The sequence below is a fragment of the Actinomyces procaprae genome, assembly GCF_004798665.1.
Lineage (GTDB): Bacteria > Actinomycetota > Actinomycetes > Actinomycetales > Actinomycetaceae > Actinomyces > Actinomyces procaprae.
Window position 1 is genome coordinate 1 of record NZ_CP039292.1, and the last position, 115,343, is coordinate 115,343.

At 68.6% G+C, this 115,343-nt stretch carries 97 protein-coding genes, 3 tRNA genes, 3 pseudogenes and 1 CRISPR repeat array (1 of these 104 running past the window's edge); of the genes and pseudogenes, 53 read left to right on the forward strand and 50 right to left on the reverse strand.

Annotation, left to right across the window (positions count from 1 at the left end; genetic code table 11):
- The first annotated feature begins 104 nt into the window (after nt 1–104).
- From dnaA to E4J16_RS00050, 11 genes are all read left to right on the forward strand, one after another.
- A complete protein-coding gene (dnaA, locus tag E4J16_RS00005) occupies nt 105–1,610 on the forward strand; it encodes a chromosomal replication initiator protein DnaA (RefSeq protein ID WP_136312888.1) in 1,506 nt (501 codons plus the stop codon).
- A 433-nt stretch (nt 1,611–2,043) separates the two neighbouring features.
- The gene (dnaN, locus tag E4J16_RS00010) at nt 2,044–3,177 is read left to right on the forward strand and encodes a DNA polymerase III subunit beta (protein WP_136192077.1); all 1,134 of its coding nucleotides are present in this window, start codon (nt 2,044–2,046) and stop codon (nt 3,175–3,177) included.
- Nucleotides 3,178–3,297: 120 nt separating this feature from the next.
- Nucleotides 3,298–4,518 (forward strand): DNA replication/repair protein RecF, encoded by a 1,221-nt coding sequence (recF, locus tag E4J16_RS00015; protein ID WP_136312889.1) that lies wholly within the window; start codon nt 3,298–3,300, stop codon nt 4,516–4,518.
- Nucleotides 4,511–5,134, forward strand: a complete 624-nt coding sequence (locus E4J16_RS00020) for a DciA family protein (RefSeq protein ID WP_204519877.1) — start codon at nt 4,511–4,513, stop codon at nt 5,132–5,134. The genes recF and E4J16_RS00020 overlap by 8 nt, the downstream gene beginning before the upstream one ends.
- Nucleotides 5,135–5,821: 687 nt before the next feature.
- Entirely contained in the window at nt 5,822–7,915 is a 2,094-nt protein-coding gene (gyrB, locus tag E4J16_RS00025; protein ID WP_425591806.1) for a DNA topoisomerase (ATP-hydrolyzing) subunit B, read from the forward strand.
- Nucleotides 7,916–8,027: 112 nt separating this feature from the next.
- On the forward strand, nt 8,028–10,697 hold the full coding sequence (gene gyrA, locus E4J16_RS00030; RefSeq protein ID WP_136312890.1) for a DNA gyrase subunit A: 2,670 nt from the start codon (nt 8,028–8,030) through the stop codon (nt 10,695–10,697).
- A complete protein-coding gene (locus E4J16_RS00035) occupies nt 10,694–11,215 on the forward strand; it encodes a DUF3566 domain-containing protein (RefSeq protein ID WP_136192081.1) in 522 nt (173 codons plus the stop codon). The genes gyrA and E4J16_RS00035 overlap by 4 nt, the downstream gene beginning before the upstream one ends.
- 50 nt (nt 11,216–11,265) lie before the next feature.
- Nucleotides 11,266–11,339 (forward strand) — tRNA-Ile (locus E4J16_RS00040).
- 29 nt (nt 11,340–11,368) lie between these two features.
- On the forward strand, nt 11,369–11,503 hold the full coding sequence (locus E4J16_RS15395) for a DLW-39 family protein (RefSeq protein ID WP_210729194.1): 135 nt from the start codon (nt 11,369–11,371) through the stop codon (nt 11,501–11,503).
- Between the two features lie 3 nt (nt 11,504–11,506).
- Nucleotides 11,507–11,579: transfer RNA gene (locus E4J16_RS00045), tRNA-Ala, on the forward strand.
- 152 nt (nt 11,580–11,731) lie between these two features.
- Nucleotides 11,732–12,118 (forward strand): DUF4342 domain-containing protein, encoded by a 387-nt coding sequence (locus tag E4J16_RS00050; RefSeq protein WP_204519878.1) that lies wholly within the window; start codon nt 11,732–11,734, stop codon nt 12,116–12,118.
- 1,383 nt (nt 12,119–13,501) lie between these two features.
- Here E4J16_RS00050 and E4J16_RS00055 read toward each other — a convergent pair.
- Together E4J16_RS00055 and E4J16_RS00060 are read right to left on the reverse strand one after the other, a co-directional pair.
- The gene (locus tag E4J16_RS00055) at nt 13,502–14,338 is read right to left on the reverse strand and encodes a rhomboid family intramembrane serine protease (RefSeq protein WP_136312891.1); all 837 of its coding nucleotides are present in this window, start codon (nt 14,336–14,338) and stop codon (nt 13,502–13,504) included.
- A gap of 37 nt (nt 14,339–14,375) precedes the next feature.
- The gene (locus E4J16_RS00060) at nt 14,376–14,897 is read right to left on the reverse strand and encodes a peptidylprolyl isomerase (protein ID WP_136314502.1); all 522 of its coding nucleotides are present in this window, start codon (nt 14,895–14,897) and stop codon (nt 14,376–14,378) included.
- A 158-nt stretch (nt 14,898–15,055) separates the two neighbouring features.
- Between E4J16_RS00060 and E4J16_RS00065 the strand changes: the two genes are divergently transcribed.
- The 5 genes from E4J16_RS00065 (at nt 15,056) to E4J16_RS14975 (ending at nt 18,191) form a co-directional block, all read left to right on the forward strand.
- Complete coding sequence (locus tag E4J16_RS00065; RefSeq protein WP_240038185.1) at nt 15,056–15,679, forward strand: hypothetical protein; 624 nt, start codon at nt 15,056–15,058, stop codon at nt 15,677–15,679.
- A gap of 218 nt (nt 15,680–15,897) precedes the next feature.
- Nucleotides 15,898–16,758, forward strand: a complete 861-nt coding sequence (locus tag E4J16_RS00070) for an aldo/keto reductase (RefSeq protein WP_136312892.1) — start codon at nt 15,898–15,900, stop codon at nt 16,756–16,758.
- Between the two features lie 141 nt (nt 16,759–16,899).
- Nucleotides 16,900–17,256, forward strand: a complete 357-nt coding sequence (locus tag E4J16_RS00075) for a cell division protein CrgA (RefSeq protein WP_240038186.1) — start codon at nt 16,900–16,902, stop codon at nt 17,254–17,256.
- A gap of 9 nt (nt 17,257–17,265) precedes the next feature.
- Complete coding sequence (locus E4J16_RS00080; protein WP_136312893.1) at nt 17,266–18,036, forward strand: class E sortase; 771 nt, start codon at nt 17,266–17,268, stop codon at nt 18,034–18,036.
- Nucleotides 18,036–18,191: a hypothetical protein gene (locus tag E4J16_RS14975; protein ID WP_168708061.1), complete on the forward strand. Its 156-nt coding sequence runs from the start codon at nt 18,036–18,038 to the stop codon at nt 18,189–18,191. The genes E4J16_RS00080 and E4J16_RS14975 overlap by 1 nt, the downstream gene beginning before the upstream one ends.
- Before the next feature lie 106 nt (nt 18,192–18,297).
- Here the strand turns inward: E4J16_RS14975 and E4J16_RS16315 are convergent.
- From E4J16_RS16315 to E4J16_RS00115, 9 genes and pseudogenes are all read right to left on the reverse strand, one after another.
- Nucleotides 18,298–18,627, reverse strand: a pseudogene (locus E4J16_RS16315) (IS1/IS1595 family N-terminal zinc-binding domain-containing protein); the annotation flags it as partial.
- Between the two features lie 609 nt (nt 18,628–19,236).
- Entirely contained in the window at nt 19,237–21,057 is a 1,821-nt protein-coding gene (gene pknB, locus E4J16_RS00085; protein WP_136312894.1) for a Stk1 family PASTA domain-containing Ser/Thr kinase, read from the reverse strand.
- Nucleotides 21,054–21,590 (reverse strand): serine/threonine-protein kinase, encoded by a 537-nt coding sequence (locus E4J16_RS15400; RefSeq protein WP_240038187.1) that lies wholly within the window; start codon nt 21,588–21,590, stop codon nt 21,054–21,056. The genes pknB and E4J16_RS15400 overlap by 4 nt, the downstream gene beginning before the upstream one ends.
- Nucleotides 21,591–21,700: 110 nt before the next feature.
- Nucleotides 21,701–22,312, reverse strand: a complete 612-nt coding sequence (locus E4J16_RS15405; protein WP_240038188.1) for a serine/threonine-protein kinase — start codon at nt 22,310–22,312, stop codon at nt 21,701–21,703.
- Nucleotides 22,309–23,802, reverse strand: a complete 1,494-nt coding sequence (locus E4J16_RS00095) for a peptidoglycan D,D-transpeptidase FtsI family protein (protein ID WP_136312895.1) — start codon at nt 23,800–23,802, stop codon at nt 22,309–22,311. The genes E4J16_RS15405 and E4J16_RS00095 overlap by 4 nt, the downstream gene beginning before the upstream one ends.
- The gene (locus E4J16_RS00100; RefSeq protein WP_136312896.1) at nt 23,799–25,295 is read right to left on the reverse strand and encodes an FtsW/RodA/SpoVE family cell cycle protein; all 1,497 of its coding nucleotides are present in this window, start codon (nt 25,293–25,295) and stop codon (nt 23,799–23,801) included. The genes E4J16_RS00095 and E4J16_RS00100 overlap by 4 nt, the downstream gene beginning before the upstream one ends.
- Nucleotides 25,292–26,731, reverse strand: a complete 1,440-nt coding sequence (locus E4J16_RS00105; RefSeq protein ID WP_136312897.1) for a PP2C family protein-serine/threonine phosphatase — start codon at nt 26,729–26,731, stop codon at nt 25,292–25,294. The genes E4J16_RS00100 and E4J16_RS00105 overlap by 4 nt, the downstream gene beginning before the upstream one ends.
- On the reverse strand, nt 26,728–27,183 hold the full coding sequence (locus E4J16_RS00110) for an FHA domain-containing protein FhaB/FipA (protein WP_136192093.1): 456 nt from the start codon (nt 27,181–27,183) through the stop codon (nt 26,728–26,730). Before E4J16_RS00110 ends, E4J16_RS00105 begins: the two co-directional genes overlap by 4 nt.
- Complete coding sequence (locus E4J16_RS00115) at nt 27,180–27,887, reverse strand: FhaA domain-containing protein (protein ID WP_136192094.1); 708 nt, start codon at nt 27,885–27,887, stop codon at nt 27,180–27,182. The genes E4J16_RS00110 and E4J16_RS00115 overlap by 4 nt, the downstream gene beginning before the upstream one ends.
- Nucleotides 27,888–28,242: 355 nt before the next feature.
- Between E4J16_RS00115 and E4J16_RS00120 the strand changes: the two genes are divergently transcribed.
- Nucleotides 28,243–28,329: transfer RNA gene (locus E4J16_RS00120), tRNA-Leu, on the forward strand.
- A 128-nt stretch (nt 28,330–28,457) separates the two neighbouring features.
- Here E4J16_RS00120 and E4J16_RS00125 read toward each other — a convergent pair.
- Both E4J16_RS00125 and E4J16_RS00130 read right to left on the reverse strand, forming a co-directional pair.
- Nucleotides 28,458–28,937 carry a VanZ family protein gene (locus tag E4J16_RS00125; protein ID WP_240038189.1) on the reverse strand — a complete coding sequence of 160 codons (480 nt, stop codon included), beginning with the start codon at nt 28,935–28,937 and terminating at the stop codon, nt 28,458–28,460.
- A 6-nt stretch (nt 28,938–28,943) separates the two neighbouring features.
- A complete protein-coding gene (locus E4J16_RS00130) occupies nt 28,944–29,567 on the reverse strand; it encodes a phosphoribosyltransferase (RefSeq protein ID WP_136192095.1) in 624 nt (207 codons plus the stop codon).
- A gap of 190 nt (nt 29,568–29,757) precedes the next feature.
- On the opposite strand from E4J16_RS00130, the gene E4J16_RS00135 reads away from it, so the two are divergent.
- Nucleotides 29,758–30,909: an NADH-dependent flavin oxidoreductase gene (locus tag E4J16_RS00135; protein ID WP_204519882.1), complete on the forward strand. Its 1,152-nt coding sequence runs from the start codon at nt 29,758–29,760 to the stop codon at nt 30,907–30,909.
- 1 nt (nt 30,910) lies between these two features.
- Entirely contained in the window at nt 30,911–31,780 is an 870-nt protein-coding gene (locus E4J16_RS00140) for an alpha/beta hydrolase (RefSeq protein ID WP_136312898.1), read from the forward strand.
- A gap of 745 nt (nt 31,781–32,525) precedes the next feature.
- Nucleotides 32,526–34,095: a CRISPR direct-repeat array (repeat unit 37 nt; unit sequence GTCTCAATGCACCTTGAGGTGCGAGGTGCTTCCTGAC).
- Between the two features lie 1,694 nt (nt 34,096–35,789).
- Here E4J16_RS00140 and E4J16_RS00145 read toward each other — a convergent pair.
- Nucleotides 35,790–36,065, reverse strand: coding sequence for a CstA-like transporter-associated (seleno)protein (locus E4J16_RS00145; protein WP_338028861.1), 276 nt, complete (start codon nt 36,063–36,065; stop codon nt 35,790–35,792).
- A gap of 1 nt (nt 36,066) precedes the next feature.
- Complete coding sequence (locus tag E4J16_RS00150; protein ID WP_136312899.1) at nt 36,067–38,451, reverse strand: carbon starvation CstA family protein; 2,385 nt, start codon at nt 38,449–38,451, stop codon at nt 36,067–36,069.
- A 154-nt stretch (nt 38,452–38,605) separates the two neighbouring features.
- Between E4J16_RS00150 and E4J16_RS00155 the strand changes: the two genes are divergently transcribed.
- Nucleotides 38,606–40,192, forward strand: a complete 1,587-nt coding sequence (locus E4J16_RS00155) for an aspartate:alanine exchanger family transporter (protein ID WP_136192098.1) — start codon at nt 38,606–38,608, stop codon at nt 40,190–40,192.
- A 42-nt stretch (nt 40,193–40,234) separates the two neighbouring features.
- On the opposite strand, the gene E4J16_RS00160 is transcribed toward E4J16_RS00155, so the two are convergent.
- Entirely contained in the window at nt 40,235–41,092 is an 858-nt protein-coding gene (locus E4J16_RS00160; protein WP_136312900.1) for an SDR family oxidoreductase, read from the reverse strand.
- Nucleotides 41,093–41,156: 64 nt separating this feature from the next.
- Here E4J16_RS00160 and E4J16_RS00165 point away from each other — a divergent pair, with 64 nt between their 5' ends.
- Entirely contained in the window at nt 41,157–41,504 is a 348-nt protein-coding gene (locus E4J16_RS00165) for a winged helix-turn-helix transcriptional regulator (protein ID WP_136192100.1), read from the forward strand.
- Here E4J16_RS00165 and mtnN read toward each other — a convergent pair.
- The 3 genes from mtnN to E4J16_RS00180 form a co-directional block, all read right to left on the reverse strand.
- Nucleotides 41,476–42,279 carry a 5'-methylthioadenosine/S-adenosylhomocysteine nucleosidase gene (gene mtnN, locus E4J16_RS00170; protein WP_240038190.1) on the reverse strand — a complete coding sequence of 268 codons (804 nt, stop codon included), beginning with the start codon at nt 42,277–42,279 and terminating at the stop codon, nt 41,476–41,478. The genes E4J16_RS00165 and mtnN overlap by 29 nt on opposite strands.
- Nucleotides 42,280–42,306: 27 nt before the next feature.
- On the reverse strand, nt 42,307–42,510 hold the full coding sequence (locus E4J16_RS15410; protein ID WP_338028883.1) for a DUF559 domain-containing protein: 204 nt from the start codon (nt 42,508–42,510) through the stop codon (nt 42,307–42,309).
- Nucleotides 42,511–44,198: 1,688 nt separating this feature from the next.
- Nucleotides 44,199–44,663 carry an S-ribosylhomocysteine lyase gene (locus E4J16_RS00180; RefSeq protein ID WP_136192101.1) on the reverse strand — a complete coding sequence of 155 codons (465 nt, stop codon included), beginning with the start codon at nt 44,661–44,663 and terminating at the stop codon, nt 44,199–44,201.
- Between the two features lie 38 nt (nt 44,664–44,701).
- Here E4J16_RS00180 and E4J16_RS00185 point away from each other — a divergent pair, with 38 nt between their 5' ends.
- The 5 genes from E4J16_RS00185 to E4J16_RS00205 all read left to right on the forward strand — a co-directional run bounded on the left by E4J16_RS00185 (nt 44,702) and on the right by E4J16_RS00205 (nt 51,177).
- Entirely contained in the window at nt 44,702–45,604 is a 903-nt protein-coding gene (locus E4J16_RS00185; protein ID WP_136312901.1) for an alpha/beta fold hydrolase, read from the forward strand.
- Between the two features lie 197 nt (nt 45,605–45,801).
- On the forward strand, nt 45,802–47,241 hold the full coding sequence (locus E4J16_RS00190) for an SLC13 family permease (protein ID WP_136312902.1): 1,440 nt from the start codon (nt 45,802–45,804) through the stop codon (nt 47,239–47,241).
- A complete protein-coding gene (locus E4J16_RS00195; RefSeq protein ID WP_136312903.1) occupies nt 47,238–49,445 on the forward strand; it encodes an ATP-binding protein in 2,208 nt (735 codons plus the stop codon). The genes E4J16_RS00190 and E4J16_RS00195 overlap by 4 nt, the downstream gene beginning before the upstream one ends.
- The gene (locus E4J16_RS00200; protein ID WP_136312904.1) at nt 49,442–49,912 is read left to right on the forward strand and encodes a response regulator; all 471 of its coding nucleotides are present in this window, start codon (nt 49,442–49,444) and stop codon (nt 49,910–49,912) included. Before E4J16_RS00195 ends, E4J16_RS00200 begins: the two co-directional genes overlap by 4 nt.
- A 77-nt stretch (nt 49,913–49,989) precedes the next feature.
- Complete coding sequence (locus E4J16_RS00205) at nt 49,990–51,177, forward strand: AI-2E family transporter (RefSeq protein WP_136312905.1); 1,188 nt, start codon at nt 49,990–49,992, stop codon at nt 51,175–51,177.
- A gap of 1,017 nt (nt 51,178–52,194) precedes the next feature.
- On the opposite strand, the gene E4J16_RS00210 is transcribed toward E4J16_RS00205, so the two are convergent.
- The 10 genes from E4J16_RS00210 to E4J16_RS00255 all read right to left on the reverse strand — a co-directional run bounded on the left by E4J16_RS00210 (nt 52,195) and on the right by E4J16_RS00255 (nt 60,305).
- Entirely contained in the window at nt 52,195–52,776 is a 582-nt protein-coding gene (locus E4J16_RS00210) for a class I SAM-dependent methyltransferase (RefSeq protein WP_136192108.1), read from the reverse strand.
- A 37-nt stretch (nt 52,777–52,813) separates the two neighbouring features.
- A complete protein-coding gene (locus tag E4J16_RS00215) occupies nt 52,814–53,191 on the reverse strand; it encodes a hypothetical protein (protein WP_136192109.1) in 378 nt (125 codons plus the stop codon).
- A complete protein-coding gene (locus E4J16_RS00220; RefSeq protein WP_136312906.1) occupies nt 53,191–53,538 on the reverse strand; it encodes a T6SS immunity protein Tdi1 domain-containing protein in 348 nt (115 codons plus the stop codon). The genes E4J16_RS00215 and E4J16_RS00220 overlap by 1 nt, the downstream gene beginning before the upstream one ends.
- The gene (locus E4J16_RS16105) at nt 53,516–53,962 is read right to left on the reverse strand and encodes a GAD-like domain-containing protein (RefSeq protein ID WP_420809331.1); all 447 of its coding nucleotides are present in this window, start codon (nt 53,960–53,962) and stop codon (nt 53,516–53,518) included. Before E4J16_RS16105 ends, E4J16_RS00220 begins: the two co-directional genes overlap by 23 nt.
- A gap of 68 nt (nt 53,963–54,030) precedes the next feature.
- A complete protein-coding gene (locus E4J16_RS00230) occupies nt 54,031–54,483 on the reverse strand; it encodes a MinD/ParA family ATP-binding protein (RefSeq protein ID WP_204519884.1) in 453 nt (150 codons plus the stop codon).
- A gap of 734 nt (nt 54,484–55,217) precedes the next feature.
- Entirely contained in the window at nt 55,218–56,186 is a 969-nt protein-coding gene (locus tag E4J16_RS00235) for a siderophore-interacting protein (protein ID WP_136312907.1), read from the reverse strand.
- Entirely contained in the window at nt 56,183–57,112 is a 930-nt protein-coding gene (locus E4J16_RS00240; RefSeq protein WP_136312908.1) for an ABC transporter ATP-binding protein, read from the reverse strand. The genes E4J16_RS00235 and E4J16_RS00240 overlap by 4 nt, the downstream gene beginning before the upstream one ends.
- A complete protein-coding gene (locus E4J16_RS00245; RefSeq protein WP_168709427.1) occupies nt 57,109–58,215 on the reverse strand; it encodes a FecCD family ABC transporter permease in 1,107 nt (368 codons plus the stop codon). Before E4J16_RS00245 ends, E4J16_RS00240 begins: the two co-directional genes overlap by 4 nt.
- Nucleotides 58,212–59,246: a FecCD family ABC transporter permease gene (locus E4J16_RS00250; RefSeq protein ID WP_136312909.1), complete on the reverse strand. Its 1,035-nt coding sequence runs from the start codon at nt 59,244–59,246 to the stop codon at nt 58,212–58,214. Before E4J16_RS00250 ends, E4J16_RS00245 begins: the two co-directional genes overlap by 4 nt.
- A 9-nt stretch (nt 59,247–59,255) precedes the next feature.
- Nucleotides 59,256–60,305, reverse strand: coding sequence for an iron-siderophore ABC transporter substrate-binding protein (locus tag E4J16_RS00255; protein ID WP_136192115.1), 1,050 nt, complete (start codon nt 60,303–60,305; stop codon nt 59,256–59,258).
- 365 nt (nt 60,306–60,670) lie between these two features.
- Here E4J16_RS00255 and E4J16_RS00260 point away from each other — a divergent pair, with 365 nt between their 5' ends.
- Nucleotides 60,671–61,369, forward strand: a complete 699-nt coding sequence (locus tag E4J16_RS00260) for a sugar O-acetyltransferase (RefSeq protein WP_136312910.1) — start codon at nt 60,671–60,673, stop codon at nt 61,367–61,369.
- Between the two features lie 310 nt (nt 61,370–61,679).
- Nucleotides 61,680–62,012, forward strand: a complete 333-nt coding sequence (locus E4J16_RS16110; protein ID WP_136314508.1) for a transposase — start codon at nt 61,680–61,682, stop codon at nt 62,010–62,012.
- 320 nt (nt 62,013–62,332) lie between these two features.
- Here E4J16_RS16110 and E4J16_RS00270 read toward each other — a convergent pair whose 3' ends face one another.
- The 10 genes from E4J16_RS00270 to E4J16_RS00315 form a co-directional block, all read right to left on the reverse strand.
- Entirely contained in the window at nt 62,333–63,277 is a 945-nt protein-coding gene (locus E4J16_RS00270; protein WP_136312911.1) for an ROK family glucokinase, read from the reverse strand.
- 316 nt (nt 63,278–63,593) lie between these two features.
- Entirely contained in the window at nt 63,594–64,394 is an 801-nt protein-coding gene (locus E4J16_RS00275; RefSeq protein ID WP_136312912.1) for a DsbA family protein, read from the reverse strand.
- A 396-nt stretch (nt 64,395–64,790) separates the two neighbouring features.
- Nucleotides 64,791–66,200, reverse strand: coding sequence for a flotillin family protein (locus tag E4J16_RS00280; protein WP_136312913.1), 1,410 nt, complete (start codon nt 66,198–66,200; stop codon nt 64,791–64,793).
- A 101-nt stretch (nt 66,201–66,301) separates the two neighbouring features.
- Nucleotides 66,302–66,853, reverse strand: coding sequence for a nodulation protein NfeD (locus tag E4J16_RS00285; RefSeq protein WP_136192120.1), 552 nt, complete (start codon nt 66,851–66,853; stop codon nt 66,302–66,304).
- 131 nt (nt 66,854–66,984) lie between these two features.
- A complete protein-coding gene (locus tag E4J16_RS00290; RefSeq protein ID WP_136312914.1) occupies nt 66,985–68,550 on the reverse strand; it encodes a DUF2079 domain-containing protein in 1,566 nt (521 codons plus the stop codon).
- Between the two features lie 93 nt (nt 68,551–68,643).
- Nucleotides 68,644–69,387: a class I SAM-dependent methyltransferase gene (locus E4J16_RS00295; RefSeq protein WP_136192122.1), complete on the reverse strand. Its 744-nt coding sequence runs from the start codon at nt 69,385–69,387 to the stop codon at nt 68,644–68,646.
- Between the two features lie 580 nt (nt 69,388–69,967).
- Nucleotides 69,968–70,660 carry a response regulator transcription factor gene (locus tag E4J16_RS00300; RefSeq protein WP_136192123.1) on the reverse strand — a complete coding sequence of 231 codons (693 nt, stop codon included), beginning with the start codon at nt 70,658–70,660 and terminating at the stop codon, nt 69,968–69,970.
- A complete protein-coding gene (locus E4J16_RS00305) occupies nt 70,657–71,895 on the reverse strand; it encodes a sensor histidine kinase (RefSeq protein ID WP_240038192.1) in 1,239 nt (412 codons plus the stop codon). The genes E4J16_RS00300 and E4J16_RS00305 overlap by 4 nt, the downstream gene beginning before the upstream one ends.
- 252 nt (nt 71,896–72,147) lie before the next feature.
- Nucleotides 72,148–72,582, reverse strand: coding sequence for a hypothetical protein (locus tag E4J16_RS00310; RefSeq protein WP_136192124.1), 435 nt, complete (start codon nt 72,580–72,582; stop codon nt 72,148–72,150).
- A gap of 139 nt (nt 72,583–72,721) precedes the next feature.
- Nucleotides 72,722–75,484 (reverse strand): lysylphosphatidylglycerol synthase transmembrane domain-containing protein, encoded by a 2,763-nt coding sequence (locus E4J16_RS00315; RefSeq protein ID WP_136312915.1) that lies wholly within the window; start codon nt 75,482–75,484, stop codon nt 72,722–72,724.
- Between the two features lie 1,147 nt (nt 75,485–76,631).
- On the opposite strand from E4J16_RS00315, the gene E4J16_RS14980 reads away from it, so the two are divergent.
- From E4J16_RS14980 to E4J16_RS16115, 13 genes and pseudogenes are all read left to right on the forward strand, one after another.
- The gene (locus E4J16_RS14980) at nt 76,632–76,781 is read left to right on the forward strand and encodes a hypothetical protein (RefSeq protein WP_168709428.1); all 150 of its coding nucleotides are present in this window, start codon (nt 76,632–76,634) and stop codon (nt 76,779–76,781) included.
- 519 nt (nt 76,782–77,300) lie between these two features.
- A protein-coding gene (locus E4J16_RS00320; RefSeq protein WP_204519867.1) for an IS5 family transposase occupies nt 77,301–78,186 on the forward strand; the annotation gives its coding sequence in 2 pieces (ribosomal slippage) (nt 77,301–77,507 and nt 77,509–78,186; 885 coding nt in all).
- 8 nt (nt 78,187–78,194) lie between these two features.
- Nucleotides 78,195–78,934, forward strand: a pseudogene (locus E4J16_RS15415) (transposase); the annotation flags it as partial.
- An 882-nt stretch (nt 78,935–79,816) separates the two neighbouring features.
- Nucleotides 79,817–79,987 carry a plantaricin C family lantibiotic gene (locus E4J16_RS00325; RefSeq protein WP_136312916.1) on the forward strand — a complete coding sequence of 57 codons (171 nt, stop codon included), beginning with the start codon at nt 79,817–79,819 and terminating at the stop codon, nt 79,985–79,987.
- Nucleotides 79,988–80,042: 55 nt separating this feature from the next.
- A complete protein-coding gene (locus tag E4J16_RS14990) occupies nt 80,043–80,204 on the forward strand; it encodes a class II lanthipeptide, LchA2/BrtA2 family (RefSeq protein WP_168709430.1) in 162 nt (53 codons plus the stop codon).
- A gap of 98 nt (nt 80,205–80,302) precedes the next feature.
- Nucleotides 80,303–83,218, forward strand: coding sequence for a type 2 lanthipeptide synthetase LanM (gene lanM, locus E4J16_RS00330; RefSeq protein WP_136312917.1), 2,916 nt, complete (start codon nt 80,303–80,305; stop codon nt 83,216–83,218).
- Nucleotides 83,215–85,344 carry a peptidase domain-containing ABC transporter gene (locus tag E4J16_RS00335; RefSeq protein ID WP_136312918.1) on the forward strand — a complete coding sequence of 710 codons (2,130 nt, stop codon included), beginning with the start codon at nt 83,215–83,217 and terminating at the stop codon, nt 85,342–85,344. The genes lanM and E4J16_RS00335 overlap by 4 nt, the downstream gene beginning before the upstream one ends.
- Complete coding sequence (locus tag E4J16_RS00340) at nt 85,341–88,115, forward strand: DUF4135 domain-containing protein (protein ID WP_168709431.1); 2,775 nt, start codon at nt 85,341–85,343, stop codon at nt 88,113–88,115. The genes E4J16_RS00335 and E4J16_RS00340 overlap by 4 nt, the downstream gene beginning before the upstream one ends.
- Nucleotides 88,116–88,187: 72 nt before the next feature.
- Nucleotides 88,188–88,889: an ABC transporter ATP-binding protein gene (locus E4J16_RS00345; protein WP_136194269.1), complete on the forward strand. Its 702-nt coding sequence runs from the start codon at nt 88,188–88,190 to the stop codon at nt 88,887–88,889.
- A 5-nt stretch (nt 88,890–88,894) separates the two neighbouring features.
- On the forward strand, nt 88,895–90,631 hold the full coding sequence (locus tag E4J16_RS00350) for a hypothetical protein (RefSeq protein ID WP_136312920.1): 1,737 nt from the start codon (nt 88,895–88,897) through the stop codon (nt 90,629–90,631).
- A gap of 1,579 nt (nt 90,632–92,210) precedes the next feature.
- Entirely contained in the window at nt 92,211–93,158 is a 948-nt protein-coding gene (locus E4J16_RS00355; RefSeq protein ID WP_136312921.1) for an ABC transporter ATP-binding protein, read from the forward strand.
- Nucleotides 93,159–93,160: 2 nt separating this feature from the next.
- Nucleotides 93,161–93,943 carry an ABC transporter permease gene (locus E4J16_RS00360; RefSeq protein ID WP_136312922.1) on the forward strand — a complete coding sequence of 261 codons (783 nt, stop codon included), beginning with the start codon at nt 93,161–93,163 and terminating at the stop codon, nt 93,941–93,943.
- A gap of 121 nt (nt 93,944–94,064) precedes the next feature.
- Nucleotides 94,065–94,568 (forward strand): annotated as a pseudogene (locus E4J16_RS16115) (pyridoxamine 5'-phosphate oxidase family protein); the annotation flags it as partial.
- A 332-nt stretch (nt 94,569–94,900) separates the two neighbouring features.
- On the opposite strand, the gene E4J16_RS00370 reads toward E4J16_RS16115, so the two are convergent.
- From E4J16_RS00370 to E4J16_RS00380, 3 genes are all read right to left on the reverse strand, one after another.
- A complete protein-coding gene (locus E4J16_RS00370) occupies nt 94,901–95,569 on the reverse strand; it encodes a response regulator transcription factor (protein ID WP_136194272.1) in 669 nt (222 codons plus the stop codon).
- Complete coding sequence (locus tag E4J16_RS00375) at nt 95,566–95,826, reverse strand: sensor histidine kinase (protein WP_136312923.1); 261 nt, start codon at nt 95,824–95,826, stop codon at nt 95,566–95,568. The genes E4J16_RS00370 and E4J16_RS00375 overlap by 4 nt, the downstream gene beginning before the upstream one ends.
- 140 nt (nt 95,827–95,966) lie before the next feature.
- On the reverse strand, nt 95,967–97,889 hold the full coding sequence (locus E4J16_RS00380) for a sensor histidine kinase (protein ID WP_136312924.1): 1,923 nt from the start codon (nt 97,887–97,889) through the stop codon (nt 95,967–95,969).
- A 174-nt stretch (nt 97,890–98,063) separates the two neighbouring features.
- Here E4J16_RS00380 and E4J16_RS00385 point away from each other — a divergent pair, with 174 nt between their 5' ends.
- The 6 genes from E4J16_RS00385 (at nt 98,064) to E4J16_RS00410 (ending at nt 101,996) form a co-directional block, all read left to right on the forward strand.
- Entirely contained in the window at nt 98,064–98,936 is an 873-nt protein-coding gene (locus tag E4J16_RS00385; RefSeq protein WP_168708196.1) for an ABC transporter ATP-binding protein, read from the forward strand.
- A gap of 2 nt (nt 98,937–98,938) precedes the next feature.
- Complete coding sequence (locus E4J16_RS00390) at nt 98,939–99,682, forward strand: ABC transporter permease (RefSeq protein ID WP_136312925.1); 744 nt, start codon at nt 98,939–98,941, stop codon at nt 99,680–99,682.
- Nucleotides 99,683–99,777: 95 nt separating this feature from the next.
- Nucleotides 99,778–100,047: a hypothetical protein gene (locus E4J16_RS00395; RefSeq protein WP_136194276.1), complete on the forward strand. Its 270-nt coding sequence runs from the start codon at nt 99,778–99,780 to the stop codon at nt 100,045–100,047.
- 670 nt (nt 100,048–100,717) lie between these two features.
- Entirely contained in the window at nt 100,718–100,939 is a 222-nt protein-coding gene (locus tag E4J16_RS00400) for an SGNH/GDSL hydrolase family protein (protein ID WP_136194277.1), read from the forward strand.
- A 50-nt stretch (nt 100,940–100,989) separates the two neighbouring features.
- On the forward strand, nt 100,990–101,349 hold the full coding sequence (locus tag E4J16_RS00405; protein ID WP_136312927.1) for an SGNH/GDSL hydrolase family protein: 360 nt from the start codon (nt 100,990–100,992) through the stop codon (nt 101,347–101,349).
- On the forward strand, nt 101,346–101,996 hold the full coding sequence (locus E4J16_RS00410) for a hypothetical protein (protein ID WP_136312928.1): 651 nt from the start codon (nt 101,346–101,348) through the stop codon (nt 101,994–101,996). Before E4J16_RS00405 ends, E4J16_RS00410 begins: the two co-directional genes overlap by 4 nt.
- 56 nt (nt 101,997–102,052) lie before the next feature.
- On the opposite strand, the gene E4J16_RS00415 is transcribed toward E4J16_RS00410, so the two are convergent.
- From E4J16_RS00415 to E4J16_RS00430, 4 genes are all read right to left on the reverse strand, one after another.
- Nucleotides 102,053–102,958: a hypothetical protein gene (locus E4J16_RS00415; RefSeq protein WP_136312929.1), complete on the reverse strand. Its 906-nt coding sequence runs from the start codon at nt 102,956–102,958 to the stop codon at nt 102,053–102,055.
- Nucleotides 102,959–103,229: 271 nt separating this feature from the next.
- Complete coding sequence (locus E4J16_RS00420) at nt 103,230–106,013, reverse strand: HAD-IC family P-type ATPase (RefSeq protein ID WP_136312930.1); 2,784 nt, start codon at nt 106,011–106,013, stop codon at nt 103,230–103,232.
- Complete coding sequence (locus E4J16_RS00425) at nt 106,013–106,276, reverse strand: heavy-metal-associated domain-containing protein (RefSeq protein WP_136194281.1); 264 nt, start codon at nt 106,274–106,276, stop codon at nt 106,013–106,015. Before E4J16_RS00425 ends, E4J16_RS00420 begins: the two co-directional genes overlap by 1 nt.
- A gap of 82 nt (nt 106,277–106,358) precedes the next feature.
- Nucleotides 106,359–106,640 carry a metal-sensitive transcriptional regulator gene (locus E4J16_RS00430; protein ID WP_136194314.1) on the reverse strand — a complete coding sequence of 94 codons (282 nt, stop codon included), beginning with the start codon at nt 106,638–106,640 and terminating at the stop codon, nt 106,359–106,361.
- 513 nt (nt 106,641–107,153) lie between these two features.
- Here E4J16_RS00430 and E4J16_RS00435 point away from each other — a divergent pair.
- Complete coding sequence (locus E4J16_RS00435; RefSeq protein WP_136312931.1) at nt 107,154–107,873, forward strand: hypothetical protein; 720 nt, start codon at nt 107,154–107,156, stop codon at nt 107,871–107,873.
- Between the two features lie 49 nt (nt 107,874–107,922).
- Here the strand turns inward: E4J16_RS00435 and purB are convergent, their stop codons facing one another.
- From purB to E4J16_RS15270, 3 genes are all read right to left on the reverse strand, one after another.
- Nucleotides 107,923–109,347 carry an adenylosuccinate lyase gene (gene purB / locus E4J16_RS00440; RefSeq protein ID WP_136194283.1) on the reverse strand — a complete coding sequence of 475 codons (1,425 nt, stop codon included), beginning with the start codon at nt 109,345–109,347 and terminating at the stop codon, nt 107,923–107,925.
- A gap of 57 nt (nt 109,348–109,404) precedes the next feature.
- Nucleotides 109,405–109,554, reverse strand: a complete 150-nt coding sequence (locus E4J16_RS15265) for a hypothetical protein (protein ID WP_204519886.1) — start codon at nt 109,552–109,554, stop codon at nt 109,405–109,407.
- A 264-nt stretch (nt 109,555–109,818) separates the two neighbouring features.
- Entirely contained in the window at nt 109,819–110,109 is a 291-nt protein-coding gene (locus tag E4J16_RS15270; protein ID WP_204519888.1) for a hypothetical protein, read from the reverse strand.
- A 347-nt stretch (nt 110,110–110,456) separates the two neighbouring features.
- Here E4J16_RS15270 and E4J16_RS00450 point away from each other — a divergent pair, with 347 nt between their 5' ends.
- The 4 genes from E4J16_RS00450 to E4J16_RS00465 all read left to right on the forward strand — a co-directional run bounded on the left by E4J16_RS00450 (nt 110,457) and on the right by E4J16_RS00465 (nt 114,390).
- Nucleotides 110,457–111,089: a class I SAM-dependent methyltransferase gene (locus E4J16_RS00450; RefSeq protein WP_136312932.1), complete on the forward strand. Its 633-nt coding sequence runs from the start codon at nt 110,457–110,459 to the stop codon at nt 111,087–111,089.
- A 28-nt stretch (nt 111,090–111,117) separates the two neighbouring features.
- Nucleotides 111,118–111,885 carry a hypothetical protein gene (locus E4J16_RS00455; protein WP_136312933.1) on the forward strand — a complete coding sequence of 256 codons (768 nt, stop codon included), beginning with the start codon at nt 111,118–111,120 and terminating at the stop codon, nt 111,883–111,885.
- Nucleotides 111,886–112,096: 211 nt separating this feature from the next.
- On the forward strand, nt 112,097–112,315 hold the full coding sequence (locus tag E4J16_RS00460; protein WP_240038193.1) for a hypothetical protein: 219 nt from the start codon (nt 112,097–112,099) through the stop codon (nt 112,313–112,315).
- 2 nt (nt 112,316–112,317) lie between these two features.
- The gene (locus E4J16_RS00465) at nt 112,318–114,390 is read left to right on the forward strand and encodes a hypothetical protein (protein WP_136312934.1); all 2,073 of its coding nucleotides are present in this window, start codon (nt 112,318–112,320) and stop codon (nt 114,388–114,390) included.
- Between the two features lie 97 nt (nt 114,391–114,487).
- Here E4J16_RS00465 and E4J16_RS00470 read toward each other — a convergent pair whose 3' ends face one another.
- The gene (locus E4J16_RS00470; protein ID WP_136194287.1) at nt 114,488–114,895 is read right to left on the reverse strand and encodes a phage holin family protein; all 408 of its coding nucleotides are present in this window, start codon (nt 114,893–114,895) and stop codon (nt 114,488–114,490) included.
- 81 nt (nt 114,896–114,976) lie between these two features.
- Between E4J16_RS00470 and hisC the strand changes: the two genes are divergently transcribed.
- A protein-coding gene (hisC, locus tag E4J16_RS00475; protein ID WP_204519890.1) for a histidinol-phosphate transaminase crosses the window boundary here: on the forward strand, nt 114,977–115,343 show its beginning. It continues 704 nt past the right edge of the window; the window shows 367 of its 1,071 coding nt (coding positions 1–367); the start codon lies at nt 114,977–114,979; its stop codon lies beyond the right edge, outside the window.

A 115,343-nucleotide genomic window follows, 5' to 3' on the forward strand; every position in this document is an offset into this window, starting at 1 on the left:
TCCCCCAGCGGATCCATCCAGCCGGCGCCCAGCCGACCGGCCGATCATCAAGTCAACCACCCCAACCATCGACCAGTTCTCAAACAGTCAGTCAGGAGTCAGTCGTGGCCGACGAAGCGACGACACAGTGGCGCTCGGCCCTCGAAGTCCTTGCCGCCTCGGCCGAGCTCGGCCAGGGCAAGCTGTCCATCATTCGCACCACCCGCGCCGTCGACGTCGATGGCACGCTCGTCCTCATCGTCGGCTCGGGCTTCGCCAGGAACATCGTTGACAACGCTCGCGACCAGATCGCGCAGGCGTTGCGGAGGGTCGCCGGCTACGACGTCCCCTTCGAGGTCATCGTCGACACCTCGCTGGAGTCCTCCGGGCCCGCGTTCACCAACCGCGCGGACGCGCCTGCCATCCGCCTGACGACTCGGCCCGTCGTGGAGCAGATACCCGAGACCCCCCTCCCGGCGGTGACGGCTCCGACGCCGCCGGCGGCGCCCGCCGTCGAGCCCCCCTCCGCCGTCGGGGGCTACATGACCGGCGAGCCCTCACCGTCCGTGACCGTTCCCGACGCCGACGCCGACCTGAACCCGAAGTACACCTTCGATACCTACGTCACCGGCTCCTCCAACCGGCTGCCGCACGCCTCCGCGATCGCGGTGGCCGAGGCGCCCGCCAAGGCCTACAACCCGCTGTTCATCTACGGCGGATCCGGCTTGGGCAAGACCCACCTGCTTCACGCCATCGGGCACTACGCCCGCAGCCTGTACCCGTCGATCCGGGTCAAGTACGTCTCCAGCGAGGAATTCGTCTCCGACTTCATCGCCTCGGTGGCCGACGGCCGCATGGACGCCTTCAAGCGCCGCTACCGGGAGGTCGACATCCTCCTGGTGGACGACATCCAGTTCCTGCAGGGCAAGGAGCAGACGCTGGAGGAGTTCTTCCACACCTTCAACGCCCTGCACACCGCCAACAAGCAGGTGGTGCTCACCTCCGACCAGCCGCCCAAGGCGCTGGGAGGATTCGAGGAGCGGCTGCGCTCGCGCTTCGAGTGGGGCCTGCTGGCGGACGTGCAGCCGCCGGACTTCGAGACCCGCACCGCGATCCTCTCCCGCAAGGCCAGCGCCGAGGGACTGGACCTGCCGCCCGACGTACTGGAGTACATCGCCAGCCGGGTCACCACCAATATCCGCGAGCTCGAGGGCGCCCTCATCCGGGTGACCGCCTTCGCCTCACTGACCAAGCAGCCGGTGGACCGCACCCTCGCCGAGCTCGTGCTCAAGGACATCATCACTGACCCCGCCAGCGAGGAGATCACCTCCGCGCTGATCATGGCCCAGACCGCCGACTACTTCGGGATCACCATCGATGACCTGTGCTCGGCCAACCGGGCCCGCACCATCGTCCACGCACGGCACATCGGCATGTACCTGTGCCGTGAGCTCACCGACATGTCCCTGCCCCAGATCGGACGCGAGTTCGGCGGCCGCGACCACACCACCGTCATGAGCGCGGACAAGAAGATCCGCACCCAGATGGCCGAGCGGCGCGAGACCTACAACCATGTAGCCGAGCTCACTGCCCGCATCAAGCAGGCCGCCCAGTCCACCCCCGCCTCCTGACGCACCGAAGCCCCGACGCCTCCCCACGGCCCTACAGCCGCTGGTACATGCCGGTTGTGGACAGCGCTGCGGAGCGGCGGTGGACGACCACGACGCACCTGTGGAACTACAGCCCGTCTTCTGGGGAGTGCCCAACCGGGGAACTACAACAATCCACCGGCGGCCGGAGTCGTCCACGGAACCACGAATTTGTAATTCCACAGCCCGCTACCGCTCCACGCCGCCGCAAACGAGGCTTTTCCCCAGCTTCAACACCACCTACAACCCCTACCAGACCTGTCATTCACCGCGCATCCGGATCGCCCGCACCAGGGCTCCGGGGCCCCGGCGCACCCCTCGGTGCGGCACTACCGCCAATGCGTCTACACTCAGCGGCAAACCGGATTCACACCACGCACGCGCCGGCAATGCCCGGCCGCCGAGGAGGCACCACATGAAGCTCAGGGTCGACCGCGACGTCCTTGCCGACGCCGTCACCTGGACCGCACGCTCCGTGCCGGCCCGTCCCCCGGTACCCGTGCTCGCCGGCGTCCGCCTGGAGGCGACCGCCGCCTCCCTGGTCCTGGCGTCCTTCGACTATGAGGTATCGGCCCACTGCGAGGTTCCCGCCGACGTCGAGGAGGAGGGCGTCGTACTCGTCTCCGGCCGGCTCCTGGCTGACATCGCCAAGGCCCTGCCATCCAAGCCGGTGGACCTGGAGGTGGAGGGAACCAAGGTGACCGTGACCTGCGGGGCCTCGCGATTCGCTCTCGCAGCCATGGCCGCCGACGACTACCCGGCCCTGCCGCAGATGCCGGCGGTTGCGGGAACCGTGGACGCCCACGACCTCGCCGAGGCCGTCTCCCAGGTGTCGATTGCGGCCTCCCGTGATGAGACCCTGCCGCTGCTGACCAGCGTGCAGCTGGAGGTCGACGGCGCCTCCCTCACCCTCATGGCCACCGACCGCTACCGGCTCGCGGTGCGGGAGATGACCTGGCAGCCGCAGGATGAGCAGCTGTCGACTCACGCGCTGCTCAAGGCCCGTACCCTGTCCGACGTCGCCAAGTCCCTGACGTCGACGGGCGACGTCACGGTCGCCCTCACGCAGGCGGACTCGGCCGCGTCCAGCCTGATCGGCTTCGAGGCCGGCGGCCGCCGCACCACCAGCCTCCTCACTGACGGCGACTACCCGCCGGTGCTGCGCCTGTTCCCGGAGTCCACCACCATTCACGCCACCGTCGGTCGTGAGGAGCTCATGGGCGCAGTGCGGCGTGTGAGCCTGGTTGCCGACCGGGCCGCTCCCATTCATATGTCCTTCACCGAGGGCAACTTGGCGCTGGACGCCGGGCAGGGAGACGATGCGCAGGCCTCCGAGCAACTGGTCGCCCACCTGGAGGGCGAGGACATCGCCACGGCCTTCAATCCGGCCTACCTGCTAGACGGCCTCGGTGCCATCAACCAGCCCTACGTGCGCTTCGACTTCACCCACCCGTCCAAGCCCGCGGTCCTGACCGGTATGAGCGCCATCGGCGGTGAGGAGGACACCTCCTTCCGCTACCTGATCATGCCGATCCGCTTCGGCGCCTGAGGACGGCTCCCGCCCAGATGCTTTCGGCTGCCAGCGGCGCAGATCGCCAGGTGCGGTTGACGCAGAGGGAGACCCGCGGGCGTCCGCCGTCGGGAATCGGTCAAGGGGGGCACGGCCGCCGTGTACGTCTCTGACCTCGCACTGGACGACTTCCGCTCCTTCCACGAGCTGGTCCTGGCGCTTCAGCCCGGGCCGACGGCGTTCATCGGCCCCAACGGGCAGGGCAAGACCAACCTGGTGGAGGCGGTGGCATACCTGTCCACGCTGTCCAGCCACCGGGTCGGCACGGACACGGCGCTGGTGCGGCGGGCCCCGGTCGGCACTCCGCAGCCGGCCGGCGCCGTCATCCGGGCCAAGGTGGTGCATGGCGAGCGCCCCAGCGTCCTGGAGCTCGAACTCATCGCGGGCCGGGCCAACCGGGCCCGCCTCAACCGTTCCGCTGCCCGCCCACGCGACCTGCTCGGCGTGCTGCGCACCGTCGTCTTCGCCCCGGAGGACCTGGCGCTGGTACGCGCCGAGCCGGGTGTGCGTCGGCGCTTCCTGGACGATCTGGCGGTGACCCTGCGCCCCGCACTGGCGGGTGTGCGCGCGGAGCATGACAAGATCCTCGCGCAGCGCGCCAGCCTGCTGAAGTCCGCCCGCGCCTCCCGGGCCTCGACCGCATCCATGCTGTCCACCCTGGAGGTGTGGGACGCCCAGCTCGCGGCGGCGGCCGCCCGCCTGATCGGCGCCCGCGTCGACGTCGTGCAGCGCCTGCGACCCTGGATCGCCGAGTGCTACGCCGGGGTGAGTGAGGGCCGCTCGGTCGCCCGGATCGCCTACCGCGCCAGCCTGCTCTCCCATGAGGGCACCGCCGATCCTGATCCGACCGCCGAGGCGGCCTTCCTGGCGGCTGAGGAGTCGTTGGCGGACTCCGCCGCTGTTGCCGCCCGCCTGGAGCGGGCCATGGGTGACCTGCACGCCCGCGAGATCGACCGGGGCGCCAACCTGGTGGGCGCTCACCGCGACGACCTGGAGCTGTTCCTGGACGCACTGCCCGCCAAGGGATTCGCCTCCCACGGGGAGCAGTGGTCGCTGGCCCTGGCGCTGCGACTGGCCTCCTACGAGATGCTGCGCCACGACGTGGACGCCTACGGCGGAGACGGTGAGCCCGTACTGATCCTCGACGATGTCTTCGCCTCCCTGGACGATGCGCGTCGTCGCGCCCTGGCCGGGATCGCCGCCGATGCCCAGCAGGTGCTGCTCACCGCCGCCGTCGACGCCGACGTGCCCACCTCCCTGGCAGGCGCCCGCTTCCACGTGACCAACGGCGAGTCCGGATCCCGGGTGACCCATGACTGACCCGGCCTCCCACCCACACGCCGAGTCGGCCGACGCGCTGGCGGCCCGGGCCCTGGCCCGGGAGCGTGGGCGCGCCTGGGAGGCCGGGCAGAGCCGACGTGCCTTGAGCAGGCAGGCGGCGGACGCGGACGGTGTGGCCGCCTGGGACCGGCGTCGTGGCAAGGCCACGGACGACGACGGTGGCGGCGATGCCGCCGATCTGGACCGCGGCCCCGGCCTGCCGCCGGGACGTGACCGGCCCGGCCCCACCCGCTTCGACCCGCGCACCGGCAAGCAGGACCTGCGCCGCTATGCCGAGCGGCACGGCTGGGCCTCGAAGCTGGCCATGGCCAGTGTGTCGGTACGTTGGCGGGAGATCGTCGGCGAGCAGATCGCCGAGCACGCGGTCATTGAGACCTTCGAACCCGGCCGCCTGACCCTGCGGGCCTCCTCCAGCGCCTGGGCGCAACAGCTGCGGCTGCTGCTGCCCGGTATTGAGCGGCAGGTGTCGGAGGCGCTCGGCCCTGGCGGTGGCGCCGTCGAGATCCGCATCCTGGGGCCGGCCGGACCGACCTGGCGGCACGGGCGCTTCGGGGCCGCCCGCGGCGGCCGCGGCCCGCGCGACACCTACGGATGAGTCATCGTGTGGATGTGTGTAGTGGAGGGGCGTGTTGGTTACGCCCCTTCGGCGTCTGCTGCGCCGGTTGGACCTCTGTTGGAGACTCCAAAGCCCTTCAGCAAACACCTGACCGGCGTACTAGTGACCCAACCGGAGCAGTAGACCGCTGCGGCCACGGGCACCAGTGCACCGCCGAACCCGCCTTCATGACCCAAGCGCGCGGGGTCGTTCCCGCGGTGTTGGGGCCTGGTTGTCGGTGGTTGAAGGGGGCGGGTGGGTCTTGTGCTGCCCCTGGTTGGACCGCTTACGCCTAGTTGGACCGCTTACGCCTAGTTGGACCGCTTACGGCCCCGATGGACCGCTTACGGCCCCGATGGACCGCTGTAACCGGTGGCTACGGCGGTCCAACGGGGGCACAGGGGTCCAACGGGAGAACAGCGGTCCAACTGGCAGGCTCGCCGGACGCGCTGCGCTTACAGGTGATGTTGTCCACGTCGCATGCGGCGCCGTCGTGACCGGCGATCAACCGATACAAGGTAGAATCGCCACGGAAATGCCCATGGTGCGCCCATGGCCATGCGCAAGGTACCCACCTACACGCGCCGGGCCCCATGCCCGGATTCCGGCGCTTGAGTGAGCGCATGGGATGCCTGCCCGGTGCACATGACGAGGAGCAACTGATACGTGTCTGACCTGGATCAGCCTGTGACTGTCGGCGGCAACGCCGAGGATCTCGACGCCGCCACCGCCTCTGCGGCTTCGCCGACCGAGGCCGCGGGTGCCACCCGCACCGACCACGGTTACGACGCCGGCGACATCACCGTCCTGGAGGGACTGGAGGCGGTGCGCAAGCGCCCCGGCATGTACATCGGCTCCACCGGTGAGCGGGGACTGCACCACCTGGTCTACGAGGTGGTTGACAACGCCGTGGACGAGGCCCTCGCCGGCTACTGCGACCACATTGAGGTCACCATCCAGGCCGACGGCGGCCTGCGCGTGGTCGACAACGGCCGCGGCATCCCCGTGGACGAGCACCCCACCGAGCACAAGCCCACCGTCGAGGTGGTCATGACCATCCTTCACGCCGGCGGCAAGTTCGGCGGCGGCGGCTACGCCGTGTCCGGCGGCCTGCACGGGGTGGGTATCTCCGTGGTCAACGCCCTGTCCACCAGGGTGGACACCGAGGTGCGCCGCCAGGGCCACGTGTGGCGCATGAGCTTCGGCGACGGCGGAAGGCCGCTCACCCCCCTCGAGAAGGGCGAGGAGACTGACGCCACCGGCACCACCCAGACCTTCTACCCGGACCCGGCCATCTTCGAGACGACGGTCTTCGACTACGAGACCCTGCGTCGTCGTTTCCAGCAGATGGCCTTCCTGAACAAGGGCCTGCGCATCACCCTGACCGACGAGCGCGAGGGCGTGACCGACTCCGGCGATGAGATCACCGGCGACGAGCTCGGCGCCGCGGACGACCCGGTCAAGGGGCACCGCTCGGTCACCTACTGCTACGAGCACGGGCTGCGCGACTACGTCGCCTTCCTCAACCGCTCCAAGAAGGTCGAGCTGATCCACCCCGAGATCATCGACTTCGAGGCCGAGCAGGACCTCGGCGACGGGCGTGCGATCAGCCTGGAGATCGCCATGCAGTGGACCGGCGCCTACTCCGAGTCCGTGCACACCTACGCCAACACCATCAACACCACCGAGGGCGGCACCCACGAGGAGGGCTTCCGCACCGCGCTGACCACCCTGGTCAACAAGTACGGCCGTGAGAAGGGCCTGATCAAGGACAAGGACGACAACCTCACCGGTGACGACATCCGCGAGGGCCTGACGGCCGTTATCTCCGTCAAGCTCACCGACCCCCAGTTCGAGGGCCAGACCAAGACCAAGCTCGGCAACACCGAGGCCCGCACCTTCGTGCAGCAGACCGTCTACGCCCGGCTCGGCGACTGGCTGGACTCCCACCCCGCCGACGCCAAGGCGGTGCTGACCAAGGCCACCCAGGCCGCCGCCGCCCGCCTGGCCGCCCGCAAGGCCCGGGAGGCCACCCGCCGCAAGGGCGTGCTGGAGTCCGCCTCTATGCCCGGCAAGCTGCGCGACTGCTCCTCCCGCAACGCCGAGGAGTGCGAGATCTTCATCGTCGAGGGCGACTCGGCCGGCGGCTCCGCCGTCGGCGGCCGCGACCCCGAGCACCAGGCGATCATGCCGATCCGCGGAAAGATCCTGAACGTGGAGAAGGCCCGGCTGGATAGGGCCCTGTCCTCCGACACCATCCGCTCGCTGATCACCGCCTTCGGCACCGGCATCGGCGAGGACTTCGACATCAGCAAGCTGCGCTACGGCAAGATCGTCATCATGGCCGACGCCGACGTCGACGGCCAGCACATCGCCACCCTGCTGCTGACCCTACTGTTCCGCTACATGCGCCCCCTGATCGAGCAGGGACACACCTACATCGCCATGCCGCCCCTGTACCGGCTCAAGTGGGTGGGCGCAGAGCACGAGTTCGCCTACTCCGACGCCGAGCGCGACCAGCTGCTCAAGGCCGGCGCCGAGGCCGGGCGCCGCCTGCCCAAGGAGGGCGGCATCCAGCGCTACAAGGGCCTTGGTGAGATGAACGACCACGAGCTGTGGGAGACCACCATGGATCCGGCCAACCGGATCCTCAAGCGGGTCACCCTCGACGAGGCCGCGGACGCCGACGAGACCTTCTCCATCCTCATGGGTGACGACGTCGAGCAGCGCCGCTCCTTCATTCAGCGCAACGCCGCCGACGTCCGCTTCCTGGACATCTAGGCGCTCGGCGGGGCCCGGTCCCCGGCAGCGGCCGGGCCCGCCCGCCGACTCGCCGTCGGCCCGCGCACCGCGCCACCACTGAACCTCAGCACCCCACCAGCAAAGGAAATCCGTGAGCGACGAGACCACCGAGCTCCCCGCCCTGGAGCCGACCGGAGACCGCATCCACCCGGTCGACCTCCAGATGGAGATGCAGCGCTCCTACCTCGACTACGCCATGAGCGTCATCGTCGGACGCGCCCTGCCCGACGTGCGCGACGGGCTCAAGCCGGTTCACCGCCGCGTCCTGTACGCCATGTACGACGGCGGCTACCGCCCCACCGCATCCTTCTCCAAGTCCTCCCGCGTGGTGGGCGAGGTCATGGGTAACTACCACCCCCACGGCGACGCCGCCATCTACGACGCGCTGGCCCGCCTGGTGCAGTGGTGGTCGCTGCGCTACCCGCTGGTGGCCGGGCAGGGCAACTTCGGCACCCCCGGCAACCTGGGCCCGGCCGCGCCCCGTTACACCGAGTGCAAGATGGCGCCGCTGGCCATGGAGATGGTCCGGGACATCGAAGAGGAGAGCGTCGACTTCCAGGACAACTATGACGGCCGTAACCAGGAGCCCGTCATCCTGCCCGCCCGCTTCCCGAACCTCCTGGTCAACGGATCCGAGGGCATCGCGGTGGGCATGGCCACCCGCATCCCCCCGCACAACCTGCGGGAGGTCGCCAACGGCGTCCAGTGGTTCCTGGAGCACCCCGAAGCCTCCCGGGAGGAACTGCTTGAGGCACTGATCGAGCGCATCCCCGGGCCGGACTTCCCCACCGGCGCCACCATCCTGGGGCGGCGCGGCATCGAGGACGCCTACCGCACCGGCCGCGGCTCCATCACCCAGCGGGCCGTCGTCAACGTCGAGGAGATCCAGGGCCGCCAGTGCCTGGTGGTCACCGAGCTGCCCTACCAGGTCAACCCCGACAACCTGGCCGACAAGATCGCCCAGCTGGTGCGCGACGGCCAGATCACCGGCATCGCCGACATCCGTGACGAGACCTCCGGCCGCACCGGCCAGCGGCTGGTCATCGTCCTCAAGCGCGACGCGGTCGCCAAGGTCGTCCTGAACAACCTGTACAAGCGCACCCAGCTGCAGGACAACTTCCCCGCCAACATGCTCGCCCTCGTGGACGGGGTGCCCCGCACGCTGTCCCTGGACGGCTTCGTGCGCCACTGGGTGGATCACCAGATCGACGTGATCGTGCGCCGCTCGCAGTACCGCCTGCGCAAGGCCGAGGAGCGCCTGCACATTCTCGAGGGCCTGCTCAAGGCCATTGACGCCCTGGACGCCGTCATCGCCCTGATCCGGCGCTCTCCCACCACCGATGAGGCGCGTACCGGCCTGATGGAGCTGCTCGGCGTCGACGAGGCCCAGGCCGAGGCCATCCTCTCCCTGCAGCTGCGCCGCCTGGCCGCACTGGAGCGCCTGAAGATCCAGCAGGAGTCCGACGAGCTGACCGCCCGTGTGGCCGACCTGAAGGACATCATCGCCGACCCGGCCCGGCAGCGCCGCATCGTGTCCGAGGAGCTGGCCGAGATCGTCGACAAGTACGGAGACGACCGCCGCACCAGGATCCTGCCCTTCGACGGGGAGATGAGCGCCGAGGACCTGATCCCCGAGGAGGAGGTCGTCGTCACCATCACCCGCTCCGGCTACGCCAAGCGCACCCGGACCGACGCCTACCGCTCTCAGCACCGCGGCGGCAAGGGAGTGCGCGGGGCCTCCCTGCGTGAGGACGACGTCGTCGACCACTTCTTCGTCACCTCCACCCACAACTGGCTGCTGTTCTTCACCAACCTCGGCCGCGTATACCGGGCCAAGGCCTATGAGCTGCCCGAGGGCGGTCGTGACGCCAAGGGGCAGCACGTGGCCAACCTGCTCGCCTTCCAGCCGGGCGAGGAGATCGCCCAGGTGATGGAGCTGGGCGACTACCAGCAGGCCGACTACCTGGTGCTGGCCACCCGAGGCGGCCTGGTGAAGAAGACCCGCCTGGCCGAGTACGACTCCAACCGCTCGGCCGGACTGATCGCCATCAACCTGCGCGAGGACGACGACGGCAACCCCGACGAGCTGGTCTCCGCGGCGCTGCTGTCCGCCGGGCAGGACCTGCTGCTGGTCTCCCGGCACGGCCAGGCCCTGCGCTTCACGGCCGACGATGCCACCCTGCGGCCCACTGGCCGTGCCACCAGTGGCGTGACCGGCATGCGCTTCCGCGACGGCGACTCCCTGCTGGCCATGGACGTGGTGGACCCGGCCTGGGAGGACGCCGACCTGTTCGTCGTCACCGAGGGCGGCTACGCCAAGCGCACCCTAGCCACCGACTATCCGGTCAAGGGGCGCGGCGGCCTGGGCGTGAAGGTCGCCGACCTGGTGGAGGAGCGGGGCGACCTCGTGGGTGCCCTGACCACCGCCCCCACAGATGAGGTCATGTGCATCATGGCCTCCGGCAAGGTCGTGCGCAGCGCCGTCGCCGAGGTGTCCCGCACCGGCCGCAACACGCGCGGAGTCACCTTCGCCAAGCCCGACGCCGGCGACCGCATCATCGCCGTCGCCCGCAACCCCGAGCAGGAGCTCGAGGAGGTCGCCTCCGCCGACTCGGCGGACTCAGGCGACTCCGCGCCGTCGGCCGACGAGGCCGCGCCCGCCTCCGGCGACACGGATGCCGAGAACACCGGGGTGGACGCTGCGGGCGAGGGCGTCGGCACGGTATCGTCGGAGGACGACGAGAGTGAGGTTCAGGCATGAGTCAGCCGGAGTCCTTCCCGCCCGCCCAGGGCGGACAGACGCAGTCCCCCGCCGCAGCCGATCCGGCTGCCTCGGTTGCGGCCCAGCCGGCCGCCGAGTCGGCCAAGGAGTCGGCCGAGGCGCAGCCGAAGGCCGCCAAGACCATCGTCGGCCCGCGCCGGGTCAGGCTCGCCCTGACCCGCATCGACCCCTGGTCGGTGATGAAGGCGTCCTTCCTGCTGAGCGTGGCCGCCGGCATCATGATGGTGGTCGCCGCCGCCTTCGTGTGGTTCATGCTGGATGCGATGCACGTGTTCTCCACCATCCAGGATCTGGTGGGCACGGTCATGGACTCCAGCAACAACGCCTACTCGGCGCTGATCGAGTACATGAAGTTCTCCCGCGCCATCTCCATGGCCACCGTCATCGCCGTCGTCAACATCATCCTGACGACTGCACTGGCCACAATCGGCGCGTTCCTGTACAACATCACGGCTGCGCTCGTCGGTGGGGTTCATCTCACACTCGCAGATGAGTGATCCCATTTGGTAGCTGACGACTCGGTGGGCTAGTCTCTTCCGCGTCGCCCGGGCCTATAGCTCAGTTGGTTAGAGCGCATCCCTGATAAGGATGAGGTCGCTGGTTCGAGTCCAGCTAGGCCCACCGTCCGCGGTGGAACATGAGGAGGCTTCATGAAGAGCCGAACGCTCCTGCTCACCGCGGCTTTTTCGTTCCTGGCGGCCGCCGGCTATGCCACCTGGCTGAAGCTGGAGGCCGACCGCATGGAGCGAGCCGCATGGGCGGAGGTCACCGACCCCGTCGCATGACCGGGGGCCATGGCGCAATTGGTAGCGCACCTGCTTTGCAAGCAGGGGGTTACGGGTTCGAGTCCCGTTGGCTCCACTCATCCCTCCCGCCCGAGTCCACTGGGACCGGCGGATCTCCCCCAGGATCGCCACTGATCACGCGTGCGGCGGCGAGGTCGTAGCGGCATCGGGGGCGAATCAGGGCGATTCCCCATGGTGCGCGGCGCAGGCCGGGGTCAGACTTGCGCCATGAGCACACAGACACCTGGGGCCATGGGCCCCGACCACAACCCCGGAGCCGACCCGGAGGGCGGGGCGCCGCGCACCGTCGTCGACTGGATCACCGTCGCCGGAGACCAGCTGGTGGCCACCGTCAAGCAGCTCGTCGCCGACGGGAACGTCCGCCGCGTCATCCTGCGCGACTCCTCCGGTAGAGAGTTCCTCAGCGTGCCGCTCACCGCCAGTGCCGTGGTCGGCGGCATCACGGTGCTTGCGGCGCCGGTACTGGCCGCCATTGGCGTCGTCGCCGCCATGGTCGCCGAGGTCACCCTCGAGGTGGAGCGCACCGACGTCGTCGGCGTGAATGATTCCGAGGACGGCACGACGCCGCCGTCGAGCCCTGACCCGGGGGAATGAGTAGCCGCCTGGACGCACGGTATGGGTGGGTCATGTCTGTGACTGCCGCTCTCCAAGGAGGCACTCGCTGAGGCGGTGGCGCTGTGAACCGGCAGGCATACCGGCTCCCTCACCCCGCAATGCCGGACGCCGCGCCCACAGACACGAGGGGCCCGATAACCGCCGTCGTCGAGGGGCTTGTCCGACCGCAGTACGCCGTGTCGACCCGATTGGGGTGGTGGCCGCCAAGGATCAGGCAGCCGAGGGATACCGGGCGATGGACGAGCGCCGCGGCAGCTCAGCGCCGCGGCCCACCCCGATTGCTTTCGCGCCGACAGAGCATCCACAGGCGCTGTCTGCGCGTGTGCACAGGCGGGAGGCAGACGTATCCCCGTGCTGTGGGTTAACCGTTTTTCGGCGTGAACACGCGCATCTTGCCGATTCGTCCCCAGCTGTGCGCAACCCTGTGGAGAACCACACCGATGTGTTTCCCCAGGAGTGTCCACAGATGTGGAGGAATGACAGGGATGTGCTTCCCCAGGATCCACAGCTCGGGAGGTGCCTGTGGATCTGGCGGCGGCATCGAGGGCAGACAGGCACCGAGGGCAGGCAGGCACCGAGGGCAGGCAGGCATCGAGGGCAGGCAGGCATCGACGGGATGGAACCGCATCGGGGCCCGGCACTCGGGCCGGCGCCCGGGGTGCGGGTTATCCGGCTCTTCCGGTTTGCGGGTGTGGTGCTTCCGGCGTGGTGGCTTCGGTCCGGGTTGCGGTGTTCGCGGTGGTTGTGGTTTGGGTGGTGAGGTCGGTGTGGTTCCGGCGGGGTCGTACTCGGGCTGATAGTGGCGTGTTCGACCAGCGCAGGTCGTTGTCGGGCGTACACGGACGTTTTCGGGGCACGGAGGACGTCGTCGGCGTTGTCCGCCGGGCAGGGGCGCCCTCGCCGTCGTCGGCTGACCCATGTCCTCGAACAGCCTCCGCCAGGCCATCCGGGTTGGCTCTTGGTGCTGGTGGGTGTGGTGGTCGGCGTCTTGCGGGGTGAGGGACGCGATGAGCCTGGCGTGGTGAGCTGCGCCGGCTCACCACGCCAGAACGCCAGGCCTGGCTGCACCTGGCTGCCGACAGCTCCGGTGCCCGGAAGCGGGGCCGTCTGCAACGCCACTTCGCCATCTGCAACGCCACTTCGGCGTTAACAACGCCAGTTAACCGTCTACTGAAGGCCCCAGAGGTATACAGCAGAACGTTAAGTAGCGTTGTTAACGCCCAGCAGGCGCACCAGACACCCCACCCCACCCCACGCCACGCCCCAGGACATCGGCAGCACTCCTGCCGCAGCCCGCGACACCACACCCCCAAACCGGAAGAGCCGGTTATCCGTGGGCGGGTCGACGGCAGGGCGCTGCGGTTAAAGCAGGAACATGCGCGCGGCAGCCAGGGCCACCAGGAGTACCGCCACGCCGACGGTCCCCCAGACGCCTACCGCCGTCTGCCTGTTGCGGGGCGCCCAGGCGTAGATGGCTGCCACCGCCAACCCGGTGAGGAAGCCGCCGAGGTGTCCCTGCCAGGAGATATTCGCCCCCAGCACCGAGATCACCAGGTTGATCACCAACAGGCCCACAATGGTGGAGGTGTCCCGGCCGAACCGGTGCTGGATCACGAACACCGCCGCGAACAGTCCGAAGATGGCGCCAGACGCCCCCACGGTTCCGGTGATCCACGCCGGCGTCATGGGGTCGGCGAGCCAGTAGATCGCCGTCGAGCCGCCTAGGGCGCTCAAGACGGTCAGGGCGGTGAAGCGCCAACGCCCCAGCAGTGGCTCAAGGGTGTTGCCCAGCACCCATAGCGCCCACATGTTCATGGCCAGATGCACCAGCGAACCGTGCAGCAGCGCCGTCGACAGGAAGCGCCACGGCTGGCCGGCGGCCAAGGCCGGCACGAAGTCGAACCAGCCGGTCAGGGCCGGATAGACCATCTGCCCCGCATAGACGAGCACGCATGCCCCTACCAGGACCTTAGTCACCCTGGCGGCGGCCACTGCGGTCCCGCCCAGGGCGGTGCGCAGACCCGGGCGGCCCGAACTGGACTTGCGGGCGCAGTCCACGCAGTGAATGCCGACGGCGCTGGGCACCTGGCACTCCGGGCAGGTGGGGCGGTTGCAGCGCTGGCAGCGCACGTACGCCACCCGATCCGGATGACGCGGGCACACGGGCGCGTCGCCGGCCTGCGGGTCCGGCTGGGTCATGAATCGCTCCCGTCTCGACGACGCTGCCGGGCCCGTCTCACCGCTGGACAGTGACGGAGGTGATGACGACGTCCTCCAGGGGACGGTCGCGCGGGTCGGTGGCCACCGCCGAGATGGCGTCGACGACCTTCCGGGAGGCGTCGTCGGCGACGGCGCCGAAGATCGTGTGCTTGCCCTGCAGCCACTCGGTGGGGGCGGTGGTGATGAAGAACTGCGAGCCGTTGGTGCCCTTGCCCAGCCGCCGACCCGCATTGGCCATGGCCAGGACGTAGGGGGCGGTGAAGGTCAGGGAGGGGTCGATCTCGTCGTCGAAGACGTACCCGGGACCGCCGGTGCCGGTGCCCAGCGGGTCGCCGCCCTGGATCATGAACCCGGGAATCACTCGGTGGAAGACGACACCCTCATACAGGGGAGCGTTCGACTGCTCTCCCGTGCGCGGGTCCGTCCAGGTCTTCTCACCGGTGGCCAGTCCGACGAAGTTGGAGACGGTCTCCGGAGCCTGGGCGGGGAAGAGCTCGAGTCGGATGTCGCCGAGGGTGGTGTGGAGTGTCGCTTCGATGGTCGCTTCCATGCTCGCCATGGTCCCACGTGTTCCGGCGGGATTCAGGGACCCGGTGTTCACCCCAGGCAGAACGGCATTCAGGTTGGTGTCTGCGAGCTGCGTTACAGTGCGACCATTGGGTGAACAACCTCATCGTTCCGAGCAGGGAGACCGACATGGTTTGCAATTTCCGTGACAAGAGGATCGACTTCGATCAGACCCGTCTGGAGGCCGCCACGCTCGCGGACAGCATCGCCGCTCAGGCCGGGCGCGCCGCGGGCTGGGCTGCGCCGCGCGTGAACCGGGCGCGGGAGGAGTTCATCAGGGCCGCCAGGGAGGCGCAGTTGCGCGCCCAGCCGGTTGTGGAGGAGGCACGCACCCGGGTGGTGGAGGAGTACGTCCCCGCAGCCCAGCGCGCCGCCGAGGAGGCACGCACCCGGGTGGTGGAGGACTATGTCCCCGCAGCCCAGCGCGCCGCCCTCGCCGCCCAGGAGGCCGTCAACACCGAGGGCACGCTGACCGAGCGCGCCCAGCGCGCCGCCCTCGCCGCGAAGCAGGCGGCACTGACCCCGGAGGTACCAGTGAAGAAGAAGCACCCCGTCCTGAAGACCTTCTGCTGGCTGGCGGTCGCCGGCTGCGCAGCGGGCGCCGCCTACGTGGTGTGGCGCCGTAGCCAGCCGATCGAGGACCCCTGGGCCGAGGAGTACTGGGCCGACTCCACCGATGAGCCCGCTGCTGCCGAGGCTCCGGAGCCGGCCGCGGATGCTCCGACGCAGCCGGAGGCACCCGCGGACGAGTGACCCGGGCTGCTCATCCGCCCGATCGGACACACGGTCACCGGCGCTCCCGCCGCACACTGGCGGGAGCGCCGGTGCGCCTTCGGAACCGTTCCCACGCCGACGGCGTCGCCCGCAAGTGCCCCGGACGTGGCGGGGGTGGGGCGCCGTAACCGTAGGCCCCGATACCGATGCGGCAGAGGGTGTGGTCCCGACCACGACGTCGTCGTTAGGCTTGCCCCATGAGTAGTGCCATTCCCGTGCCCGCCCTGCCCCTTCGCCAGGGTACGGCGGGCACCGAGCCCGTTGCGATACCGCAGCTTGGATTCGGGACTTACAAGGTCAGTGATGCTGAGGCCGAGCGTGTCGTGGATCAGGCGCTGCAGGTCGGCTACCGCCACATCGATACCGCTCAGATGTACGGCAACGAAGCCGGAGTCGGGCGCGCCATCGCCGCCTCCGCCATTCCGCGCGACCAGCTGTGGGTCACCTCCAAGCTCAACAACCCCAACCACCGGCGTGACGATGCGCTGCGTAGTTTCGACGCCACCATGGATGCCCTGCAGCTGGACGTCCTCGACCTATTCCTGGTGCACTGGCCGCTGGCCGCCTCGGCGGGCATTGACCTGGTGGACACCTGGCGCACTATGGTGGAGATACTCCAGTCGGGGCGTGTGCGCGCAATCGGCGTATCCAACTACCAGGCCGAGCATCTGCGCACCATCATCGACGCCACCGGGGTGACGCCCGCAGTCAATCAGGTGGAGCTGCACCCGTACCTGATCCAGCGGGAGCTGCGCACCGTCCATGAAGAACTGGGAATCCTGACGGAGTCGTGGTCTCCGCTGGGACGTGGTCGCCTGCTGAATGATCCCGAGGTGGTCCGTCTGGCGGCCGAGCTGAGTGTTGCACCCGCGCAGGTCATCATTCGCTGGCACCTGCAGCACGGGCTGGTGGTGATTCCGAAGACCACGCATTTCGAGCGTGTGCGGGTCAACGCGGATGTGCTCGGCTTCGAGCTGAGCGCGGCCCAGATGTCCGCCCTGGACGCCCTGGACCGTGGTCTGCGTACCGGCTCGCACCCGGACCAGGTGCAGGTCTGACCCCGTCATCGGGTCCTGGATCGTTAACCCGATCCGTCGCCGATTGTCGGGTACGCACTGGGTGATCGCATAGGGTAGAGGGCAGTATGTTCCGAGTTGCGGGCCTTCGACGTCGCCCGCAGGGTAAGTGAGGAGACGCCAGTGGCGCAGACCAAGGGCGAGGGGAAGAAGACGCGGCCGGAGCGCTCCGGCAACCCGGCTAAGCGCGCCGCCGCTGAACGCGCCCGCATGGAGGAGTCGCGGGCAGCGGCCAACCGCGTCTCTCGAGTGCCCCGGAAGGTCAAGGAGCAGGGGTCGCCACGGTGGTACGCGCCAGTGATGGTCTCATTCCTGGTCATCGGCCTGTTGTGGGTGGTGGTGACTTACCTGTTCAAGGGCGCCTACCCGCTTCCGTACTTCGTTGAGAACCACGCCAGCGACTGGCTTGTGAACGGCAACCTCTACGTCGGATTCGCCGTCATGCTCGTCGGTTTCCTCGGCCTGCTGCGGTGGAAGTAACGCAAGCGCATGGCGGCTAAGACGGCCAGGCGGCATGCCGGGCGACGCCGTGGGCCCCGACGGGTGGTCGACTTCTTCCTGTTCGGGCTCGGCGAACTGCTGATCACCGCCGGGCTGGTCGTGGCGCTGTTCCTAGTGTGGCAGCTGTGGTGGACCGGCCTGGATGCCACTGCGAAGGCTGATGCCATCGCCACTGACTTCACCTCGACTCAGGTCGACTCGCCCAACGTTGAGGGCACCAGGCACTATGACGACCCGCCGGAGGTGGCGCCCGTCGGCTACGGGGAGGTCATCGGCATGCTGGTGGTTCCCAAGTGGTATGGCGTGACCAACAACAACATGCCGATCCTTGAGGGCATCGGCTCCGACGTGCTGGACCAGGCGGCGGCCGGACACTACCCCGACACCCAGCAGCTCGGCGCGGTCGGTAACTTCGCCATCGCCGGCCACCGCCGCACCAATGGCAACTCCTTTCGGCGCATCGACATGCTGGAGGAGGGCGATGAGATCATCGTGGCCACCAAGGACACGTGGTACGTGTACACGGTGACGACCCACGAGATCGTCGAGCCGACCGACGTCGACGTCATTGCGCCGGTGCCCGGTGAGCCCGGCGTCGCCCCCACTGAACGCATGCTGACCATGACCACCTGCCATTCCCTTACCGTGGGTGAATGGGGAAACGATCACCGGTGGATCACCCATGCCAAGTTCGCCTACTGGATGGAGCGCGCGGAGGGCCGCCCCGCCTCGGTGCTCAATGACGAGGGGGTCAACTGATGTACGGATGGATCTGGCGGCACCTGCCGGGGCCGGTGTGGCTGCGGGCGATCGAAGCGCTGGTACTAGTGGTCGTCGTCGTCCTCTTTCTGTTCGAGGTCGTCTTCCCTTGGGCCAACGAGACGTGGAACCTGTCAGGCGAGGCGACCGTCTAGCGGACCACTTGTCTCTTTGGCGGCGTGGAGACTGAACTGCGTTGAGGCTCCAAGGCCCCTCGGAACCGGGCAGGGCTGATCGGCGACGGGGGCTGGTGGTCGAGGCCCCGCAGTCCTTGCACCTCCAGCGCGGGTGCCGGGCGGTGGTGGAGCCATTACGAATGATCCCGGAGCCGCATCCCGCACAACACGGTCTGTCGGGGCGAGGAGTGCTGCATCCTGCCCACCTCCATCGACCCCGCCTTTCCCCTACTTTTTCAACGAAAAGTCCCGACCCTACACGTATTTGCGCCGATAGCTCGGAAGAGCTCTCCTGCCTGGGTATGGTCCGAGGTGAACGGCAGGGTGACCGCCCTGGCCGGCTCCCGTCCACCCCCGGTACATCCGACGCCACCGCCGAGGCCGTCGATGGCCGCCTGGAGTACCTACGCGGCATCGCCCCCGGGTTATGGAACCTGGTCGATTTCACCGTCCGCAGCAGCCTTCATGCCGGCGGCTTCCGCAAGGACTTCCTGAATCGGCGTGGACACGGCCGACTTGTTGTCGGGCATCGTGGGTCTCCTTCGTGAATCTTTGGACGGATGAACAAACGGGCTTCCACGATGCCCCCTGCCACAGCGGACCCCTCGCGGGAATTGCCACCACACTACGAGACCCACCCGGCCGCTGAGCCTGCCAGTTGGACCCCTGTGCCGCCGTTGGACCGCTTGTACCCTCGATGGACCCCTGTGCCGCCGTTGGACCGCCGTAGCCGCTGGTTACAGCGGTCCAACGGGGCGTGAGCGGTCCAACGGGGCGGCGCAAGACCCACCCACCCCCTTCGGCTACCGGCAACCGGGCCCCCGACACCACGGGAACGCCGTGGTCGCCTGACTGCGCACAACCATCCTCACCGAGAACACAGGCGGGCCCACCCGGAGGCACACGCGGCAACTTCGGTACGTAAGATCTACCGACCTCGGTACGTAAGATCTACCGACCTCGGCACGTAAGATCTACCGATCTCGGTACGTAAGATCTACCGACCTCGAATGACTCACGCGGCCTAGTTGTTGTGGTCGGCGTTGCCGTCGTTCGCCTCCGCGGTCGGCGCCGAGGTGGCCTGATGGGTCGGCTCGGCGGTGGCGGGCGCCCTGTAGGTGTAGTGCGTGATCGTCAGCGTCACCGACTGGCCGGTGTTGATCGAGGTGCCCTCACCCGGTTCGATCGCGGTGACGACGTACTGGTCGTTCAGGCTCTCATCTTCGGTGGTCTCCTCCACCGTGGAGCTGTTGTAGGTCAGCCCAGCCGCCGTGATCGCGGACTGCGCCTCATCCTGCGACAGGCCCACCACGCTTGGCACCGTGGTCTTCCCGGAGGACACCACCAGGGAGACCGACGAGCCGCGCTCCACGGGGGTGCCCGCCACCGGGTCGGTGCGGATCACCTGCCCGGAGGCGACGTCGGCGGAGTCCTCGGTGGTGACGTCGCCGACGCTCAGGCCGGCATCGGTGATGTCGCTGCGCGCATCCGCCTGAGACTTACCGGTCACGTCGGGAACATCCACCATCGCCGAGCCGGAGGAGAAGTGCACGGTTACGGTGGATCCCAGCAGCACCGAGGTGCCCTCGCCCGGGTCGGTGGACACGGCCAGGCCGGAGTCCACCGTGTCGGAGTTGACGTCGTCGCCCTTCTCGTATGTCAGCCCGAGGGCCTCAATGGCCTCCTGGGCGTCAGACTCGCTCATGCCGGCCACACTCGGGACTGCCACGGCGGTGGCGGACGGCGTCGGTGTGGGCTCAGGATCGCTGCCCAGGATCCCGGCGGCGGACAGGCCCAGTACCGTGCCCAGTGCAATCAGGGCGATGAGCACCAGCACCCAGACCCACCAGCGGCGGCGCGGCTGCCCCTCATCCGTCGGCGACGGCGCGGGCTCCTCATCCGGTGAGGGGGCGGCGGCGGAGGGCTCGGGGGCCATGATGGTGGTGGCCGCCCAGGTATCGGTGGCGGGCGCCGCCACATCCAGGCCGCGGGCAGCCGCGAGCAGGTCGGCACGCATGTGCGCGGCGTCCTGGTAGCGGTCGTCCCGGTTCTTGGCCAGGGCCTTGAGCACCACCCGGTCCAGGGAGTCGGGGATGTCCGCCGCAATGGACGACGGCGTCTTCGGGATCTCCCGGACATGCTGGTAGGCGATGGCCACCGCCGAGTCGCCGGTGAAGGGCGGCTGTCCGGTGAGCAGCTCGTACAGCAGGCAGCCGGTGGAGTACAGGTCGGAGCGGGCATCCACCACCTCGCCGCGCGCCTGCTCGGGGGACAGGTACTGGGCGGTGCCGACCACGGCGTGCGTCTGGGTCACGGTGGCGGCGGAGTCCTCCACGGCCCGCGCAATGCCGAAGTCCATGACCTTCACCGCGCCGGCCTGGGTGAGCATGATGTTTCCGGGCTTGATATCGCGGTGCACGATGCCGGCGCGGTGGGAGTACTCCAGGGCGTCCAGCACCCCGGTGGTGATCTCCACCGCCTCCGGGATCGGCACGGCCTCCCCCTCACCGAGCAGCTCACGTACCGTGTGCCCCTCCACGTACTCCATGACGATGAAGGGAACCACGCGCGTGGAGCCGTCGGGCTGGGTCAGCTCCTCCTCGCCGGAGTCGTAGACGGCCACGATCGAGGGGTGGTTGAGCGCGGCGGCCGACTGCGCCTCGCGGCGGAAACGCGCCTGGAAGGTGGGGTCGCCGGCGATGTCCGAGCGCAGCAGCTTAATGGCGACGATTCGGCTAAGACGCGTGTCATAACCGAGGTGCACCTCGGCCATGCCGCCGCGACCGATGAGCTCTCGCAGCTCGTAGCGTCCGGCAAGCATCTGCTGAGGGGACTGAATCGTCACAGTGCCTCCTTGGAAGAGGTGGTGGGCACGGCCGCATGATCACGGGAGGCGCCCGGGTGCGCTGAGGCAAGGGTACCTGCCGTAAACAGCAGCGCGAGCAGGATCACGATGGTAACCACGACGGTGACCACGATGCGGATGCTGCCGGCGGGCAGCCCGAAGCGTCCCCTGCCGGATGCGTGCCGGGTCGACGTCGGCGCCTGGGTGGGGGCCGCGGCGACGGCGGAGCGGGTGTGTTCGATGGCCGGGATGCTGCGGGTGGAGGGGCCGGCTGTGTTCGGCTTCGAGCCGGACCCGGGCCGGCCCTCCGCTTGCGCGTCGGCGACGGACACCCCCTGGGCTCCTGCCCCCGGGGGGGTGTCGGCGGTGGCGCGCTCGGGGACGGCGCGGCCCGTGGCGGCCCAGGTGGGAGGCTGCTGAGGGTCCCAGGACTCGGCCGGCAGGTTGACCACGATGCGGTCCAGGCGGCGGGCGAGCTCGCGCGCGGACCGGGGCCGGTCGGCGGGCTTCTTCGCCAACAGCTCCATGACCACTTCGCGCACCTCGGCCGGCAGGCGGTCGGGCAGGCACCGGCTGGTTGACGTGGGCGAAGGCGATATCGACCTGGGTGGACCCGGTGAAGGGACGGTGGCCGGTCAGCGCCTCATAGGCGATCACCCCCAGGGCGTACAGGTCCCCCGGACGGGGTGGCCATGTTGCCCATCGCCTGCTCGGGGGCCAGGTACTGGGCGGTGCCCATCACCATGCCAGTGGCCGTCATGGGGCGCTGGTTGACGCCCATGGAGATGCCGAAGTCCGTGAGCTTGGCCAGTCCCTCCCGGTTGATCAGGATGTTGGAGGGCTTGACGTCGCGGTGCACGACGCCGGAGTCGTGCACCACCTGCAGGGCGCGGGCGACCTGCGCCAGAATCGGCAGGATCTCGTCGGGCTCCATGGTGCCCCGCTCGGCGAGGATGTCGGACAGGGCCCGCCCCTGGACGAGCTCCATGATGATCCAGCCGGAGCCGCGCCGCTCGCCGGAGTCCAGGACGACGGCGAGGTTCGGGTGCCGTAGGCCGCGCGAGTTCGCCGCCTCGGCGCGCAGCCGCGACAGGAAGATCTCATCCCCGGCGAGCTCGGGGCGCAGGATCTTCGCCGCCACCGCCCGTCCGGAGCGCAGGTCGGTGGCGCGCCAAACCTCGCCCATGCCGCCCAGGGCGATGCGCTCGACGAGCTGGTAGCGGCCTTGGAGCTCCAGCCCGGCCTCGGGCTTCACTGATCCACCGCCGCGTCGATGACGGATGCCGCGATGGGGCCTGCGACGGAGCCGCCGGTGCCGGTGGTGGCGGTCTGCTCCCCGCCGTCGAGCACAACCGCCAGGGCGATCGTGGGCGATGAGATGTCAGTGCCGGCGAAGCCGACGAACCAGGTGACCGGACCGCCCTCGGCCGAGCCGGTCTCGGCGGTGCCCGTCTTGCCGGCCACCGTCACCCCCGCCACCTGCGCGGTGGTGCCGGTGCCGTCGGTGACGGCCTGCTGCATCATCTCCGAGAGGGTCTGCGCAGTCCCGGAGTCGATCGGGGTGCGTGCGACGGACGGGGAGGTGGTGGAGACGACGGACAGGTCGGAGTCGAGTGTCTGGGCGACCAGGTAGGGGGTCATCTGCTTGCCGTCGTTGGCGATCGTGGCGGCGACGGAGGCCATCATCAGCGGGGTGACCCGCACGGAGGCCTGGCCGATCCCGGCCATGGCGGTCTGCGCCTGCGAGTCATTGGCCGGGTAGGTGGACGGCGTCACCGGCAGCGGGATCTCCAGGTCGGCCCCGAATCCCCAGTTGGCGGCCTCGGTGGCGAGCTCGTCGTCGCCGACGTCCATGGCGAGCTGGGCGAAGGGGGTGTTGCAGGACTCGGCGAAGGCGTAGGTGAGCGTCACGGAGCCGTTGCCGCAGGACTCACCGGCGTAGTTGGACAGGGCGTGGTTGGTGCCCGGCAGGGTGAGCGTGTCCGGGGCGTCCACCTGGGTGCTGGCATTCGCCGTGCCGGTGCGCAGTGCCGCCGCCATGGTCAGGATCTTGAAGGTGGATCCGGGTGGGTACAGGTCCCCGGAGATGGCCCGGTTGCTCAGCGGCCTGGCGGGGTCCGCCGCCAGGGCGTCCCAGGCGGACTGCGCGGTGGCGTCGTCGTGGGAGGCGAGCAGGTTGGGATCGTATGAGGGCGAGGAGACCATGGCCAGGATCGCGCCGGTGGAGGGATCCAGGGCGACGACGCTGCCGCTGCGTCCGCCGAGCGCATCCCAGGCGGCCTGCTGCACCTGGGGGTCGATGGTCAGCTTGATGGCGCCGCCCTGCTGGGTCTCACCGGTGATCAGGGACTTGATGCGGCTGGAGAACAGGGAGGGGTCCTCCCCGTTGAGTACCGGGTTCGCGGCCAGCTCCAGGCCGGTCATGGAGGAGAAGGCGGTGGAGAAGTAACCGGTCACCGGGGCGTACACCTCGCCCGCCGGGTAGGTGCGCTGGTAGGTGTAGGCATCGTCGGTGGCCTGTGAGTCGGCGATCACCGTGTCGCCCGCCAGAATCTGCCCGCGGTCGGTGCCGAACTGGGCGTAGACCATGCGGGCGTTGCGCGTGTCGGTGGTCAGGGTGCCCTGGCGGGATGAGGACTCCCACAGGGCCGGGCGGCTCAGTCCCTGCACGCTGGTCAGTGAGACCGCCAGGGAGAGCATCATGACGAGCACCAGGACGGTGACCTGTCGGATCTGCCGGTTCATGCGCTGTCCTCCTCGGGTGCGGGGGGACTGGGGCTGATGGCGGGCGGGCCGGCTCCGGCGTCGTCGTCGGCGTCGCGCACCCGCTTGCGCAGCGCGGAGGGCAGCTCGGCGGTGTCGATGATGCGCGGGGCGGCCGCAGTGGGCCGGCGGGCGGCGTCGGACAGGCGCACCAGCAGCGCCAGGATGATCCAGTTGGCGATCAGGGAGGAGCCGCCGTAGGCGAGGAACGGGGTGGTCAGGCCCGTCAGCGGGATCAGGCGCGTGACCCCGCCGACGACGACGAACACCTGCAGGGCGATGGTGAAGGACAGGGCGGTGGCCAGCAGCTTGCCGAAGCCGTCCCGCAGCGCCAGGGCGGTGCGCAGTCCCCGCTGCACCAGGATCAGGTAGAGCATGAGAATGGCGAGCGTGCCCGTCAGGCCCAGCTCCTCCCCCAGGGAGGCGACGATGAAGTCGGAGTTGGCGAAGGTGGTCAGGTTCGGATACCCCTCGCCCCATCCGGTTCCCATCAGCCCGCCGTAGGCCATGCCGAACAGCCCGGTCACCAGCTGCCAGGAGCCGCCCGGCATCTCGTAGACCGCCGGGTCCATGGCGTGCAGCCACGCGGTGATGCGCTGCTGCACGTGGCCGAGGTGAGTGGCGGCGAACCAGGCGGCGGGCAGGAACAGGGCGGCACCGATCAGCAGCCAGCTGGGCCGGTCGGTGGCCACGTACAGGGTGACGACGAACAATCCGAACAGGAGCACCGAGGAGCCCAGGTCGCGCTGGAGCACGAGCACCACGATGCTCACCCCCCACACCACCAGCAGGGGCAGCAGGTGCCGGGCGCGCGGCAGGTTCATCCCCAGCACGCGGCGTCCCGCCAGGGCCAGGTTGTCCCGGTTGGACACCAGGAAGGAGGCGAAGAAGACCGCCAGCAGCACCTTGGTCAGCTCCGCCGGCTGGAAGGACATCGGCCCCAGCCGGATCCAGATGCGGGCGCCATTGACCTCCGTGCCCAGCCCGGGTACGAAGGGCAGCACCAGGAACCCCAGTCCGCCCCACATGGCCCAGTGGTCCCAGCGACGCAGCAGCCGGTAGTCGCGCACCAGCAGCACCAGGCAGAACAGGACCACGCCCAGTGCCGTCCAGATAGCCTGCTTGGGGCCGTAGTCGTGGGTCTGGCCCAACCGCTCATAGGACATGTCCAGCCGGTGGATCATGGCCAGTCCGATGCCGTTGAGGGCGACCGCCGTCGGCAGCAGCACCGGATCCGCCCATGGGGCCGTGCGCCGCACCCACAGGTGCACCACCAGGCACACGGCGGCGAGGGCGGCGGCGAGCTGGAGCGACTGGGCCGGGGAGGCGCCGGTGCGGTTGACAGCCGTCAGCACGAAGGCCGCCAGGCCGATGACCAGGGCGAGGATGAGCAGCCCGGCCTCGGCCCAGCGTCCCGTGTGGCGGGAGGACGCCGAACCCGGGACGGTGGAGGGACGGAAGGTCGGTGAAGTCATGCAGTCGGTTCCTGCCGCCCTGCCGTGGGGCCCTGGGCCCGGGTTGCGGATGAGGACGGCGTCGGCGTCGTGCGCTCGGACGGGGAGGGCCGCGGGGAGGGAGTTGGCGTCGGGCTCGGCTCCGGGGAGGGGGTGGTGGCGGGGGTGTCCACCAGGTTGTCCATCACGGTGGTGCGCACGTACTGGCGGGCTGCGTCCAGGGAGGGCTGCTGCACGGTCCGGTCCAGCTTGGCCTGGATCTGCTCGTTGAGCTCATCGACGGTGGGCCGACTGTAGGTCTGCACGACGTGGCTCAATGAGACCGGGCCCACCGCCTGGGGGATGCCCTGGTAAATCGCGATCCGACCGTTCAGGGTGGTCACGTAGTACTGGGACTGGGTCCACTGGTAGCCCAGGGCGCCGGCGCCGATGAGGGCCAGCACCAGGATCAGGGAGGCGATCATTGAACGCAGCCTGCGTCTGCGGCGGTTATTGAGCTCGGTGCGGGCCTGGGCGGCTACCGCCTCCTCCTCGGCGGTGTCTGCGGGAGCGGGCGCGGAGTCCAGGCCGGCCACCAGGGCGGCGGCCTTGGCGGCGGGAGTGGACGCCTGCACGGACTCCGTCGGCTCGGGGGGGACCGGTGAGCTGTCGCCCGTGGCGGCCTGACGCAGGCGCGCGCGGCGGTTCGCGGCGGAGCCGACGATCTGGGTGTCGGTCTGCGGCTGGGGGTCGTCGTCGACGACGTCGAACACGACCACGGTGACGTTATCCGGCCCGCCGGCGCGCAGGGCGAGGTCGATGAGCTGATCACCGACCTGGCCGGGGTCGTCCACGGTGGCCAGTACCTCGCCGATCGTCTCGGCCGACACAGGGCCGCTGAGCCCGTCGGAGCACAGCAGCCAGCGGTCCCCGGGCACCGCCTCGCGGATGGACTCGTCCAGCTGTACCTCGCCCTCGGCGTCGCCCAGCACGCGCAGCAGTACTGAGCGCTGCGGGTGTCGGCGCGCCTGGTCGCGCGTGAGCCTGCCGGTCTCCACCAGGTACTCCACGAAGGTGTGGTCCGTGGTGACCTGGGTGAGCTCGCCGTCGCGCAGCAGGTAGGCGCGCGAGTCGCCGACGTGAACCATGGCCAGCTTGTTGCCGGAGCGCATGACGGCGATGCAGGTGGTGCCCAGGCCTGCCAGGTCGGGGTTGTCGTTGGACAGGGAGATCAGGTCGGCGTGAGCCTCCTGGACGGCCCCGCGCAGCAGGTCGAGCAGCTCGCCGGCCTGGTGTGAGTCGGCGTCCAGGGGCACCAGGTGCTCGACGGCGACGGCGGAGGCGATGTCGCCGCCGGCGGGCCCGCCCATGCCGTCGCACAGCAGCATCAGGTGCGGTCCGGCGTATCCGGAATCCTGATTCGAGGCGCGCACCAGCCCGACGTCACTCCTGGCGGCGTAGCGCAGGGAGATGGTCATGGGCGCAGCTCCAAGGTGGTTTGGCCGATTCGCACCGGCACTCCGACGGGCAGTTCAACGGCGCCGTGGACGGGGCGTCCCGCCAGTGTGGTGCCGTTGGTTGAGGACAGGTCCTCCAACCACCAGGCGCCGTCCTTGGGGAAGACGCGGGCGTGGCGGGAGGAGGCGTAGGAGTCGTTGAGCACGAGCGTGCAGTTCTGGTCGCGGCCGATCGTGATGGAGGTGGGGGTGAGCGGCACCATGGAGCCCGCCAGCGGACCCTCGGTGATGACCAGGCGGGTGGGGCCGCGGTTGCGTCCCACGGGGGCGGCGTCGCGGGTGGAGCGCCGTCGTGCCGGGGGTGCAGAGACCTCGGCGACGTCGCGGCGCAGCGCGCGCACCACGAAGAAGACGAAGACCCACAGCAGGACCAGGAATCCCAGCCGGGCGATGGTGAATGCGAGCTGGCTCACCCGTTGGTCCCTGCGCCCTGTGTGCCATCCCAGAACATGATCCGGGTGCGGCCAATGGTGAGTGTATTGCCGTCCAGGAGGGTGGCGGCGTCGACCCGGTGGCCCTCGACGAAGGTGCCGTTGGTAGATCCCAGGTCCGTGGCGATCGCATGCCCCTGGGTGAGGCGGATCTCGAGGTGGCGCCGGGAGACGCCGGAGTCGTCCACGATGATGTCCGCCTCGCTGCCACGACCGATCACCGTGACCGGGCCGGTGAGCAGGTAGCGCTGCCCGTCGATGTCCAGGATGGGGTGCGTGGGCGAGGCGGTGGCGGCGGCCGCGGGTGCGGCGGCGCCGCGGCGCGTGGAGGAGTCGATGTCGATGGTTGGTGGCGTGAGGGCGTCGTCGGGAACGAAGGAGACGTCGACCGGTCCGACGAAGGAGTAGCCCTGCTCACCTGCGTAAGTGGTGGCGACCTCCTCCATTTGGCGGACCATCTCATCCAGGCCCCAGTTGCTCAGGTGCTCGACGTCGCTGGGGGCCAGGTGGATGCGGAACACGTTGGGCACCACGGAGCGGTCGCGTGCGAAGGAGGCGGCACGCTTGTCCATCGTCTCCCGCAGCTTGGAGGCGATCTCTATGGGCTCTACGTCATCGGAGAAGCGGGACATGGCCCGATTGGCGACGTTGCCGACGCCTTTCTCGAACTTGTCCAGGAGACCCATTGACTACCTCCGGTGTGTTTGAACCGGCTGCGGCGGCGCCGCTGCCGTTCGCGAGACGGGCGGGTGCCCGGCGCGCGGCCTGATCGGGCCACGATACAGGGACTGCCCGAAGACTGTGCGCATATGGGCAGGAATCCAGAGGTGACCTGGCTCCATGGTAACCGGTGAGACCCGTTCGGCGGCCCGGCCGACGCGACAACCATGTTGCGATCGGCGCCGCCGGCGGCGTGGTGGTGCCGTCCGGGGTCCAGGGCCGGCTGCGGGGCACGGTGTGGGTGAGCGGTCTCACGGCCGCGAGTGGCGGTCAGGATTGGACGCGGGCGCCCCCGAGCCGATACGATCAAGGCACTTCAAAGCGCGAGTGGCGGAATTGGTAGACGCGCACGGTTCAGGTCCGTGTGATCTTGCGATCATGGGGGTTCGAGTCCCCCCCCGCGCACCAGGGAAGGCCCGGAGCTGGTTCACCAGCCCGGGCCTTCGTCGTGTGTTCGCCGGCTCTTCGTGCGCGGGGGTATGCGGGGGCGAACAGGGGGTGAGCGGCACGCACCGCGATGCTCTAGCCCTGCGTGCTCAATGTCCCCGACCGGTCGCAGGCCGAGCCATACGCATCTGCAGGACGTGGCTGAGCGTCGCTCCCGCCCAGGCGCCGACGCCGTTCTGAAGCACATTGGCAAGGGAGGGGCGACGGTCCAGGCCGGGCAGGACCCACTGCGCCAACTCGGCCCCCACCCCGACGGCGCAGCCCGCCAGTGCCCACACCCACCAGGGCACCCTTGGCCAGCCCAGGGTGGCCAGGGTGGTCAAAGGGGTGAGCATGATCAGGTTCAGGGCGATGTCCTTGCCCGCGGGAGTGAGGAACCACGGCCCGAGTCCGTCCTTGAAGGCGGACACGTCGGCCCCCGACGGCCAAACCACTGCGACCGTGACGGTGGCGAAGTAGAGCGCGGCGAGGGCACGGGCGGCGCTGCTCGCGCGTGTCGGGAGGCGTGGCGCGCAGTCTTGGTCGGCGTCGGGCGGCGAAAGGAGGGGCGCTTCAGGGGGCACGGTCACGGCCCCTCAGCCCTTGATGCTTCCCGCCCGAGCATCGAGCTGGTCGGTGCCCTCCTGATCCAGGGATGAGGGGGTGATCACGGGCAGCACCGACCAGGGGAAGTTGATCCACTTGTCGGTCACCCGCCAGCAGTAGTCGGGCTTGAGGATGCTGTGCGGCTTGCGGTAGATGACGGCGCTGCGGGCGTCCACCGCGACGGTCTCACCGCCCAGGTCGAGGCCCCGGTGCTGCAGCAGCTCCATGACCATCTTCAGGGTCTTGCCGGAGTCGGCGACGTCGTCGACCACCAGCACCTTCTTACCGGGCAGGTCGGAGGCGTCCATGAGCGGGGGCAGTACCACCGGCTCTTCCAGGGTCTGGCCCACCCCGGTGTAGAACTCGACGTTGACGGCGCCCATGGCCTTGATGCCGATTGCGTAGCCGATGGCGCCGGCGGGAATCAGGCCGCCGCGGGCGATGGCGATGATCAGGTCGGGCACCCAGCCGGAGGCCACGATCTGGGCTGACAGCTCGCGTTCGGCCCGGCCGAACAGCTCCCAGGTCAGCTCTTCGCGGTCGGGGGCGGCGTCCGAGGTGGCGCCGTCGTCGAAGGGGGTGGTGGTCGGGGCGGGGCTGATCGCGTCGGTCACGCTCGAATCGTAGCGGCGGCGGGTGGAGTGGATCACGCGCGTCGCACTGCAACCGGGCAACGACGGCGCCTGCGCCCGGACGTGACCGGGTAGACGGTCGGCGGCGGGAAATGACGCGGCGTCCCACGGGTTGTGGGAGGCAAGCCCGGTCGGCACCGGCCGGGACCCATCCCATAGAGAGGCATCCACGATGAGTGAGATGAACCCGAAGTACGCGCCGCTATTCGAACCCCTGGAACTCAACAACGGCGTGACGCTTAAGAATCGGCTCGTCGTGGCGCCGCTGACGATCTACGACGCGGGCGCCGACGGCGAGCTGACCGACGCCGCCCGCCGCTTCTGGAACGACCGCTTCGAGGGCTTCTCCTTGTTTATTATGCCGTTGACGAATGTGGCGCCGGGCGGCATCGGCTTCGAGTCGCCCAACGCCTTCGACTCCCGGCACCTGGCCACGCTCAAGGAGTACGCGGACATCGCTCACGCGCAGGGTGCGCTCGCCGTCGTCCAGCTGGCCCACTCCGGACTGCACGCCCGCAGGGAGATGACCCAGGGGCACGACGTCGTCTCCCCCACCACGGCTCCCTTCGCCGGCTCCCGCGGCATGACCGAGGCGGAGGTGCGCGGCCTGGTAGACGCCTACGTCCGTGCCGCCGAGCTGAGCCTTGAGGCCGGCCTGGACGGCGTGGAGATTCACGGCGCGAACGGCTGGCTGGTGCAGCAGTTCTTCTCCGGCAACACCAACCTGCGCACCGACGACTGGGGCGGCTCGCGCGAGAAGCGGATGGCGCTGCCGCTGGCGGTCGTGGACGCCGTCGACGCCGTGCGCCGTCGGCACGACCGGCCCGACTTCATCCTGGGTTACCGCTTCTCCCCGGAGGAGCCCGGCGAGCGGGGCCTGACCATGGCGGACACCTTCGCCCTGGTCGACGCCCTGCTGGAAAAGCCGTTGCAGTACCTGCACGTGTCCCTGTGGGACTTCTACAAGAAGGCGCGTCGGGATGCGGACACCTCCTTGACCCGCATGCAGCTGCTGCATGAGCGCATCGGTGGGCGGCTGCCGCTGATCGGCGTCGGCAACCTGTACACGGCGGACGACATGATTCGTGCCTGGGACACCGGCTGGGCCGAGCTGTTGGCCATCGGCAAGAGCGTCCTGCTCAACCCGCACCTGATCGAGCTGATCCGTACCGGCCGCGAGGACGAGATCGAGACGACCTTCGACTGGGACAAGGCCGACAGCTACCGCTACACGCAGGCCATGCTGGAGGGCACCCGGATGGGGACCGACTTCTATCCGCGCTCCAAGCAGTTCAGCCCCCGCTACCGCAGCGAGGACTACTGAGATGCCGGGGCTGCGCCGCCCGCGCGCCCTGGCGGTGACCACCCGGCGGGGCAGCGTGCTGGACGGGGCCCTGTTCCCGGCCGACGCCGCGGACACGGTGGTGATCGCCATTACCGGGATCCACGGGAACTTCTACTCCAATCCCTTCTACGTCACCTTCGGGCGGACGCTCAACCGGGCCGGCATTGACTTTGTGTACGCGCAGACGAATGACGCCTTCAACGAGATCCCCGGCACCAACGCGGTGACGGGGCAGGAGGAGGTCATCGGCTCGTGGAACGAGGACTTCGCCTTCACCGACGAGGATCTGGGGGCCTGGCTGGACTACGCGGAGGCCGCCGGCTATCGGCGGATCATCCTGGCCGGGCACTCCCTTGGCGCCAACAAGGTCATCTACTACCTGGCGCGGCACCACGACGAGCGGGTGGAGCACTTCCTCCTGCTCAGCCCCGCGAACCTGCGCCACCTGACCAATCAGGTCACGGCGCAGGAGCGGGCCGTGGTGCGCGACTACGTCGACCGCGGCCTGGGGGAGCAACGGCTGCCGTTCCCCTTGATGGGCTGGGTGCCCTGCCGCGCGGAGACCGCCCGCCAGTGGCTGTGCGACAACATCCTGGACAACGTGCACGTGGAGGCCGACGCCGACTTCAGTCAGGTGGCCGCCATGCGGCACACCGGCACCATGCTCATCGGCACCTATGACCGGTTCACCTATGGCGACCCGGCGGGGTTCCTGGCGACGATCAACGATCACACCGCCGACCCGGAGGCGAACGAACTGGTGTTGATCCAGGGCACCGGCCACACCTACCAGGGCAAGGACCAGGAGGTCGCGGACGCCATCGTGCGCCTGGTGCGTGCTTGGGCCTGAGCGGTGCGACCCGGTGCGTAGAGGTACGGGTGCTTCGCACTGAAGTCGGCTGAAGTGTCCGGATTCGGGACAAACGGCGTTCGGAGCGACGTGGTCCGCTTGAGAGTCCGCATGATTTCAACGATCTTTAACGCCGTCATGGCAGCTGCCGGTGCGTTTGTCCCGAATCCGGACATTCCAGGCTCTCGCCGTTTGTGGGTGTGGTGGTTCGGGCTGGCGGTCGCGGTGTGGTGTTCGTGTTTGGGTGCAGGAGGACGACGTCCTCATCGACCCGAACGCAGGAGCTATCGTGCCTGGCCCGCCGTGGTTCAGCGGACACCCAGCCCAACACCCGTCCATCGCACCGCGTACCGCGCCGCCGGGCTACGCGTGCCTACCACCACCCGGCGAACCACCACACCCAGCCCACCACGCCCCCGAACACGAAGAGCCTGTATGCCCGACGATGAACCGCTTCTTCGCAGGGGGCATGGAGGTTGGCGGTGCGAGCATCTGAGGTGGGGCGGCGTCGCGGACGTGGAGCGACTGGAACTGAGGCCGCAGCCCGATCATTGGGTACGCCCCTTAGGCCTCTACTACGCCAGTTAGACCTCCGCTCAAGAGCCCAGAACCCTTCAGCAAACACCTAACCGGCGTAGTAGACGACGTCAGCGCTAATCACGCGGGCGAGCCGACTCCCGGCTTCATCCACGCCCTCAAACGCGAAGCACCCTACAACCTCGACGCCGAGACCATGCCTGACAAAGCCTTAATGCACCTTAAGGTGCGGGGTGCTTCCTGACGCGCGACTACCTCGCCCAGGCCTACGCCCGCATGACGTCTCAATGCACCTTGAGGTGCGAGGTGCTTCCTGACGGATAGCAGGGTGCAACAACTGGTACGAAGCGTACTGTCTCAATGCACCTTGAGGTGCGAGGTGCTTCCTGACCTTCACCAACGTGAACACGGTGGTCGAGGAGATCGAGGCGTCTCAATGCACCTTGAGGTGCGAGGTGCTTCCTGATCTCAGAATGTCGCCGCTCCCGCAGCCTCTCCGAGTGCAGTCTCAATGCACCTTGAGGTGCGAGGTGCTTCCTGACTTGCAGATTGTTTGCGCAACCCTAATCAAACACGAGTCTCAATGCACCTTGAGGTGCGAGGTGCTTCCTGACTTGCAGATTGTTTGCGCAACCCTAATCAAACACGAGTCTCAATGCACCTTGAGGTGCGAGGTGCTTCCTGACGGTCTACGGCCCGCCCACCTGCATCAAGTGCGACATGAGTCTCAATGCACCTTGAGGTGCGAGGTGCTTCCTGACGGACACAAGGCCTTGAGCGAAGAGGAGCGCTTGGCGAGTCTCAATGCACCTTGAGGTGCGAGGTGCTTCCTGACGTGCCGGGCCTGAACCGACTCATCTGGTCCTCCGCCGAGTCTCAATGCACCTTGAGGTGCGAGGTGCTTCCTGACCCTCACCTTCAATCTCTTCTAGCGATGATGCCGACGCGTCTCAATGCACCTTGAGGTGCGAGGTGCTTCCTGACTTGAACGTGTACTACACCAGGGACGACCCGCAGGTCTCAATGCACCTTGAGGTGCGAGGTGCTTCCTGACAGACGAATTCATTCGAAGCCGAGGAGTAAGCATGACCGTCTCAATGCACCTTGAGGTGCGAGGTGCTTCCTGACTCTCATCTGCTGGCTCAACGAGGTTGCCGAGAGGTCTCAATGCACCTTGAGGTGCGAGGTGCTTCCTGACAGGTGAACGGCCGGGACTACGAGGCCGCCCTTGAGTCTCAATGCACCTTGAGGTGCGAGGTGCTTCCTGACGACGACGCCGACGACATTGTCGCCGTTGCGCGGGTGTCTCAATGCACCTTGAGGTGCGAGGTGCTTCCTGACACCAAAAAGAGGGCCCAAGCCGGCACCACCCTCCTGTCTCAATGCACCTTGAGGTGCGAGGTGCTTCCTGACACGCTAATAGAGGAGGTGTCGGCCAAGATCTCGGCGGTCTCAATGCACCTTGAGGTGCGAGGTGCTTCCTGACCGAAATTTCGGCCGCCACCGACAGGAAGGGCGTCGAGTCTCAATGCACCTTGAGGTGCGAGGTGCTTCCCGACGGACGTCCTGGCTGCCGTAGATGAGTCCGACTCCGTCTCAATGCACCTTGAGGTGCGAGGTGCTTCCTGACCTTGACACGGCCGCCATGGCACTGGCACTGCCGGGCCAGTCTCAATGCACCTTGAGGTGCGAGGTGCTTCCTGACCCCGAGCCGACGCCGAGCCCCGAGCCGACGCCGAGCGTCTCAATGCACCTTGAGGTGCGAGGTGCTTCCTGACCCCTGCCCCTGGAAACCGCGTCGTTCCGCCACTTCCAGAGGCGAGATCGCCACCGGCCCCGCAAGCACCCCACGGGACCGGCTAGCACCACCCCAAAAGTACCACTTTTCGTTGAAAGCACGCCAAGCGCCACCGACACCCCTCAGACCCCCTCCAGCCACCAACTTTCAACGAAGTCATGCGGAAAAGTCGGGGTCAAAACGCACCAATCTTTGTACCGTAGACCGAATCGTGACCATCGGGCGCGCATCGCACCAGTCACACACGCCCCAACAACACCACACGCCACACCCGCAACCGCAGCTCTCCGCACCTCCGGACACCCACAGCCGACCACAGGCACCCCCGGCAGAGACCACAACCACCACCGCCCAGCCGGGCAATTACCATGCCACTTCACCGTCAACAACGTCAGTCAACGCTCTGTTGAACAACTCGGATGCACACAGCAGACGACTAAGCGGCGCAGCAGACCGCAAACCGGCGCTTCGTGTTTGGGGGTGTGGGTGGAGGCGGCAGCCTGCTCGCCGCCGTGCTTTGCGCTGACGTCGTCTACTACGCAGGTTCGGCGCTTACTACTCCGGTTCGGGCTTTACTGGCTCTTCCGGTTTGTGGGTGTGTGGGGCTGGGGGTTTGTGTGTTGACGCGACGGTTCGTACTTTCGCGTGAGGGTTCGTATGTTCTGGTCGGCGATTCGTACTTTCTTGCGACGGTTCGTACGGTAGGGGTACGTAGCGTCGCCGGAAGTGCCGAAGCGTTGGTGCCAAGTGCCGAACCGTCAGGCGAAGTGCCGAATCGTTGGTGCCAAGTGCCGAACCGTCAGGCGAAGTGCCGAATCGTCAGGCGAAGTGCCGAACCGTCATCCGGTGCGCACGGGCAGACGCGCCAGGCCCGCACCCCGAGCGCTCACGCCTGCGCCCGGGTGCCCGTCGAGTAGGGCACCAAGACCGCCGCCGTGCGTCGTCAATGGCGGCAGTCCCGGTCCAGCACCCAGATGACCCCAACGGCCTCGACGAATCAGCGCAAGCCAGCACCACCCACCGACAACGGCCTCGCCAACCCGCCAACTACCACCCGCACCGCAGCCCCGACCCCAACCACCACACCCACAAACCGGAAGAACCGCTTCACTACGCCGGTTAGGTGTTTGCTGAAGGGTTCTGGGCCCTTCAGCGAAGGTTTAACAGGCGTAGTAGAGGATGAAGGGGCCTACCCAACGACCGCGCCCTGGCCTTCACCCACTCGCTCTACGCCCGCGACACTGGCCCGGGGACGTCCCCGCCGCCACGAACCACCACACCCTCAAACACGCAGCGCCCGTGAACATCCGATGGTGCTCCCAGCTGTCACAGATTGCACCACTTTGCTGGGACGTGCCGGGGACCTGGCCGGCAGAACCGCATGATTTCAACGATGTGCGCAAGGTGGCTCGTGTCCGGGCGGGTAAAGTGGTGCAATCAGTGACAGCTGGGCGGCGGTCGCCGTGGTGAACCGGCAGGCCTACCGGTTTCCTCACCCGGAGACACGCCGGCCGCCACATCCACAAGCACGACGAGCCCGCAAACCGGCGCAACTGAATGCACCCGAACCCCGTAAGGCGCTCACCGGCCCCGATAATTCATTCCTTGGCCCCGTACGGGGTCGTGTCCATGATCCGGCACTGGAAGATGTACAACCGCACGGTCACCGGCAGGTCAGCAGCAGCCGGCGGAGACGTTGCGGCCTTCGAAGTCGGCCCGGGCCCGCCACCACTGGCGCGCACTCATCGGTGCGTGGTCGGGGTGCTCGCGCCGATGCCTTTCGACATAGCGTTCGTAAGCCGACTCGCCCGTGAAGTCGCGCCACAACCCGCGCGCCCGGGCCAGGCCCGCGCAAATCCGACGCGCCCGCCGCGCCGCGGAACGCATCCGCGGCGCGGCGGACGCCGTCGTGCCGACGGCCTCGGCCGCCTCGGCGGTCACTTCGGCCATCTCAGCGGTCCTGGGCGTCCGCGTCGTCCGCCTTGGCGGAGCGGCCCGGAATCAGTGCCGGATCACCCACGAGCGCATATTCCTTGACGAGCTTCTTCTCCAGCGGACTGGCAAACAGGTGCTCGGGGGCGTAGAAGTTCGACTCCTGATACGGGTCCTCGGACGTCGTCGTGTCCCCGGCGCGCACTGCCCGCACCATGGTGATGACCGCGCACAGCATGACGAAGGCGACGAGCACAAGGAACACCACTGACAGCGTCCCCTGGATCATGGTGTTGCGGACGATGGCCCTCTGGACGCCGATCGCCTCCGCGTCGGTGAGCGTCGGCAGCAGTGCGCGGGCGTCCCGCCACTGCTGGAAGTAGCCCACCCGCGAGTCGGTGGAGAAGATCTTCTGCCACGACGCCGTGAAAGTCACCGCCGTATCGAAGACCAGCGGGATCGCAGGTATCCACGCGTACTTCAGCCGCCCTTTGCGCACCGTCATCACCAGACACAGCAGCAGGGCGATGGCCGCGATGAGCTGATTGGCGATGCCGAACAGCGGGTAAAGCGTCTGAATGCCGCCGCGCGGGTCGGTCACGCCCATTAGCAGCAGCGAACCCCAGGCCGCCACGACGACGCCGGTGGTCGCCCACGCCCCCACATGCCAGGACGGGTCGCGGAACTTCGGCCAGATGTTGCCCAGGGCGTCACCCAGCTGGAAGCGCGCCACGCGCGTGACGGCGTCGACGGCGGAGAGGATGAACAGTGCCTCGAACATGATGGCGAAGTGGTACCAGAAGCCCATCATCGTCCGGCCGCCGCCGATCTGGTGGAGGATGTGCGACATGCCCACGCTCAGCGTGGGGGCGCCGCCGGTGCGGGAGATGATGCTCGGCTCGCCGACGTCGGAGGCCACCTGCTCCAGCGCCTCGGCCCCCGTGTACGTCTTCGGATTTCCGTCCTCGTCCCAGGAGTCCCACACCGGTGTCAGGGACTCCCCGTGGGCGTCGGTGACGTCGAGGTTGGCGACGGCCGCCGCCGCCACCTCTTCGCGGTTGGAGGCGGTGGCGACGACGTCGTCGCCGGCGAGTGCGTTCATGGTGGCGGCGGAGGTGTTCATGGAGAAGTAGATGCCCGGGCTCAGCGAGACCGCGGCCGCCAGGGCCATGATCGCCACGAAGGACTCCATGAGCATGCCCGCGTAGCCGATCATGCGGACCTGGCTCTCCTTCTGAATCATCTTCGGGCTGGTGCCGGAGGACACGGTGGCGTGCATGCCGGACAGGGCGCCGCAGGCGATGGTGATGAACAGGAAGGGGAAGAGCTGCCCGGCGAACACGGGTCCGTCGGTGTTCAGGGCGAACTCGGAGACGGCGGCCATCTCCACCACGGGCCGCACGATGATGATGCCGGCGGCCAGCACCACGATGGTGCCTACCTTCATGAAGGTGGACAGGTAGTCGCGGGGGGTGAGCAGCACCCACACGGGCAGTACCGCGGCGAGGAATCCGTAGACGATCATGCACCACACCAGGGTGGTGGGCGACAGGTGCAGGTACTGGCCGAAGGAGGACTCCGCCACCCAGCGCCCGGAGATGATGACGGCGATGAGGATGGCGAAGCCGACGAGCGAGACCTGGGTGATGCGGCCGGGCTGGACGAAGCGCAGCCACAGCCCCATGCAGATGGCGATCGGGATGGTGCAGCCGACGGAGAACACGCCCCAGGGGGACTCGGCGAGCGCGTTGACGCACACCATGGCCAGCACCGCCAGCACGATCATCAGCATGACCAGGACGACGACGGTGGCCACGGTGCCGCCGACCCGACCGATCTCGTCGGTCGCCATCTGCCCCAGGGAGCGGCCGCCGCGGCGCATGGAGAAGAACAGCACCAGCATGTCCTGAACCGCCCCGGCGACGACGACGCCGAGGATGATCCACAGCGTGCCCGGCAGGTAGCCCATCTGGGCGGCCAGGACCGGGCCCACCAGCGGGCCCGCGCCGGCGATCGCCGCGAAGTGGTGGCCGTAGAGGACCACCCGGTGGGTCGGGTCGAAGTCTCGGCCGTTGTTGATGCGCTCAGCCGGGGTGGCGTTGGTGTCGTCGGGCCGCATGATGGTGCGCTGGATGTACAGGGCGTAGAAGCGGTAGCCGATGGCGTAGGTACAGACCGCGGTGACCACGAACCAGATGGTGTTGACGCTCTCGCCGCGCGCGACGGCGAGCATCCACCAGCCCAGCACGCCCAGGGCCGTGATGGCGACCCACAGGGCGATCTTCCCCGGGGTCCACTTGGTATGCGGCTTTATGCCTACGGGCACGCCCTGACGGTTGCGGATGATCAGGCGCTCTTCCTCGGGGGTGTATTCGGGTGCGGCAGAGGCAGTGGTGGTATCCATGCGGTTTTCTCATCGTTGAGCAGGGACGGGTGCAAGGCGGACCAGGGAGGGCCCGTACCCGGGCAGCCTAGTTCCCGCACGGGTTCGCGGACAATACCGCAGCCACCATCGGCTCGACGGGACTACCCGGGCCCTCTCCCGCTAGCCTGGAGGTGTGCCAGAACTATTCGCCTCCGTCGTCGACGTGCTCGCCTCCGCACCGATCCTGACCGTCTTCCTGGTGATCGGGGTGGGCACCGCCGTCGGGCAGATCCCCTTCGGGCCGATCCGCTTCGGGGCGGCCGGGGCACTGTTCGTCGGCCTCGCCGTCGGGGCGCTGGACGGGCGCCTGGGGGAGAACCTCACCCTGCTGCGCAGCCTGGGGCTGGGCCTGTTCTGCTACACCGTCGGCATCGGGGCCGGCAGTACCTTCTTCCGCAACCTGCGCCGCCAGCTGCCGCTCATGGCCCTGTGCGTAGTGGCGCTCGTGCTCGCCGGCGGCGCCGGGGCGGTGTATGCCCACCTGACCGGCATCAGCCCGGCCATGGACTCCGGCGCCTACGCGGGCGCCCTGACCAGCCCCGTCCTGGACTCCGCGATCGAGGCGGCCGGCACCCAGGAGCCCGCCGTCGGCTACGCGCTGGCCTACCCGGTCGGCGTCGCCGTCGCCATCCTCATCGTCGCCCTGATTATTGGACGCGACTGGCCGGGGCGGCGCGATCCCCGCCCGGCCTCGGCCGACGGGTTGAGCGCCACCAGCGTGTACCTGCTGCGCCGCGTCGCCCTGAGCGAGCTGGAGGCCTTCCAGCGCAACCGCATCCGCGTCTCCTACCTGGAGCGCGACGGCGCCACCCGCGTCGTCTCCCCCGACGAGGAGCTGCTGCCGGGGGACAAGGTCGTCATCGTGGGTGCACCGGCCGCCCTGGAGGACGCCATCCACGAGCTCGGCACCGGCTACGACCGCTGCCTGGCAAAGGACCGCACCGTCGTCGACTACCGGCGGCTGACCGTCTCCTCCACCCGCGTTGCCGGGCACACCATCGGAGAGCTCGACATGCACGGCCGCTTCCAGGGCGTGATCACCCGGGTGCGGCGCGGCGACCTCGACCTGCTCGCCAACGACGACCTGGTGCTTGAACTGGGCGACCGGGTGCTGGCCGTGGTCCCCTCCGGTGACCTGGAGCGGGCCGCCGACTACTTCGGTGACTCGGAGAAGTCCATCGCGCAGATCGACGCCTTCTCCGTTGGGGTCGGTATGGCGCTGGGAGTACTCGCTGGGCTGGCCGCCATCCCACTGCCCGGTGGCATCACCCTGCGGCTGGGTGTGGCCGCGGGGCCGCTCGTGGTCGGCATGGTGCTGGGCCGCCTGGGGCGCACCGGCCCCTTCATCTGGCAGCTGCCGCACGCCGCGAACGCCACCATCCGGCAGCTGGGGCTGCTGTTCTTCCTGGCCGCCATCGGGCTGGCCTCCGGCCAGGACTTCGCCGCCTCCGCCTTCTCCATGACGGGCCTGGCGGTGGGTGGACTGGCCGCGCTCATCGTGGTGGTGAGTGCAGTGGTGCTGCTGGCGGGCGCCCGGAGGGTGGGGCTGAGCGCGCCGCGCGCCGCCGGGGCCCTGGCGGGGCTGGTGGGCCAGCCCGCCATCCTCGCCTTCGCCCTGTCCAAGCGCGACGACGAGCGGGTGGAGGCCGGCTACGCCACGCTGTTCGCCCTGGCGATCGTGGTCAAGATCGTCATGGTGCAGGTGCTGGTGGCTATTTGAGTCGGGAGTTCGTGGCCCACCGACTTCAACACTCTGCGGGTCTCATACCGCCAGATCCTTCAACCATTCTTCGACCGAGCGCGGCTGGAGCCCCAGGAGCGCCTGAGCACTATTGCCTTCGGAGATGGTGTTGCCATCCTGCGCGTTGAGAGCCCGGTAAAGGTCGACTACCGGTGCCGCCGCCGGTCCGAACAACGGTGTGATGAGATCGCCGAAGGCCTCGGGCGTGATGGCTTCGAAGCGCACATCGCGATCCAGGTGAGAGCTGAAGGCTGCGGCCAGATCCGTTCCCGTAAGACCGGGCCTGTGACCAACGGCGACCGTGCCGGTGACTGAGGTATCCAGCAGCAGGCGGGTGACGGCATCCGCCACGTCCAGGTGGGAGCTCCAAGCGACCGGGTATGAGGCGGGAAGCGGGTAGCGCAGGACACCCTCCTGACTAACGGGGCCCAGTACAACCGGCAGGAGTAGGTTCTCAAGATAGAGGCGGGGGGCGACGACAGCCACCGAGACCCCGGAGTCGATGTCTCCGTTGATGAGCTTCATGATGGGGCTGTCGGGGGCCGCCTGCAGAGGTGATCCCGGCTGGTCGACGATCTGGCCGCTGGTGGAAATCACGACACGGTCGGGGCGGGCTCGGTTCACTGCGTCAACAACGGCCCGGGCCTGGGCGGCCCCATCAGTTGCCCCCATGGGAAGATGGACGAAGACCCCTTCGGCGCCGTCATAAGCGGCTGCGAGGGAGTCGGCTGAGAGCAGGTCGACTTCTTTGGAGGCGGCGCCCGCGGGCACTGCCGCCGTGTGGCGGACCGCGGCCACGGGGGCGTGTCCGGAGGCGGCGAGGGCAGACAGGACCGGGGCGCCTTGGGCGCCAGTGGCGCCGTGAATGATGTAAGCCATGACCCCATTAGGGCATTCGATGCACTAGTTACGTCAATTGCACTATTGGCGAGAGGTGGAGGACGTGAGTGAAGTCAAGGTTCCCGAGTGCGGGGTGGAGAGGTTCCTACTCCTGTTCGACGGACCGTGGGCGACGCTGATTGTGCGTGAGCTAATGCACGGGCCGCACCGTTTCGGAGAATTGCGTGCGGGGTTGCCGGGGATCAGCGCGCACACCCTGACCAGTCGACTGCGCATGTTCGAGTCCCGTGGGATCGTGACCCGCAACGTTTATCCCGAGGTTCCACCTCGCGTGGTATACGAGCTCACAGACTTGGGCAAGAGCGTGCGGCCGGTACTCGACGCGATGAACCAGTGGGGTCTCGACTGCCCGGCATCGGCCTTCACCTCGCGGCACGACTCCATGCAGTGACGGCTTGACCATCCGCGAGCGCCGCGAGCACCACCGCTGCGGAGCGGGCCGCGGCCTCGTCGGCACCGATGTGGAAGTCCTGACCCGCCTCCGGGCCGCACAGGTCGGATACGCCGCGGACGGAGGCGAAGGGGAGGGCGGTGGCGTGGGCGACCTGCGCCAGGGCGGTCGACTCCATGTCCGTGCTCACCGCCCGTGGGAAGCGGTCGCGGGCGTCGCCCACATTCGCGGCGGTGACGAAGGAGCCGCCGGCCAGCATCTGGCCTACGTGGATGCGGGCCGCACCCGCACTGGGTGTAGCGGCATGAAGGGCGCCGTGCGCGGCGCCGGCGCGGGAGACCAGGTCGGGGTCGGCGGTGAAGGTGGCGGGCTGCCCCGGGGTCTGGCCCGGGGCGTAGCCGAAGGCGGTGGCGTCCACATCCGTGTAGGCCAGGTCGGTGGACACGCAGACGTCCCCTACCTCGACGTCCCGGCCCAGGCCCCCGGTGGTGCCCGCGGAGACAATGACCTCCGGGGTCACCTGCGTGAGCGCCGTCGTGAGTGCGCTCGCGGAGGCCACCAGCCCGATGCCCGAGCGCACCAGCAGCAGCTCACGGCCCCCGCCCAGGTCAAGCGCCCAGGCCTCGCCGCCACCGGGCAGTTCCGGGGAGAGCACGCCCTCGCACCGCGGCAGGCGATCCAGGAAGGGCTGGGCCTCCTCCGGCATTGCAACCACGACCACGGCGGCCACTCGGCGGCGGTTCGACTGCGGCACATGACTCGGAATCACGCTCATACTCCGAGCTTAGGCCTCCAGATCGGGTCAGTAACCCAGGCGCTGCGCCATGGGGCGAACCAACTCGACGGTCTGATGCGTGAGCACCTGGCGCGAGGTCAGCCGTAGCGGCGTGTAGCCGTGCGCGATGAGCCATTGGTCGCGATGGCGGTCGTGCTCCCAGTCGGCCCGCCGGCTGTGGAACTCGTGCCCATCGGTCTCAATGTCCAGCCGCCCAGCAGCAGGTCCAATTCCCCGATTGACACCTCTACGCCCACTTCGGGGGTCGCGCCCGCCTCCTCAAGCTCATAGCGTGCGATGGTCTCCAGCAGCGATCGCGCCTTGGGGTTGGCCCGGTCCAGCAGCTTGCGCAACGCGCCATTGCGGTTGCCCCGCAACCTGGCACGAAGCTGCTCCTTGGTGAGGAGCCCGCCGCGCAGCGCCGCATCCAGGGCGATGAGTACGTCCAACGGCTCCGCGCACCGCATGAAGGCGATCAGCATGGTCTCCGTATTGGCGTAGGGCGAGCCGAGCGGGTCCACATGCAGATCTGCCACCCAGTGGCAGACGGTGCGCAGCGGTGCCGTTCTTGGTGTCCTGGGAACCAGCACATGCACGTGGGGACCGGGCTCGTCCTGAACGGGGAGCCCGCAGGCAACCACGGCATGGGCGCAGCCGATGACCCCGCCCACCTGCCGCGCGACAATGACCTCCCGCTTCGTTCCGGGCAGCGCAATCACCCGGCCCGGGTACTCCTTGACCACGCCCTCCTGCACCATGCGGGCGATAGTCCTGCGGTCGGAACGATCGGCGGCGAGGTAGCGCGCCCTGGCGGCACCATGTGCTCCCGTCAGTCTTCGTAGGACCGTGTCCCGCCTGTCCGCATACCTCACGGCAAGAGCATCGGTCGGTCCGTCATCGTCGGCAACGCCAATCCGGCACCCTGTGGATAGCCACCGATGGAGAATGGGTTATCCGCAGGACAGGGTGGGTCGGGCAGCGGTGTTGACTCGGTAGATACGTCGCCTCCGTGGCGGAAGACGCCTGCTGAGCGTTTGCCCGGGGCTCGGTCGCGCCAGCCGAGAAGAAATAGTGGCTCTTCGTGTCTGAGGGTGTGGTGGTGCGGGCCCTCGGGTGTTTGTGCTCGGGGCGGTGCCGCGGGTGTAGAGCGAGCGGGATCAAGGCCGGGGCAGATCGTTGGGTACGCCCCTTCGGCGTCTACTTCGCTCCTTCGGCCTCTGCTGAGCCAGTTTGACGGCTCTTCCGGTTTGAGGGTGTGTGGGGCTGGGGGCTTGTGTGTTGACGCGGCGGTTCGTACCTTCGCGTGAGGGTTCGTATGTTCTGGTCGGCGATTCGTACCGTCTTGCGACGGTTCGTACGGTAGGGGTACGTAGCGTCGCCGGAAGTGCCGAATCGTTGGTGCAAAGTGCCGAACCGTCAGGCGAAGTGCCGAACCGTCATCCGGGGCGCGCGGGCGAACACGCCAGGCCCGCACCCCGAGCGCTCACGCCTGCGCCCGGGGCCCGTCGAGTAGGGCACCAAGACCGCCGCCGTGCGTCGTCAATGGCGGCAGTCCCAGTCCAGCGCCCAGATGATCCCAGCGGCCTCGACGACTCAGCGCAAGCCAGCACCGCCCACCGACAACGGCCTCGCGAACCCGGCAACGACCACCCGCACCGCAGCCCCGACCCCAACCACCACACCCACAAACGCGAAGCGCCAGAAAAGTGTCCATCCGTCGCGGCTTTGACTGAGAACCCGGTTCCAGTTTCATCCAGAAACTGGCTCTGACCTGCGCAAATGCATGAGAAGCGGGCGGCTGAGAGACGGGGAGTAGCTCAAAGTCGCTATGGATGGACACCATTTGCCGCTGGAGCGCCCGGGTGTGGGCCTGGGCGGGAGGCAGCAGTGCAGGAGCACGCAGGCGAGTTCAGGAGCACTCAGGCGAACACGTTCGCCCACTGGTCGCGCTGGGCCAGGAAGCCCCGCACCGCCTCCTGGGCCGCCTCCAAGGAGTGGTTGGCGCCCCAACCGCACTGCACCTCGTTGGCTGCCGGAACCTCGGCGGCCTCGAGGATGTCTCGGAAGGTCGCCTCCAGCAGCGGCAGGAACTCCTCCGGCTCCAGGCCGAGAGTGAGCGCGTAGAAGCCGGTCTGGCAGCCCATGGGGCTCCAGTCGATCAGCCTGTCGGTGTGGTTGCGCATGAGCTCGGCGGTCAGATGCTCAATCGAGTGCACCGCCGGCATCTCCAAGTGCTCCCGGTTGGGCTGGCGCAAGCGCACGTCGTACTTGATCAGCTCGTCGCCGCCCGGTAGCCGCTTGCGGTCCGCTATGCGCACGAAGGGCGCCGCCACCTTGGTGTGGTCGAGGTTGAAGGACTCCACGTTCATACGGTGCTTGTCCATGCCTTCACCCTAACCGCGTTCGGCGCGAGAATGGCGGTATGAGCACACCTCTGGCCCGCATCGTCGCCGGTCCTGCCGACGCCCCGACCCTCGTCCTCCTCCACGGCATCACCGGCTCCGCAGTGTCGCAGGCGGATGCCATCGATCACTGGGTCGAACGCGGCTACCGCGTCATCGCCGCCGATGCCCGCGGCCACGGCCTCTCCCCGCGCTGGACGCAGACCGAGCTGAACCGGGCGGGAGAGGTCCTGGTAGACGACGTGATCGGCCTACTTGAGGAACTCCGATCCGCCGCGTCATTCAGTTCCGGCCCGGGATTGAACCGCCCTGCCACTGCCGGGGCGGAGTCCGCTGCGTTCGCCGGTAACCAGGCCACCCCGGGCGGCGAGGGCAGCGGGCGCCGCCCAGTCGTCATCGGCCACTCCATGGGTGCCGCCACCGCCATGGTCGCGGCCGTGCGCCGCCCGGAGCTGGTCGGAGGGGTCGTCCTGCTGGATCCGGCCCGCTATGGCACTCGCACGCAGCAGGAGCTGCGCGACCGCGGCGCCGCCCGTAAGCGCGCCCGTGCGGCCGAGCTGGCCGACCTGCCCGGCGCCGTGGCGCGCTCCCTGGCCGACCCGGAAGTCCCCGACACGGAGGCGATCGTCGGCGTATGGGCCGGCCAGCGAGTCGATCCGGCCCTGTTGGACACCGGCGTGGTTGCGCCGCCGGTGCGGTGGGAACAGGCCATGGCGGAGTTGACGGTGCCCACGCTCCTGGTTACCGGCGACCGTCCCGGATCGGCGCGTGTGGGGCCGGCGGGTCTGGACATACTCGCCCGCATCGGCAACCCGCACGTAGAGACCGCGCTCGTCGCGGGGGCGGGCCATGACGTGCGGCGCACCCGCCCCGCGGGGTTCTGGGCGGCCGTGGACCCCTGGCTGGAACGCCACCTGCGCTGAGTGCGGCCCCGGTCACCGGGCGCGGAAACAGGAGACAAGGGCGTGAGAGTCGGGTCGCCGTTCAGGTCCGGCAGAGCCAACACAACGGTGACCGTCCCGAGCCCTGGCGGCATTTGCGCCTCACATCACCTAGGATCTTCCTTACCCGGCAAAGATGTCGGCGACACCCCGGACACCGGGTGCCACTAGGAGGATCCATGCCCGCGCGCACGCGTCCCGCCGCCAACCGACCGCGCCCACGCGTCCCTGATCGTCTTGAGCCGCTCACCCGTAAGCAGATCATCGGCCTTCTGGCAGCGATTGCCGTCTTCGTGGCGCCGCTGCTCATTGACGTCCCCGGCCTGGAACCGCTGGGTGAGCGCATGCTGTCCATCTTCCTGCTGGCGATTGTGCTGTGGGTCACTGAGGCGATCCCCTTGGTGGCCACCGCCGTCCTGGTAATCGGCTTGGAGGTGCTGCTGATCTCCGACCAGGCGGTCCTGCCTGTCCCGGAGGACGCAACCGCCTACTCGTCCTTCTTCGCAGCCCTGGCCAACCCCGTCATCGTCCTGTTCCTGGGCGGCTTCCTCATTGCCGACGGCGCCGAGAAGTTCCACCTGGACAAGAACCTTGCCGCCGTCCTGATCAAGCCGTTCACCGGCTCGGCTCGCCGCACCGTGCTCGGCCTCATGGTCATCACCGCAGTGCTGAGCATGTTCATGTCCAACACGGCCACCACCGCCACCATGTTCGCCGTCGTCATCCCGGTGCTCGGCGCCCTGCCGGAGGGTCGGCCTCGCACCGGTCTGGCCCTGTCCATCCCGGTGGCGGCGAATGTGGGCGGCATGGGCACCCCCGTGGGCACGCCCCCCAACGCGATCGCCCTGAGCGCCTTGGTGGAGGCGGGTCACCCGGTCAGCTTCCTGGACTGGATGCTGATGTCGATTCCGCTGATGCTGGTGATTCTGCTAGGGGCCTGGCTGCTGATCTGCGCCGTGTTCCTGCCGGGCGGCCTGACCATTGAGCTGGACATGCGGGCCGAGTGGTTCACGGACCGCCGTGCCGTCATGTTCTACGTGATCGCCGGCGTGACGATCCTGGCTTGGATGACGGAGTCCCTGCACGGTCTGAGCGCTAACGTCGTCGGCTTCATGGCGATTGTGGCGATGCTGGTGACGCGGGTGATGACCGGTAAGGATCTGGCCGGGTTGTCTTGGGATGTGTTGTGGCTGGTTGCCGGCGGTATCGCCCTGGGTGACGGCGTGGGTGCCACCGGCCTGGATGAGTGGATTCTGAACCTGTTCAACTGGACTGCCATGCCGGCGTTGGCGGTGGTGGTGCTGATGGGGGCGCTCGGTCTGGCCCTGTCGAATGTGATCTCCAATTCCGCCGCTTGCAACCTGCTGGTGCCGCTGGCGATGGGCCTGGCCACGGGCGTGGACGGCCTGGAGCCGGTGACGATCGCGGTGGTGCTGGCGCTGGCCTGCTCGCTGGGGATGAGCCTGCCGATCTCAACTCCACCCAACGCCATCGCCTACGCCACCGGGGAGATCGCCACCGCAGACATGGCTCGGGTCGGTCTCATCATCGGTGTTGCGGGCACCGCCGTCCTGGTGCTGCTCATGCCGCTGCTGTGGTCGGCGATGGGGATGCTGTGAGTGCCGTGCCAGGTGCGGGCGGTCCATCGCCCGCGGAAGCGAGTGCCGACGGAGCCGGTGACGTCCTCGGCCGACTGGTGGTAGCGGTCGTCTCCCCGACTTCGCTGGGAACCCAGGCCGCCCATGAGGTCACCCCGGCGGTGCGGGCGCTGGCCGACGTCGTGCGCGTGCGCAGTCTGGCGGAGCTGTTCCGCTGGGCGAGTGCCGGCGATCCCGGCGGCGGGGATGTACCGCTCGCGGCGGGCGATGGGGGCGTGTCCCCCGACTCGGTCGCGTCCGAGTCCAGGGGCGACCTGCTGGGAACCGTTGCCCTGATCGTCGCCACCGACGAGGTCGGCAGCCTCGACGACGTCGCCGCGGCCGTGGCCCACTATCCCGCCCTGGCGTCGGCGCGGCTGGTCCTGCTGACTGAGCGTGCCGAGCTGCGCGACCTGGGTCGGGCGATCGATGAGGACTTGGTGCGGGAGGTGATCGCCGTGCCCTGGACCCCCGGGGCGATCGGGGAGCGCGCCCGGGCACAGATTCGCCGTTGGATGCGCGACCACCTTCCCGACGACGATCCCCGCCGCCTGCGCGACGGGAATGGCCTGGGGCACTCGCCGCTGCTGGAGGCGCTCACCAATCATTCAGATGAGCTGACGGCTCAGTTGATTGCCGCCTGCGAGGCGGTCCTCGGGCCGCGCCCGCGGCTGCGGCTGCCCGCCGGGGTGCGCCTGACTCACCAGGGGCAGATCGTCGACGGCGTCTACGTGGTGGTGAACGGCTCGGTCGCGCTGACCCGCCACACTCGGGTCGGCGAGGTCACCCTGCACCATGCCACCACCGGCCGGATCATCGGCCTGGTGTCACTGGCCAGCCACGGCCGTGCCTTCGTCACCGCCACTACCACCACGGACGTGGAGCTGATCCTGCTGTCGGTTGAGCAGCTGGATCGGGCGCTGCGTGAGAATGAAGTGACTGAGCAGGTGCTAGCGGCCCTGATCATTCGCTCCCTGACCAAGCGGTTGGCGCGTTCAGAGATCCTGCAGGTGGAGAAGATCGAGCTGGCGGCTGCGTTGGACGCCGAGCGCTTGCAGGTGCAGGAGGCGCTCAACGCCCTGGAGCAGGCCCGCCTGGAGCTGTTGGCTCAGGAGCGTTTCGCCACCCTGGGGGAGCTGGCCGCCGGTATCGCCCACGAGCTGAATAATCCGGTGGCGGCGCTCCAGCGCGCTGCCGATCATATGAGTGGCGGGTTGACGGCCGTGCTGGGTACCCATCCCGACGGCGAGGTGATACGTCGGGTTGCCGAGGCGGCCCGCACCCGGCCCGCTGCCTCTACGCGTGCCGAGCGGTCGGCCCGGAAGCAGCTTGAGCGGACGGTCGGGGACCGGGAGCTGGCCCGTCGACTGGTCGCGGCCGGATTGGACGGGGACGCCGATCCGGGTACCGTCCGTGCGCTAGCGGCGGACCCGGGGCGTCTGGCCACCGCCGAGGCGGCGGCCACCATTGGACGCGCCGAACGGAATATGCGTCTGGCAACTAATCGCATCAGTGGCCTGGTGGCCAGCCTGTCTACTTACGTGCGTCCCGACGGCGAGGACATGGTCGATGTGGACCTGCGCGAGGTGCTTGAGGATGCGCTGCGGCTTACCGCGCATCGCCTGGAGGGGGTTGAGGTGGAGCGGGACTACCCGGCCGACCCGGGGGCGCTTCCGCCGGTGCCCGGTCACGCGGGTGAGCTGGTGCAGGTTTGGACCAATATTCTCGCCAATTCCGCCGATGCCCTGGCCGCTCAGGAGAAGGAGGCTGCGGAGGCCGGCCAGACGCCGCGCCCGGGTCGGGTGACGGTGCGGATCGCTCAGGTGGCCGGCGGCGTCCGCGTGCAGGTGCAGGACAATGGGCCGGGTATTGACCCGGATATTCTTCCGCGCATATTCGAGCCGCGGTTCACCACTAAGCACGGTCAAGTGCGGTTTGGGCTGGGTTTGGGTATGGGCCTGGCGAAGAGCGTGGTGGACGCGCACCGCGGCTCCATCGCGGTGGATTCCAGGCCCGGCCGCACCCGTGTGACGGTGGTTCTGCCCGCGCATGTTGCGGTGGCCGAGCAGGACGCGTCTGGGCCGGTGGCCCCGGAGGTGAAGAGGAAGGCCGCTGGGCGTTCGAGTCGGAAGAAGTCCCGAAAGCATTCTCATGAACGGTCACGGACACGCAAGGAGAAGCCATGAAGTTAGTCATCCTGGTGGTTGAGGATGAGCCGGAGGTGCGCGACGCCGTCGTCGGGGACTTGGCCCCCTTCGCCGCAACTGTGCGCATCGAGCCGGCTGAGGATGTTGTGGACGCCTGGGAGGCGGTTGAGGACATCGATGCCGACGGCGACCTGCTGGCCCTGGTCCTCGCCGACCATCGCATGCCTGGGCGCAGCGGCGTCGACATGCTGGTGGAGATGGATGGCGACGGGCGCACCGCCGCCGCCCGGAAGGTGCTGGTCACCGGGCAGGCGGACCAGGCCGATACGATCCGTGCGGTTAACGATGCGGGTTTGGACCACTACGTAGCCAAGCCGTGGGAACCGGCCGTGCTTCAGCAGGTGGTGCGTGACCAGCTCACCGGCTTCGTGCTGGATACTGGGATCGACCCGCTTCCGCATATGCGCGCTCTGGATCGTGTTCGGGCCATGGAGGCGTTGCGCTGAGCGGGGAGGCGACGCTGTGATCCGGCGGGCCGCCGCGTCGGGGCGCGTCAACGCGCACGCCATGTGAGGATGTGCTTATGAGTGACGCACGTCAGGCGGCGACCGGCCGTTCTCAGGGAGAGTCCATCGCCTTTATCATTGCAGTGCTCGTTGTCGGCTGCGCCGGCCTGTACTACATCGGGTCCCTGTTCGGCCCGGCGTTCTTCGCACTGACCCTAGTGATCACGGTGCGGCCGCTGATCGGCTGGGCGACCAAGCATCACGTACCGCGGGTACTGTCCGCCGTGATCGCGATCCTCATCATCTTCGCGTTCGTGGTCGGTCTGTTCGCGGCTCTGGCCGTCGCGGTCCTGCAGCTGATTGACACGTTGCCCAACTACTCCGCGCAGTTCTCCTCCATCTGGGACAGCATGCGGTCACTGCTGGAGCGTTTGGGTGTGGACGAGTCCACTCTGATCGACCAGGTGTCGCAGGCCGTGGATCCCAGTCGGATTGTGTCGGTGGCGCAGAGCCTGCTAGGGCAGGTGACCAACCTGGGGTCGGTGCTCAGCGTGCTGGGCTTGACGGTGGTCTTCCTCATGTTTGACACCGTCCGCATTGAGACGCGCTTCAGGGCGTTGAGCCGTTTGCGGCCGGGTATCGCGGAGGCCCTGAACGGATTCGCCTCGTCGGTGCGCTCCTACTGGCTGGTGTCAACGATCTTCGGCCTGATAGTTGCAGTGCTGGATGTGATCGCGCTGTGGTTCCTGGACGTGCCCATGGCAGTCACCTGGGGCGTGGTCTCCTTCATCACCAACTACATTCCCAATATCGGGTTCCTTCTGGGGGTGATTCCGCCGGCGCTGATCGGCCTGGTTGACTCCGGGCCCTGGACGGCGCTGTGGGTGGTGGTTGCGTACAGCGTGCTGAACTTCGTCATCCAGTCGCTCATCCAGCCCAAGTTCACCGGTGACGCGGTCGGCCTGAACACGACGACGACTTTCCTGTCCCTGCTGTTCTGGAGCCAGATCATCGGCGCGCTCGGCACGATTCTGGCGGTGCCGCTGACACTGTTCGTCAAGGCGCTGCTGGTCGACTCCGATCCGCGCTCGCGGTGGGTGAGCATCTTCCTGTCGGCTGGGGATACTGATGTGGATGATGGGGACGGCGCGGCGCCCCGTGGTCTCCGGGACGACGCCGGTCGCCCGGATTCTGGCAGCGAGGGTCGGGGGCCGGGGGACAGTACCGGGAGTGAGGCGGTAGCCGCGGCGGAATCAACCGAATAGCGGTTCCCATGGTTTTCACAGCTTCGCCGGAGCGGCTTTTCAGACGGGGCGGGTTATATAGGTCTCGCCGCCGGACGAGGCGGGCCGCGAGGGTTGGGGAACCCGATGACCGGTCCGGTTCGAGGTCGCCCCGGGTACTAGGGAGCCCGGGTCGGGCGCTCTGGCGAAGGAGGGCGCTCCCCCGGATGTGGGAACCCGGGCGCGGAGCCCCTCACTGACGAAGGCCCTCGGGCCGAGCGTGAAGCTCGGGCCCGAGGGCCTCGCCATATCCTGATTGTCGGGTTTACCGGGCTCTTCGTGTTTGGGGGTGGGGTGGTGCGGGCCGGCGGGTGGTCGTGCTAAGGCGCGCTGTTCGGCGTGCACCGGGCCGGCTAGGTGGTCGTGCTCGGGCGTCCGGGCGGGGCCTGACGGTTCGTACCTTTGGTTGACGGTTCGGCACATAGCGCCGACGATTCGTACTTTTCTGCGACGGTTCGGCACCCAGAGGTACGTACCGTTGCAGGAAAGTACGAATCGTTGACCAGAAGGTACGAACCGCCAGGTGAGCATCCGAGTCCTCCCACCCGAACCGCCGCATTCCGGAGGGATCCGGCGGGAATCGGCGTATTCGTCGGGATCTGCCGTGACCTGCCCAGGCTCGCGGCGATCAATCGCGCCCGCCCTACCCGTGCCTGCCAGAGCGGCCCCGCCGGGACGTCCACAACGACCGCCACCAGGCCCTCACCTGTACACCACCACACCCTCAAACACGAGGAGCCCCGACCCGCTGCCGGCTGTGCTTCGCAAGATGATCGTCGTGTCGATTTCCGACCTTGGGGTGCGATTCACGACCACCCCGGGGTCGTAAACCAGCACTGACCGCCGCTGAGCGTTTGAGGATGCGGCTGCACGGAACCGCGATGCGGAAGCCATCCTCAGGCACGGGAGGCAGCGCTAGAGCACGAGAGGCTGCTGCCGGACCGACCAGAACACGCCACCGGCCCACACCCTCAAACACGAAACGCTGGGAATCGGGCCTCACCGCTCGGCGTGACCGTGAATGAACGGCGTGAGTCGGCCGAGCACCCCGTCAACGTGCGGCGCCTCCAAGTGCACGTGGGAGAAGCCCGCGCGGTTGATTGTGTCGGCGGTGTCTCGGCACGGGTCGCATCCGTGATCAAGCAGGCGGGTGATCGGGCTTGCGAGCCTCTGGATACGGCGAGCAGTCGACCCGGGCGCGGCGGCCACGTGCTCGTAGAACACCAGCACGCCCCCGGGGCGCAGCACCCTGACGGTCTCGGTCAGGGCGAGCTCCGGGTCGGCCACCGAGCACAGAACGGTGGAACAGATGACCGCGTCGACGCTGGCGTCCTCCAGGGGTATCCGCTCTGCGGGTGCCGTCAGCAACCGAGAGCGGGGTCTGGAGTTCACTGCGGCTGTCAACCGACGTCCCGGTGCGGGTTCTAGTGCCAGCCAGTTGACTGCGGGATGCAGCATTGATGCGGCCGTTCCGTTGCCCGCGCCCATGTCGAGGATCGTGCCGCTCAGAGCGGGCAGGACTCGCCGCTGCCATTGCTCCCGTCGGAGCACAGCTGACGATGACGGTCCCACAACGCTCATGTCGCCACCTTACCGATACGGGCAGTCGTGGCTCCGGTCAGTCCGCCAGGGTCACGGGCACGCTGATGCACTCGAGCAGGCGCTCGGCGAACAGTAGTGACAGGGCCGCTAGCTGGCGGGTGAGCTCCTGCGGCAGCGCCCGGGTGCCGGGTCCGCGCCCGGTGTGGAAGAACACCTCCACCGGGTTGCTCGAGTGCCACGGCAGCGGGCTGGCAGGCGCAGCAGTGCTGCCCTCCCACACCAGCACCCGCCTGCCGCCGACGCGCCCCGGGGCGAACATATCCGCGGCCGGCAAGGACGCGGGCGCCCAGGCACGTGGGGCCGCGGCGCGCTCACGCGCACCGCCCCTCCCGCCCGGGCCACGACGACCGGTGGGAGCACCTGCGGGGCCAGGGATGTCAGGGTGGGCGGGCATCAGGCCTCGTCACTTCCCGCGGGGCGGCCCTGGTCGCCTGCGGCGGTGCCTGCTGCTACGCCGGCGGCCGCGGCGGAGAAGTCCTCCACTAGTTGGTGCTCCTGGGCTTGGGCCAGGAAGGTCAGGTGCGCTACCGCGTCCTTGATACCAACCTGGCTGGTGCTGCCCCTCCCGGTGAAGCAGTAGGCGGGGGTCAGCCCGTAGACCTGGCCCGGGCCCAGCACCCCCAGGTGTGCGCTGGCCCAGTCCACCAGCAGCTCACCGGTGTCATCATCCTCAAACGTGTCTTTCCGTGCCGACACCAGTGTGGTGCAGCCCATGCGCTCACGTATCACCGGGTCGGACATCGCCTGGGCGTTGCCTGAGTCGGGTCGTACCCAGCCCAGGGTGGGGGTGACGGTGAGTGCGGGGCCGGAGACCTCCCCCCACAGCTCCATCTTGCCCATGGCGGAGCGGGCCAGGCACCCACCACTTCTGCTGGGGGAGGGGGATGGGCGTGTCCGCGAGCCAGGCGTCCACCACCGGCTGCCACTCCAGTGGATCGGTGAACCACCAGCGGCCATCACCGAACCCGTCGAACCCGAAGCGCCGCCACAGCTGCACAACCGACGCCGGAAGCACGCCCTTGAACCGCTCCAGGTGCTGCTCGCTGGCAGGGTGCCCAACCCCCATAAGCGACCAGCCCCGGTAGTCCAGTGCGTCATTGACGTATGCCTCCACCCACTGCGGGGTGGCGTGCAGCCATGCCTCGTGCCAGGCCTCATCTTCCATACCCGCAATCACGAACCCAATCCTACCCGATACCGGACTGATAACGTCGAGGTTTCACTGGGGCAGTGTCATAGTCCCCGCGCCACGGCCGCCAGCCAGGCTCTTTGTGTCACCGGCCTGAGCGAACCGTAGCGGAGTACGCGGTCGACCATGGCGGGGTCGTAAGGGATGGTTCGTGCTTCGCGCGCCAGGTCGCGGTAGCCGTTGACGACGCGTTCGATGTCATTACTGCGGGCGCGAGGATCGGCCTGGGTGACCACAACCACCGCCCGGCTTGCTAGGTCGGCGCCGTGCTGGTCCCTGTTGGTGAGTGCCTCGAGAAGTAGGGCGCCGGCCTCCGCGTGGTCGTCACGGGTGGTGGTGGCCACGACCAGTTGGTCGGTGTGATCAATCATCCGCAGCCAGATGGGGTCGGACTCGTCGTGGCCCGAGTCGACGAAGATTAGCGGCTCTTCGCGTTTGGGGATGTGGTGGTTGTGGTGGGGCTGGGAGTGTCTGCTGCGCCGGTTGGACGTTAACAACGCTACTTAACGGTCTGCTGTATACCCCGGAGCCCTTCAGTAGATGGTTAACTGGCGTTGTTAACCCCGAAGTGGCGTTGCAGACGGTGAGGTGGCGTTGCAGATAGTCCCGCTTCCGGGTGCTGGGGGCGTCGGCAGACACTTGCGCCGTGGTGAACCGGCAGACTCGCCAGGCCCCTGACCCCGCAGCGCGTCGGCCACAACACGCCCAAACGCGAAGAGCCCATCAGGGGCCTGGGTGGCTCGGTGGGGTTGTTCGCGGATGCGGGCTTGGCGCCTACAACGCGGCCCGCCCCCGTGGACGCTGCCTGGGAGGGCATCCTCGGCGCCCAGTCCGCATTCTGGAGGTGTATCCCGCCGTCGTCGACGACCGCCGCGCCGACGGCGAGAACGTCCTTGCGCTCCCGAGAACAGCCCCGTCTACCCGACAACACCCCACACCGCGGCCCCGACCGAGATCACCACACCCTCAAACCGGAAGAGCCGGTTTGCTGTTCGTGGGTGTTGAGGGTGCGTGGTACTTCGTGGCGGCTGCGCAGCATTGGCGGGGCGGAGGCGGTGCAGTTCAGTGCGCGGGCCGTCGGCCGACCTGCACACCCGCAAACGCGAAGAGCCGGATTGCGCCCCGAAGCGCCGACAGAGTCGGCCGCCGCCATTGCTGCTGGTTGACTACTGGAGAAGTGGAGGAGCGCTGCACACGGGGCGTGGTATGCATATCCATTTCATTCTTGGTCTCAGCCCTCGGCCCGGCCTCGGCGCCAGTAGCCCATGAAGGCGACCGCCCGCCGGTCCACTCCCCGCTCGGCCACCAGGTGACGGCGCAGGGCGCATACCGCACCCGCCTCACCGGCCAGCCACGCGTATACGTCGGCTCGCTTGAGTGCCGCCCCGCCGCGCGCTGTGCGCGGCACCTCCCACAGCAAGTCCCGGTCGACGTCCACCTCCTCGACCCGTTGCGGCATGCCCTCCGGCAGCAGCTCGGCCGCCGCCCGCCTCACACCCGCCACGAGCCGTTCGCCGTGCGGGCGCTCCTCGCGCGCTAGCGCCCGGAGCTCAATGCCCGGGTGCTCGGGCAGGTAGGCGGCATCGGCCGCCGCGGGCAACTCGACGACCGCGATGCCCCGTGCGGACGCGGGCAGCTGCTCCAGAATCCTGGCGATCGCCGGTGCCGCGGTCTCGTCCCCGCCGATCAGGAACCTCCCGGTGACGGCCGGAGGTACGAAGTCCACCCCGCCGGGAACCGTTCCGGCCGGCTGTGCACTCAACCAGCTGCGCGAGGGTCCCAGCAGCATCGCCGACGCACCCGGGCGGGCGCTCTCCAGCCAGCGCGCGGCCGGGCCCGTCGGCGCGTGCACCACCATGTCCACGTCGACCTCCGCCCCGGTGGATGTACCGGCGATGCTTGCATCCCGGTCCCTCACGGGCCGCACGGCGCGCGTGGTGTAGGTGCGCAGCACCGGGCGCCGAGCCGCAGGCAGGGCGCGCCACTGCTCGTACCAGTCCGCCCCTGTGGGCAGGTGCGCATAGCCTCCGTCCGCGGCCGGCAGCACCAGCTTGATCCGCTGGTCCCAGCCCGGATCGGCGAAGTCCTCCAACCCCTCCCCGATGAAGGTCACCCGCCGCAGATGCGGCGTGACATCCGCGATCCGAGCAACCCGCACCGGGAAGAACCTGAACGGGGCCGGACTCGCCGCAGTGCTCACGCTCTCGCCCCCGCCGGGTCCACCACATGGTGGCGGCCCTTGGGCAGCACCAGCGGCGTCGCCGAGACCGGATCGGTGATCACCTCGGCTTCGAGGCCGAACACCTCCCGCATCAGCGTCGGACTGACCACCTGCCCGGGCGCACCCGCCGCAACCAGCCGACCCTCCCGCATGGCGATCACGTGATCGGCGTAGCGGGCCGCCAGGTTGATGTCGTGCAGCACCATGACGATGGTGGTGCCGCGCTCACGGTTCAAGTCGGTGAGCAGATCCAGAACCTCCACCTGGTGGGCCAGGTCCAGGAAGGTCGTGGGCTCGTCCAGCAGCAGCACGTCGGTGCGCTGCGCCAGCGCCATCGCGATCCACACCCGCTGCCGCTGCCCGCCCGACAGCTCATCCACGCTCCGGTCGGCCAACTGCGCCGTGCGCGTGGCCAGCAGCGCCTCCTCCACGATGCGCCGGTCCGCGGCGGAGGTGGAGTGGAACAGGCCCTGGTGCGGGTGTCGGGCGCGGCCCACCAGGTCGGCGACGACGATCCCCTCGGGCGCAATGGGCTGCTGCGGCAGTAGCCCGAGCCGGGTGGCCAGGCGCTTTGTCGGAATGGTGGTTACGTCCCGGCCGTCCAGCAGCACCGACCCGGACGTCGGCGCCAGTATCCGCGCCATGGTCTTCAGCAGCGTCGACTTGCCGCAGGCGTTCGCGCCCACGATCACGGTGATGGCGCCCACGGGAACGGTGATATCGACGTCGTCGACGACGGTGCGGCGCCCGTAGCCGGACCGCAGCCCGCGGGTGGTGAGGTTGCGGGGGACCGCGCGCCCGGAATCATGCGCGTCAGCGCGCGACTGGGCGGACTCGATCGACGTGACCGGAGCCGCGGACAACTCGCCGGCGGCTGCGTCGGCCCGAGTTTTGGTGGGACTCATGCGGATGCTCCCTCCCGGTTCAGACGGACCAGCTGAAGCAGCAAATACGGCGCCCCAACGATCCCGGTTACCACCCCGACCGGCAGCGCCGTCGGGAACAGATACTGGCCGGCCAGGTCCGCGCCCAGCACGATCGCGGCGCCCATCAGCGCCGACGGCGCCAGCAGGGACCGGTCGCTGCGCCCCACCAGGCGGGCGGTGATGGGCCCCGCCAGGAAGGAGACGAAGGCGATCGGGCCGGTCGCCGCCGTCGCGAAGGCCGCCAGCGCCACCATCGACACCAGGAGCAGCAGCCGGATGCGGTCCACGGCCACGCCCAGCCCGGTGGCAGTCTCCTCGCCCAGTGACAGGGTGCTCAAGTCCCTGCCCAGAACCAGCAGCGTCCCGCCCAGGACGACGACCGCGCCGCCCAGCAACGGCACCTGCGCCCAACTCGCATCCCCCAGCGATCCCGACAACCAGCGCATGGCGTCCGCGACGTTGTAGATAGAGGCCCTCAGCTGTATGTAGGAGATCAGCGAGGAGAACATGGCGGAGACGCCGATGCCGATCAGGATCAGGCGCCCGCCCTGCATGCGGCCCGTCCCTGACAGCAGGTAGATGACCAGGGCCGTCCCCAGGCCGCACACCAGTGCCAGCAGATTAACGCGCATCCCGGACCAGCCCAGCACCAGGATCGCGAACACCGCGGCCGTCGACGCACCGGACGTGATGCCGATGATGTCCGGGCTGGCCAGCTGGTTGCGCAGCATCGTCTGCGACGTGCGGCCGGCCATGCCGAACGCCCCGCCCGCCAGCAGACCCAGCAGGGCACGCGGGAGCCGCAGCTGCCCGACGGCGAAGGACGCCCCAGGCACGTCGCGCCCCGCGATCACGGCGATCACCTCGCCGGGGGAGTACCAGGTGGAACCGGACAGAACCATCACCCACCACAGGCAGGCCACCAGGGCCGCCAGCGCCGCCGTGACCGCCAGGTACCGGTGACGACGACGTCGTCGCCCCGGCTCGGTGAACCCCGGGTCCGGAATCGGCGCAGCCCGACCCGCATGCGCGGGGGCGACGGCGGCGGACGGGGCGGCCTGCGCCTGGACGGGCCCGCTCACAACTCACGCACCTTCGCGCCGCGGGCGATCGCAATCAGCACAGGCGCACCCACGAAGGCGGTCACCACGCCCACGCTCACCTCGCCGGGACGGGCGATCACCCGCCCCAGCACATCCGCGAAGGTCAGCAGCGCCGCCCCGCCCAGCGCCGACAGCGGCAGCAGCCACCGGTTGTCCGGACCCACCAGCATGCGCACGGCATGCGGCACCATCAGCCCGACGAAGCCGATCGGGCCGGCCAGCGCCGTCGTCGTCGCACAGGCGATCACGCCGGCGGCCGAGGCCAGCAGGCGGGTTCGTCCCACCCGGACCCCCAGCCCCACGGCCATCTCCTCGCCCAGCGCCAGGGAGTTCAGCGGGCGGGCGACCGAGGCCGCCAACAGTGCGGCGGCCAGCAGGAACGGCGCGACCGTCGCCAGTGCGGCCCAAGTGCCCCGACCCAGCGAACCGACCTGCCAGAAGCGGAAGTCGGTCAGCCCCTCGGCGCGCGGCAGCATGATCGCACTGATCAGGGAGGACATCGCGGCGCTCGTGGCCACGCCCGCCAGCGCCAGCTTCACCGGGGTGGCGCCGCCGGGACCGAGGGACCCGATCGCGTACACCGCGACGGCGGTGAGGGTCGCGCCGACCAGCGCCACCCACAGGTACTCCCACAGGGTGGATATGTGCACGAAGGCGATGGCGGCGACGATCGCCAGCGACGCCCCGGTGTTAATGCCGAGAATCCCCGGGTCCGCAATGGGGTTACGAGTGACCGCCTGCATGAGCGCTCCCGAGATCCCGAGCGCCGATCCCGCGATCAGGGCGGTGGCGGTGCGCGGCACCCGCTCGGCAACCGCCAGCGCGCCGAGCGAACCGCCGTCGCCGGCCAGTCCGCCCAGGATCTCTCCGATGCCGACCACGCGCGCGCCGAAGGCGATCGAGCAGACCACGGCGAGTGCCAACAGGATGAGGACGACGCCGAGCGCCGCCAGCTGCCGGCCGGTGCGGCTGGCGCGTGCGGGGCCGTGCGGTGCGAGTGCGGTGGTCACTTGTGCGGCTCAGGCGGAGGCTGCGTCCGCCTTGTCGGCGGCCGCGGCAATCAGGGCCACGTAGTCATCAATGCCCCAGGGGATGGACAGCGGGCCGGGGTTGGTGGAGGCGGACAGCGGCGTCCCGTTGCCGACGAAGGCCACCGCGCCGTGCTTGATCGCCGGGATCGTGCCCACCAGCGGGTCCGCCTGCAGCGCCGCCAGGTCGGACTCCTCCCCGTACATGATCATCACGTCGACGTCGGCCACCTGGTCGGCGTTCTCGCTGGAGACGTCGCTGAAGAAGACTCCCGGGTCGTCATCGGAGACCTTCTGCACGGATGCGGGGATGGTCATGCCCAGGTCGGTCATGAAGGCGGTGCGCGGGTCGGCGGTCGTGTAGAACCCGATCGTGGAGGTGTCGGACTGGCTCATGTAGAAGAATGCCGCGGATTTCCCGGCGATCTGCGGGGAGGCGGCGACGGCGTCGGCGATCTGCTGCTCCAGGTCGGAGATGAGGGACTCGCCCTGGGACGCCAGGCCCATCGCCTGGGAGTCCAGGCGGATCATGTCCCGCCACTTGGTGCCCCAGGGAACCTCCGGGTAGGCGATCGTCGGCGCAATCTTGCTGAGGGTGTCGTACTCCTCCTGGCTGAGTCCCGAGTAGGCGGCCAGGATCACGTCGGGGGAGGTGGCGGCGATGGCCTCGTAGTCGTAGCCGTCGGTGTCATCGAACAGGACAGGCCGGGTGGCGCCGGCGGCCGCCAGCTCGTCGACCTTCTGCTTGGTCCACTCCAGCATGCCGGAGTCGTCCGCGACGCCCCATGTCTGGCGGGACAGGCCGGCGGGCATGACGTCCAGGGCCAGGGCGACGTCGTGATTGCCCCAGGCGATCGCAGTGAAGCGTGAGGCGCCCGCGGGGATGGCGGTGCTGCCGAAGACGTGCTCGACGGTGATCTCCTCGGCGCTCGCGGTGGAGGCGGAGGTGCCGCTGGATGAGTCAGAGCCGCAGGCGGCCAGGATCGCGGCGGCGGGGACGGCCAGGCCGCCCAGCAGGAAGGACTTACGGGAGACGGTCACGGCGTGTTGCTCTCGGTCGCAGTAGTGTGGACGGCTACGAGAGTAGCGGAGGTGAGGCTGCCCTCATAGGGGAGTGCGCGTGTAATGCCCCACTGCCGGATGCCCGGCCGGTCGTGCCGAGGTCGGTAGTTGTTACGTGCCGATGGGGGCGCGTCGTCGGGGCGGGCCCGGCATGGTTCTGCAGCCCGGGCTGTAGCTGTACGCCTCGTTTACTCTCCCAGGACTACCCCACACCCGACTCCCAGAGCCCCCCGCTCAACACCGACAACCACTACACCCTCAAACACGAAGCGCCACGAATCGCTTAGGTTGGTTAGGAGGCTACGCGACAGCCAACACCCCACCCGAGACGCGAAGGAGCGAGTATGAGCCAGCAAGAGCACAGAGGCCCCGGTACGGATGCGGAGGTTGACCCCCGTGAGGCGGAGGTGCGTCGTCGCATGGCCGCCCAGGAGCTGTACCTGGACGAGGGGCCCGGCCTGGAGGCATTGACCGAGCAGCGCATCCGCGGCAAGGAGCTCGCCGCCGCCTACAACGCCACCTCGCCGCGTGACGCCGCCGGGCGGCGACGACTCCTGGAGGAGATCTTCGGCGAGCTCGGCGACGCCGTGTGGATCGAGCCGCCGCTGCACGTCGCCTACGGCATCCACACGCGCGTCGGCTCCCCCGTGTACGCCAATGCGGGACTTCAGCTCATCGACGACTCCCCGGTGGTCATCGGCAACCGGGTCATGTTCGGGCCGCGCGTCATGATCACCACCGCCGGGCACCCGGTGCACCCGGAGATGCGCGACCGCGGTCAGCAGTTCTCCGCTCCGGTGGTGATTGAGGATGATGTGTGGATCGGCGGGAACGTGACGATTCTGCCGGGCGTGACCATTGGACGCGGCTCGGTGATTGCCGCGGGCGCCGTCGTGAACGCCAATGTGCCGCCCATGGTGGTGGCGGGCGGGGTGCCGGCACGGGTGTTGCGCGAGATCACCGACGCCGACCGCGACTGGTCCTACCGGGCCCCGCGCACGCTACCCGTGCCCGGCAGACAGGCCGACGAGGAAAGTGCCTGAGCGGGGAACAGTTAGGTCAGAGACGAGCTCCTACGCGTGAGGGCGGATCGACCCCGACACCGAGGAGGCCCTGGCCGGGTCGGACGAGCTCCTACGCGTGAGAGCGGATCGCCTGCCCATACCGACCCGCTGCAAGCAGACGGGCCGGCATGGGCAGGCCGCTAGGGCGTGTTGCGTAAGTGGGTGGGGCGGTCGACGTCGTGTGCGGAACAGGGTGAGGCCTTCGGGGTGTCACGGGTGGTGTGAAGACTGACCGTGACACCGCCAAGGGCCGCGACCGTGGAGTGGAGACGCCTGTGCCTGTCATGACCTGAGCGAAGCCCGGTGGGAGCTGCTTGCGCCCCTGCTGCCCTCGTCGCCTGCTGATGGCGGGCCCCGGGTGTATCCGCTGCGGGACATGATCAACGCCTTACGGTGGCTACCCGGGTCGGGGCGCCCTGGCGTGACATACCCTCCCGCTACGGGCCCTGGCCACCAGGTACGGCAAGTTCAGGTACGGCAAGTTCGTCGTCCGCTATCAGGCCACCACCCACACCGCCAGCACCAACCACTGGCTCAAGCGACTTACATAACACGACCTGGGTCCGGTTGTGTGAGTGCTTGGGTGGGTGCGCGGCCGGGTGTCTGTGTGCGTGGCCGTTGAGCCTGCCCGTTGGACCCCTGTGCCCCCGTTGGACCCCTGTGCCCCCGTTGGACCGCCGTAGCCACGGGTTACAGCGGTCCAACGGGGCCGTAAGCGGTCCAACGGGGCGTGAGCGGTCCAACCAGGGCGGCGCAAGACCCACCCGCCCCCTCGACGGGCGCACACAGCCGACTCAACCTGGAGCCACGTAGCCACCAGACACGACGAACTCGCCACCCGCTACCAGGACACTACCCACATCGCCGGCACCGCCCCACCAGCACGAACGACTCACACAACGCGACCTAGATCGGTCCGGGACCGAGGTCACCGGTTCGGTGTCAGTCCTGGCGGGCGAGGTCGGCGGCGCCGATCAGCCCGGCCTCCTGGCCCGAGGAGGAGATGACGATCGGGATCTCGGGACGGTGGGCGCGCGCCGTCAGGTGTTCATCGAAGCTGGCGCGCACCGGGTTCAGCAGGATGTCGCCCGCCTCGGTGAGACCACCGGCGAGCACGATGACCTCGGGGTCAAGGACGGCACACAGGTCGGCCAGCCCCAGGCCAAGGGCGCTGCCCAGGCGCTCGTAGCACTCCAGGGCGGCCGGGTCGCCCTCGCGGGCGGCGGCGGTGACGGCCTTGCCGGAGATCCTGTTCTGGTCCCCGCCGGACAGCTCGATGATGCGCGCGGCGTAGTCGGGCTGGAACTTGGCCAGCTCCCAGCCGTTGACACCCAGTGCTGTGCCGGAGCCGTAGCGCTCCAGGCAGCCGCGCTGACCGCAGCCGCAGGGGCGTCCGTCCGGGACCACGTTGATGTGGCCGATCTCTGCGGCGAAGCCGGCGGCGCCGCGAACAAGGTGTCCGTCGATGATGACGGCGCCCCCGACGCCGGTCCCCAGCGTGACCACCAAGACGTTCTTGGCGCCCTTGCCGCCGCCGAAGCGGGCCTCCGCCCAGCCGGCCGCGTTCGCGTCGTTCTCCACCACGACCTTCTTGCCGGTGCGGGCGGAGATCTCATCGGCGATGCGGGCGCCGGTCCAGTCCAGGTTCGTGCCATAGACCATGGTGTTGCGGTCGGAGGAGGTGAATCCGGCCGCGCCCACGCCGATGGTCTCGGCGTCGTACTGTGCGGCGAGCTCGTTGGCGACGTCCGCAATGGTGGCGAAGATGGCTTCGCGGCTGGTGGCGGGGGAGTCGCGTCGTGCGGTGGCGAGTACGGTGCCGTCCTCGTCAACGACGCCCGCAGCGATCTTGGTTCCACCCACATCGACGCCGATGCTCAATGCCATAGCTGTTCTCCTGGTTCGCTCAAATTCCGATATGTCTTGAAACTGATCCGCGCCAGGGGCGTCGGCGCCCCTGGACCTCACCGGCTCGCCGGTTCGCGGAGATCCATGGATCCTATTGTGGCAGCCGCCGCGAGGCTCGCCAACCGTCGCACCCCAACATCGGCCCACCCCGGGCGCAACCCACACCCCCCACCGACACCCCCCACCCCCACCACCCGCGAGGTCGGTAGATCTTACGTGCCGAGGTCGGTAGTTGTTACGTGCCGAGGTCGGTTGAAATGGCGGATCGGCGGGGCGCCGGGCAGGCGTGGGGGTCTTACCTGGCGGCTTCGGCCTGCTCACGGATGGTGTTGCGTAGGTAATCGGCGTCCGCGTATCCGGGCACGTACGCATCGTTGATGATGAGGAAGGGCGTGCCGGAGATGCCGAGGTCATAGGCGTGTTGCTTGGCCTCCGCGACCGCCTGCACGGTCGCGGCGTCGTTCATGTCGGAGCGGAACCGGTCGAGGTCCGGCACGCCCGCCTCCTTCGCAAAGGCAACCAGGGATTCCTCGGTGTACTCAGGGTGATCGGTAGGGTCGGCGGCGGCATAGACGGCGTCGTGGAACTCCCAGAACCTTCCCTGCTTCCCGGCAGCGACGCCGGCCTGCGCCGCCAGGGGTGAGGTGTCGGTGATCTGCGCCAGGTCGCGCCATTCGATGCGCAGCGTGCCGTCCCGCACCAGGTCCTCCAGTGCAGGCTCGACTTCCTGCGCGAACTTAGTGCAATACGGGCAGGCGAAATCAGAGTAAATGACCATCACCACCGGGGAGTCGACGTCGCCCCTGGCTTGGGCGTCGTCGGGATCCCGCCTCACCTCGCCGTGCAGGATCTCCAGCAGGCCGGCATCGGTCTGCGACGGCGCGGCGGTCTGTACCTCGGCGGGCTGCGCCGATGCGCCTGCCGATGCCGCTGCGCTCGTGGACGCGTCGGCGGTGGACTGGCTGGGGCGCATCACCAGGATGATCGCAATGACGGCGAGCAGGATCGCGATGCAGGCGAGCAGGAAGACGATAATCGGGTTGCTGCGGGATGAGCGCTGCTGCTCCGGCACGCTTCCGTCAGTGGGTGAGGTCATGGGCGCAGTGTGTCAGAGTCGACGACGCCGGTGCCCTCCATATCGCTCAGAGTCGGATGGCATATCGGTAAAGCGGTGCTACTGGGCGGCCGCCCGCACGGCTGCTGAATGCGCGCGGGTGGCCCCGGCGCACGACCGGGGCCACCCATGTCTATCGACCTCGCCACGTAACAACTACCGACCTCGCCACGTAACAACTACCGACCTCGCCACGTAACAACTACCGACCTCGCCACGTAACAACTACCGACCTCGCCACGTAACAACTACCGACCTCGCCACGTAACAACTACCGACCTCGGTACGTAACAACTACCGACCTCGGTACGTAAGATCTACCGACCTCGGTGAAGGGGCGGGAGGGGCGGGGCGAGGCGGGCGGGAGGGATGGTCGGGTCAGGCGGCGGAGCCGTCGCGACCCTTGCTGCCGTCTTCGTCCTCGCCCCCGAAGCGCCGCATCATGTCCGTCAGGCTGGTGCCGGTCAGCGAGCGCATGACGGCGTCGAGCTGCTCGACGTTCCCGGCCACCGCCTTGGGCAGCGCGGAGGCGCCGTCGGTGGAGATGATCGACATGTCCTTGACGCTGCCCAGCGGCTCGGCCAGGGCGCGGGCGATCTCCGGCGCCTTGTCCAGGATCATCTGCTGGGTGGCGGCCCGGCCGTACTTGGCCAGGGCGTCGGCCTTGTCGCTCATGGCCTTCGCCTCCGCCTCACCGGCGGCGCGCACGGCCTCGGCCTCGGCACGGCCGCGGGCGGCGATGGCCTCCGCCTCGGCCTGGGCCTGCGCGGCGGTGGCGCGGGCCTGGGCCTCGGCACGGGCGACGGTTGCCTGCGCCTGGGCCTCGGCGTCCAGGCGGGTGCGCTCGGCCTCTGCCTCCGCCCGGCGGATCGATTCGGCCTTGGCGGCCTCGGCCTCCTGCTCGCGCTGGTAGCGGGCGGCGTCGGCGGGCTTACGGACGGTGGAGTCCAGCTCGCGCTCGGTCAGGGCGGCCTGTGCCTCGGCGGCCTCCTGCTCGATGACGGCGATCTCCCGCTTCTTGGCGGCGCGGGCAAGCGGCCCGGCGGAGTCGGCCTCCGCCTGAGCCTTGTCGGTCTCCGCCTTGAGCTCGGCCTGGCGCAGGGCCAGGTCGCGCTCCCGCTCGGCGATCTGCTGGCGCGAGGTCACCTCGGCGTCCTTGGCCTCCCGCTCGGCGTTGGCGCGGGCCACGCGGGCGTCCTTGGCGACGCGCTGCTGCTCGGGCACGCCCAGGGAGTCGATGTAGCCGGAGGCGTCGGTGATCTCGGAGATCTGCAGCACGTCGATCTCCAGGCCCATGTTGGCCATGACCGACTTGGCGTCGTCGAACACGTTCTGCTGGAGGGCGTCGCGGTCGGAGATGAGGTCGGTGACGGTCATGTGGCCGATGATGGAGCGCAGTGAGCCGATCAGGGCGTCGCGGGAGGAGTCGGCGATCGCCTGGTCGGTGTTCGGCTTGCCCAGGAAGCGCTTTGCGGCGGCCCGCACCTGCTGGTCGGAGTCGCCGACCTTCACGGCGGCGACGGCGGAGACGGACACGTTGATCTTGTTCTCGTCCTCGGCGGTCACCTGGAAGCCGATGGTGTTCTGGGTGAAGGGCAGGTACTGGATGGACTGGATGATCGGCAGGACGAAGTCGCGCCCGCCGGGGCGGATGATCTTGACCTCCCCGTTGCGGCTGGATCCGGAGACCAGGCCGGTCAGGTTGGAGGGCACGACGACGACTCGGGAGAGCATGTACACGCCCAGCAGGAGTGCCAGGACGACGACGGCGATGATGGCGTAGAGCATTTGTGTGCTTTCGTGGTGAGGGTGCGGACTCGGAATCAGTGGTTGGTAGCGCTGGTGGACGGACCGGAGCTGCCGGCCGGTCGTGTCCGGTGCTGCGTCGGTCAGCCGGCGGCCCCCGGCCGATTCGGCGGACGCGTGGGTGAGTCGGGTGATCCGGGTGGATCGATGCGGCTGATGATGAGGGCGTCGTCGGCGGCCGCATCCACCACCCAGGCGACGGTGCCGCCGCGCAGCTCGTCGTCGGAGCGGGCGGGCAGGGTCACCTGGTGGCCGCGGGACGTGGCCATGACCTCGCCGCGGCCGTCCTTCCACCACAGCACCCGGACCTCGGTACCCACCATCTCTCCGACGGTGAGGGGCACGGCGTTGCGGGGCATGGAACGGCGCAGTCGCACCCACACGGCGCGTGTGATCGCACCGGCGACGACGGCGAAGCCCAGCGGCACCCCGACCAGTACCGGGGTGGCCAGCCGCTCGCCGGCCAGCGCCTGTACCCCCATGCCGACGGCGCCGAACACGCCCAGCGCGCAGGCCAGTACCGGCAGGGAGCCGTCGAACAGCAGGTCGTCCAGGCCGTCGAACAGGCCGTCGAGCAGCAGTGAGAGCGCCAGGGCGCCGCAGCCGAGAACGGCGCACCACATGAACACAGACATGTCCGCCTTTCCGGGCCGTTGGGAGCCGGCCGGCTCTCATGATGGGTACGTCCGGATTGTTTCATGCCGAGCGCGCCGGGGCGCGGCTGTTCCACGAGCCGGGCGGGCAGGTGCACAGGGAGTTCTTCCCATCATGCCGAGTCTGAGGAGATCCGTCGCGCCACCTGGTAGCCGTCGGTGTCCAGCACCAGCTCGTAGGTGGCGTCGGTACGCGACCGGGCGGTGGCCCAGGAGGCGGCGTCCGTCGGTGGATTTCCGCCCCAGGCGGAGGAGTGGGAGTCCACGACGACGTAGTCCGCGTCGACGTCGGCGGTGCCCACCCAGTAGACGGTGTGCTCGGGCACCAGGTAGGCGAGCAGCCCGAGGTCGGTTTCCACGGTGGCCCCGTCGGGGATCGTGTCCATGACGCGGGCGGCGGCCTGCGCGCGCGCGGGGGCGGCCCCGTAGCCGGGTCGGCGCAGATCCCACAGCGGCAGGTCGGGGGCCGTGGCCAGGCCGGTCACCAGTGGCACGACGACGCCGAGCCCCACCGCCCAGCGTGCCCACATCGGCACGGCCGACCAGCCCGACGGTGCACGGTGAGCCTCCGGGGGCGATGCCTCCGGCGCGGGGGCGGATGGGCTGTGAGCCGCAGGTGCGGCGTCGGCACGGGCCCTGAGTCGGGCGACGACGTCGAGCAGGGCCCCGAGCGCGATTGGAATCAGGACGGCGTTGTAGTGCCAGTTCTGCCAGCCCCAGTAGAACTCGTTGGAGGACAGGAAGCGCCAGGCGAGAGTCGGCAGCACCAGGGCCATCCAGGGCGAGAACAGCCCGATCAGTCCGGCAGTGCATACCAGCATGACCAGGGTCTGTAGCTTGACCTCGGAGGAGAGCAGACGGGCGACCAGGCTCGTGTTGCCGCCACCGCCGGACAGCCCGTACTCCCACGCCCCCGAGGGACTCAGTGCCGGCAGGAGGACCAGCACCGTCAGGAGGAAGGCGCCGAGGCCGAACGCGGCCACGACCAGACCCAGGCGGACGGTGTCCAGGCGCCGCCACCAGGCCGGTCCGCGGCGGGACGGCTGCTGCGGATCCCCCTGCCGGCCACGCAGGGCGATGGCCAGGCCGGCCATGAGCACGGTGAGTCCCAGGTCCTCCTTGACCAGGACGAGCGGAGCCAGCCACAGGGCGCAGCTGCGCCAACGCCGCTCGGCGAAGGCGACGGCGGCCCAGGCCAGTAGCGGCACCGCGAAGGCGATCTCGTGGAACTGGGCGGCGACGGCGCCCTGAAGGCCCCAGGACAATACGTAGAACAGGCCCAGCGCCGTTGCCGCGAGGCGGCCGAGCAGGCGGGTCGCCAAGCGGGTCAGGGGCCAGGCGGAGACGGCGAGCAGCAGGTCCTGCAGCACCAGCAGGGCCAGCGGGCTGGGGAACAGGCGCCAGACCAGGCCCAGCAGCACCAGCATGGGGTGGAAGTGGTCGCCGAGCAGGTTGTAGCCCTCGCCCTTGATCGGGACGATCGGTGCCTCGAGGCGCGAGTAGGCCTTGGCCAGTTCGGAGAAGATCGCCAGGTCCCAGCTGGGAACCTGCATGGCGCGCCACTGGCCCACCGAGTAGGCGATCATCACGACGGCACCGGCGACGACGGCGAACGCGGCCGGCAGGAGGTCGAGCGGCTGTGCGCGTGGTCGGTCGGGGCGGGGGCGAGCGTCAGTCATCAACGCGAGTTTACCCGGGCGTGACCACCTGGAGACCAGTCCTGCGGCCGGGGCGGCGGGGACGGGCGCCGTCGGGACCCCGGTATCACCCGGCTACGGCAGCTTCACTGTTCCGAAGACGATGTTGGTGTGGTGGGGGCGCCGGGCGTCGGGGATGAAGTGGCGGTAGTCGACCGTGACGCCGGCGTCCTCGAAGTCGTGCAGGAGATCGTGCGGCGTGACCAGGAACAGGTCGGAGGTGCGGGTCTCCTTGCCCCGGGTGAGGGTGACCCGGCGACGTCGGCGCGCATGGTCGATCCGCTCCGTCAGGGTGATTCCCGGGCGGGCGGTGAAGGTGGCGCGGGCGGGCGCCTCCGGGCGTACGTGCTCGGCGGACAGGATGAGTCTGCCGCCGGGGGCCAGGTGTGCGGTGGCCAGGCGGATCGTCTCGCGGCGCTGCTCGGTGTTGAGGACGGTGATCGCGCCGGCTGAGATGCACACGGCCTTGAAGCGCTCTTCGAACAGGAAGTCGGTCATGTCGGCCGCGCGCACGTCGACGCGGGAGGCGACGTCCGGGTGGGTGGGGCGCAGGTTGTCCAGGCGGGAGGTGAGCAGGCCAAGGACCTCCGGTCGGGAGTCGGTGGCCAGCACGCGGTGGCCGGATGCGGCCATGGGCATGGTGACGGGGCCGGTTCCGCAGGCCAGTTCCAGTACGCGCAGCCCTGCCAGCTCCGGTTCCTGAATGAAGGAGAGCAGGTCCAGGACGGACTGGATCTCCGTCTCGTCGCACATGGAGGGCAGCGGCGGGCGGGTGCTGTTGTTATGGGCCTGGCTGAGGGAGAGCGGATGCTTGGTCATCGTGCCTCACCGGCTCCGTGGCTGCCGTACCGGCCGCCGAGGAGTGTGGTGTACGGCTGGGTTCGACGGCTTGTTGGCCGGGTGGCACTGTGAGTCATGTGTTGCTCCGGGAGGGATGGTTGCGGTTCCGGCGCATGGTGCTGCGTCGGTGTTGCGTCGGGCGGCTTCGGGTCGAAGCCTTGCGCAGTCGCTTGCTAGTGACGCGTCGTATTCCACTCCCGTCGGGGGCGATGACAATCGGCCGATTGGGAGGATCGATCGGGGGAAATGTGCGGTTCGATCCGGGCGGGGTGGACCGATGTGCGGGGCGGCAGCGCGGGAGAACGACGACGGCGCGTCCCCGAATCTGCTTCGGGGACGCGCCGTCATCAGCGCTCGTTCGGGTTCACCCCCAGCGCCACTTGTAGCCGAGGAACACTACCCAGGGGTTCCAGGAGGCGTAGATGCCTGCGGTGTCGAAGAGGCCCATAGTCGCTATCCAATCTGTTAATGGGACAATGTTTACGACGGACGCTGCTAATGCTTCCACAGTCTGTAGCCAGGGGTATCACCCAAGTGGCTAGTCCGATCGGGTGATCTGCTAGACCAGGCCGGCGCGCAGGGCGTAAACCACGGCGCCAACGCGGTCCTGTACGCCCAGTTTGGCGATCAGGGTGGAGACATGCGTCTTGACGGTGGCATCACTCACACCGAGTGCGTGAGCGATCTGCTTGTTGGTCTTGGCCTCGACCATCAGGGCCAGAACCTCCACCTCCCGCGGGGAGAGGGTGACTCCCGGGGGCAGGCTCTTGGTTGCCGCCTGCGGGGAGGGCGCGGGAGTCGACGCCGCGGGCGAGCTCGGGGTCGGCCTGCTGCGGATGATGGCGGAGGATGTGGGCGAGAGCACCATGTTGCCGGCGGCGACGTGGCGGATGGTCGCGGCCAGGGTCTCCACCGGGTCCTCCTTCGCGATGAAGCCGCGCACGCCGGCGGCCAGTGCCCGGTCCACCACCGAGTCGGCCACGAAGGTGGTCAGTACGAGTATGGCGATCTCGGGGTGCTCGCGATGCAGGATCTTTGCCAGGGCGATGCCGTCCAGACGCGGCATCTGCACGTCGAGCAGTAGCACCTGCACATTCGCCTCCGGCGTCTGCGAACGCAGGATCTCCAGGGCCTCCTGCCCGTCGCGGGCCGCCCATTCGACGTGTATGTCGTCAATGGCCTCGGTGGTGAGCAGGTCGGTGAGTGTGCGGCGCACGAGTGCGTCGTCGTCAACGATGCCTACGTGAATCATGACGGTTTCTCCGCGGTCAGGAGGATGGGGCGTGAGTCGGTTACGGTGACAGTGGCGGTGACCATCCAGGAGCCGTCGTCGGACAGGGTGGTCAGGGTGCCGCCGATGGCGGCCAGGCGCTCCCGCATGCCCAGGATGCCGGTTCCGGAGCGGGGCAGATGTGCGCCGGTGTCGCGGACGCGGTTGGTGGACACCAGCCGGATGACCTCCGGGCCGAGGGAGAGGGTCATGGTGACCGGCGCGTGGGGATCGCCGTGGCGGATGATGTTGGCACCCATCTCCCTGGCCACCCGGGACAGGGTGCTGGCCTGGATGCGGGTGGGGACGGAGTCACCCAGATGACGGTAGGTGATGTCGAACCCGGCGGAGGAGACGTCGGCGCTGATGGCGCCCACCGCGGTACGCAGGTCGGTTACCGCGTTACCCAGGCCGGTGGTGGCGGAGATCGACTTCTCCTGCTCGGAGGAGGGAGTGCGCAGCGTGCGCAGCAGCAGCCGCAGCTCATGGAGCGCGTCCGAGGCAGTCGCCTCGAGGGCGGTGAACTCGCTGCGGGCGCGGTCCGGGTAGGAGGTGTCGGCGGCGGCGCGTTGGGCACGCAGCGCCGTCTGCGACATGGAGTAGGCGACTAGATCGTGCATCTCCCGGGCGATCTCCAGGCGCATCTCCTCGAGCTGGGCGTCCGCCTGCTCAGCCTCGGCCAGGCGTGAGGCCTCGACGAAGCGCATCAGTGCTCCGAGCGGAACCAGGAGGGCGCCCATCAGGGCCGTGTACCACAGTGTCCCCAGCGTGTTGCCGATCGCGTTCCCGGGCGAGCTCAGCGATACCAGCAGAACGGCTTCGACCAGAAGTGTTGCGAGCAGCACTGAGAAGGCCGGCCAGGGCGGGAAGAACCGGCCCAGGAAGAACAGGAAGGCCAGATTGCTGATGGTCATGTCTGAGAAGTCCGCGGCCGGTATCAGCAGCAGGAGAACCCAGCAGGTGAGGTAGGCGAGCACCCCCGGTACCGGCCGCACCGGGATGACGGTCACCGATACCAGGGCCACGGTCATGAACGCCAGATCGAGGGGCTTGACCGCCTGCAGATTCGCGGCCAGGTTGAAGACCAGGTTCCCGATTCCGACGATCGCCCCGATGAACACGTAGATACGGCGGCGGGACAGTGGCTCGGGTTGTCGTAGAAGTACGCTGCGGGCACGTGCTGCCAGGGAGGCGATGGCATCGCCCAGCACTGTCATGCATCCCCTTCCGCCATGCTCGCTGTTATGCGAGTCACTCTAGCAATGCTCGTCGTAAGCGTTCCCGAGACGGGCATGACGACTCCGACATTAGCCGTGCGTGGGCGAGGATACTGGCGATTCGCCAGTGATACGACAGTGGTATCGAGCACCTGTGCCGCATCGGCGGTGTTGGGCGGCCAGGTATGGGGGCACGATGGTGGTCCAGGGCCGCGCGTGGGTGCCGATGGCGATTCGGGCGCTCGTTCGTTCTCAGTTAAGTGAGGACCGGGCGCGAGAAGCGACCGGCCGGAAGCGACCGTGGGCGAGGAACAGCCCCCACGGCCCGTAGGGAAGCTTCAGGTGACGAGTGTGTGCCAGCTCCGCGAGCACCGCGTACCTGCCGTAAACCCAGGCGAGCGTGACCGCCAGCATCAGGATGACCGCGCAGGTGATGATCACCTGCGCGGGATTCAGCAGGCTTCCCGCAGCCATCAGCAGCGCGGTGCCGAGGGCTGCGCAGACGCTGGCAATGGTGACCGTCTGCACGATCGCCTTGAGGGTATTGAGCAGGCCCGCGTCGGTGATGGTGCCGCCCATGGCGGCCATGGTCGTCAGAAAACTGCGATACCGGCGGCGGGAGATGAAGAAGGTGATGACGGCGGTGGCGAGGCTGCCGACTATGGCACTAAGTATCTCGATGGTCATCAGGGACTCCTTCGGGATGATGTCCTGCCGATTGTGCTAGTAACTCCGCTACCGCGCATCCCCCGATCGGGTGATCCAATCGGGGGGCGCTGCGGCCCGCCGGGGCGGCGGGTGTGCTCCGGGGCTGCTGGTGACGCGGCTACAGGTCGCCGTTGCGCTGCAGGCGGTGCAGGCTCAGCCAGCCGACGGGGATCGGGATCCAGAAGGTGACCAGGCGGTAGACGATCGCGGTGGACAGGGCCACGCCGCTGGGCACGCCGGCGGTGACCAGGCCGGCCGTCAGCGCCACTTCCACCGGGCCGATGCCGCCGGGGGAGGGGACCACCGAGCCGACCGTGTTCGCCGCCAGGTAGGTGATCGCCAGCAGGGAGAAGGACAGGGTGTGGCCGAAGGCCCACAGGCTGGCCCCGAAGGACATGATGTAGCTCAGGCTCAGCAGGAGTGTGCCGCCGAGTCCCAGCGCCAACCGTCCCGGGTTGGACATGACCCACACCAGCCGCGGCCACACCTGCCGGTAGGTGGGCTCGATCTTGTCCCACACCCAGCTGCGCACCTTCGGGATGAACAGGGCGGTGGCGACGACGGCGACCAGGACGACGGCGATCAGCAGCACCCAGCCGCTGGGCAGGGTGAGGCTGGTCGACTGGCCGGTCGTGGCGGCGACGATGATGAGCAGGACCACGGTGACGACGAATTGGACCACCTGGACCAGTGCCACGGTGGCCACGCCGATCGCCGTCGGCACCCCGTTGCGGGACAGGAAGCGCAGGTTGATGGCGGCGCCGCCCACGCCGGCCGGTGCGACGAGCGAGACCACGGATGAGGCCAGGTGCACCTCGGTGGACTTCCACAGAGACAGCCGCACCGGGCTGAAGGCCACCAGGGCCAGCCCGGCCCCCACGTAGGTGGCCAGTGAGAAGACCAGTGCGCCGATGATCCACCAGATGCTCGCCCCGGCGACGGCGTCGGTGATCTGCTCGATGTTCATGCGGGCCAGCAGCGTCCACAGGGCCACCAGGCCGACGATCGCCATGATCACGGTCCGCGGGGAGAAGCGGGTCAGCTTGGCCGGCTCGGCATGCGCCGTCGGCGTCAGGTCCACCAGGGCGTCACGCAGCTCCTGCAGTACCTTGCCGCGCCGCCCCATGGCCTCGCGGGTCGCGGCCGGCAGGACCACCCGCTGCAGCATGGGGGCGATGGAGGCCAGCTGCTGGGTGCTCAGGGAGCGCGAGGCCGCGGTGATGGCGCGTTCGACGTCGGCCAGTGAGGCGGTGAGCGCCAGCGCCTGGGCGAGGTCGACTCGGCGGGACAACTCGGAGGAGATGGTCTCACCGGAGTCCCATCCGAGCAGCCAGACGGCGCCGTCGGCGTCGAGGACGACGCACGCGGAGTCGAGTTCCCGGTGGGCCAGGCCGGCTCTGTGCGCGCGGCTGATCTGATCCCACAGGTCGGTCAGTACGTCGTCACCGACCTCCTCGAGGTCCGCCAGGGCGCGGGCGCCGTCCACATGCTCGGTCACCAGCAGGACGGACTCGTCGGCCTCCGCCATACCCACCAGGGCGGGGGTGCGCACGCCGGCGCGACCCGCCTCAAGGATCATGAGGGCCGCGTGCTCGGCGGCCGAGCGCACCGACAGGCCCCGTTCCGGTGACAGTCCCTTCACGCGGACCCGGTCCCACAGGGTGGCCAGGAAGCCCGCCACCTGCCGGTCGGCGTCCAGTACGGTGACGTCCCGGCGCACGCCCTCGGCGTCCCAGACGGCGTACAGGCGGTGGGCTGACAGCCGCCCCTCGGTGAGTGCCGCGGAGGAGGCCTCGGCCAGGACGACGGCGAGGTCGACGTCGTCGGCGGGGGTGATCGTGGAACTGTCCTCCGGTAGCAGTGGAGAGGTCACCTCGGGCGGGGGTGGGGCGTCCGGGGCCTCGTCGACGACGGTGGCGGTGGCCTCGGCGTCGTCGAGTGCTGTGGGTGCGGTCAGGGGGGTCTCGCGGACGCGCTCGGTGTATCCCAGCGGCGTCTGGGTCTCAACCGTCCAGGCGCGGGCGGCGGGGGCGCGGTCCATGCGTACGACGCGGACGGCATCGATGCCGGCGCGACGCAGGGCCCGCACCAGGGCGACGCCGTGGGCACGCGTGTCGTCGACCCCGAAGGCGTAGCGCACGGCGAGTCCGGGCAGGCGTCCCAGCAGGATGGAGATGATGGCTCCCGGCAGGGTGATCGCGCTGCGCAGGACCGCCAGCCCCACCACGATCCACACGGCGGTCCAGGTGTGCCGAATGACGGGGGAGGACCGACGCTCGCCCGCACCCGTGAGCAGGCCCGCCAGGGTGGCGAACACCGTGGAGATGCCTATACGGGCGGAGCCGGAGGCGGTCACGGTCAGGCCGGAGGCGAGAATGCTGGGGCCCCACGCGTTCAGGGCGTGCAGGCTCAGCCAGGCCAGGAGGAAGCCTCCGGCTCCGGCCAGCAGGGCCGCGCCCGCCGTCCGCCAGGCACGGCGCAGCAGGCTGTTCATGATCACCACCACTGGGACGGTGAAGGTGATCAGACCCTCGATGGCCTGCAGGGGGAAGACGAGGACGCGGCGCAGCACGACTGCGAGCGCGTTCTGCACGTCCTGGGTGACGCCGGTGGTGGTGGCGTGGGCGTAGGCCGCCAGGATGATCATGAAGGTCAGGCCGAGTGCGGCCACGATCAGGTCGAGCAGGTCCTCGGCGCGGCGCAAGTGGCGCTCGGGGGCGTCCACCAGCAGTGTCGTCGTCCGAGGGGCCGCGGTGCCTGCGGAGGTGTGGGGGGACTGCGTCGACTTGTCGACGACGGGAGTGACGCCAATGCGCGGAATGCCGACCGGCGAAGTCGCCTGGACGCGTTCCGGGTTCTCCGGGGGCGGGACATCTGTCATGTCGGTGTCAACCTGTTGGCCTACGGATCGTGCAGCCCCAACCGGGGCGAAACGAGCGTACCAGGCGGACCCTGGGACGCCGCGGGACACCCGGTGGGTACCAGCCGGGAGAGCGGCCGCGAATCGGGTGGGCTCGGAGTGCGTGGGCTCGGAGTGGCGCAGCGAGGCGACCGGGTCACATTTGTCCAACGGGTGGACTCAATCAGTGTGGATCGGCCGATTGGCTGTCCGATCCGACTAGCCGATCGGCCGATGTTGAGAGTCTCGACGCTTGGCAGACTTATCGCCGTCGGCACGCAAGAGCCGAGCTGACTAGTCCCTGAACCTCCCTGGTTAGTTCGGGCCGGGCCCCTCAGCGGGGCTCGGCCCGAACCGCTTTTTGGCGGGTGTGCGTGGGTGTGCTCGGCGTCGGCGTGGGGCTGCCGCTGCGGGAGCGGTGGCATCGTGGGGCTGCGGCTGGGCGAACTGTCGGGGAGCACTGAACCGTCCTAGCCGAGCGTGTTCAATGGTCTGTGTGAGCCCTGATTGAGAGCACCTGCTGTCATGAGTGTGACTGATGAGAAGAAGGCCGCCGCGTGGGAGGCCGTTCCGGCTGGTAGTGGTGTGGTCCGGGAGCCGGCTGCCTTGCGGCGCGCTTGATGACGGCCTGTTTGAGCAGGTCGAGTCCGGCAGGGTGGAGCTGACTGGAGCTGACTGGTGCTGACTGTGCTGGCGGTCTGCTGCCGGCCTTGTTGAAGGGCCCCCGGGGTGCGGGGCCTGCAGGCAGAGCCGGCTCGACCACCTGGGCCACGGGGAAGGGCATGGGGAAGGGCGAGCCGACCAAGGCCGTCCGTGGTAATGCGGCGCTTCGTGTTTGGGGGTGTGGGTGGAGCCGGGAGGTGGTTCGTCGGCGTGCTTTGCGCTGACCTCGTCTGCTCGCCGGTTCGCGGTTTACTACGCCGGTTCGGTGTCTGCTGAAGGGTCCGGGAGGGTGTCAGATTGTTTGTGTAAGGGGTGTGGTCCGACCTACAAGGAGACGAGAGGGTGAGTATGACTGCTGCTGAAGACCGGGCTGCGGCTGGTGAGCGGCAGCGTGAGATCGCGGAGGAGCTGAAGGCCTCGGGCGCGTCGGGGTGAGATCTTCGCGCAGATCGATGCCGGTACCCCGTTGACTGGAGAGGATGGGCTGCTGACCGGCGTGCTCAAGGCGGCCCTGGAGCGGGGTCTTGAGGCCGAGCTGACCAGCCACTTGGGCTACGAGAAGGGCGCTGCCGACGCCGCGGCGCATACCAACTCCCTTTGGCGGCACCAGCCGTAAGACGATCAGCACTTAAGGATCGGGGATGTCGACCCGGAGGTCGTGCCGCAGGGGTAGGGCCGGCACCTTCACCCCGATGCTGGTACCCAAGGGACAGCGCCGCCCGGGGGCGGCCTGGACGGGATGATCACCCGGCCTGTACGCCGGCGGCATTGAGGGTGCGGGACACCCCGGCATCATTTGGCCTCGACCATCGGCACCGAGCCGGTGCCACGAGACGATCAGCAAGATCACCGACCAGACCTGGCAGGGGAGGTGCTGGCCTGGCCCCGCCGGCCGCCGGGTGGCCCACCTACCCGGTGATTCTGCCAGGGGCGCGATCGTGGCCGGGATCCGCGACGGGGCCCATGTCTCCAACCGGGCCGCGCATATCGCCGTTGGGGCGGGGCATGGACGGGATTAGGGCGTGTTGCGTTAGTCGGGTGGGGTGGTCGGCGTGGTGTGCGGGATGGGGTGAGGCCTTTGGGGTATCACGGGTGGTGTGAGAACAAACCGTGACACTGCCAAAGGCCTCGACCGTTGAGTATAGACGCTGCCGCTCGTCATGACCTGACCGATGCTCAGTGGGGGCTGCTCGAGCCCCTGCTGCCCGCCCCGCCTGTTCGTGGCAGGCCGCGCGTGTATCCGCTGCGGGACATGATCAACGCCGTACGGTGGAGAACCCGGGTCGGTGCGCCCTGGCGTGACGTACCGGCCCGCTACGGGCCGTGGTGGAGGGCCCTGCGCCCTGTACCGGGCCTGGCAGACCGATGGGGTGTGGGAGCGCATCGAGTCCGCCCTTGTCGCCCAGGCCGACGCCGCCGGCAAGATCGGCTGGCGGGTGTCGGTGGATTCGACCACCTGTCGGGCGCATGTGCATGCCGCTGGGGCGCGCAAGGACAGTCCCCAGCTGGTGGAGGGGGAGCCCGAGGATCACGCCCTGGGGACCTCTCGGGGTGGCTGGTCGACCAAGGTTCACGCCGCCGTGGACGCCGCCTGCGGCATGCTGGCCGGGGTGCTGACCGCCGGACAGGTCGCGGACTGCCCGATGATGATCCCCGTCCTAGACAAGATATGTGTCCAGCGTCCTGCCGGTGGACGGCCCCGCACCAGGCCGCAGATGGTGCTGGCCGACAAGGCCTACTCCTCAAAGGGGAACCGGGACTGGCTGCGCAACCACCACATCAAGGCCACCATCCCTATCAAGGCAGACCAGGCCGACAACCGCCGCCGACGCGGCAGCGCCGGGGGCAGACCGCCCGCCTTCGACCCCGTGGCCTACAAGGACCGCAACGCCGTGGAGCGGTGCTTCGGCCAGCTCAAGCAGAACCGCGCCATGGCCACCAGGTACGACAAGCTCGCCGTCCGCTACCAAGCCACCACCCACATCGCCAGCATCGACCACTGGCTCAAACGACTTACATAACACGCCCTAAGCACGTCCTGGGTATCTGGGCACCTGGCCCATGAGGGAGCTAAGTTCTGGGCCGGGGTGTGCGCCCGTGCCGGCACAACCGCGGCGTCCTAGGGGCGTGCTGATCGTGTGCCGGGCGGGCTGACCGGGTTCCCTGAGGCGATCGAGGCGACCTGGCCACAGGCCACCGCCCCGGACCTGCGTAGTGCACCCGGGTCCGGGCTGCCACACGGTTCGTGTCCTACAAGGACCGCAAGGGGCGTGTGCGCCGCGTTGCGGCCGACCCTGCCAGGCCGCCAACGAGGAGGCCGCCCCGGGGTGGCCCTGGCGGCCTTCGAGGCCAGCGAACTCGGCCAGCGCTACCCGGCGGCGGACACAGGCCTTCACCGACGCCTGGGAGAGGAACACCGCCGTTCCTGGCGTACTCCGGCCGATGCTGCGCCGGGTCATCTCTCCCCCACTTCGTGGGAGGTACCCCCTCCACCAACAGTATCGAGTCGCCCAGCTACCAGCTGCGCAAGGTGTCGAAGAACAGGGGCCAGCACCCGCTCCGATGAGGCCGCGGTGAAGCTGTTGTGGCTGGCGATCTGCAACACCCGTGGACAAGCGCGCCAGACAGCGCGAGAAGGAGAAGAACCTACCCGCCAGCAAACGCAAAGCCAAGGGCCGGCTCGTGGAAGGAGCGGTAACCACCAACTGGAAACAAGCCCTCCAACAACAGGCCCTGGCCTACCCAGAACGAATCAACCCCTACCTGTAAGCAACAACCCGCTTACACAGAAAACTTGACAGGCTCCCGCGCGCTGGTCTTGACCGCACTCGCTCGACGCCCGCGACACCGCCCCGAGGACACCCCCCGCCGGCCACAAGTCCTCCTCAGCTCCAGAACCTCCGCGCAGGTCCCACAACCTCGCTGCCCCGACGCCCGAGCACGACCACCCCGTCCCGAGCACGGCCTCCTAGCCGGCGGTGCACGCCGAACAGCGCGCCCGAGCACGACCACCCGCGAGCCCGGGCACGACCACCCGCGGGCCCGCACCACCACGCCCGCAAACGCGCAGCGCCCGTGAGCATCCGATGGTGCTCCCAGCTGTCACAGATTGCACCACTTTCGCCGGGACGCGCCGGGAACCCGGTCAACAGAACCGCATGATTTCAACGATTTGTGCTAGGTGGCTCCTGTCCGGGCAGGTAAAGTGGTGCAATCAGTGACAGCTGGGCGACGGTCACCGTGTCGAGCCGGCAGGCCCACCGGTCTCCTCACCCGGAGACACGCCGGCCGCCACATCCACAAGCACGACGAGCCGGTCCAGATGACCTGGCGGGGCTGCTAGAGGACACGCCCCGGCCAGACCTCACACCTGCAAACCGGAAGCGCCACATATGTGCACCCTCGCACCCAACCCGGGTGAGAAAGGCTCAGTGCTGCCGCACCCCGTGGTGGAGCGGGCCCGGTCTCAGCATTCTGGATCAACTAGACGATGGTTGGCCCTGGCTCCTCCTTAAGTCTCATAAGTCTGAGCCGTTCTGCTGATGGGAAGCACCCCGGACGGCGAACACACTTGTCCCTGTCAGCAACGACAACCGGTGGGGAGCCCACAGCATCCGCACCACTCACACCCGACCCGAAAGGAACACTCAAATGAACGCCAAGTTCACCTCCACCTCCACCGCCAAGAACGACCTCCTCGACGAGATCACCGAGCAGGACTACATCACCGCAAACGGCGGCGTCTCCTGGCTGTCGCGAAAGCTCGGGAACCGCGGATTCTTCTGCACCCTCACCAAGGAGTGCCAGAGTATGTGCAACTAATCGCCCTCGCACGACAATCAACCCACCAGCAGCTACCGACCGAAAGGACACGACTATGACCCATGAGAACCTGACCGGCACCTACACCGCCTCCGAGCTGGAGGAGCTGAATGACATCAGCGCCTACGGCGGAACAACCCCCAGCTCCTGGCCCTGCGGCATTGGCATCACGACCACCATCTGCCCGACCGCAGTATGCACTAGCAAGTGCCGGTGACCAATCGCTGAGGGGAGGGAGGGAGTACTGCTTCCTCCCTCCCTCCCCTCACTTCTCCTCCTCAGCACCTCCTCCTTGACGGAAAGAGACCTCCGCACATGACGACCCTGGACGCCACCGACCTCTTCCCAGAGCTCGACAGCATTCGCCTGAGCGACTACCTCGAGCGCATGAGCGAGGTCTCGCTCCCACCCTCCAACCCCGGCGACGACATCGGCCCGCTCACCCTTCCTGCCAGCCAGGAACGGACCCCTTTCCAGCACCTGTACGAGGCCGTGGAGGCCGCTACCTACCACCCTGGGAAGGAGCGCACCCACCGAGGCGATCTCCTGGCGACCGCCAGGAGCACCCGCCGCCGCATCGTTGTCGACTCCCTAGACAGCATCCTCACCCGTCCCCTTGTCAGCCTTCTCCGGAAGGAGCGCGATCAGGGGGCGCTGCGGGCGGACACTCCGCACGACCGCTACCGCGAATTCACCAGGCGCCTGGCCTCCCGCCCGTCTCTCATTCGCTCACGGTTCCCCGTCGCCTGGACCATGCTGATGACCACCATGAGGAACACCGAAGCCTTCCTCACCGAGCTCGTCCGCCGCCTTGAGCTGGACTGGGACGAGATCACCAGCGAGCTCGGCATCCCACCCACCGATACTGTCACCAGCCTTCAGACGGGAGGCGACTGCCACCACCACGGCCGTCGCGTCACCACCGTCACCACGTCCAGCGGCGTCCGATTCGTCTACAAGCCCCGCTCGATGGACGGCGAATGGGCCTATGAGCAGATCGTCTCCCGCCTGGCACCCATCATCGGCCACTACCGCTCGGCTCACGTCATCCGCAAAGAGGGCTATGGCTACGCCGAGTTCGTCGAGGCCACCGACGACGTCAGCCTGGTCGATGCTGCTGGACAAACCGGTGGCCTGTCGGCCCTGTTCTACGTCCTGGGATGCAACGACCTGCATGCGGAGAACGTCCTGCTCACCGCGGACGGCCCCGTACCCATCGACATGGAGACTATGCTGCACCCCTACGTCCCCAACCAGGACGGCGGTAGTGCAACAGCCCACCACGAGGCCAACCGACTACTCGCCCAGTCAGTATTCGGCACAGGCGTGCTGCCCATGGTCGTGTCACGTCCTGAGGACCCCGACTCCTACTACGACGTCGGCCTCCTCGGCCCGCAGGAGCAGGTCAACGGCGGGGCGTTCCGCCACCACGCCATCACCAACCCCTTCACCGACGAGATGTCAGTAATCCTCACCAAAGAGGGGACGGAGCCGGAGCCAGAGCGCCATCGCGGCACTGACCTGGACGAGGTGCGCGCCTGCTCGGACGCCTTCGCCTCCGCCTTCAGTCGGACCTACCGCGCTCTTATGGGCAGCCGCGAGACGCTGCTCAATGTCGTCGCCGACTGCTGCTCGGGCCTGCGCCTGCGCTACATCCACAACCCGACCCAGTTCTACGCCCAGATCCTGTCCACACTCACCTCCCCACTCGCCGCAGGCTCAGCCGGGCTCGCTCGGATGCTCGCCCTGCGGGTCGGGCTGACGGGCACCTCCCACACGCGGCTCATCGCCGAGGAGGTGAGCAGCCTCCTGGACCAGGACATCCCCTACTTCACCACCGACACGAGCAGGCCCCATGTCCTCGACGCCGCCGGCGCACGAGCCCTCCTACCACTGGACCGGGCGCCGATTGATACTGCGTTGGAACGGATCCGGGCACTGGACGAGACCGATCTGGCCCGCCAGCTGCGTCTCATCCGCTCGGCCTTCTGTGGAATCGTTCCCGACGAGTCCATCGCCCCGACGGCCCGCCCGGCACTCGCCCCCCGCCCGGCGTCGTGGGCGCCGAGTGAGGACCGCATGACGCTCACCGACCTCGCGGCGAACCTAGGCGGACAGATCGTCGCTCGTATGCTCACCGACACCGACTCTCGCCACCCGATGACGTGGATCGGCCCCCTCGCCTCAGTGGAGACGACCCGCCCCTGGCCCCCCGGCGTACTGGGATACGACCTCTACACCGGCCGCCTGGGCACCGCCCTCGCCCTCGCCCGCGCAGGTCGCGCGCTCAGCGACACGGCCCTCACCCGCGCAGCCTCCCAGATCTTCGACACCACCATCGACGTGGTGGGAGATGATCCTGAGGCCGCCTCCCCGGTACGAGGAACCTACGCGGGCGCCGCGGGCGTGGCCTGGGCCCTGTGGGCGGCAGGACAGGTCCTGGAGCGCCCCGACTGGTGCCGCTCCAGCGGTGACCTCCTGCGCCACCTGTGGAGGAGCACCCGCCCCACCGACCCGGCGGACGAGCTCGACACCATCAGCGGAGTCATCGCCTCCTGGCGCGTGAGCCAGATGCTCGGCGTCACGGAGCCCATAGTCGGCCACGACCTCGACAAGGCCCTTGCCACCATCACGGACGGCAGCTGGAAGGACACCGAGGTCGCCCACCACTCCGGCTTCGCTCACGGCACAGCCGGAGTCCTCTACACCGTCGCACAGCACCCTCAGGCTCAGCGCTACATACCCACGCTCCTGGACCACCTGGCCACCTTCTGGGACGAGGACAGCCGTAACTGGTTTACCGCCTCGGACCGCAGTCACGTCAACCACGGCTGGTGCCACGGACGCGCCGGCGTGCTCCTCGGCCTCGCAGCCGCCCGGCTCACCCAGGGACTCACAGACGTCCACCGGAGCGAGCTGACAGGGCTGACAGCCGACATCGCCAACGACGGGGCGGCCTACAACCTCACCTACTGCCACGGCTCGCTGGGCGACTACGACGCCGCCCGCTGGCTCATCGACCACGGCGCATGCACAGATACCTCCGTCCTGACCCGCATGGAGGAGGTCATCACCCCGCAGGCCATCGCCCGGAAGAGTCGCGATCCGCACAGTCGCTACTCCCTCAGCGACGGCCTGATGATCGGGATCGCCGGCTCACTCCTCCACCTGGCGGAACGCATCGACCCCACCATCACAGTCTCCCCGACAACCCTGGAGGTCCACTCATGAGGCACCGTGTCCCCGTGCGCACCCAGGTCTCGCAGACGGAGTGCGGTCTCGCCTGCTGCCTGGCCGTCCTGGAGCACCTGGGGTGCTACCGCTCCTTCACCGACGCCCGTCGCTGCCTGCGACCAGGCCGGTCTGGGCTGTCCATCACCGAGCTGCAGGACTACCTGCGTGACAACGGCTGCAAGGTCCGCTCCTACCGGGCCGGGACCGGACGGCTGACCGAGCTGCCGCTACCGGCGATCGTCTTCTGGGAGAAGTCCCACTTCGTCGTCCTGGAGCACCTCGGCCGCCATCGGGTCAAGCTCATGGACCCCGCCCTGGGACGCAGGACGCTCTCACGCGCCACCTTTGACGAGAACTACTCCGGCGTGATCCTCACAGCCACGCGCGGGCCCGGCTTCCAGCCCCGACGCCGCCAGCCGCTGCACCAGTGGCGGCTGCCCGGACTCACCTGGGACCTCGATCTGGCCAGCACGGGAGTCATCGCCGCGACGACGGTACTGACCTACCTCGTCACCCTCGTCATGCCGATGATCACGGCCCACCTCGTCGACCATGTGACCGGCGCACCCGCAGGCGCCGGGACATCGGCCCGTACCCTCCTGCTCGCCACAGCAGCCACCGTGGTGCTGTACATCGTCGTGGAGTACGTGCGCACCCTGGCTACCTCACGCGTGGTCAGACGCCTGGGAGCCGGACTCATGCAGACCTCTTTCGGGCACCTGTTGCGCCTACCCCTGTCCTACTTCGCCACCCGCGTGCCCGGCGAGCTCATGCAACGCCTCGCCGGCGTCAACTACCTGCGCGACACCTTGTCCAGCCAGCTGGTGTCTTCCCTGTTCGACCTGGGAACAGCCATCGTCGTCCTCGGCTACATCTGGGTCGTCTCACCTCAGCTCGGCCTGGCCGCCACGGTGATCCTCGTCCTTCTCCTCGCCTTCCTCCTCCTGACCCGCCAGCCCCTCAGTCGGGCCATCGACGAGGAGATCACCGCGCTCATGGAGGCCCAGGGGGTGCAGTACGACGCGGTCTCCTCCATCGCCCAGATCAAGATCGGCGGCTACACCACGACAATGGAGAGCAAGTGGCGCAAGGAGTACGACCGCTCCCTCACCGCCCTCCACAGCAGGATGCGCTGGCAGAACGGGATCGTGGGCTCGGTCAGCGCCGCGTTTCAGCTCTTCGGCCCCTTCACGCTGCTGCTCTACGGCACGACGCTTCCCTCGACCTCCCTGGGGCAGGCTGTGGCCGTCTCCTCCCTGGCGGCCACGATGCTCGCCGGCGTCTCAGGCCTGCTGGGCACCTACACCGACTTCATCACCTGCTCCAACCACCTTGACCGCCTCGAGGACATCATCGCCACCGCGCCCGAGCCGACGGGCGGTGCGATCAGCGTCATCCGTGACGGCCGCATCGAGCTGGAGAACTTGTCCTTCCGCTACGCCAACGAGCCCGTACCTGTGCTCGACGGTGTCAGCCTGACGATTCGCGAGGGAGAGATGACCGCCCTGGTGGGCCAGTCGGGCTCCGGCAAGACCACTCTGGCAAAGGTCCTATGCAGCCTCTACGCCCCCTCCTCAGGCCAGGTCCGCATCGGAGGCCACTTGCTTGAGGACTACGACCGGGACGCGCTGCGTCGGCACATCGGTTACGTCCCGCAGGACGTCACCCTCCACAACGGCACCCTCATGGAGAACCTGGCCCTCGGCAGCGACATGCCCGAGGAGGAGATCGTCCGGCACTGCCGCTCCCTGGGCTTCCTCGACTTCATCGACAGCCTCCCGATGGGCTACTCCACCCAGGTGTCCGACCTCGGTGCGAACTTCTCCGGCGGACAGCGTCAGCGCCTCGCTATCGCCCGGGCACTGCTGCGCCGGCCCCGAATCATGGTGCTGGACGAGGCGACCAGCGCCCTGGACCGGCTGAACGAGCACCGCGTCAACAAGGTCCTCCGCGACCTGGGATGCACACGAGTCGTTATCGCCCACCGCCTGGAGACAGTGCGCTCCGCCGACAGCATCTACGTCATGGACTCCGGCCGAGTCGTCGAGCACGGCACCCACCAGAGCCTCATCCAGGCCAACTCCACCTACGCCGCCCTCTACAAGAAAGGTGCTGCAGCATGACTGCCCCCGCCCTGCCCACGACACAGGCCCTGACCTCCGCCTTCGATGCCTTCCACCCCTTCCTCGAGGCCGTCACGGCGCAGTCCCTCCAGCAGACCGAGGCCGCCGCGTTGCCCGCCCACCTCACGCACAGCGTCCACGACAAGATCCTTGAGGAGGCCTCCCGGATCTGGTTCCGTGCCCTCCTTGAAGAGTTTCACGAGTTCCGTCAGGACGCGGGCCTCCCCATGCAGGCCGACTCCCAGCAGGCCCTGCGGCGCTACGCCGCCCACCTGGGCAGGCCGGAGGTCGTCGCAGGCCTCCGGCTACGCTGGCCAACAGCCGACCAGCTCCTGCGTACTCGCGCCTCGATGCACGTCGCCAACGCCTGGCAGCTGGCCCAGGCCTGGCAGGAGGACCGCCAGCACCTGGTCTCCTGCGGACTCATTCCGCCAGACTTCGACCCGGAGACCGTCACCTTCGGCAAGGGCGACAGCCACAACGGCGGCCAGTCCGTCACGGTCCTGTCCTGCGCCAGTGGCGAGCGCATCCTGTTCAAGCCGCACAGCGCTGACGGAGACCTCCTGCTGGCAGACCTTCTCGGGCTCGTGAGCCGATACTGCGGGGAGGACCTGACCGGTTGCGCTCCCCGTACCCTTGCCGGCTCGTGGGGCAGCTGGCAGGAGTTCGTCCCCGCTCGGGAGCCCGCAACCCCCGGTGAGGTCAGTCAGTACTTCTACCGCTTCGGACTCCTGGCCGCCCTCCTGACCGCTATCGGCGCTGGGGACCTGCACCACGAGAATGTCATCGTGCGTGGACCCAGCCCGTGCGTCATCGACACAGAGACACTCCTTCAGCCCGGCACCGTGGGTCCTTCCAACCGTCTTGGGGACATCCTCCTCGAGGCGGGCGAAAGGTCTCCGGGCTCCACGCTCATGCTCCCCATGCGGGTGAGGGAAGGAGCCTTCGACATCCTGCTGTGCGCGCTGGGGGTCCCCTGGGAGCAGGTCTCCCGAAAGTCGACCTTCACCCTCCTCGACGACGGCACGGACGCCGTGCGGATGGCCCGCTCCGAGGTGCAGATCGACCATGAGGCCAACGTCGTGCGCCTCTACGGCGAGGTTGTCGACCCCGTCGACCACATCGACCGCGTCACTGCCGGATACCTGAGGATGCACGCAGCACTGAGGGAGTGCCAGGAGGAGGTCGTCTCGCTTTTGCAGCAGTCCGGCTCAGGGACGTTCCGTGTCGTGCTGCGCCCTACGGAGACCTACACGAAGCTCCTGGACGCCTCCGTCCAGCTGAGCGCGCTCCGCGACGCCCGGCAGCGACAGGGGATCCTCTCCGTCCTGCGCGACCAGGACTACAACGACGACGGGGCCGTCGGGGCGCGAGAGCGGAAAGACCTTGCCAACTTCGACGTCCCGGCCTTCCAGGTCCGGGCCGACGGAACACGGCTGCTCCACCGTGGCCAGCCGGTATCTCGCCCCTACTTCGCCGCGAGCCCCGTCGCAGCGGCGACCACCTCGCTCCGGCGCTTCTGCCAGCGCGACCCGCTCTTCCACCACCAGGTTCTCGAGACCTCGCTCGGCGAGCTCGCTGCGGGGCAAGGACGTCCCTACCCCGCCCCTCTCGTCGAGGGAGCGCTGGAGGAAGACCCGAACCGCTGCGCGAATGGCGTCCTGAGGCTCCTGGAGCGCACGGCGCTGCGGGGTCTGACCGATGAGGGTCTGGGCGCCTCCTGGCTGTCCCACCTCGGCCACGACGGCCTGGAGACCTTCGAGCTCGACCGGGTCATGTCGTTCCACGACCTCGGTGGTCTCGTCGCCACTCTGGTCTCCAGGCACCCCGGCTCGCCCCTGGCACGGCAGGCGCGAGCCGCACTGAGCACCCGGCTGGCGATCCAGGACGAGTCGGCTGGCACCCCGGTCCTGTCGGTGTTTGCCGGTCCGATGCACGGCTGGCTTCCAGATGACGACATGGCTGCCGTCCCACCTGGCCCCCACGTGCTCGCCCGCCTGTGCCCACGGCCTGAGGACATCGATCTCATCACGGGCCTGTCTGGCAGCATCCTCGCTGCGGCGAGCCAGCCCGACCAGGTGGGTGACCGCCTCGTGGCCGCCCTCAGCCGGCTGGAGGAACTGCTGCCCGAGGTCCGCTGGGAACGGGACTGGTACAATCTCGCCCACGGGGAGGTAGGGGCCCTGTGGGCCCAGGTCCGCGCACGCCACGCCCTCGGCCTTGCGGTTGACGAGCCGCTGACCAAGATCCTCCGCGGCCTGCAAGGCAGCCTGGAGGACACCCGGCTGGGCACGTCGTGGTGCGCCGGGGCCTCGGGCGGATTGATCGTTCTGTCCGACCTGCACCGGATGGGCCTTGAAGCGCCGCCCTCGACCGCCGGGGCCCTCGCCGCCCGGATCAGCAGTCAGGCTCTGGGAGAGGACCCCGTTGACCTGTCCGTGTGCCACGGGGTGAGCGGCTGCATACAGGCTCTTCTACTGGCCTCAGAGACGGGACTCCTTCCCGAGGGCATGACCCAGGCCGGCTTATTGTGGACCGGGGCCGTAAGCCGGGCCCGTTCCCGCGGTACCCAGACCGGCGCGGTCGGCCGCACGACCGTCCAGGGCTACATGCTGGGGTGGGGCGGCCTCCTGGACACCATGCACCGGCTCACACGGGGCCCCGGCACCTTTGACGCAGTGAGCCTGCGCCCCCGCCTGCCCGCCCCGCAGCATCATCTGATCGGAGGACCCGTTAGCCCGATGTCGGCCGTCACCCCGAAAACGGCCTGACAAACACACAACAACTGACTGTCCAAAAAACACCCATCACTCCAAACCGTTCTCAACCATGGGAGTATCACCATGTCCATCATCCTGACTGACGTGTGCCAGGCCTATTCGGGCTTCGAGTTGCGCGACGTGTCCTTCGAGGTCTCCACCGGCGAGATCGTCGGCTTCCTGGGGCCCAACGGCTCGGGCAAGTCCACCACGTTGCGCATCCTGCTGGGCCTGGAGCGCCCCGTTCGGGGCACCGCCCTCATCGAGGGGACCCCTTACGCGAAGCTGCCTCAGCCGATGCGCACCATCGGCTCCATCCTCGACGCCCAGTGGATCGCTGGGGGCCAGACGGTGACGCAGTACCTGAACTGGCTGGCCATCGCCGGGGGCCTGGACCGCTCCCGCATCCCCCTGCTGCTAGAGCAGGTCGACCTGGCCTACGCCGCCAAACGACGTGTCTCGCGCCTATCCCTGGGCATGCGCCAGCGCCTGGGCCTGGCCGGAGCGCTGCTGGGCGACCCGCGCTACCTCGTTCTGGACGAGCCGCTCAACGGACTGGACCCCGAGGGCATCCGCTGGTTCCGTGACCTGCTACGAGAGCTACGAGACCAGGGCCGGGGCATCCTGTTGTCCTCCCACATCCTGACCGAGGTCTCCGCCGTAGCCGACCGCGTCGTCATGATCTCCAACGGACGCGTCACCGGCAGTGGCAGCCTGAGCGACTTCGAGGCGGAAGGCAGCCTGGAAGACGCCTTCTTCAAGCACCTCGCCCCCAAGGAGCGGTGATAGCGATGCGACTGCTCATCAGCGAGCTCTACAAGCTCTACGTCTACCGGTGGCCCGCCCTGCTGCTGACAGGAGCACTGGCCGCCTGCGCCCTCCTGGACATCTACCTCGCCCTGGCGTACTCCTCCTCCGCCGGCTCCTATGTGAGCATGGCACTGAGCTTTAACGAGCTTGTCTGCCGCCTGGCGTGGTTCACTCTGCCCGTCCTGGTCCTGGCCGGTGACGCGCGTGATGGCATGCTGGCCAGTGTCGTCCTGGTCCGTCCGCGTCCGCGCGCGATCCTGGCCGCCAAGCTCGTCTCCTCCCTTGTCGCCGCCCAGGTCAGCGCCCTGGGGTCCCTGGTCCTCATCGCGGCCTTCATGCCGCTGGGAGGCTGGCCCGACGCCGCCACCGCCCTGGCCGCCGCCGCCCCGATGGCCGCTCGCTTGCTGGTGCTGCCGCCGCTGGCAGTGTGCTTCGGTTTTGGCGTGGCCGTCCTGGCCAACTTGAGGTCACTGCCGTGGGTGGCGACGGGACTGGTCCTCTGGAGCCAGGTGATCGAGAAGCTCCTCTTCACCGTCGTGGGCAACCTCGTGCCTCCGTCCGTCGGAGCGGCCCTGGCCCCGTATTCCGCCGCTGTCATGTGGTTGTACGGCGGCTGGGGCGAGATGGGCCTGCCTGCCTTTGACACCTGGGGCTTCCTGCCGCTGGCGGGCCTGGCCGCCCTCACCTGTGCGGCCGCCGCCTTCCTCCTCATGCGTACCGCCGACCCGGCCGGACGGCCCTGGGGCCTGCACACCGTCGCTCTGACCGCCGAGGCCGCACCCGCCATGAGCGCCACCCCGACGACGACCGCCTCCGCGCATACCGCCACGGCCGCAGCAACCCCGACGCGTCAGGCGGCCGACGGCGACGCCGCTCGCCCTCACCTGGTGGGAGCGCCTGCCCCCACTACCGGGGCCAGGTCCCGCAGGGGTGTGTTGGCTGATGTCCTGGCCTGGCTTTGGGCCAGTATGAGCGCCCACGGAGCGTTGCGGCGCACGCTGCTCCTGACCCTGTTCACCGCCGTCGCGAACGCCGCCATCACTGCCGGCGTGGTGGTCATCTTCGAGATCTCCCTGACCTCCTCCGGTGCCCTCAGTGACGCCGAGTCCGCGTTCGTGGCCGTCAGCGGCGGGTGGGGCATGCTCTGCCTGCCGTTGACCGTCCTGACCGGCTCGTGGACCTACCTGCGTCTCATCCAAACCCGCGAGCTGGCCCTGGTCTACACGGCTCTTCCGCGTCGCAGCGCCGTCATCACCGCCTGCGCGGTCCACGCCGGCCTCCAGGCGGCGGTGGTCACCCTGGTGTCCATCGCCGCGGGTCTTGCGGTCCTGAGCGCTGCCACCAGCGTCAGCGCCGTCCTGGCCACTGCCGGTCTTACCCGGATGTTGGTCGCCGCCCCGCTGGGCGCCGTCCTCGCCCAGCTCAGCGTCATCGGAGCCGCCGTCCTCATCCGCCGGCCGATCCCCGCCCTGGCGGGCGTGGCCGGCTGGCTCCTGCTGGCTGAGCCCCTCCTCCAGAGCAGCAGCCCGGTCTTGGAGCGAGTAGTCGGTAGACGCACCATCAGCGCTCTGGTTGACAACCTCGTCAGTCCCAGCTCCTTCGCCGACGAGACCCTGAGCACCACTTCGGCCCTTATGTGGCTCATCGTGCTTGCCGCCGTCCTCGTCACCACGGCGATCGTCGTCGAGCGACGGCGCCCAGGAGTCATCGGGAACTGACCTGGACGGAGCACCATCCGCGCACCCTTTCAGGGTGGCCCTGGTCGGCGACAGCCTCACCGGCCAGGGCCACCCCTCTGTCCGCACGGCTGGCTCCAGCTGCAGGCGGCCTCTCTGCTTGCCCCGGGCGACCAGTTCATCATCACCACGGAGTACGCCGTTCATGCCGGTGCCGGTGACCGACCTCTGCGTCCTGGCGGACAGGGCCCAGGTTCTTGATCGCTGCAGGCTTGATAACCACCCGCGGCCCTTCGGCAGTCACTAGGCCACCAGGTTTTACCGGCTCTGCGTGTTTGTGGGCGTGGTGTGTGGGGTGTCTGGGTGGTGGTTTGTGTGTGCGCCCCGGTGGGTGCGGTGAGCGGGGATGGGATGGTTCACCGTGAGTCCCGGCGGGTCACGGCGGATATCGGCGGATCGTGCGTGAGGGTTCGTGCGCTCTGGTCGACGGTTCGGCTCGTCCGGCGGCGGTCCGTGGGGTGGGTGCACGAGTCGTCGTCGGTCATGCCGAGCTGTTGGAGCTTCCTGACGAGCCGTCAGGCAAACACACGAACCGTCCACCCCCTGACGCCATCCCCTGTCGTCGGCCCATGACGGCCCGCCCGCCAGAGCCCGCCGCCGATGCACTCGGCAGTCCATCTGGCCTGCGCCAGTGTCGGTGTGGGTCTGGGGGGTGTCGGGGAGGTTCTTTACGACGCTACTTAGGGGATTGTGACGCGACTTAGCGGTCTGCTGAAGGCCTCCCGGGGCGTACAGCAGAGCGGTGAATGGTGTTGCGGACGGTCAAGCGGTGTTGCGTACGCGCCCGCGGGGTCGGCGACCGGGATGTTCTCCTCGCGGGGTGCCGTGCTCGTGCCCCCAAGCTCCCCGTTGGCCCTGGGGTTCAGGGACGGGGACCTGACCCTAGTGCGTGCCCCGGGGTTGGTGGGGTTCGTGTTCCCCGGTCGGCTGTGCTTGGTAGGACGGGCGCCATGTCGATTTACGATCTTGGGCTGCGATTCGCGACCACCCCGGGGTCGTAAACCAGCGCTGGCCAGCGCTTCGCGCTTGAGGGGCGCGGCCGCCCAAGACAACCACGCGGCAGGTCTCCCTCGGGCGCGGCAGGCCGTGTTCAGGCGCGGGAGGCTACGCATGGGGGCGCGGGAGATACTGCCCTCAGGCCGACCAGAACACACCACCAGCCACCCCCCCAAACACAAAGATCCCTGTTAGCCGACGCAGCAGCATGATCGTCTGGGCCCAGCTGGTGGCGGCCCGCTGCCAGGGACGGACGTCGTGGCGGTGGCGGTGGGCTGCGATTCACCGGGACACGGTGCGGGCGGTGGCGTCAGGTACGTCGAGGGTGGCACGATAGGGCAGCGCGCGAGGCCTCATTTTCGGGCTTGGTTTCTTGGTCGAGACGCATGCTGCCGAAAGACTCCGCGTGCACTCACTAACGACACACCCACCTTCCCGCACCACCCCAACGATCCCTAGCCCCCTGCCCTCAACCCTGATGAGAAAGGCTCGCTGAACCCGCTCGAGGAGTGCCTGGCGGCACACCTCTGTGAAACATCGTCCACAACTGAAGGAGACACTCACCATGACCGCCGAGAGCCCCGCGCTTGAACTGCGGGATATTCGCAAGCGCTACGACACCCCCGGTGGGGCCATTGACGCCCTCGCGGGCATGACGCTGACCGCCGAGCAGCACAAGATCCACGCCTTCCTCGGCCCCAACGGCGCCGGTAAGAGCACCTCCCTGGAGATGACGGTCGGCCTGCGCACCCCCGACTCGGGCACCGTGCGCACCCTGGGCCTCGACCCGCGTACGGCACGGGACGAACTCAGTCGCCGCGTCGCCATCCAGCCGCAGGAGGCCAAGGTCTTCCAGTACCTGCGCGTCGGCGAACTGCTGGACCTGTGGTCCTCCTTCTACGACCATCCCCGGCCTGCCGACGAGATCCTCGACTCCCTCGAGCTGGCGAAGTACGTCGAGCGCCAGGTGACCAAGCTCTCGGGGGGCACGCTCCAGCGTCTTAACGTCGCCCTGGCGATGGTGTCCGACCCCGAGCTGCTCATTCTTGACGAGCCTTCCACCGGCTTGGACCCGCGGGCACGGGAACGACTGTGGTCGGTCCTCGGCAGCTGGAGGGACCGCGGCACGACGATCGTCCTGTCCACACACTCCATGGAGGAGGCCACCGCATTGGCGGACTCCGTGTTCATTGTGGACCGTGGCAGGTGCGTCAGCTCCGGGACCCCAAAGGAGCTGATCGCCTCCTTCGCCGGAGGACCGGCAGTCGTCTTCCGCCTGTCAGGGGACCTGACTGAGGAGAACGCCTCCCGGCTGCGGTCGCTCGGGGACCTCACGGTCAACCCGGACCGCTCCGCCGCTCTCATGACGGCGCGGACCGATGAGGCACTCGCTCTCCTGTCCCAGACTCCCGGATGCTACGACCTCGGCATCCGTCAGCCCACGCTGGGCGACGCCTATCTGGCCGCCACCGGCACCGAACTTACCGCTACTACGACACCCGAGGAAGACTGACCATGAGCACCACGACCGACAGCGGTGCGCTCCGCAGCGCCCGTCCCCTTACCATCACCCACTGGCGGGAGATGTCCCGCAATCGGACGAACTTCGGCGTCGCCATCCTCCTTCCCTTCTTTATCGCTGGAGTCTTCCTGGGCATGGACAAGATCCTCCACTCGACAATGGGAGGACCGGGACCAGACTTCTCGGTGATGGTGGTACCAATCGCCCTGTGCATGCTTCTCACTGGGACGTGCATGACACTGACCGCCGGCCCGATCGCCGAGTACCGGCAGTACGGCACCCTGCGTATTCTGGGCACCACCCCGGTGTCACGGGGACAATTCATCCTGACCCACCTTGCCGTTCGAGTGCTCCTTGCGATCGCGCTCAGTGTTCTGGTTGGAGTTCTGGGTGCGCTTCTCGGCATCAGCGAGACCGCCGCCGTATGGCGTGCTGTGCTCGTCGCCCTGCCCTCCTCCGTGCTGTTCCTGGCCCTGGGCTACTTCATCGGCTCGATCGTCAGTTCGGGGCAGGCTGCCACCAATATCGCCACATTCACCGGGATGTTCTTCCTGTTCGCATCGGGGGTGGTCGTCCCCCTGGAACTGCTGTCCGACTCGGTCAAGCGCGTCTTCGACTTCCTTCCCACCTCATACTTCGGGGACTTGTTGTTCTGGGTCACCGGAGGCGTGCAGAGATATGAGACGACGCTGGACTTCGTGGTTCTCACCGCCTTGGCGATCGTGGCCGTTCCCCTGGCGGTTAAGACTTTCCGCTGGGAGGCTGCGAATAACTGAGCCGCTCATCCGTTGAATGGATGGATTCTTCTGGGAGGAGGTAGCTTCATGGGATGTAATACCGACTCATCCTTGGGGGTGAGTACGATCATGGAGCGTGTAAGCACTATCCTCGACGAGCACGATATGTGCGTCCACCGTGGGCGCGAAGGAACCTCGGCTCACGCCGTGTTTCTTCGCTCCGCTTGATGAGCACCGCTTGGTCTTCGTCTCATCGAAGGGATCTTGGCACGTGGCCCATATGCGGGCGGACCCGCATTGCTCGGCACTCGTGCTTCCCGAGCAGGCGGAGCGGGGACGGCTGGTTTCCCTGCTCCTGGCGGGAGAGGTGACGTGCCCGCAAGGGCGGAGCCGGCTCAGCGCACCGACGAGCTACATAGCGCGGATGCGGAGTCTGCTCCCCTCGGTCTCGAGTAGCATGCGCGGCCTGCTGGACAAAAAGGTGTTTGTCCTGGAGGCCGAGACCATCGAACTCGTTGACACCCTCCTTTGCGGCGGCACCGTGCGTGTGGGCAGAGGGCCTCGGGGTTGGAGCGCCGGACCGGGGATGGTTTTGGGGCTTGGGAATGACATCCATCCCCAAGCCCCAAAACCAATTCCGATCAACGGGATCGGTCAGCAGTAAGATGGTGCGATGCGACATATCCAATTCGGGTATGTGAATGATGCGGGCGAAATAAGGGCTAATGATTCGCTCGGTGAGGCGGTTACATGGATGGGAGATGGGGGTTCGGCGGGTGCTGCTGCGGCGGGAGTTGTCAGCCCCAGGAGCGATACGGACATGGCGATGGCAGAGAGGGTGCGAAGGGAACGCATGTGCGAGGACTTCCTGACGGTTGTGGATCCGGTGGGATAGCCGCATCTTGCCCCACACAGCTGTGTGGGCTGTTCATCATTGAGTCCCCATGCGATTCCTCCTTTTGGGGGAACCCGACGAGACATGATGAGGAGGGGAGACTAGCCGCCGATGCCCCGCTTGTACGCCTCGGTGACGATCTCCAGTCGGCTACCCACCCCCATCTTGCGCATAAGCGATGAGACGTGAGTTTTGACGGTGGTCTCCGCAACGTTCATCTGGCGTGCAATCTGGCGGTTGCTGCGTGCCTGGCACAGAAGCCGAAGCACTTCCCGCTCTCGTCCCGATAGATCGAGCTCCGCGGTGGAACTGGTACTGGGGCGCTGGCCACGCACGTAGCGGTCCAAGACGCGGCTGGTGGGTCCGGGCGAGAGGACCTTACCGCCCCCGTGGACGGTCCGAATTGCCGTTGCGATCTCGGCGGCAGGTGTGCTCTTGAGAAGGAAGCCCGAAGCGCCGGCGGCGATTCCGCCATCGAGAAAAGTATCGTCATCGAAGGTGGTCAATAGGAGTACCCGGGTCTTGCCCCCGGCTGCGAGGATACGTGAGGTGGCCTTGATGCCGTCCAGCTCCGGCATCTGGACGTCCATGAGCACGACATCCACCATGCGTTCATGAACCAGATCGACCGCCTCGATGCCATTCGTGGCGGTGGCGATGATCTCGATGCCGTCCTCCTGGCCGAGGATCGCGGATAGTGTCTCGCGCACGATGGCGTCATCGTCCACGATGGCGACGCGGATCGGACTGGGCTGGGTGCTTGGGTTCACGGTTTGTCCTTAGCGTTGTTGGGTGTGAGGGGGAGGGTGGTGTGGAGGATCCATTGGTGGTTGGTGTGTTTGGTGGTGGTGGTTCCTCCGAGGGCGTGGGTGCGTTCTTGGATGCCGAGGATGCCGAGTTTGGATGAGGTGGCGGGGGTTGTGTGTCGGGTGTCGGACAGGGGGTTGATGGCGTGGAGTTCGGCGGTGGTGTCGGTGATGTCTAGTTGGATGGTGCACTGGGCGTCGGGGGCGGCGTACTTGATCATGTTGGCGACGCATTCGTCCAGGATGCGGGTCAGGGTGGTGGTCAGGGTGGGGGTTAGCCGGGTGGGGTCTCCTTGGTGGGTGACGGTGGCGCGCAGGCCGGCTGACTGGAGGTTGTGGCGGGCTTGGGCGAGGGTGGTGGCTAGGTCGGGTGTGGGGGTGCGGGGTCTAGGGGGGTGTTGGTGTCTTGTCTTAGGAGGCGCAGCATGGTGCGCAGGTCGAGGACTGATTGGTGGCCGGTGGTGATGATGTCGTCTAGGGCGGTGTTGATCTGGTTGGCGTGGTTGGGGGTGTGGAGGTGGGTTTGTGCTTGTTGGGCGCGTAGGACGATTTGGGTGTTGGCGCGGGCGAGGGTGTCGTGGAGCTCGCGGGCTATGAGGGCGCGCTGATCGCGCAGGGCCTGGGCGTGGGCGGCCTGGGCCCGGGAAACGTTGGCGTCCGCAAGCCGCAGAGCCGAGGCGATACCCAGACAAAGGACGAGCCACAACAGTTGGGTTGGTAGAGAGTAGTGCATGTCGTGACCCGCGTGCCAGGCCAGGAGGTTGCCGGCCACCATGGCCACCACCATCACAACAGCCTGCAGATAGCCACCCCGACGGATAAAGACACAGATTGCCGCGGTAGTGGCTATAACGGTTCCGGTGAACTGGTTGCTGGCTGTCACATGTACAGCGCTTAGTGCCAGGATGATGGTGGCGGTCCAAGGGTTGCGGGGGATCAGCAGCAGCGCCCACGGCACCACCAGACCCACCGCGTCAGCGAGAGTGAACCTCTGGAGCAGCACCGGCAACGCAGAGACAGCCAGACTGAGCGCTGTTAGCAACCAAAGTCGCCAATGCGTGCGCGACCAGTTCCGTGTGCGACCCCACCGATCCATGTTTCGGTGAGCGTCCGATGTGTGATGTCTAGGCTCGTCTTCGTTGTTGGGTGTGAGGGGGAGGGTGGTGTGGAGGATCCATTGGTGGTTGGTGTGTTTGGTGGTGGTGGTTCCTCCGAGGGCGTGGGTGCGTTCTTGGATGCCGAGGATGCCGAGTTTGGATGAGGTGGCGGGGGTTGTGTGTCGGGTGTCGGACAGGGGGTTGATGGCGTGGAGTTCGGCGGTGGTGTCGGTGATGTCTAGTTGGATGGTGCACTGGGCGTCGGGGGCGGCGTACTTGATCATGTTGGCGACGCATTCGTCCAGGATGCGGGTCAGGGTGGTGGTCAGGGTGGGGGTTAGCCGGGTGGGGTCTCCTTGGTGGGTGACGGTGGCGCGCAGGCCGGCTGACTGGAGGTTGTGGCGGGCTTGGGCGAGGGTGGTGGCTAGGTCGGGTGTGGGGGGTGCGGGGTCTAGGGGGGTGTTGGTGTCTTGTCTTAGGAGGCGCAGCATGGTGCGCAGGTCGAGGACTGATTGGTGGCCGGTGGTGATGATGTCGTCTAGGGCGGTGTTGATCTGGTTGGCGTGGTTGGGGGTGTGGAGGTGGGTTTGTGCTTGTTGGGCGCGTAGGACGATTTGGGTGTTGGCGCGGGCGAGGGTGTCGTGGAGCTCGCGGGCTATGAGGGCGCGCTGATCGCGCAGGGCCTGGGCGTGGGCGGCCTGGGCCCGGGAAACGTTGGCGTCCGCAAGCCGCAGAGGTGCGGCGATACCAATACAGATTACAATCCACAACGCCTGGCTGATGAACAGGTCATCCATCTTCGTTCCCGCGTGCCAGGCCAGGAGGTTGCCGGCCATCATGGCCACCACCATCACAACAGCCTGCAGATAGCCACCCCGACGGAAGAGGGCGTATGTGGCGAAGCACCCGGCCATCAGCAATCCGGGGCCTCTAGCGTCTACCAGCCCATGAGCCGTACCCGCTGCCAGGATGATGGTGGCGGTCCAAGGGTTGCGGGGGATCAGCAGCAGCGCCCACGGCACCACCAGACCCACCGCGTCAGCGAGAGTGAACCTCTGGAGCAGCACCGGCAACGCAGAGAGAGCCAGGCTGAAGGCCGTGAAGACGCTGAGTTCACGGCGGGCGCGCCACGCAGCACGAAGTCGCCTCGGCGCGACGTTGAGTGCTGGGTGGGGCAGGGCGAACATGGGCGGCCTTTCAAGACTGTTCACAGACTAGCCCACATCATGAGCCTCCTACCAAGGTAGGACAGGTCGTGGCGGGAAGCCGGAGCACTCACGTATCCCTGCGATGGCATCCTCGGACTGTCCGAAGGATCGCCTGGAGAGGAACGTGTTGTGCAGCCGGTGCTTGCTCGTGGCGTGTGTCACTCATATGCGGGACGCCAGGTGCTGCGGGATGTGGATCTGGTGGTGGAACGGGGGTCGTTCCACGGAGTTGTAGGTCCTACTGGTGCAGGTAAGACGACGCTGGTGGAGATCATCCAGGGCGCGTGTCGTGCCCAGGAGGGCAGTGTGGAGCTGCTGGGGCGGGCGCCGTTGCCGCGCGATCCGCGTCTGCTGGCGCGGGTTGGAATTCAGCCGCAGGCCACGGCCTTCTTCGCGCGCGCCACCGTGTGGGAGCACCTGTCGACTGTTGCCGCGATCTTCGGTGCCTCTGCCGCGCGTGCGGAGCAGCTCATTGAGAACATGGGCCTTGGGCATGTGCGCAACTCGCGTGTGGAGCGGGTGTCTCGTGGTGAGCGGCAGAAACTGGCGGTGGCTTCGGCGATGGTGCATCGTCCGGAGGTACTGTTCTTGGATGAGCCGACGGCGGCTCTGGACGCGGCGGCCCGTCATGATTTGGTGAGCATGCTGGTGTCGGCGCGTGAGGATGGCACGACGGTGGTCTACACGGCTCACTCCTTGGAAGAGGCCGAGCGCCTGTGCGACGTGATCACCATCCTTGATGGTGGCCGGGTGGTGGCCACGGACTCTCCGTCTGCTCTGGTTGCCGGTGTGGGTGGTGGTGCCTCGGTGCTGCTGCCCGGCGCGGTGCCGTACCTGGATGCGGTGACCGGTCTGGATGCGGTGACGGCTGCGACCGTGAGTGCAGACGGGCTGGTGGCTCACGTGCGTGATGTGGGCGAGGCGTTTGCGGCTCTCGGTGCGGCGGGTGTGCCGACCACGGGCGCGCAGGTGCATGGCCCGACCCTGGAGGACGCGTTTATGGAGCTCACGGGAAAGGAGCGCTAGTCATGACCCCCTTCAAAGCCCTAACAGTTTCCCTGGCGCGCACCAATCTGCGTGACCCGGCCACCATGTTCTTCTCCTACGTCTTCCCGCCGGCACTGCTGGTTGTCCTTGCCCTGACCATGGGCGACCAACCAGGGGTGGACGGTTATGACATCGTCGACTTCATCAGCCCCAACGTCACGGGCTTCGGAATTGCATTCGTCGGAATGTTCACCGGAGCCACAACTATTGTCGAGTGGCGGGAGAAGGGAGTCGGACGCGTCCTGCGCAGTGCGCCAATGACCGTGAGTTCGATACTCGCCTCAGCGCTGACCGTCGCCGTCGTCTCCGCGCTCGTGCAGGCGATGCTCGTCGTGCTCACCGGGCTTGTGCCGGCGGTCGGTGTGACGCTGACGCCGTGGGCGCTCCTCGCCGTGGTGCCGGTGTTCTTGGGGACTTTAGTCTTCTACTCCCTGGGCATGCTCGTCGGCCTGGCGCTGCCCACCCTCACTGCAGTCTCCCTGGCGGTCATGATCGTGGTCCTGCCCATGGCTTTCGCCTCCGGTGCGGTGCTGCCCCTGGAGATGATGCCGGGATGGATGCAGACGCTCTCTGACTTCCTCCCGCTGACTTACCTGCTCGACGCGCTGCGCTGGCCGTTGACGGGCGTGGCCGAGCTGAGCGACGCGCTGATCGGGCTCGGCGTTACCGGCACGACCGGAGCGGCCCTGTTTTGGGCCGCCACCAAGCTCACGCGATGGACGTGAGATGTTGAAGCGGTCCGACCTCGGCGTGGTCCCCGACCGGGGGTGCCGTGCCAAGACGGCGGGGCGCCCCACCTGCAAACACCACGTTCGTTCTTATGTCGGTGGAGGTCATGGCGGAGGATCCCATGGGCGCCTACGCGATCGCCGGTTACCAGGAGGCGCGCTCCAGCAGGTCGCCGACGCCGATCTCGGTGCCGTACTGCATGGTGCTGCTGGGGGACTCCTACTCGGCGGGCAACGCTGCCGGGGACTACTACGGGGATGACAAGAGCGCCTACCGCAGCCGCAACAACTGGGCGCACCGCCATGTGGACTGGGTCAATACCCAGAACGTCTCCGCCACTTTGACGGCTCTTCCGGTTTGAGGGTGTGGCGCTTCCGGCGTGGTGGCTTTGGTCCGGGTTGCGGTGTTCGCGGTGGACGTGGCTGGGGCGGTGAGGTCGGTGTGGGGCTGGCGGGGTCGTGCTCGGGGGCGGAGGAGGTCGATGTCGGGCTGGTGGGGTCGTGCTCGGTGGGTGCTGGTTTGCCGAGAACGTCCTCTTCATCCCCAAACCCTCCACGTTCGGGAGGGTTTCGGGCTTACGAGGACGTACTCGACCGGCGCAGGTCGTTGCCGGGCGCACAAGGACGTTTTCGGGCCGGCGGGGTCGTGTTCGGGCTGGCGAGGACGTCGTCGGCCCGGTGGGGGCGTCTTCGCCGCGGCCGGGCGGAGTGCTCGAGGACGCGGGTTGAACCTCCACGGCGCCGGCTCACCACGCCAGAACGCCAGGCCTGGCTGCCGACGGCTCCGGCGCCCGGGAGCGGGTTCGTCTGGAACGCCACTTCACCGTCTGCAACGCCACTTCGGGGTTAACAACGCTAGTTAACCGTCTGCTGAAGGCCTCTGGGGTATACAGCAGAGCGTTAAGTAGCGTTGTTAACGCCCAGCCGGCGCACCAGACACCCCACGCCACCCCATGCCATGTCCCAGGACATCGGCAGCACTCCTGCCGCAGCCCCAGACAACCACCACACCCCCAAACCGGAAGAGCCACTTTGACCAACCTGGCTCACAGCGGTGCGGTGACCGACGACCTGCTCGGGCGTTCGGGACAGGTGGCCGCCATGCCTACCGACACCGACCTGGTGATGCTGACCATCGGCGGCAACGACGTCGGATTCGCCGACATCGTCCAGAAATGCTTCATGCTGGGCATGCGTGACGCCAAGTCCTGCAAAAGTACAGTGGATTCCGCTAATGCCCTAGCTACATCCTGAAGAACCTCTTCGGCTCCTTCGCCTACGACGCCGGCACGGGGGTGCGTGCATTGAGCGAGACCGCCCGGACCAAGCAGGCCAAACTGGTCGCGAACTGGAATGCCACACATCCCGGCTTGAAGGTCACCTACATAGACGGCGTCGTGTCGGCCTTCAACGGGCACGAGCCCGATCCGGCCACCAACTCTCGCAACGACTACCGGTGGATCAACGAGTTCTTCGAGACCCGCGGCCGCCTGGCCGCCAACGGCAAGACGACCTCCACGCTCAGCCTGGACGCCGCCGAGTTCTACCACCCGAACATCATCGGCCACCAGCAGATGGCCAACCTCATCATCAACGGGTGGGCGTGCCCTCCAACGTCAAGCCCGCAAACAGCCCCGCGATCGCTCCTGCCGCGTATGCAATGAGCAGCACCGTCCAGGCTGATGGCGAGGATGCACCCGAGGCGTGGATCCAGGGCCCGTACGTTGCCCAGGAGGGGAGCACCCTGAGCCTGGATGCGCGCGGGTCCTATGCCGGTGACGGGACCATCACCGCCTACGAGTGGGACCTGGACGGCGACGGCGTCGGCGACGCCTGCGACCCCGACCCCGGCTACCCCACCGAGGACCAGCCCGGAGTGTGCGTCGTCGGCGATAACTGCCCCGACGACGACGCAGACGCCGCCCCCGCACCCACGCCCGACGGCGCGGGCGCCGCACCGGGTGCATCAGACCCGAGCGGATCGGCGACTGGGGCCGCAACGGCAGACACAACGAACCCGGAACCGGCCGCTCCCGCCCCTGATGCCGCGGGAGACGCGGCCGCCGTCGGCAACCAGCCGGCAATAGCCGCCGATAGTCCGACAGCACTGGGAACGGCCGCGGCGACTGAAACGCCGTCGTCGCCGTATGCGATACCCGCCAGCTCAACGGCACACGACACGCGTACCCGCCTGGCCAACACCGGCACCAGCCTCGTACTTACCCTCCTGGTTGCAGCAGCGGCCGCCACAGTCGGCGGCACGTCGCTTCTTGCAGCCACCAACCGGCGGCAATCACGACAAGACCGCTAGACCACAATCAGACGGTCCTAGAAGAAGCTCGGAGCGCAGGCCAGCCGCCGGGATGGTCACAGGCGACCCAGCAGTTCTGTTGCCTCCTCGGTTTTCCAGGAGGGATCCTCGGCAAGGACGCCGTCGGTCAGCAGGAACTGCATGTCGGCCTCCTGCGGTGAGGCGACCCGGATCTTGATGGCGTGCGGGCCTTCTGCCCCGTCGAATGCGCGCAGGATGGGCTCGGCCTCATCCAGCGTCAGGTCCTGCGCGTAGATCTCGATCCCGGGCAGTCCGTCGGCGTAGCCGGGGCCGACGGCGTCCAGCCTCACGCGCGGTTCGCGGGTGGGGTCCTCGGTGCCGTCGGGAAGTGCGGCGAGTACGGCGTCGAGCGGCACCACCGACAGGTCGACGTCGGAGGATGCACTGATCCTCAGGGACGTGCCGCCGATCTCGAGGCCGTCCTCGTAGGTCAGGACGGTGCCGTCGGCGGCCGCGGGCGGAGCCAGGACGACGTCAGCGGGGAGGGTGTCTGTCTGAACGTGTCCGATTGAGATTGCCTCGTCTGTCTCCAGCGGGATGCCCACGGCGCCGATGCTGCCCTGGTTCAGTCCGGCGGCGATGCGGAGCCGTTCACACTGGAAGTCGAGCTCTGAGCGCGGGCGCACCAAGTCAACGTCAATGGACGTGTGCAGGTCTTCACCGGCCGGTCCGGTGCCGTTCCAGCCGATGATCAGCGTGGCATATTCCAGCCCCTTAACACTTTCAGCCAGGTCGGTATGGGCGGACTGGATCAGGGTGATGGCGTCATCGACGGGCGTGTTCTGCTCGAGTGTGAGGAAGATGCGTACGCCCCAGGACTTCCGTGACTCCTTCTTGGTGTTGACGTTTGGCTCGCTTGTCACGGGGGTGCGGCCGCTGAAGTAGTCGGAGAAGGGCGTCGTGTCCGGTTCGGGCGCAGGTATCCGCATCCAGATGTGCACGCCGGCTCCGGTTAGGGTGACGGCAGTGCTAAGGCCACCGATGACCTGGCGGCGGGTGAGGCCGCGTCGCTTGGCAGGCTCAGCGGGTGCGGAATCTTCAGGGGCTGGGGTTGTCTGCGAATTCACCGCCGCAGATTATGGGCGGGGTCTGAACCGACTCAAGGCCCTGGCGTGGGTAGTGCTCCCCATCCCCGCCACTTCGACCGACCTCGATGGTCATATCAACCGATCTCGATGGTTATATCTACCGATCTCGAGCTACTTGCCGGCTCTACTTGCCGGCGTGGCGCAGGCGCAGGGAGTTGGTGACCACGATGACGCTGGAGGCGGCCATGGCGGCGCCGGCGATCATCGGGTTCAGCATCCCCACCGCGGCCAGCGGGATCGCGGCCACGTTGTAGGCGAAGGCCCAGAACAGGTTCTGCTTGATGATCCGCAGCGTGTCCCGGCTGACGCGGATGGCGGCCACCACCGCGTCCAGGTCGGCGCGCACCAGGGTGATGTCCGCGGCCTCGATGGCCACGTCCGTGCCCGAGCCCATGGCGAAGCCCAGCCCGCGCCTGCCGGCCTGAGCCAGGGCTGCGGCGTCGTTCACGCCGTCGCCGACCATGCCCACCACATGGCCCTCATCCTGCAGGGCGGCGACCACGTCGCGCTTGTCGCCCGGCAGCACCTCGGCGCGGACATCATCTGCGTCAATGCCGACCTCCCGGGCCACGCGCTGGGCGGTGCGGGCGTTGTCACCGGTCAGCAGCACCGGGCGCACCCCGAGTCTGCGCAGGGCGGTGACGGCGGCCGGCGAGGAGGGGCGCACCGTGTCGCGCACCGCCAGCACCGCGCGGGCGGCGCCGTCCACGGCGAGCACGACGGCGGTCGCCCCGGTCTCCTCCGCGGCGGCAACGGCGGCGGTCGCCTGCGTGGGCAGGTCCACCCCCTGCTCCGCCAGCCAGGCGGGGCGACCCACCCGGACCTGGTAGGCGGCGCCGTCCAGCGTCACCGTGCCGGACACGCCCCGCCCCTCATGGTTGGAGAAGTCCTGCACCGTCGGCACCTGCTCCAGGTGCTCCTGGGCGGCCTCGGCGATCGCCCGCGCCACCGGGTGCTCGCTGGCGGCCTCCACGCTCCCCGCCAGGGCGAGGGCACGCAATCGCCTGCTCTCGGGGCCGGGGCGGTGAAGCCCCTCTCGGCTACCATCCGCGATCCTCGTGCCTCGGATCGCTCCCGCCAGCCCCGCCACGCCTTCGAGCGGCTCCCCCGCCCCGGCTGACTCTGCCCCGGCGGTCTCGGCTCCAGGCTCTGGAGGCGTGCTGCAATCCTCCGCTGCGGCTTCCACCCCGCCCTCAACCTCGGCATCCCAGGTGATGATCCCGTCGGCGACGTCAAGGCGCATGCGGCCCTCGGTGACGGTGCCGGTCTTGTCCAGCACGATGGTGTCCAGCGTGCGCGTGGACTCCAGCACCTCCGGGCCCTTGATGACCACGCCGAGCTGGGCGGCCCGCCCGGAGCCGACCAGCAGCGCAGTCGGCGTCGCCAGTCCGAGCGCACAGGGGCAGGCGATCACCAGCACGGAAACGGCCGCCATGAGCGCGTGCTGGGCCGGGTGGCCGAGCAGCAGCCACACGGCCGCCGTGGCCACCGCCAGCACGATCACCGCGGGCACGAACACCCCGGAGATGCGGTCCGCCAGACGCTGCACTGGCGCCTTGCCGGCCTGCGCCTCGGTAACCATCGCGCCGATACGCGCCAGCGTGGTCCCCGCGCCCACCGCCGTCGCCCGCACCAGCAGCGCCCCGGAGGTGTTGACGCAGCCGCCGGTGACGGCGTCTCCGGGACCGGCCTCCACCGGCACAGACTCACCGGTGAGCATGGACGCGTCGACGGCGGAGCGGCCCTCTATGACCACCCCGTCGGTGGCGATCTTCTCCCCCGGCCGCACCGCGAACAGGTCGCCCGCGGCCAGGGCGTCGATCGCGACCGTCTCCTCGGCGCGGGTGGCATCGGGTAGGGGCGCGCCGTCGTCGTCGAGCACGTCGACGGCGTCGGTGGAGCCGGTCGGGGAGGTCAGCCTCACGCGCGTGGCCTGGGTGGCGCCGAGCTCCAGCAGCGCGCGCAGGGCGTCGCCGGAGCGGTAGCGGGCACGGGCCTCCGCGTAGCGGCCGGCCAGCAGGAAGGTGGTCACCCAGGCGGCGGACTCGAAGTACATGTGCACCTGGTGGCCCTGGGCGCGCGGGAGCAGCTCCATGCTCATGTGCGCCCCCAGCTGGCCGGCGCCGCCCAGCAGCAGCGCCCACAGGCTCCAGCCGGTCGCGGCGATCACGCCCAGTGACACCAGCGTGTCCATGGTGAAGGTGCCGTGCCGCAGCGCCCGGAAGGCGGAGCGGTGGAAGGGCCAGGCGCCCCAGGTCGCCACCGGCAGGGCCAGCGCGGCCAGCACCCACTGCCAGCCGGTGAACTGCAGCGCCGGAAGCATCGACAGCGCCATCACCGGGATCGACAGCACCAGGGAGACGATCAGGCGGGTGCGCAGGTAGGCGGCGCGGTCCGCCTGCGACTGGCCGAGCACGGGGGTCGGGTGCTTCGCCGATGCTTCGGCGGGCGCCGACTCCGCCGACTCGGCCGCACCCGACTCGGAGTCGGCGGCGGAGGCGCCATCGGACGGGTGCGCCGCAACGTCCAGCGGCGCGGCCGCGTACGGTGACGGCACGGTGGCGGGATCCGGTTCGGATCCGGCATCGGGCTGGGGCGCGGCGAAGTCGGCATCGTCGTCGGCGCGGAGCTCGATGCGATCGGTGACAGTGGCGGTGTAGCCCGCCCGCGCCACCGCGTTCACCAGCTCCTCATTGCTGACCGGTGCGGTCAGGGTGACGCGAGCCGACTCGGTGGCGAGGTTGACCGACGCCTCGACGCCGTCGAGCTTGCTCAGCTTCTTCTCCACGCGCGCCACACAGGAGGCGCAGGTCATGCCGCCGACCGCGAGGTCGACCGTGACGAGCGGTGGCGCGGGCGATTCGGCCTCGGGGGCGGTGGTGCGGGCGGGGTGAGCGGTATCGGGCATCAGGCGGCGTCGCGCTCGATGGCGTCGAGGGTGTAGGCGCCGGCCTCGTCGATCGCCTCGGCCAGGGCGGCGTCGGGCAGGACTACGTCAGAGACGACCGTGGCCACGGACTGGCCGCCCTTGTTGAGGATGACGGAGACGTTCTTGACGCCATCCAGGGCCTCCAGCTCCTCGGTGACGTGGGCGACGCAGTGCTCGCAGGTCATCCCCGAGATCCTCAGGGTGGTGGTGCGGTCGATACCGTCGGCGGTGAACTCGGACATGATGGGCTCCTTGACTGCGGTGTGTGGTTATGGGCTTGGCGTGCGGCGGCGGATGCGGGCAGGTGGCCACCTCACGGTGGGGTCAGGACCTGACCAGGCGGGCGATCGCGTCGGAGGCCTCGCGGATCTTGGCGCGGCCCTCCTCGTCCGAGGACTGTGCCGCGTGCAGTACGCAGTGGTTCATGTGGTCCTCGAGCAGGCCCAGGCTGACGGCCTGAAGTGCCTTGGTGACTGCGGAAACCTGGGTGAGTACGTCGATGCAGTAGGCGTCCTCCTGGACCATGCGCGAGATGCCGCGCACCTGCCCCTCAATGCGACTCAGTCGCTTGAGGTAGTCCTCCTTGGTTCCCGTATATCCGGCCACCGTGCCTCCTGCCAGTGCATGCCGCTCGTAGCGCCGGGTGATTCTGCCGGCGCCGCGCTTCACCATACCCCTAGGGGGTAGGGGTTGCAATGGCGGTGTGCGCACTGGTCGAGTGTCACGTCGTCCGTTCCGAAGCTCTACGCCCTGGCACACGGGAGTTTGCCGCGCGCCGGAGGGTGGAGCCTCGGAGCCGGGTGTGAAGTGTCGGGGGCGGCTGAATCGGCGGTCGGCGCCCGACGCCCGCGGTCCGGCCATCGGCGGCGACATCCAACGCGGGGATATGGCGGGACCCAAACAGACGGCATGCAGGTGGTGTCACTGAATGCACCACTTTCATCCGCGACGGCGTTGGGCCGACGCGATGATCCGCGTAATCATGCGGTTGTCCGCAGTGGCGCCTCAAGGTCTGTGCTGAAAGTGGTGCATTCTGTGACAGCGATCGGGGTGGGTCCCCGAATCGGGGCCCTCATCAGGGGGAAGGTGCGGGAGTGGTGGTTGTGGGATGCTGGTCACATGAGCGAGCAGCGCGCACCCGCGGAACAGAACGCCGCCGACACGTCCGACACGTCTTGGGCCCCGATCGGCTGGGAGCAGAGCGACATCGGCTTCGACGATGCCCCCTTCGGTACCGTCCTGGGTGACCCGCTCATGGGTTCACCCATCTTCGATGTCTCGGTGCTGGATGCGGCCCCCGCCTCCGACGGTAACGCCGCCGGCTCGGCCGTTGACGCAGACGACGCTCCTTCCAGTGCGCAGGCCGGAGGTGCTCGCCGCGCCACTGCGCAGCTCCACGCACGCGAGCAGTATCGGCAGGCCGTACGACCCGGTCGGCAGCAGCCACTCGCCGGGCCCCAGGTGCAGACTCCTGCCCCCGCGATAGCCGCCGTGGGAGCCCCGACGGTTGGGGAAGTCCGCCCACCGGTGCTGCGGGTCCCTGGAAATCCGTCGTTCAACCCGTACGCGGAGGCGCCGTCCGGGCATCCGCAGCCGAGCCCCTCGATGCCCCAGATCAGTAGGCCGGCGCAGGCGCCCACCGCCAACAGCGGACCGTGGGCATCGCAGCCACACGTGCCGGGGCAGGGCCCGTACGTGCAGGCTCCATCGCGGGGTGTCCCATCTACCTCCCGCCGGGAAGGTCAGACCGATGACGCTGAGGGGATCGGCGGTTTCATATCCGTCGGGATCTGGTGGGTGGTCGCCTTCCTGCTCCTGATCATCTTCTCCAACGTGTGAGGCGCCGCGGGGACGCGTCCTCCTGGGGTGCTGCGGGGGGACACGGTGATCAGGCGTCCAGGTGACGAACCAGGTGGGCGGCCATGCCGGTGTAGGTGGCGGGGGTCAGCTCCAGCAGCCGCGCCTCGACGTCCGCGGGCATGCCCAGGTCCGCGATGAACTCCCGCATGGAGGCGGCCGTGACCTGCTTGCCGCGCGTGAGCTCCTTGAGCCGCTCGTACGGGTCGGCCATGCCGGTGGCCCCGGCCACCGACGCCGCGCGCATGGCCTGCTGCACCGGCTCGCCCAGGACCTCCCAGGTGGCGTCAAGATCCTCCGCCAGGCGGGCGTGGTCGACGTCGAGCCCGGCCAGGCCGCGGCGAATGTTGTCGACCGCCAGCAGCGAGTGCCCGAAGGCGACGCCCACATTGCGCTGCGTGGTGGAGTCCGTCAGGTCGCGCTGCAGGCGGGAGGTGACCAGGGTGGCGGCGAGCGAATCCAGCAGGGCGCAGGAGACCTCGAGGTTCGCCTCCCCGTTCTCGAAGCGGATCGGGTTGACCTTGTGCGGCATGGTGGAGGAACCTGTGGACCCCTGCGCGCTCAGACGCTGGCGGAAGTAGCCCAGTGAGATGTAGGTCCAGGCGTCGGTGGCCAGATTGTGGGCGATCCGGTTGAAGCGGGCGACGTCGGCGTACAGCTCCGCCTGCCAGTCGTGGGACTCGATCTGGGTGGTGAGCGGGTTCCAGGTCAGGCCCAGGGACTCCACGAAGGCGCGGGCTATCTGCTCCCAGTCGGCGCCCGGCACCGCGACCACGTGCGCGCCGAAGGTGCCGGTGGCGCCGTTGATCTTGCCCAGGTACTCGGTGGCCTCTACCCGCTTGACCTGTCGGCGCAGCCGGTGCGCCAGCACCGCCAGCTCCTTGCCGAGCGTGGTGGGGGTGGCCGGCTGGCCGTGGGTGCGGGCGAGCATGGCGGCGTCGGCGTGCTCGCGGGCCATAGTGGCGAGGTCGTCCACGAGCCCGCGGGCCGCGGGCAGCCACACCTGCGCGACGGCGTCGCGGATGGTCAGCGCGTAGGCGAGGTTGTTGATGTCCTCGCTGGTGCAGAAGATGTGGACGATCTCGTGCACCTCGGGCAGCACCGTGGTGCCCAGGGCGTCGGGGGCGGCGTCCAGGCGGCGCTTGAGCAGGTACTCCACGGCCTTGACGTCGTGGCGGGTAACCGCCTCGATCTCTGCCAGCTCGGCGATCTCAGCGGCACCGAAGGTATCGACGACGCCGCGCAGGTAGGTCTTCTCGGCGTCGGACAGCGTGGGGGCGCCGGGCAGTACGCGGTGGTCGGTGAGGTGGATGAGCCACTCGACTTCCACACGCAGGCGCGCCCGGTTCAGGGCGGCCTCGGACAGGTAGTTGACCAGTGGCGCGGTGACGGCGCGGTAGCGGCCGTCGAGGGGACCGAGGGCGATGGCGGGGGAGACGGTGGCGAGGTCGACCATGACGCCGATTCTGCCAGGCGCGGCCGACGGCGCAGGCCGCCATCTCAGAGAACGTCGTCAGGTGCCGCACGACCGGAGCAGGACCTGCTTGCGGAGGCGCCGCGTAGGAGGCGTGCAGTAGGTCGCGATGCGGGCATGCCCGTCCGCCCCGAGCTCGATGTTGGTGCGTGCATTCTGGGACACCCACTCAACGGCCGCAGTGAGCATTTGCGGATTGGCCCGTCGATCCGGAGTCGGTCAGTGGCTCTTGGGCCGCCTTCATCGCCCACGCCCGCGGCTGTGATCGCCAGTGCAGGGAAGTGCCTCTGCGGGTAGTTCCCGAGGGCGTACAGACCAGCCAACGTGGCTGTGCCCTCCTCCGTCAGGATGTTCAGGTTGAGCAGAACCTCTGCGTCGGACTGATCCCTCAGCGCGGTAGAGCCCGCACGCGCGTTGCGCACAAAACCCTTGACCAGGTCCGCATCGAGGTTGTTAATAGACGTGTTCGGGATCGGGATGGTGTCTCCGCGGGGGGCGCTGATGACGTATCAGTAGTTGATGCTCCTCCACCGGGTTCTCGCTCACGCCCAGGAGGAGCGTGCCTCCACCGGGGAGATTGGCGAAAGCGGACAGGGTTGGGCCGAGTGCGTCACGGGAGTACTCGGAAAAGGTCTTTGCCTCAAGGTCCAGGCAGTCGCCGCCCTCGAGTTCGAGTCGGGCGAGAGCCTCCAAGAGGTCCTGCTCATCGACAATCATGTACAAGAGCCCGTGTTGAGTGTGCAAGAGGGGGAGTGTGACTGTACAAGACTGTACAGGAGTGTCTATGAGGCTGTACAAGAGCGTACAGGAGGCGTGCGGGTTGTTCGATGCCCGCTCCTGCGCCGTACGCCGTCGGCCCGGGCGGGTTGTGAACGCAATCGGGCCAGCCGACTAGGGCGTCTCAGCATGGGGCCGTGTCCGAGCAGGTGCGGCGGCTGACGACCGGTGACCTCCAGCGGTGAGATGCACGCATTGATGCGTGAGACCGCTGGCTTACCCGACGCGTCGGCGTCTGTCGCAAGCTGGGATTCCAAGTCGCACCGACGTTCGAGGACCCCCGCTGGCCCGGCGCTGCCCGCTACCCTCGCCCCATGAGCAGCGCGCGGCAGACCGAATGGGAGTCCCGCTACGCCGCCGAGCGTCTGTGGTCCGGACAGCCCAATGACTGGCTGACCCTGGCCGCCGCCTGGGAGCCGGGGCGTAGCCTCGACGTCGGCTGCGGCGAGGGCGCCGACGTGCTCTGGCTGGCCGCGCACGGCTGGCGGGCCACCGGCGTCGACTTCGCCCCCACCGCGGTCGCGCGCATGCTCGCCGAGGCCCGGCGCCGCGGCCTGGCCGAGCGTGTGCACGGCGCCGTCCTCGACCTGAACACCGACCCGCTGCCGGCCGGTCCCTTCGACCTGGTCACCAGCTTCTACGTCCACGGCGGCCCGGACCCCGGCGGCCTCGACCTGCCTCGGCTGCTCACGCGCCTGGCCGCGCTCGTCGCCGACGGCGGACGCCTGCTCACCGCCGTGCACTGCACCAACCCGCCCTGGCACCGCCACCACGCCCTCACCTACCGGCCCGAGCGGCTGGCCGACGCCGTCCTGGCGGCCGCGCCCGGAACCTGGGAGGTGGTTGCGGCCGAGGAGCGCTGGCGGGATGCCGTCTCACCCGGGGGGTTTCCGGGAAGACGGTCCGACGCCGTCGTCTGCCTGCGCCGCGGCGTGGGGCGGGCCTGAGCGGCCCGACGGCGGGGAGGATGGTGGCATGAGCGAGCCTGCACGCGGGCCCTCGCCCGAGCCGGGTCCCGCGGACGTGCCCCAGTGGATCAACGACCTGGTGCCGATCGCCGCCCACGCCCGCGCCCTGCTGCGCGCAGCCACGCCTGCCCTGCTGGCAGCCGTTGCCCTCGTCCTGGTGATCCCGCAGCTGGTGGCGCGCCCGGCACCCTGGATGGCGGCGGTGTGCATGGTGCTCGGCAACGTCGTCGCGCTGCGACACGGCGGACGGAACGCGTCGACGGACGACGCCACCGACGTCGGCGGCAATACCACCGGGTCGCGGGCGGCCGCCGACGCCCGGGCCGAGGTCGGCGCCCGAACACAGTCGACATCCGGGACTTCGGCCGTAATCGCGGCCGGAGAGCTGCGGCCCGGCGGTCGCACCGGCGCCCTGCTGGTGGTGCTCGATCTACTCCTGACCGCCACGGGTGTGGCCGCGCTGGTCGGCCGGGCCCTGGCCGGGACGGACCGGCCGCTGCTGGTGGCCGCTGCGGGAGCCGCCGCGGGCCTGGCCGCTGGCGTCGGCACGGTGGCCGGCCTGGAGCTGAGCGGACGACGCGCCCGCGGCGCGTTCGTGGTGCTCGGCGCGGTTGCCGTGGCCGTCATCGCCGCGGTGGTGTATGTCTTCAACCGCCTGGACCCCGCCTGGTGGTGGGTGCTGGCACTGGCGGTCGTCGCGGACGCGGTCGGCCTGCTCGCCCTGCGCGCGGGCGCCCGGAACGACCGTGCACCCACGCGTCCGGGCGTGCCCTAGGAGCCGCGCGTACCACTGGTGCCTCGACGCCGTCGTCGACTGCATGCCTGGCGGCAAGAACTGACGCACGCGTCCGGGGCGGCGATCCGCCGGCCCCGGTGCCCGCTCCGAGGCGGCTGCCGTTATCCACAGGGGCGGTTCGTGCACCCCTGCGCCAACCGCATTCACAGCCGTCCTGCAGGCTCGGGAGCCGGCCGCCTACCGTCGAGGCATGTCCTCCTTCATTCTCTCAATCGCCGCGGACAAGACAGCCATCGGCAGCGCCTTGGTTCCCGCCACCGTTCCTACCGACTGGACAGGGTCCGCCGCCTCGTCCTGCCAGACCACCCTCGATGAAGTAGTCACCCTCGTCGGCGGGCTCGATGCCCTCATGACCGACGCACAGAACGCCGTAACCGCCCTGGAAGCCGCACAGAGCGAGGAGGGGTAGCAATGACCGCCGCCACATCGAATGCTCCGTCCTCCCAGGACGGATACGCCCTGAAGTACTTGAACCTACGCACCCCTCTGGCCAGCTACGCCGACCCGAGCAGTGTCCCCATCGGCTCCACCCCGTTCGGGCAGCCGCCCGGCGGCGGCTCGACTCTCTTCGGCGCCCCCGCGCCGGGCGGGGACCAGGACGACATGGTGTGCACCCGCGGCGACTGGGCGCCCGGCGTTCAGCCTTCCACGGGCTCGGGCCCCTACACCACGGATGCTGCCCTGCCCTACCCCCTGACCTGGCCCGGCATGCCCGCAGGAACCGGTGTCACCGTCAGCGGCGGAACCTACGGGGTGAACACCAACGATCTCACCCGCTTCGCCGCCACCCTCGACACCGCCGCCGACTGGCTGGAGGACGCCCGCGACCTGGCACTGACCTGCCTGACGGACCTGCGCTGCGGCGGCTTGGGCATCGACATGGTCTCCCAATGGAATATCGGCGCCGACGGCTCATTGCGCATCGGCTTCGACACGACACATGACGCCATGACCTCCGGCGGGGGCCGATGCGTCTCCTGGTTGGCGGACACCTCCGACACCGCCGCCGAGCGCGCCACCGCCATCGCCGCCCTGGAGGCGCTCACCAGCGGGAGCGGCTCCCTCGACGACGCCGCCGACAGCCTGCGCACGCTCGCCACCGCGGTCACCCTCTGCACCACCACCTACACCGACGCCGAGTCGGAGTCCGACGGAGCCTGGCTCCGCATTCTGCAGGTCGCCCGCGTGGGAGCGATGCTGGGGATGGGAGGCGCCGGGGCGATGACGCTGCTCACGGGAATCGTGGCGATGCTGAGCGTGGACGGCGCCGCTCTGCCCGACGGCATGGACGACGTCCTTCAGAACCTCGAAATGCTCCTGGGCGATCAAATACTCGACGACTGGGCCCACACCGACATAATGATCGTCCTGGGGCTGGCCGTATGGGCGATGCAGGCCAACAGCGGACTGGAATCCACAACCATCGAGACCTACCTCGGGCAGGTCGCCGAGGAACTGGACCCCGCCGTCTCCGAGGTGCTCCCCGCTCAGGTGCAGGTCGGCAGCCGCATGGTGGACACCGATTCGCTGACTCCCATGCAGCGGGTCGCCTACTACCTGGCCATCTGTGCCGAGCAGTCGGGGGCGTCCCGGTACGGGGAGCCCACCGGCGTGACCGTGACCCCGCACGGCGGGCAGCCGGTCACGGTTCCAACCGGAGTGCGCGACCCCTTCGGGCTCGGGACTGCCGTTCCCGCCGTCGCCGCAGCGCTTCCGCCCTCGGGCACGGCCGGCCCGCAGCCGGGGACAGCCGCAGAAGTCATCCGCTACTCCAGTGACATGAAGGGCCGTGACGATGACGCCTCCTCCGGCGTGGTCTCCATCCTGCGCACCGACCACGCCGACGGGACCACCTCCTGGCTCGTCGTCGTGCCCGGCACCACCGACTGGGGCAGCGGAAACACCAACCCGCAGGACCTGCTGACCAACCTGCAGGCGGTCTCCGGGCGGCCGACAGACATGGAGACCGCCGTCGTCACCGCCATGCGTGAGGCCGGCATCGCACCCGGGGACAAGGTCGGCCTGTACGGGCATTCCCAAGGGGCGATAACCGCCTCCAACATCGCCGCCGACCCGGCAGTCAACGAGCAGTTCAACATCACCAACCTGCTCACCGCCGGCGGCCCGACCGCGGGCGCGGACCTGCCCGAAAACGTCAACGCCCTCCACCTGGAGAACACCGGCGACGCCGTGCCCGCGCTCGATGCGGCGCCCACTCCGCGCACCCCCACCCGCACCGTGGTCACCATCGATACCCACTCCGCCAACGTGGACGGGTACCCGCATGGGCCACAGGTCTATGCCGATGCCGTCGACGGCATATGCGGGAACCCGCAGATAGACCAGTGGACCGAGGAGCTCGGAGGCATCACCGGGGCCGGGGAGGACGGGGCGGAAACCACCGAGATCATCTTCGACATCACCCGCGACAGCCCCGACACCGTCTGGGAGCAGGCGGGACGTGACTTCGGCAAGCAGGGGTGACAGGGGCGGTGCGGTGGGGGTGGGCACGGGCAAGGCGCGGGCGGGGCCTTAGCGGTGGTCGCCTCAGCGCATGCCCGTGTTCGCCTCAGCGCTCGCTTCAGCGATCGCTCGGCCCCAGAATGCCGACGATGATCGCCGAGGCGACCGAAACGATCAGAGAACCCACGATCGCGGTGCCGAAGGAACCCACATGCAGCCCCAGCGAAACCTCCGTGCCCGCGGTCACCCCCGCCAGCAGATCCGTGATCCGGCTGGTCAGCATGAGCATCGCCCCGTTTACCACCAGGGCGAACAGCCCGAAGGTCATCACATACAGCGGGAAGGCCAGCACATGTGCCACGGGCTTGACCAACGAGTTGACCAGGGCCAGCACCAGGCCGACCACAAGCAGGTTGGCCACGGTCAGCGCCAGGCTCGGCGCACCCGGCACGGCCATGCCGTCCAGCAGCGCCACCGCCAGCCACAGGCCGGCCGCGTTTCCGAGCGTGCGAACAATCAGGTCCATGCCCCCATCCTCCCAGACCCGGGCGACAGCGGAAACGGGATGCGGATCACTAAGGCCCGCGACGCGTGCCAGGATGAGGGCATGACCGACGTGCACATCCGCCCCGCCGTCCAGACCCTGCCCGCCTATGTGCCCGGAGCCCGCTCCACCGGGGAGGACATCGCCAAGCTCTCCAGCAACGAGCTGCCCTACCCCCCGCAGGAGAGCGTGCTCGCCGCCCTGACCGGCGCCGCGGCCGACGTCAACCGCTACCCGGAGATGACCGGTGACGCGCTCGTGGAGGCAATCGCACGCAGGCACGGGGTCGCGCCGGAGCAGGTGGTGGTGGGCAACGGGTCGGTCGCCCTGATCCAGCACGTACTGGACACCGTCTGCGACGAGGGCGACGACGTGGTCCTGCCATGGCGCTCCTTCGAGGCCTACCCGATCTGCATCGCCGTGGCCGGCG

Bases quoted from the DNA above. Each gene is read 5' to 3' on its own strand.
- dnaN (WP_136192077.1), top strand. From the start codon at position 2,044: ATGAAGCTCAGGGTCGACCGCGACGTCCTTGCCGACGCCGTCACCTGG.
- E4J16_RS00020 (WP_204519877.1), top strand. From the start codon at position 4,511: ATGACTGACCCGGCCTCCCACCCACACGCCGAGTCGGCCGACGCGCTG.
- E4J16_RS00035 (WP_136192081.1), top strand. From the start codon at position 10,694: ATGAGTCAGCCGGAGTCCTTCCCGCCCGCCCAGGGCGGACAGACGCAG.
- E4J16_RS15395 (WP_210729194.1), top strand. From the start codon at position 11,369: ATGAAGAGCCGAACGCTCCTGCTCACCGCGGCTTTTTCGTTCCTGGCG.
- E4J16_RS00050 (WP_204519878.1), top strand. From the start codon at position 11,732: ATGAGCACACAGACACCTGGGGCCATGGGCCCCGACCACAACCCCGGA.
- E4J16_RS00055 (WP_136312891.1), bottom strand. From the start codon at position 14,338: ATGACCCAGCCGGACCCGCAGGCCGGCGACGCGCCCGTGTGCCCGCGT.
- E4J16_RS00065 (WP_240038185.1), top strand. From the start codon at position 15,056: ATGGTTTGCAATTTCCGTGACAAGAGGATCGACTTCGATCAGACCCGT.
- E4J16_RS00070 (WP_136312892.1), top strand. From the start codon at position 15,898: ATGAGTAGTGCCATTCCCGTGCCCGCCCTGCCCCTTCGCCAGGGTACG.
- E4J16_RS00080 (WP_136312893.1), top strand. From the start codon at position 17,266: ATGGCGGCTAAGACGGCCAGGCGGCATGCCGGGCGACGCCGTGGGCCC.
- E4J16_RS14975 (WP_168708061.1), top strand. From the start codon at position 18,036: ATGTACGGATGGATCTGGCGGCACCTGCCGGGGCCGGTGTGGCTGCGG.
- E4J16_RS00095 (WP_136312895.1), bottom strand. From the start codon at position 23,802: ATGAACCGGCAGATCCGACAGGTCACCGTCCTGGTGCTCGTCATGATG.
- E4J16_RS00100 (WP_136312896.1), bottom strand. From the start codon at position 25,295: ATGACTTCACCGACCTTCCGTCCCTCCACCGTCCCGGGTTCGGCGTCC.
- E4J16_RS00105 (WP_136312897.1), bottom strand. From the start codon at position 26,731: ATGACCATCTCCCTGCGCTACGCCGCCAGGAGTGACGTCGGGCTGGTG.
- E4J16_RS00115 (WP_136192094.1), bottom strand. From the start codon at position 27,887: ATGGGTCTCCTGGACAAGTTCGAGAAAGGCGTCGGCAACGTCGCCAAT.
- E4J16_RS00135 (WP_204519882.1), top strand. From the start codon at position 29,758: ATGAGTGAGATGAACCCGAAGTACGCGCCGCTATTCGAACCCCTGGAA.
- E4J16_RS00140 (WP_136312898.1), top strand. From the start codon at position 30,911: ATGCCGGGGCTGCGCCGCCCGCGCGCCCTGGCGGTGACCACCCGGCGG.
- E4J16_RS00145 (WP_338028861.1), bottom strand. From the start codon at position 36,065: ATGGCCGAAGTGACCGCCGAGGCGGCCGAGGCCGTCGGCACGACGGCG.
- E4J16_RS00150 (WP_136312899.1), bottom strand. From the start codon at position 38,451: ATGGATACCACCACTGCCTCTGCCGCACCCGAATACACCCCCGAGGAA.
- E4J16_RS00160 (WP_136312900.1), bottom strand. From the start codon at position 41,092: ATGGCTTACATCATTCACGGCGCCACTGGCGCCCAAGGCGCCCCGGTC.
- mtnN (WP_240038190.1), bottom strand. From the start codon at position 42,279: ATGAGCGTGATTCCGAGTCATGTGCCGCAGTCGAACCGCCGCCGAGTG.
- E4J16_RS00180 (WP_136192101.1), bottom strand. From the start codon at position 44,663: ATGGACAAGCACCGTATGAACGTGGAGTCCTTCAACCTCGACCACACC.
- E4J16_RS00185 (WP_136312901.1), top strand. From the start codon at position 44,702: ATGAGCACACCTCTGGCCCGCATCGTCGCCGGTCCTGCCGACGCCCCG.
- E4J16_RS00190 (WP_136312902.1), top strand. From the start codon at position 45,802: ATGCCCGCGCGCACGCGTCCCGCCGCCAACCGACCGCGCCCACGCGTC.
- E4J16_RS00200 (WP_136312904.1), top strand. From the start codon at position 49,442: ATGAAGTTAGTCATCCTGGTGGTTGAGGATGAGCCGGAGGTGCGCGAC.
- E4J16_RS00205 (WP_136312905.1), top strand. From the start codon at position 49,990: ATGAGTGACGCACGTCAGGCGGCGACCGGCCGTTCTCAGGGAGAGTCC.
- E4J16_RS00210 (WP_136192108.1), bottom strand. From the start codon at position 52,776: ATGAGCGTTGTGGGACCGTCATCGTCAGCTGTGCTCCGACGGGAGCAA.
- E4J16_RS00215 (WP_136192109.1), bottom strand. From the start codon at position 53,191: ATGCCCGCCCACCCTGACATCCCTGGCCCCGCAGGTGCTCCCACCGGT.
- E4J16_RS00220 (WP_136312906.1), bottom strand. From the start codon at position 53,538: ATGTCCGACCCGGTGATACGTGAGCGCATGGGCTGCACCACACTGGTG.
- E4J16_RS16105 (WP_420809331.1), bottom strand. From the start codon at position 53,962: ATGGAAGATGAGGCCTGGCACGAGGCATGGCTGCACGCCACCCCGCAG.
- E4J16_RS00240 (WP_136312908.1), bottom strand. From the start codon at position 57,112: ATGAGTCCCACCAAAACTCGGGCCGACGCAGCCGCCGGCGAGTTGTCC.
- E4J16_RS00260 (WP_136312910.1), top strand. From the start codon at position 60,671: ATGAGCCAGCAAGAGCACAGAGGCCCCGGTACGGATGCGGAGGTTGAC.
- E4J16_RS00270 (WP_136312911.1), bottom strand. From the start codon at position 63,277: ATGGCATTGAGCATCGGCGTCGATGTGGGTGGAACCAAGATCGCTGCG.
- E4J16_RS00275 (WP_136312912.1), bottom strand. From the start codon at position 64,394: ATGACCTCACCCACTGACGGAAGCGTGCCGGAGCAGCAGCGCTCATCC.
- E4J16_RS00280 (WP_136312913.1), bottom strand. From the start codon at position 66,200: ATGCTCTACGCCATCATCGCCGTCGTCGTCCTGGCACTCCTGCTGGGC.
- E4J16_RS00285 (WP_136192120.1), bottom strand. From the start codon at position 66,853: ATGTCTGTGTTCATGTGGTGCGCCGTTCTCGGCTGCGGCGCCCTGGCG.
- E4J16_RS00290 (WP_136312914.1), bottom strand. From the start codon at position 68,550: ATGACTGACGCTCGCCCCCGCCCCGACCGACCACGCGCACAGCCGCTC.
- E4J16_RS00295 (WP_136192122.1), bottom strand. From the start codon at position 69,387: ATGACCAAGCATCCGCTCTCCCTCAGCCAGGCCCATAACAACAGCACC.
- E4J16_RS00300 (WP_136192123.1), bottom strand. From the start codon at position 70,660: ATGATTCACGTAGGCATCGTTGACGACGACGCACTCGTGCGCCGCACA.
- E4J16_RS00305 (WP_240038192.1), bottom strand. From the start codon at position 71,895: ATGACAGTGCTGGGCGATGCCATCGCCTCCCTGGCAGCACGTGCCCGC.
- E4J16_RS00310 (WP_136192124.1), bottom strand. From the start codon at position 72,582: ATGACCATCGAGATACTTAGTGCCATAGTCGGCAGCCTCGCCACCGCC.
- E4J16_RS00315 (WP_136312915.1), bottom strand. From the start codon at position 75,484: ATGACAGATGTCCCGCCCCCGGAGAACCCGGAACGCGTCCAGGCGACT.
- E4J16_RS00325 (WP_136312916.1), top strand. From the start codon at position 79,817: ATGAACGCCAAGTTCACCTCCACCTCCACCGCCAAGAACGACCTCCTC.
- E4J16_RS14990 (WP_168709430.1), top strand. From the start codon at position 80,043: ATGACCCATGAGAACCTGACCGGCACCTACACCGCCTCCGAGCTGGAG.
- lanM (WP_136312917.1), top strand. From the start codon at position 80,303: ATGACGACCCTGGACGCCACCGACCTCTTCCCAGAGCTCGACAGCATT.
- E4J16_RS00335 (WP_136312918.1), top strand. From the start codon at position 83,215: ATGAGGCACCGTGTCCCCGTGCGCACCCAGGTCTCGCAGACGGAGTGC.
- E4J16_RS00340 (WP_168709431.1), top strand. From the start codon at position 85,341: ATGACTGCCCCCGCCCTGCCCACGACACAGGCCCTGACCTCCGCCTTC.
- E4J16_RS00345 (WP_136194269.1), top strand. From the start codon at position 88,188: ATGTCCATCATCCTGACTGACGTGTGCCAGGCCTATTCGGGCTTCGAG.
- E4J16_RS00350 (WP_136312920.1), top strand. From the start codon at position 88,895: ATGCGACTGCTCATCAGCGAGCTCTACAAGCTCTACGTCTACCGGTGG.
- E4J16_RS00355 (WP_136312921.1), top strand. From the start codon at position 92,211: ATGACCGCCGAGAGCCCCGCGCTTGAACTGCGGGATATTCGCAAGCGC.
- E4J16_RS00360 (WP_136312922.1), top strand. From the start codon at position 93,161: ATGAGCACCACGACCGACAGCGGTGCGCTCCGCAGCGCCCGTCCCCTT.
- E4J16_RS00375 (WP_136312923.1), bottom strand. From the start codon at position 95,826: ATGATCAAGTACGCCGCCCCCGACGCCCAGTGCACCATCCAACTAGAC.
- E4J16_RS00380 (WP_136312924.1), bottom strand. From the start codon at position 97,889: ATGTTCGCCCTGCCCCACCCAGCACTCAACGTCGCGCCGAGGCGACTT.
- E4J16_RS00390 (WP_136312925.1), top strand. From the start codon at position 98,939: ATGACCCCCTTCAAAGCCCTAACAGTTTCCCTGGCGCGCACCAATCTG.
- E4J16_RS00395 (WP_136194276.1), top strand. From the start codon at position 99,778: ATGTCGGTGGAGGTCATGGCGGAGGATCCCATGGGCGCCTACGCGATC.
- E4J16_RS00410 (WP_136312928.1), top strand. From the start codon at position 101,346: ATGAGCAGCACCGTCCAGGCTGATGGCGAGGATGCACCCGAGGCGTGG.
- E4J16_RS00420 (WP_136312930.1), bottom strand. From the start codon at position 106,013: ATGCCCGATACCGCTCACCCCGCCCGCACCACCGCCCCCGAGGCCGAA.
- E4J16_RS00425 (WP_136194281.1), bottom strand. From the start codon at position 106,276: ATGTCCGAGTTCACCGCCGACGGTATCGACCGCACCACCACCCTGAGG.
- E4J16_RS00435 (WP_136312931.1), top strand. From the start codon at position 107,154: ATGAGCGAGCAGCGCGCACCCGCGGAACAGAACGCCGCCGACACGTCC.
- purB (WP_136194283.1), bottom strand. From the start codon at position 109,347: ATGGTCGACCTCGCCACCGTCTCCCCCGCCATCGCCCTCGGTCCCCTC.
- E4J16_RS15265 (WP_204519886.1), bottom strand. From the start codon at position 109,554: ATGCTCACTGCGGCCGTTGAGTGGGTGTCCCAGAATGCACGCACCAAC.
- E4J16_RS00450 (WP_136312932.1), top strand. From the start codon at position 110,457: ATGAGCAGCGCGCGGCAGACCGAATGGGAGTCCCGCTACGCCGCCGAG.
- E4J16_RS00455 (WP_136312933.1), top strand. From the start codon at position 111,118: ATGAGCGAGCCTGCACGCGGGCCCTCGCCCGAGCCGGGTCCCGCGGAC.
- E4J16_RS00460 (WP_240038193.1), top strand. From the start codon at position 112,097: ATGTCCTCCTTCATTCTCTCAATCGCCGCGGACAAGACAGCCATCGGC.
- E4J16_RS00465 (WP_136312934.1), top strand. From the start codon at position 112,318: ATGACCGCCGCCACATCGAATGCTCCGTCCTCCCAGGACGGATACGCC.
- E4J16_RS00470 (WP_136194287.1), bottom strand. From the start codon at position 114,895: ATGGACCTGATTGTTCGCACGCTCGGAAACGCGGCCGGCCTGTGGCTG.